This window comes from Streptococcus mitis (assembly GCF_901542415.1).
GTDB lineage: Bacteria > Bacillota > Bacilli > Lactobacillales > Streptococcaceae > Streptococcus > Streptococcus mitis_BL.
The window spans coordinates 1,806,087-1,921,429 of the sequence record NZ_CABEHV010000004.1; the positions used below are offsets into that span (position 1 = coordinate 1,806,087).

Annotated in this window: 100 protein-coding genes, 1 other RNA gene, 3 pseudogenes and 1 riboswitch (1 of these 105 only partly in view); of the genes and pseudogenes, 77 read left to right on the plus strand and 27 right to left on the minus strand. The window is 37.8% G+C overall.

Annotated elements, in window-relative coordinates; all coding sequences use genetic code 11:
- Nucleotides 1-57: 57 nt before the first annotated feature.
- Nucleotides 58-1,947: a DUF2207 domain-containing protein gene (locus FQT24_RS09380; RefSeq protein ID WP_143952822.1), complete on the plus strand. Its 1,890-nt coding sequence runs from the start codon at nucleotides 58-60 to the stop codon at nucleotides 1,945-1,947.
- 61 nt (nucleotides 1,948-2,008) lie between these two features.
- Entirely contained in the window at nucleotides 2,009-2,854 is an 846-nt protein-coding gene (locus tag FQT24_RS09385; RefSeq protein ID WP_143952823.1) for an undecaprenyl-diphosphate phosphatase, read from the plus strand.
- Nucleotides 2,855-3,000: 146 nt separating this feature from the next.
- On the opposite strand, the gene dinB is transcribed toward FQT24_RS09385, so the two are convergent.
- Nucleotides 3,001-4,062 carry a DNA polymerase IV gene (gene dinB / locus FQT24_RS09395; protein ID WP_143952825.1) on the minus strand — a complete coding sequence of 354 codons (1,062 nt, stop codon included), beginning with the start codon at nucleotides 4,060-4,062 and terminating at the stop codon, nucleotides 3,001-3,003.
- A gap of 241 nt (nucleotides 4,063-4,303) precedes the next feature.
- Here dinB and pflB point away from each other — a divergent pair, with 241 nt between their 5' ends.
- Complete coding sequence (gene pflB / locus FQT24_RS09400) at nucleotides 4,304-6,628, plus strand: formate C-acetyltransferase (protein ID WP_143953039.1); 2,325 nt, start codon at nucleotides 4,304-4,306, stop codon at nucleotides 6,626-6,628.
- Between the two features lie 262 nt (nucleotides 6,629-6,890).
- On the opposite strand, the gene FQT24_RS09405 is transcribed toward pflB, so the two are convergent.
- Nucleotides 6,891-8,330, minus strand: a complete 1,440-nt coding sequence (locus tag FQT24_RS09405; RefSeq protein WP_143952826.1) for a TrkH family potassium uptake protein — start codon at nucleotides 8,328-8,330, stop codon at nucleotides 6,891-6,893.
- Between the two features lie 3 nt (nucleotides 8,331-8,333).
- Nucleotides 8,334-9,683 carry a Trk system potassium transporter TrkA gene (gene trkA / locus FQT24_RS09410; RefSeq protein ID WP_143952827.1) on the minus strand — a complete coding sequence of 450 codons (1,350 nt, stop codon included), beginning with the start codon at nucleotides 9,681-9,683 and terminating at the stop codon, nucleotides 8,334-8,336.
- Nucleotides 9,684-9,871: 188 nt separating this feature from the next.
- Here trkA and FQT24_RS09415 point away from each other — a divergent pair, with 188 nt between their 5' ends.
- The 15 genes from FQT24_RS09415 to rpsI all read left to right on the plus strand — a co-directional run bounded on the left by FQT24_RS09415 (nucleotide 9,872) and on the right by rpsI (nucleotide 24,440).
- Nucleotides 9,872-10,720 carry an SAM hydrolase/SAM-dependent halogenase family protein gene (locus FQT24_RS09415; RefSeq protein ID WP_049542540.1) on the plus strand — a complete coding sequence of 283 codons (849 nt, stop codon included), beginning with the start codon at nucleotides 9,872-9,874 and terminating at the stop codon, nucleotides 10,718-10,720.
- A gap of 15 nt (nucleotides 10,721-10,735) precedes the next feature.
- Nucleotides 10,736-11,281, plus strand: a complete 546-nt coding sequence (locus tag FQT24_RS09420; RefSeq protein ID WP_143952828.1) for an ECF-type riboflavin transporter substrate-binding protein — start codon at nucleotides 10,736-10,738, stop codon at nucleotides 11,279-11,281.
- Between the two features lie 168 nt (nucleotides 11,282-11,449).
- Nucleotides 11,450-13,132: an ABC transporter ATP-binding protein gene (locus FQT24_RS09425; RefSeq protein ID WP_143952829.1), complete on the plus strand. Its 1,683-nt coding sequence runs from the start codon at nucleotides 11,450-11,452 to the stop codon at nucleotides 13,130-13,132.
- A complete protein-coding gene (locus FQT24_RS09430; protein ID WP_143952830.1) occupies nucleotides 13,117-13,947 on the plus strand; it encodes an energy-coupling factor transporter transmembrane component T family protein in 831 nt (276 codons plus the stop codon). The genes FQT24_RS09425 and FQT24_RS09430 overlap by 16 nt, the downstream gene beginning before the upstream one ends.
- Nucleotides 13,948-14,139: 192 nt before the next feature.
- Entirely contained in the window at nucleotides 14,140-14,643 is a 504-nt protein-coding gene (locus FQT24_RS09435; RefSeq protein ID WP_143952831.1) for a tRNA (cytidine(34)-2'-O)-methyltransferase, read from the plus strand.
- Between the two features lie 59 nt (nucleotides 14,644-14,702).
- A riboswitch (FMN riboswitch) is annotated at nucleotides 14,703-14,920 on the plus strand.
- A 163-nt stretch (nucleotides 14,921-15,083) separates the two neighbouring features.
- Complete coding sequence (locus tag FQT24_RS09440; protein ID WP_044791855.1) at nucleotides 15,084-15,647, plus strand: ECF transporter S component; 564 nt, start codon at nucleotides 15,084-15,086, stop codon at nucleotides 15,645-15,647.
- The gene (locus FQT24_RS09445) at nucleotides 15,637-16,287 is read left to right on the plus strand and encodes a phosphatase PAP2 family protein (protein ID WP_143952832.1); all 651 of its coding nucleotides are present in this window, start codon (nucleotides 15,637-15,639) and stop codon (nucleotides 16,285-16,287) included. The genes FQT24_RS09440 and FQT24_RS09445 overlap by 11 nt, the downstream gene beginning before the upstream one ends.
- 27 nt (nucleotides 16,288-16,314) lie before the next feature.
- The gene (locus FQT24_RS09450; protein ID WP_143952833.1) at nucleotides 16,315-16,734 is read left to right on the plus strand and encodes a chromosome partitioning protein ParB; all 420 of its coding nucleotides are present in this window, start codon (nucleotides 16,315-16,317) and stop codon (nucleotides 16,732-16,734) included.
- 4 nt (nucleotides 16,735-16,738) lie between these two features.
- On the plus strand, nucleotides 16,739-17,188 hold the full coding sequence (locus FQT24_RS09455) for a GNAT family N-acetyltransferase (protein ID WP_185952589.1): 450 nt from the start codon (nucleotides 16,739-16,741) through the stop codon (nucleotides 17,186-17,188).
- Between the two features lie 270 nt (nucleotides 17,189-17,458).
- On the plus strand, nucleotides 17,459-18,505 hold the full coding sequence (pheS, locus tag FQT24_RS09460; protein ID WP_000103745.1) for a phenylalanine--tRNA ligase subunit alpha: 1,047 nt from the start codon (nucleotides 17,459-17,461) through the stop codon (nucleotides 18,503-18,505).
- Between the two features lie 128 nt (nucleotides 18,506-18,633).
- The gene (pheT, locus tag FQT24_RS09465; protein WP_143952835.1) at nucleotides 18,634-21,039 is read left to right on the plus strand and encodes a phenylalanine--tRNA ligase subunit beta; all 2,406 of its coding nucleotides are present in this window, start codon (nucleotides 18,634-18,636) and stop codon (nucleotides 21,037-21,039) included.
- A 238-nt stretch (nucleotides 21,040-21,277) separates the two neighbouring features.
- Nucleotides 21,278-22,171, plus strand: coding sequence for an ABC transporter ATP-binding protein (locus FQT24_RS09470; protein WP_143952836.1), 894 nt, complete (start codon nucleotides 21,278-21,280; stop codon nucleotides 22,169-22,171).
- Nucleotides 22,168-23,367 carry an ABC transporter permease gene (locus FQT24_RS09475; protein ID WP_143952837.1) on the plus strand — a complete coding sequence of 400 codons (1,200 nt, stop codon included), beginning with the start codon at nucleotides 22,168-22,170 and terminating at the stop codon, nucleotides 23,365-23,367. The genes FQT24_RS09470 and FQT24_RS09475 overlap by 4 nt, the downstream gene beginning before the upstream one ends.
- A gap of 215 nt (nucleotides 23,368-23,582) precedes the next feature.
- Nucleotides 23,583-24,029 (plus strand): 50S ribosomal protein L13, encoded by a 447-nt coding sequence (rplM, locus tag FQT24_RS09480; RefSeq protein WP_143952838.1) that lies wholly within the window; start codon nucleotides 23,583-23,585, stop codon nucleotides 24,027-24,029.
- 18 nt (nucleotides 24,030-24,047) lie between these two features.
- Nucleotides 24,048-24,440, plus strand: a complete 393-nt coding sequence (gene rpsI / locus FQT24_RS09485; protein ID WP_000075964.1) for a 30S ribosomal protein S9 — start codon at nucleotides 24,048-24,050, stop codon at nucleotides 24,438-24,440.
- Between the two features lie 111 nt (nucleotides 24,441-24,551).
- Here the strand turns inward: rpsI and FQT24_RS09490 are convergent.
- Nucleotides 24,552-24,665 (minus strand): annotated as a pseudogene (locus tag FQT24_RS09490) (integrase); the annotation flags it as partial.
- A 48-nt stretch (nucleotides 24,666-24,713) separates the two neighbouring features.
- A pseudogene (locus FQT24_RS09495) lies at nucleotides 24,714-24,963 on the minus strand (cytoplasmic protein).
- Between the two features lie 855 nt (nucleotides 24,964-25,818).
- On the opposite strand from FQT24_RS09495, the gene FQT24_RS09500 reads away from it, so the two are divergent.
- The 7 genes from FQT24_RS09500 to FQT24_RS09530 all read left to right on the plus strand — a co-directional run bounded on the left by FQT24_RS09500 (nucleotide 25,819) and on the right by FQT24_RS09530 (nucleotide 32,654).
- Nucleotides 25,819-26,160, plus strand: coding sequence for a helix-turn-helix domain-containing protein (locus FQT24_RS09500; protein WP_045612284.1), 342 nt, complete (start codon nucleotides 25,819-25,821; stop codon nucleotides 26,158-26,160).
- A 3-nt stretch (nucleotides 26,161-26,163) separates the two neighbouring features.
- The gene (locus tag FQT24_RS09505; RefSeq protein ID WP_143952839.1) at nucleotides 26,164-27,051 is read left to right on the plus strand and encodes a hypothetical protein; all 888 of its coding nucleotides are present in this window, start codon (nucleotides 26,164-26,166) and stop codon (nucleotides 27,049-27,051) included.
- Between the two features lie 112 nt (nucleotides 27,052-27,163).
- On the plus strand, nucleotides 27,164-28,030 hold the full coding sequence (locus FQT24_RS09510) for an ImmA/IrrE family metallo-endopeptidase (RefSeq protein WP_045612281.1): 867 nt from the start codon (nucleotides 27,164-27,166) through the stop codon (nucleotides 28,028-28,030).
- 1 nt (nucleotide 28,031) lies between these two features.
- Entirely contained in the window at nucleotides 28,032-28,706 is a 675-nt protein-coding gene (locus tag FQT24_RS09515) for a LexA family transcriptional regulator (protein ID WP_045612280.1), read from the plus strand.
- Nucleotides 28,707-28,977: 271 nt separating this feature from the next.
- Complete coding sequence (locus FQT24_RS09520) at nucleotides 28,978-30,903, plus strand: DNA cytosine methyltransferase (protein ID WP_052691055.1); 1,926 nt, start codon at nucleotides 28,978-28,980, stop codon at nucleotides 30,901-30,903.
- A gap of 9 nt (nucleotides 30,904-30,912) precedes the next feature.
- Nucleotides 30,913-32,199 carry a hypothetical protein gene (locus FQT24_RS09525; protein ID WP_143952840.1) on the plus strand — a complete coding sequence of 429 codons (1,287 nt, stop codon included), beginning with the start codon at nucleotides 30,913-30,915 and terminating at the stop codon, nucleotides 32,197-32,199.
- A gap of 182 nt (nucleotides 32,200-32,381) precedes the next feature.
- Nucleotides 32,382-32,654 (plus strand): hypothetical protein, encoded by a 273-nt coding sequence (locus tag FQT24_RS09530; protein WP_045612278.1) that lies wholly within the window; start codon nucleotides 32,382-32,384, stop codon nucleotides 32,652-32,654.
- Nucleotides 32,655-33,007: 353 nt separating this feature from the next.
- Here the strand turns inward: FQT24_RS09530 and FQT24_RS09540 are convergent, their stop codons facing one another.
- The 9 genes from FQT24_RS09540 to FQT24_RS09580 all read right to left on the minus strand — a co-directional run bounded on the left by FQT24_RS09540 (nucleotide 33,008) and on the right by FQT24_RS09580 (nucleotide 38,580).
- Nucleotides 33,008-34,057, minus strand: coding sequence for a site-specific integrase (locus FQT24_RS09540; protein ID WP_143952841.1), 1,050 nt, complete (start codon nucleotides 34,055-34,057; stop codon nucleotides 33,008-33,010).
- Between the two features lie 92 nt (nucleotides 34,058-34,149).
- On the minus strand, nucleotides 34,150-34,329 hold the full coding sequence (locus tag FQT24_RS09545; protein WP_143952842.1) for a helix-turn-helix domain-containing protein: 180 nt from the start codon (nucleotides 34,327-34,329) through the stop codon (nucleotides 34,150-34,152).
- Nucleotides 34,330-34,362: 33 nt separating this feature from the next.
- The gene (locus FQT24_RS09550) at nucleotides 34,363-35,007 is read right to left on the minus strand and encodes a replication protein (protein WP_143952843.1); all 645 of its coding nucleotides are present in this window, start codon (nucleotides 35,005-35,007) and stop codon (nucleotides 34,363-34,365) included.
- Between the two features lie 338 nt (nucleotides 35,008-35,345).
- On the minus strand, nucleotides 35,346-36,068 hold the full coding sequence (locus tag FQT24_RS09555) for a P-loop NTPase family protein (RefSeq protein WP_143952844.1): 723 nt from the start codon (nucleotides 36,066-36,068) through the stop codon (nucleotides 35,346-35,348).
- 3 nt (nucleotides 36,069-36,071) lie between these two features.
- The gene (locus tag FQT24_RS09560) at nucleotides 36,072-36,623 is read right to left on the minus strand and encodes a hypothetical protein (RefSeq protein ID WP_143952845.1); all 552 of its coding nucleotides are present in this window, start codon (nucleotides 36,621-36,623) and stop codon (nucleotides 36,072-36,074) included.
- Nucleotides 36,624-36,633: 10 nt separating this feature from the next.
- On the minus strand, nucleotides 36,634-37,014 hold the full coding sequence (locus FQT24_RS09565) for a hypothetical protein (protein WP_143952846.1): 381 nt from the start codon (nucleotides 37,012-37,014) through the stop codon (nucleotides 36,634-36,636).
- 170 nt (nucleotides 37,015-37,184) lie between these two features.
- Complete coding sequence (locus FQT24_RS09570) at nucleotides 37,185-37,787, minus strand: hypothetical protein (RefSeq protein ID WP_143952847.1); 603 nt, start codon at nucleotides 37,785-37,787, stop codon at nucleotides 37,185-37,187.
- A gap of 105 nt (nucleotides 37,788-37,892) precedes the next feature.
- Nucleotides 37,893-38,333: a hypothetical protein gene (locus FQT24_RS09575; RefSeq protein ID WP_143952848.1), complete on the minus strand. Its 441-nt coding sequence runs from the start codon at nucleotides 38,331-38,333 to the stop codon at nucleotides 37,893-37,895.
- Nucleotides 38,320-38,580 carry a hypothetical protein gene (locus tag FQT24_RS09580; RefSeq protein WP_143952849.1) on the minus strand — a complete coding sequence of 87 codons (261 nt, stop codon included), beginning with the start codon at nucleotides 38,578-38,580 and terminating at the stop codon, nucleotides 38,320-38,322. The genes FQT24_RS09575 and FQT24_RS09580 overlap by 14 nt, the downstream gene beginning before the upstream one ends.
- Before the next feature lie 136 nt (nucleotides 38,581-38,716).
- On the opposite strand from FQT24_RS09580, the gene FQT24_RS09585 reads away from it, so the two are divergent.
- From FQT24_RS09585 to FQT24_RS09595, 3 genes are all read left to right on the plus strand, one after another.
- Nucleotides 38,717-39,040 (plus strand): helix-turn-helix domain-containing protein, encoded by a 324-nt coding sequence (locus FQT24_RS09585; protein WP_143952850.1) that lies wholly within the window; start codon nucleotides 38,717-38,719, stop codon nucleotides 39,038-39,040.
- A gap of 769 nt (nucleotides 39,041-39,809) precedes the next feature.
- On the plus strand, nucleotides 39,810-39,986 hold the full coding sequence (locus tag FQT24_RS09590; protein WP_143952851.1) for a hypothetical protein: 177 nt from the start codon (nucleotides 39,810-39,812) through the stop codon (nucleotides 39,984-39,986).
- Complete coding sequence (locus tag FQT24_RS09595; protein WP_143952852.1) at nucleotides 39,986-40,597, plus strand: Fic/DOC family protein; 612 nt, start codon at nucleotides 39,986-39,988, stop codon at nucleotides 40,595-40,597. The genes FQT24_RS09590 and FQT24_RS09595 overlap by 1 nt, the downstream gene beginning before the upstream one ends.
- Nucleotides 40,598-40,964: 367 nt before the next feature.
- Here the strand turns inward: FQT24_RS09595 and FQT24_RS09600 are convergent, their stop codons facing one another.
- The gene (locus FQT24_RS09600; RefSeq protein ID WP_143952853.1) at nucleotides 40,965-42,503 is read right to left on the minus strand and encodes a response regulator transcription factor; all 1,539 of its coding nucleotides are present in this window, start codon (nucleotides 42,501-42,503) and stop codon (nucleotides 40,965-40,967) included.
- Nucleotides 42,484-44,154 carry a sensor histidine kinase gene (locus FQT24_RS09605; RefSeq protein ID WP_143952854.1) on the minus strand — a complete coding sequence of 557 codons (1,671 nt, stop codon included), beginning with the start codon at nucleotides 44,152-44,154 and terminating at the stop codon, nucleotides 42,484-42,486. Before FQT24_RS09605 ends, FQT24_RS09600 begins: the two co-directional genes overlap by 20 nt.
- Before the next feature lie 200 nt (nucleotides 44,155-44,354).
- Between FQT24_RS09605 and FQT24_RS09610 the strand changes: the two genes are divergently transcribed.
- The 10 genes from FQT24_RS09610 to FQT24_RS09660 all read left to right on the plus strand — a co-directional run bounded on the left by FQT24_RS09610 (nucleotide 44,355) and on the right by FQT24_RS09660 (nucleotide 55,914).
- Complete coding sequence (locus FQT24_RS09610) at nucleotides 44,355-45,272, plus strand: ABC transporter permease (protein WP_143952855.1); 918 nt, start codon at nucleotides 44,355-44,357, stop codon at nucleotides 45,270-45,272.
- A gap of 17 nt (nucleotides 45,273-45,289) precedes the next feature.
- Nucleotides 45,290-46,186, plus strand: a complete 897-nt coding sequence (locus FQT24_RS09615; protein WP_001267167.1) for a carbohydrate ABC transporter permease — start codon at nucleotides 45,290-45,292, stop codon at nucleotides 46,184-46,186.
- Nucleotides 46,187-46,195: 9 nt separating this feature from the next.
- A complete protein-coding gene (locus FQT24_RS09620) occupies nucleotides 46,196-47,761 on the plus strand; it encodes a type 2 periplasmic-binding domain-containing protein (protein ID WP_004256278.1) in 1,566 nt (521 codons plus the stop codon).
- Nucleotides 47,762-47,966: 205 nt separating this feature from the next.
- Nucleotides 47,967-48,611 (plus strand): DUF624 domain-containing protein, encoded by a 645-nt coding sequence (locus FQT24_RS09625; RefSeq protein ID WP_001170588.1) that lies wholly within the window; start codon nucleotides 47,967-47,969, stop codon nucleotides 48,609-48,611.
- On the plus strand, nucleotides 48,608-50,821 hold the full coding sequence (locus FQT24_RS09630; protein ID WP_143952856.1) for a glycoside hydrolase family 31 protein: 2,214 nt from the start codon (nucleotides 48,608-48,610) through the stop codon (nucleotides 50,819-50,821). The genes FQT24_RS09625 and FQT24_RS09630 overlap by 4 nt, the downstream gene beginning before the upstream one ends.
- Nucleotides 50,822-51,385: 564 nt before the next feature.
- Nucleotides 51,386-52,795 carry a peptide MFS transporter gene (locus tag FQT24_RS09640; protein ID WP_391592444.1) on the plus strand — a complete coding sequence of 470 codons (1,410 nt, stop codon included), beginning with the start codon at nucleotides 51,386-51,388 and terminating at the stop codon, nucleotides 52,793-52,795.
- A 368-nt stretch (nucleotides 52,796-53,163) separates the two neighbouring features.
- On the plus strand, nucleotides 53,164-53,850 hold the full coding sequence (locus tag FQT24_RS09645) for a helix-turn-helix domain-containing protein (RefSeq protein ID WP_143952857.1): 687 nt from the start codon (nucleotides 53,164-53,166) through the stop codon (nucleotides 53,848-53,850).
- Between the two features lie 3 nt (nucleotides 53,851-53,853).
- Complete coding sequence (locus FQT24_RS09650; protein WP_143952858.1) at nucleotides 53,854-55,269, plus strand: Y-family DNA polymerase; 1,416 nt, start codon at nucleotides 53,854-53,856, stop codon at nucleotides 55,267-55,269.
- Nucleotides 55,266-55,628 carry a hypothetical protein gene (locus tag FQT24_RS09655; protein WP_143952859.1) on the plus strand — a complete coding sequence of 121 codons (363 nt, stop codon included), beginning with the start codon at nucleotides 55,266-55,268 and terminating at the stop codon, nucleotides 55,626-55,628. Before FQT24_RS09650 ends, FQT24_RS09655 begins: the two co-directional genes overlap by 4 nt.
- Nucleotides 55,621-55,914, plus strand: coding sequence for a DUF5960 family protein (locus tag FQT24_RS09660; protein WP_000196991.1), 294 nt, complete (start codon nucleotides 55,621-55,623; stop codon nucleotides 55,912-55,914). The genes FQT24_RS09655 and FQT24_RS09660 overlap by 8 nt, the downstream gene beginning before the upstream one ends.
- A gap of 142 nt (nucleotides 55,915-56,056) precedes the next feature.
- On the opposite strand, the gene FQT24_RS09665 is transcribed toward FQT24_RS09660, so the two are convergent.
- From FQT24_RS09665 to FQT24_RS09690, 6 genes are all read right to left on the minus strand, one after another.
- Nucleotides 56,057-56,533 carry a glutathione peroxidase gene (locus FQT24_RS09665; protein ID WP_143952860.1) on the minus strand — a complete coding sequence of 159 codons (477 nt, stop codon included), beginning with the start codon at nucleotides 56,531-56,533 and terminating at the stop codon, nucleotides 56,057-56,059.
- Complete coding sequence (locus tag FQT24_RS09670; RefSeq protein WP_143952861.1) at nucleotides 56,530-57,108, minus strand: DUF3278 domain-containing protein; 579 nt, start codon at nucleotides 57,106-57,108, stop codon at nucleotides 56,530-56,532. Before FQT24_RS09670 ends, FQT24_RS09665 begins: the two co-directional genes overlap by 4 nt.
- A gap of 26 nt (nucleotides 57,109-57,134) precedes the next feature.
- A complete protein-coding gene (locus FQT24_RS09675) occupies nucleotides 57,135-57,461 on the minus strand; it encodes a hypothetical protein (RefSeq protein ID WP_143952862.1) in 327 nt (108 codons plus the stop codon).
- 10 nt (nucleotides 57,462-57,471) lie between these two features.
- Nucleotides 57,472-58,014, minus strand: coding sequence for a DUF3278 domain-containing protein (locus tag FQT24_RS09680; protein ID WP_143952863.1), 543 nt, complete (start codon nucleotides 58,012-58,014; stop codon nucleotides 57,472-57,474).
- Nucleotides 58,015-58,029: 15 nt separating this feature from the next.
- Nucleotides 58,030-58,224 (minus strand): helix-turn-helix transcriptional regulator, encoded by a 195-nt coding sequence (locus FQT24_RS09685; RefSeq protein WP_001082471.1) that lies wholly within the window; start codon nucleotides 58,222-58,224, stop codon nucleotides 58,030-58,032.
- A 356-nt stretch (nucleotides 58,225-58,580) separates the two neighbouring features.
- Nucleotides 58,581-59,747 (minus strand): IS30 family transposase, encoded by a 1,167-nt coding sequence (locus tag FQT24_RS09690; protein ID WP_143951979.1) that lies wholly within the window; start codon nucleotides 59,745-59,747, stop codon nucleotides 58,581-58,583.
- A 185-nt stretch (nucleotides 59,748-59,932) separates the two neighbouring features.
- Between FQT24_RS09690 and rsmH the strand changes: the two genes are divergently transcribed.
- From rsmH to FQT24_RS09715, 5 genes are all read left to right on the plus strand, one after another.
- Complete coding sequence (rsmH, locus tag FQT24_RS09695) at nucleotides 59,933-60,883, plus strand: 16S rRNA (cytosine(1402)-N(4))-methyltransferase RsmH (protein WP_143952864.1); 951 nt, start codon at nucleotides 59,933-59,935, stop codon at nucleotides 60,881-60,883.
- 9 nt (nucleotides 60,884-60,892) lie between these two features.
- The gene (gene ftsL / locus FQT24_RS09700; protein ID WP_000227824.1) at nucleotides 60,893-61,210 is read left to right on the plus strand and encodes a cell division protein FtsL; all 318 of its coding nucleotides are present in this window, start codon (nucleotides 60,893-60,895) and stop codon (nucleotides 61,208-61,210) included.
- Between the two features lie 3 nt (nucleotides 61,211-61,213).
- Nucleotides 61,214-63,466: a penicillin-binding protein PBP2X gene (pbp2x, locus tag FQT24_RS09705; protein WP_143952865.1), complete on the plus strand. Its 2,253-nt coding sequence runs from the start codon at nucleotides 61,214-61,216 to the stop codon at nucleotides 63,464-63,466.
- Between the two features lies 1 nt (nucleotide 63,467).
- On the plus strand, nucleotides 63,468-64,448 hold the full coding sequence (gene mraY, locus FQT24_RS09710; protein WP_000470817.1) for a phospho-N-acetylmuramoyl-pentapeptide-transferase: 981 nt from the start codon (nucleotides 63,468-63,470) through the stop codon (nucleotides 64,446-64,448).
- Between the two features lie 334 nt (nucleotides 64,449-64,782).
- Complete coding sequence (locus tag FQT24_RS09715; RefSeq protein ID WP_143952866.1) at nucleotides 64,783-66,888, plus strand: ATP-dependent Clp protease ATP-binding subunit; 2,106 nt, start codon at nucleotides 64,783-64,785, stop codon at nucleotides 66,886-66,888.
- 60 nt (nucleotides 66,889-66,948) lie between these two features.
- Here FQT24_RS09715 and FQT24_RS09720 read toward each other — a convergent pair whose 3' ends face one another.
- Together FQT24_RS09720 and FQT24_RS11240 are read right to left on the minus strand one after the other, a co-directional pair.
- The gene (locus FQT24_RS09720) at nucleotides 66,949-67,431 is read right to left on the minus strand and encodes an S-ribosylhomocysteine lyase (RefSeq protein WP_143952867.1); all 483 of its coding nucleotides are present in this window, start codon (nucleotides 67,429-67,431) and stop codon (nucleotides 66,949-66,951) included.
- Between the two features lie 11 nt (nucleotides 67,432-67,442).
- Nucleotides 67,443-67,657: pseudogene (locus FQT24_RS11240) on the minus strand (hypothetical protein).
- Here FQT24_RS11240 and FQT24_RS09730 point away from each other — a divergent pair.
- Nucleotides 67,618-69,144 (plus strand): IS1182 family transposase, encoded by a 1,527-nt coding sequence (locus FQT24_RS09730; protein ID WP_143952868.1) that lies wholly within the window; start codon nucleotides 67,618-67,620, stop codon nucleotides 69,142-69,144. The pseudogene FQT24_RS11240 and the gene FQT24_RS09730 overlap by 40 nt on opposite strands.
- Before the next feature lie 77 nt (nucleotides 69,145-69,221).
- Here FQT24_RS09730 and FQT24_RS09735 read toward each other — a convergent pair whose 3' ends face one another.
- Nucleotides 69,222-70,706 (minus strand): DUF1846 domain-containing protein, encoded by a 1,485-nt coding sequence (locus FQT24_RS09735; protein ID WP_143952869.1) that lies wholly within the window; start codon nucleotides 70,704-70,706, stop codon nucleotides 69,222-69,224.
- Nucleotides 70,707-70,858: 152 nt separating this feature from the next.
- On the opposite strand from FQT24_RS09735, the gene FQT24_RS09740 reads away from it, so the two are divergent.
- From FQT24_RS09740 to FQT24_RS09845, 22 genes are all read left to right on the plus strand, one after another.
- Nucleotides 70,859-72,466: a glycoside hydrolase family 13 protein gene (locus FQT24_RS09740; RefSeq protein WP_143952870.1), complete on the plus strand. Its 1,608-nt coding sequence runs from the start codon at nucleotides 70,859-70,861 to the stop codon at nucleotides 72,464-72,466.
- Nucleotides 72,467-72,661: 195 nt separating this feature from the next.
- Complete coding sequence (locus FQT24_RS09745; RefSeq protein ID WP_143952871.1) at nucleotides 72,662-74,620, plus strand: peptide ABC transporter substrate-binding protein; 1,959 nt, start codon at nucleotides 72,662-72,664, stop codon at nucleotides 74,618-74,620.
- Nucleotides 74,621-74,811: 191 nt separating this feature from the next.
- Nucleotides 74,812-76,257: an LCP family glycopolymer transferase CpsA gene (gene cpsA / locus FQT24_RS09750; protein ID WP_143952872.1), complete on the plus strand. Its 1,446-nt coding sequence runs from the start codon at nucleotides 74,812-74,814 to the stop codon at nucleotides 76,255-76,257.
- A gap of 6 nt (nucleotides 76,258-76,263) precedes the next feature.
- On the plus strand, nucleotides 76,264-76,995 hold the full coding sequence (gene cps4B, locus FQT24_RS09755; protein WP_143952873.1) for a capsular polysaccharide biosynthesis protein Cps4B: 732 nt from the start codon (nucleotides 76,264-76,266) through the stop codon (nucleotides 76,993-76,995).
- 8 nt (nucleotides 76,996-77,003) lie between these two features.
- The gene (locus FQT24_RS09760; RefSeq protein ID WP_143952874.1) at nucleotides 77,004-77,696 is read left to right on the plus strand and encodes a CspC family polysaccharide chain length determinant protein; all 693 of its coding nucleotides are present in this window, start codon (nucleotides 77,004-77,006) and stop codon (nucleotides 77,694-77,696) included.
- Nucleotides 77,697-77,706: 10 nt separating this feature from the next.
- Complete coding sequence (locus FQT24_RS09765) at nucleotides 77,707-78,411, plus strand: tyrosine-protein kinase (protein WP_143952875.1); 705 nt, start codon at nucleotides 77,707-77,709, stop codon at nucleotides 78,409-78,411.
- Between the two features lie 23 nt (nucleotides 78,412-78,434).
- Complete coding sequence (locus FQT24_RS09770) at nucleotides 78,435-79,784, plus strand: sugar transferase (RefSeq protein ID WP_143952876.1); 1,350 nt, start codon at nucleotides 78,435-78,437, stop codon at nucleotides 79,782-79,784.
- A 34-nt stretch (nucleotides 79,785-79,818) separates the two neighbouring features.
- Complete coding sequence (gene cps2T / locus FQT24_RS09775; RefSeq protein ID WP_143952877.1) at nucleotides 79,819-80,991, plus strand: beta 1-4 rhamnosyltransferase Cps2T; 1,173 nt, start codon at nucleotides 79,819-79,821, stop codon at nucleotides 80,989-80,991.
- Complete coding sequence (locus FQT24_RS09780) at nucleotides 80,988-82,271, plus strand: glycosyltransferase (RefSeq protein ID WP_143952878.1); 1,284 nt, start codon at nucleotides 80,988-80,990, stop codon at nucleotides 82,269-82,271. Before cps2T ends, FQT24_RS09780 begins: the two co-directional genes overlap by 4 nt.
- On the plus strand, nucleotides 82,249-82,938 hold the full coding sequence (locus FQT24_RS09785; protein WP_143952879.1) for a DapH/DapD/GlmU-related protein: 690 nt from the start codon (nucleotides 82,249-82,251) through the stop codon (nucleotides 82,936-82,938). Before FQT24_RS09780 ends, FQT24_RS09785 begins: the two co-directional genes overlap by 23 nt.
- Nucleotides 82,939-83,157: 219 nt before the next feature.
- Nucleotides 83,158-84,126, plus strand: a complete 969-nt coding sequence (locus tag FQT24_RS09790) for a DUF6625 family protein (protein ID WP_143952880.1) — start codon at nucleotides 83,158-83,160, stop codon at nucleotides 84,124-84,126.
- On the plus strand, nucleotides 84,123-85,193 hold the full coding sequence (locus tag FQT24_RS09795; protein ID WP_023946621.1) for a glycosyltransferase: 1,071 nt from the start codon (nucleotides 84,123-84,125) through the stop codon (nucleotides 85,191-85,193). Before FQT24_RS09790 ends, FQT24_RS09795 begins: the two co-directional genes overlap by 4 nt.
- 31 nt (nucleotides 85,194-85,224) lie before the next feature.
- Complete coding sequence (locus FQT24_RS09800; protein ID WP_023946619.1) at nucleotides 85,225-86,376, plus strand: O-antigen ligase family protein; 1,152 nt, start codon at nucleotides 85,225-85,227, stop codon at nucleotides 86,374-86,376.
- On the plus strand, nucleotides 86,373-87,797 hold the full coding sequence (locus FQT24_RS09805) for a flippase (RefSeq protein ID WP_024056597.1): 1,425 nt from the start codon (nucleotides 86,373-86,375) through the stop codon (nucleotides 87,795-87,797). Before FQT24_RS09800 ends, FQT24_RS09805 begins: the two co-directional genes overlap by 4 nt.
- A 1-nt stretch (nucleotide 87,798) precedes the next feature.
- Nucleotides 87,799-88,911, plus strand: a complete 1,113-nt coding sequence (glf, locus tag FQT24_RS09810; protein WP_049546749.1) for a UDP-galactopyranose mutase — start codon at nucleotides 87,799-87,801, stop codon at nucleotides 88,909-88,911.
- Nucleotides 88,898-89,890, plus strand: a complete 993-nt coding sequence (locus FQT24_RS09815) for a stealth family protein (RefSeq protein ID WP_025169761.1) — start codon at nucleotides 88,898-88,900, stop codon at nucleotides 89,888-89,890. The genes glf and FQT24_RS09815 overlap by 14 nt, the downstream gene beginning before the upstream one ends.
- Nucleotides 89,891-89,900: 10 nt before the next feature.
- Nucleotides 89,901-90,965 (plus strand): glycosyltransferase, encoded by a 1,065-nt coding sequence (locus FQT24_RS09820; RefSeq protein ID WP_024056727.1) that lies wholly within the window; start codon nucleotides 89,901-89,903, stop codon nucleotides 90,963-90,965.
- A 78-nt stretch (nucleotides 90,966-91,043) separates the two neighbouring features.
- A complete protein-coding gene (gene rfbA, locus FQT24_RS09825) occupies nucleotides 91,044-91,913 on the plus strand; it encodes a glucose-1-phosphate thymidylyltransferase RfbA (RefSeq protein WP_033685501.1) in 870 nt (289 codons plus the stop codon).
- A complete protein-coding gene (locus FQT24_RS09830; RefSeq protein ID WP_033685499.1) occupies nucleotides 91,914-92,507 on the plus strand; it encodes a dTDP-4-dehydrorhamnose 3,5-epimerase family protein in 594 nt (197 codons plus the stop codon).
- Nucleotides 92,508-92,520: 13 nt separating this feature from the next.
- Nucleotides 92,521-93,570, plus strand: a complete 1,050-nt coding sequence (rfbB, locus tag FQT24_RS09835; protein ID WP_049546750.1) for a dTDP-glucose 4,6-dehydratase — start codon at nucleotides 92,521-92,523, stop codon at nucleotides 93,568-93,570.
- Nucleotides 93,571-93,635: 65 nt separating this feature from the next.
- Nucleotides 93,636-94,499, plus strand: a complete 864-nt coding sequence (rfbD, locus tag FQT24_RS09840) for a dTDP-4-dehydrorhamnose reductase (RefSeq protein ID WP_143952881.1) — start codon at nucleotides 93,636-93,638, stop codon at nucleotides 94,497-94,499.
- A 298-nt stretch (nucleotides 94,500-94,797) separates the two neighbouring features.
- Nucleotides 94,798-96,777: a peptide ABC transporter substrate-binding protein gene (locus tag FQT24_RS09845; RefSeq protein ID WP_033685495.1), complete on the plus strand. Its 1,980-nt coding sequence runs from the start codon at nucleotides 94,798-94,800 to the stop codon at nucleotides 96,775-96,777.
- A 141-nt stretch (nucleotides 96,778-96,918) separates the two neighbouring features.
- Here FQT24_RS09845 and pbp1a read toward each other — a convergent pair whose 3' ends face one another.
- Together pbp1a and recU are read right to left on the minus strand one after the other, a co-directional pair.
- Complete coding sequence (gene pbp1a, locus FQT24_RS09850) at nucleotides 96,919-99,102, minus strand: penicillin-binding protein PBP1A (protein ID WP_020903411.1); 2,184 nt, start codon at nucleotides 99,100-99,102, stop codon at nucleotides 96,919-96,921.
- A complete protein-coding gene (recU, locus tag FQT24_RS09855) occupies nucleotides 99,099-99,695 on the minus strand; it encodes a Holliday junction resolvase RecU (RefSeq protein WP_143952882.1) in 597 nt (198 codons plus the stop codon). Before recU ends, pbp1a begins: the two co-directional genes overlap by 4 nt.
- Before the next feature lie 66 nt (nucleotides 99,696-99,761).
- Here recU and FQT24_RS09860 point away from each other — a divergent pair, with 66 nt between their 5' ends.
- The 11 genes from FQT24_RS09860 to mvaD all read left to right on the plus strand — a co-directional run.
- Nucleotides 99,762-100,289, plus strand: a complete 528-nt coding sequence (locus tag FQT24_RS09860) for an SLOG family protein (RefSeq protein WP_143952883.1) — start codon at nucleotides 99,762-99,764, stop codon at nucleotides 100,287-100,289.
- Between the two features lie 72 nt (nucleotides 100,290-100,361).
- Complete coding sequence (gene gpsB / locus FQT24_RS09865) at nucleotides 100,362-100,691, plus strand: cell division regulator GpsB (protein ID WP_070842756.1); 330 nt, start codon at nucleotides 100,362-100,364, stop codon at nucleotides 100,689-100,691.
- A gap of 26 nt (nucleotides 100,692-100,717) precedes the next feature.
- Nucleotides 100,718-101,099, plus strand: an RNA gene (gene rnpB / locus FQT24_RS09870) — RNase P RNA component class B.
- An 84-nt stretch (nucleotides 101,100-101,183) separates the two neighbouring features.
- Nucleotides 101,184-102,341: a THUMP domain-containing class I SAM-dependent RNA methyltransferase gene (locus tag FQT24_RS09875; protein ID WP_143952884.1), complete on the plus strand. Its 1,158-nt coding sequence runs from the start codon at nucleotides 101,184-101,186 to the stop codon at nucleotides 102,339-102,341.
- Nucleotides 102,342-102,353: 12 nt separating this feature from the next.
- Nucleotides 102,354-103,772 (plus strand): cell division site-positioning protein MapZ, encoded by a 1,419-nt coding sequence (mapZ, locus tag FQT24_RS09880; RefSeq protein WP_143952885.1) that lies wholly within the window; start codon nucleotides 102,354-102,356, stop codon nucleotides 103,770-103,772.
- Nucleotides 103,773-103,847: 75 nt separating this feature from the next.
- Nucleotides 103,848-105,272: an NADP-dependent phosphogluconate dehydrogenase gene (gene gndA / locus FQT24_RS09885; protein WP_143952886.1), complete on the plus strand. Its 1,425-nt coding sequence runs from the start codon at nucleotides 103,848-103,850 to the stop codon at nucleotides 105,270-105,272.
- An 11-nt stretch (nucleotides 105,273-105,283) separates the two neighbouring features.
- The gene (locus FQT24_RS09890) at nucleotides 105,284-105,973 is read left to right on the plus strand and encodes a response regulator transcription factor (RefSeq protein ID WP_143952887.1); all 690 of its coding nucleotides are present in this window, start codon (nucleotides 105,284-105,286) and stop codon (nucleotides 105,971-105,973) included.
- A 632-nt stretch (nucleotides 105,974-106,605) separates the two neighbouring features.
- On the plus strand, nucleotides 106,606-112,926 hold the full coding sequence (locus tag FQT24_RS09895) for a Rib/alpha-like domain-containing protein (RefSeq protein ID WP_143952888.1): 6,321 nt from the start codon (nucleotides 106,606-106,608) through the stop codon (nucleotides 112,924-112,926).
- A 208-nt stretch (nucleotides 112,927-113,134) separates the two neighbouring features.
- Nucleotides 113,135-114,130: a choline-binding protein CbpF gene (cbpF, locus tag FQT24_RS09900; RefSeq protein WP_143952889.1), complete on the plus strand. Its 996-nt coding sequence runs from the start codon at nucleotides 113,135-113,137 to the stop codon at nucleotides 114,128-114,130.
- A 122-nt stretch (nucleotides 114,131-114,252) separates the two neighbouring features.
- On the plus strand, nucleotides 114,253-115,131 hold the full coding sequence (gene mvk, locus FQT24_RS09905; RefSeq protein WP_143952890.1) for a mevalonate kinase: 879 nt from the start codon (nucleotides 114,253-114,255) through the stop codon (nucleotides 115,129-115,131).
- Nucleotides 115,113-115,343 carry the start of a diphosphomevalonate decarboxylase gene (gene mvaD / locus FQT24_RS09910; RefSeq protein ID WP_143952891.1) on the plus strand. 723 nt of this gene lie beyond the right edge of the window, so only the first 231 of its 954 coding nucleotides appear in the window; the start codon lies at nucleotides 115,113-115,115; its stop codon lies beyond the right edge, outside the window. The genes mvk and mvaD overlap by 19 nt, the downstream gene beginning before the upstream one ends.

A 115,343-nucleotide genomic window follows, 5' to 3' on the forward strand; every position in this document is an offset into this window, starting at 1 on the left:
CCCTTACTTGAGAAAAAATGATATAATGATAGCAAAGATAAAAAGGGGGCTTGTTTGATGAAAAAAACTTTTTTCTTACTGGTGTTAGGCTTGTTTTGCCTTCTGCCACTCTCAGTTTTTGCCATTGATTTTAAGATAAACTCTTATCAAGGGGATTTGTATATTCATGCAGACAATACGGCAGAATTTAGACAGAAGATAGTTTATCAGTTTGAGGAGGACTTTAAGGGCCAAATCGTGGGACTTGGACGTGCTGGCAAGATGCCTAGCGGATTTGACATTGACCCTCATCCAAAGGTTCAGGCATCGAAAAATGGTGCTGAACTAGCAGACGTTACTAGCGAAGTGATAGAAGGCGCAGATGGTTATACTGTTAAAGTTTATAATCCAGGTCAGGAAGGTGACACAGTTGAAGTTGACCTTGTCTGGAATTTAAAGAACTTGCTTTTTCTTTATGAAGATATCGCTGAATTAAATTGGCAACCTTTAACAGACAGTTCAGGGGCTATTGGAAAGTTTGAATTTCATGTAAGGGGAGAAAAGGGGGCTGAAAAACTCTTTTTCCACACAGGAAAACTTTTTAAAGAAGGAACGGTTGAAAAGAGTAACCTTGATTATACGATTCGTTTAGACAATCTTCCTCCTAAGCGTGGAGTTGAATTGCATGCCTACTGGCCTCGAACTGATTTTGCTAGCGCTAGAGATCAGGGCTTGAAAGGGAATCGTTTAGAAGAGTTTAATAAGATAGAAGACTCGATTGTTAGAGAAAAGGACCAGAGTAAACAACTCGTCACTTGGGTCTTTCCTTCGATACTTTCCATCTCTTTGTTATTGAGCGTCTGCTTCTATTTTATCTATAGAAGAAAGACCACTCCTTCAGTCAAATATGCTAAAAATCATCGTCTCTATGAACCACCAATGGAATTAGAGCCTATGGTTTTATCGGAGGCTGTTTACTCGACCTCCTTGGAGGAAGTGAGTCCCTTAGTCAAGGGTGCTGGCAAATTCACCTTTGATCAACTTATTCAAGCTACCTTGCTAGATGTGATAGACCGTGGGTATGTCTCTATCATTTCAGAAGGAGATGCAGTTGGCTTGAGGCTGGTAAGAGAAGATGGTTTGTCAAGCTTTGAGAAAGACTGTCTAAATCTGGCTTTTTCAGGCAAAAAAGAAGAAACTCTTTCCAATTTGTTTGCGGATTACAAGGTATCTGATAGTCTTTATCGTAGAGCTAAAGCTGCTGATGAAAAACGGATTCAAGCAAAGGGGCGTCAGCTCAAATCTTCTTTTGAAGAAGTATTGAAACAGATGCAAGAAGGAGTGAGAAATCGAGTTTCCTTCTGGGGGCTCCCAGATTACTATCGTTCTTTAACTGGTTTGGAAAAAGCCTTGCAAGTGGGGATGGGACTCTCTACTATCTTGCCCTTATTTATTGGATTTGGTTTGTTCTTGTACAGTTTAGACGTTCATGGCTATCTTTACCTCCCCTTGCCTATACTTGGTTTTCTAGGTTTGGTTTTGGCTGTTTTCTATTATTGGAAGCTTCGACTAGATAATCGTGATGGTGTTCTGAATGAAGCGGGAGCAGAGGTCTACTATCTCTGGACCAGTTTTGAAAATATGTTGCGTGAGATTGCACGATTGGATCAGGCTGAATTGGAAAGTATTGTGGTCTGGAATCGCCTCTTGGTCTATGCGACCTTATTTGGCTATGCGGACAAGGTCAGCCATTTGATGAAGGTTCATCAGATTAAAGTGGGAAATCCAGATATCAACCTCTATGTAGCTTATGGCTGGCACGGTATGTTTTATCATTCAAGCGCGCAAATGAGCCATTATGCCAGCATCGCAAACACAGCAAGTACCTATTCCGTATCTTCTGGGAGTGGCAGTTCTGGCGGTGGCTTCTCTGGAGGCGGCGGCGGTGGCAGTATCGGTGCCTTTTAAAGAGAGCTGTCACAGACTGAAAAAATATGCTATAATGGAAGATAGAAAAAAGGAGTAATCTATGTATCTTATTGAAATTTTAAAATCTATCTTCTTCGGGATTGTTGAAGGAATTACGGAATGGTTGCCCATTTCCAGTACAGGTCACTTGATTTTAGCAGAGGAATTTATCCAATATCAAAATCAAAATGAAGCTTTTATGTCCATGTTTAATGTCGTGATTCAGCTTGGTGCTATTTTAGCAGTTATGGTGATTTACTTTAATAAGCTCAATCCTTTTAAACCGACTAAGGACAAACAGGAAGTTCGTCAAACTTGGCAATTGTGGTCGAAAGTTCTTGTAGCTACTTTGCCTTTACTTGTCGTCTTTAAATTTGATGATTGGTTTGATACCCACTTCCATAACATGGTTTCTGTTGCTCTCATGTTGATTATCTATGGGGTTGCCTTTATCTATTTGGAAAAGCGCAATAAAGCGCGTGCTATCGAACCAAGTGTGACAGAGTTGGACAAGCTTCCTTATACGACAGCCTTCTATATCGGTCTCTTCCAAGTTCTTGCCCTTTTACCAGGAACTAGCCGCTCTGGGGCAACGATTGTCGGTGGTTTGTTAAATGGAACCAGTCGTTCAGTTGTGACAGAATTTACCTTCTATCTTGGGATTCCTGTTATGTTTGGAGCCAGTGCCTTAAAGATTTTCAAATTTGTGAAAGCAGGACAGCTCTTAAGTTTTGGGCAATTGTTCTTGCTCTTGGTTGCGATGGGAGTCGCCTTTGCAGTCAGCATGGTCGCTATTCGTTTCTTGACAAGCTATGTGAAAAAACACGACTTCACCCTTTTTGGTAAATACCGTATCGTGCTTGGTATTGTCTTGCTATTGTATAGCTTTGTCCGTTTATTTGTATAAGAAAAACCTTGAAGGGGTAACTCTTCAAGGTTTTATACTCTTCGAAAATCTCTTCAAACTGCATCAGCTATATCTGCAACCTCAAAACAGTGTTTTGAGCAGCCTGCGGCTAGCTTTCTAGTTTGCTCTTTGATTTTCATTGAGCGTTAAAATCCAGTTACGGTAATCCCCAGCAGGCGGACACCTTTTTCTTTCTCGTCCAACTCTTCATAGAGTTGCCGGGCTATTTGGCTGATCTGACTAGCATCCTGCGTTTTTTGATCCAGACTTTTTCGTTTAGTCAGAGTTGAAAAGTCTTCGTAGCGGATTTTTAGAATGACAATTTTTCCAGCTTTTTCTTGTTGATTGAGATTGAGAGCGACTCTTTCTGATAGGAGAGTCAGCTCTTTTTTGATGTCTTCCTCGGCACGGAGAATTTTTCCATAGGTTTTCTCTTTCCCGATTGATTTACGGATACGATTGGACTTGACCGGGGAATTGTGGATACCACGAGCCTTTCGATACAGGTCATAGCCCAGTCTACCAAAACGGTCTATTAGGATCACTTCAGGAACTTCAAGTAGATCAGCGCCAGTAAAAACTCCCATTTGATGAAGTCTTTCCACCGTCTTTTTTCCTACTCCATGAAACTTGGAAATATCCATTTGTTTGAGGAAATCCTCAGCCTGGTCAGGTAGAATCACTGTTAGACCATGTGGCTTTTGATAATCGCTGGCCATTTTAGCTAAGAATTTGTTGTAGGAAACGCCTGCAGAAGCAGTCAAATGGAGTTCTTGCCAGATATCCTCTTGAATGAGGCGAGCGATTTTGACCGCTGACTTGATACCGAGTTTATTTTCTGTCACATCCAAATAGGCTTCGTCAATACTCATAGGCTCAATCAAATCTGTATAGCGCTTAAAAATAGCTCGAATCTGGAGCCCCACAGATTTGTATTTCTCATAATTCCCTGAGATAAAGACAGCCTGAGGACAACGTTCATAGGCTTCCTTGGAACTCATGGCAGAATGGACACCAAAAGCTCGTGCCTCATAGCTACAAGTGGAAACGACACCACGCCCACCTGTTTGCCGAGGGTCACTGCCGATAATGACAGGTTTTCCTCTGAGTTTAGGATTATCTCTGATTTCCACTGCAGCAAAAAAGGCATCCATGTCAATATGGATGATTTTCCTTGACAAATCATTTAATAAAGGAAAAATCAACATGTCTAGCCCCCCCTTTTTTACCGCTTATTTTCTTTTATTATACCCTTTTTTCTGAAAAAAAGAAAAAAGGACTTTATTTTTTCAAAAATATAATACAGTTTGGGGTAAAATATAGACTGTTTTAGAAAAGAAAGTGTAAAAATAGGGATTTTCCACTTGTTGAAATCGGTTACTGTGTGTTATACTTGTCTCATGAATGTAACAGATGGTTGTTACTAGAAAGAAAAAAGAGGACATTAACATGGTTGTTAAGACAGTTGTTGAAGCACAAGATATTTTTGACAAAGCTTGGGAAGGCTTCAAAGGCGTAGATTGGAAAGAAAAAGCAAGTGTATCACGCTTCGTACAAGCTAACTACACACCTTATGATGGAGATGAAAGCTTCCTTGCAGGACCAACAGAACGTTCACTTCACATCAAAAAAATTGTAGAAGAAACTAAAGCACACTACGAAGAAACTCGTTTCCCAATGGACACTCGTCCAACATCTATTGCTGACATTCCAGCAGGATTTATCGATAAAGAAAACGAAGTTATCTTCGGTATCCAAAACGATGAACTCTTCAAATTGAACTTCATGCCAAAAGGTGGTATCCGTATGGCTGAAACTACTTTGAAAGAAAATGGATACGAACCAGATCCAGCTGTTCACGAAATCTTTACTAAATACGTAACAACAGTTAACGACGGTATCTTCCGTGCTTACACTTCAAACATCCGTCGCGCTCGTCACGCTCACACTGTAACTGGTCTTCCAGATGCATACTCACGCGGACGTATCATCGGTGTTTACGCACGTCTTGCTCTTTACGGTGCAGACTACTTGATGCAAGAAAAAGTAAACGACTGGAATGCAATCGAAGAAATCGATGAAGAAACAATCCGTCTTCGTGAAGAAGTCAACCTTCAATACCAAGCATTGCAACAAGTTGTTCGCTTGGGTGACCTTTACGGAGTTGATGTTCGCAAACCAGCTATGAACGTTAAAGAAGCTATCCAATGGGTTAACATCGCCTTCATGTCTGTCTGCCGTGTTATCAACGGGGCTGCTACATCTCTAGGTCGTGTGCCAATCGTATTGGACATCTTTGCAGAACGTGACCTTGCTCGTGGTACATTTACTGAATCAGAAATCCAAGAATTCGTTGATGATTTCGTTATGAAACTTCGTACAGTTAAATTTGCTCGTACAAAAGCTTACGACCAATTGTACTCAGGTGACCCAACTTTCATCACAACTTCTATGGCTGGTATGGGTAACGACGGTCGTCACCGTGTTACTAAGATGGACTACCGTTTCTTGAACACTCTTGACAACATCGGTAACTCTCCAGAACCAAACTTGACAGTTCTTTGGACTGATAAATTGCCATACAACTTCCGTCGCTACTGTATGCACATGAGCCACAAACACTCTTCTATCCAATACGAAGGTGTAACAACAATGGCTAAAGACGGATATGGTGAAATGAGCTGTATCTCATGCTGTGTGTCTCCACTTGACCCAGAAAATGAAGAGCAACGCCACAACATCCAGTACTTCGGTGCGCGTGTAAACGTATTGAAAGCCCTTCTTACTGGTTTGAACGGTGGTTACGACGATGTTCACAAAGACTACAAAGTATTTGACATCGAACCAATCCGTGATGAAGTTCTTGAATTTGAATCAGTTAAAGCTAACTTTGAAAAATCTCTTGACTGGTTGACTGACACTTACGTAGATGCTTTGAATATCATCCACTACATGACTGATAAGTACAACTACGAAGCTGTTCAAATGGCCTTCTTGCCAACTAAACAACGTGCTAACATGGGATTTGGTATCTGTGGATTTGCTAACACTGTTGATACATTGTCAGCTATTAAATACGCTACAGTTAAACCAATCCGTGACGAAAATGGCTACATCTACGATTACGAAACAATCGGTGAATACCCACGTTGGGGTGAAGATGACCCACGTTCAAACGAATTGGCAGAATGGTTGATCGAAGCTTACACAACTCGTCTACGTAGCCACAAACTTTACAAAGACGCAGAAGCTACAGTTTCACTTTTGACAATCACATCTAACGTTGCTTACTCTAAACAAACTGGTAACTCACCAGTTCACAAAGGTGTGTACCTCAACGAAGATGGTTCTGTGAACTTGTCTAAACTTGAATTCTTCTCACCAGGTGCTAACCCATCTAACAAAGCTAAAGGTGGATGGTTGCAAAACTTGAACTCACTTTCTAGCCTTGACTTTAGTTATGCAGCTGATGGTATCTCATTGACTACACAAGTATCACCTCGCGCTCTTGGTAAGACTCGTGACGAACAAGTTGATAACTTGGTAACAATCCTTGATGGTTACTTCGAAAATGGTGGACAACACGTTAACTTGAACGTTATGGACTTGAACGATGTTTACGAAAAGATCATGTCAGGTGAAGATGTTATCGTACGTATCTCTGGATACTGTGTAAACACTAAATACCTCACTCCAGAACAAAAAACTGAATTGACACAACGTGTCTTCCACGAAGTTCTTTCAATGGATGATGCCTTGGATGCGTTGAGCTAATCAAGTTCTTGAATAATGAAATAAGGAACCCTCGGTCAGTTGACTGAGGGTTGTTTTTGGGGATATTAAATTCCTTAATACTCTTCGAACCACGTCAGCTTTATCTGCAACCTCAAAGCACCGCTTTGAGGTTGTAGATAAGACTGACAAAGTCAGTCACACATATACGGCAAGGCGAAGCTGACGTGGTTTGAATTTTATTTTCGAAGAGTACTAAAATAAAAATACCACACTTTGTAGGTTTACAAGGTATGGTTGTATTTTATCTCTTAGACCAAGTCCTCTTCATAAAGAGAAGTAGGATTGGGTATATCTCCAAGCGCCCTGCAATCATTGCAAAGGAGAGGAGAATTTTTGAGATAGGACTAAAGATTGAGAAACTAGAAGTGGTTCCTAGGATAGGCCCAATATTATTGAAACAGCTAAAGACAGCGCTGGTCACAACCAGAAAATCATTGCTATCTAGGCTGACAATAAAGATAAGCGCTAGCAAAATCATAGAATAGATGACAAAGTACTTGAGAATCTTATGCTGGGTATCTTTGTCAATCACCGTTTTATTCACATGGAGGGTCAAAACACGGTGGGGCGATAGGATTGACAAAATCTGATTTTTAGCAATTTTTGAAAGGATGAGGCCTCGAATAACCTTGAGTCCACCTGCGGTTGAACCAGCAGAACCACCGATTCCCATAAGGAAGAGAAGGATAAACTGGGAGAAGAGGGGCCAGTTGGTAATATCTCCGTAACCAAAACCAGTCGTCGTAATGATATTGGAAACCTGGAAGAAGGCCATTTCAAAACTCTTTGAAAATCCTGGATAGAGATAGAGGGTATTGAGGCTAATCAAGCCTGTAGAAACCAGTACAATGACCAAGTAAGCTCGAAGTTCTTCATCTCCAAAGAAGGCTTTGACACGACGGAGCATAAGGTAGTAGTAGAGATTGAAATTTACCCCAAAAACCAAAACTCCTATACTAACCAGATAGGTAATCAGTGAGCTACCATAGTGGGCGATTCCATCGTTATAGACGGTAAAGCCTCCTGTACCTGCTGTCCCCATGGCAATGACAAAACTATCAAATAGGGGCATGCCAGCCAGATAATAGATGATGACAAAGAGGGAGAAGAGAGCTAGATAAAGGAGATAGAGAATCTGGGCAGTATTTTTGAGTTTGGATACAACCTTACCAAAGACGGGTCCAGGAACCTCAGCCTTCATCACTTCTAGGTGACTATTCTTGGCATTATCCATAATAGCAAGTGCAAAAACAAGCACTCCCATCCCTCCAATCAAGTGGGTAAAACTTCGCCAGAAGAGGAGGGAACGACTGAGGACCGAAACGTCGTTCAGAATAGTTGCTCCAGTAGTTGTAAAGCCAGAACTGATTTCAAAAAAGGCATCGATAACGCTGGGAATTTGCCCAGCAAAGACAAAGGGGAGACCGCCAAAGAAAGACCAGAGAATCCAACAGAGGGCAACAATTAAGATTCCCTCCTTGGCATAAATCCGTTGATTTTTTGGCTTCTGCAAGCTCCCTGAACCGCCTAACAATACGAGAATCCCTATGGTTGAAAAGAGGGCTGTAAAGACTTGGCTCGATTCATGGTAATAGATAGCGACAGACACAGGAACCAAAAGAAGAACAGCTTCAATCAAAAGTAATTTTGAAAGGAGGTAACGAATCATACTTTTATTCATTTCTTACCTCGCGATCAAGTCATAAATTTTAGTGATGTTTGGCAACAAAGTTGTTACTAGGAGCTTGTCTCCAACTTCCAACATATCCTCCCCAGTAGGGAAAATAGTTTTTCCCTTTCGAATGATGGCTGCAATAAGAACCCCTTTTTTCAATTTCAGTTGAGAAAGAGGTTTGGCAGTCATTTTATTGGCTTCCTTGATATGGAATTGCAGAGTCTCGATTTGACCATTGGCTAGATGGTGCATGGCTTGAAGGTCTGAATACTGGGCATTAACCCGACCACGAATAAAGTGCATAATCGTATCTACAGCAATGCTTTTAGGTGTGATGATACTTGAAAAATCAGGTGCATTGATAATCTCGAGGAGACTGGTACGATTGACCTTGGTGATATTTTTTTGTACACCTACGCTGTCAAGGAACATAGAGGTAATCAGATTTTCCTCATCGACCCCTGTCAGTGTTGCAACGGCATCATAGTTTTGAGCACTTTCTTCCAGTAGGATATCTTTTGCGGTACCATCTCCTTGAACAATGTAGAGATTTGGAAATTTCTCGCTAAAGAAGCTGGCGATTTCGGGATTGATTTCAATGACTTTGGTATCGATACGACTGTCTTTGAGAATGCCTAGTAGATAATAGGCAATTCTACCTGCACCAACGATGAGAAGGCTCTTCACGGCACGTGATTTGAAATAATTATGGAAGAGCATCATATCAACACGGTTACCAGTGACAAAGATTCTATCTTTATCCTGTACAGTCATGTCACCGCTTGGAATGATAATTTGATGATCCCTCTCTATCGCACATACAATGACATTGCCAAATTTTTTCCGAAAATCAGAAATGGGCATTTGGCAAAGACCACTGGAGGATTTAACAGTGAATTCCATCAAGCTGACCCGTCCCCCAAAGAAACGTTCGACAGATAGGGCGTTGGGGAAGTCAATGATATTCGCGATAGCGCGGGCAGCCAAGAGCTCAGGGTTAACGATAAGAGAAAAACCGAGAATATTCTTTTCCTTGAAATAAGAGTTAGAATATTCAGGGTTCCGCACCCGAACGATGGTCTCTTTAGCTCCCATTTTTTTGGCTAGAACGGCTGCAATCATGTTCACTTCATCGTATTCAGTCAGGGCGATAAAGATATCACAATCCTGGACACTGGCTTGCTCAAGGATGGTAAAATCGGCCCCGTTACCAAGGATACCCATGATATCAAAGCGATTAACAATATGATTGAGGACAGCTTCGTCTTGCTCAATCAGCAAAACATCATGCTTTTCTGCAACCAAAGAGCGACAGAGGGCAGAACCAACTTTTCCCCCTCCGACAAGGATAATTTTCATAATAAAACCTACTTTTTCATGATGTAACTATCATACCTTTTTTCAAGAAAAAATGCACCTACTAGCTAATCACCAGAGTTTTTAGTAGGAAATTTGCTATAAGGTAAAACTATACCCTAAGCAATTGAAATAGCTATTAGCGACTTTCTCTGAAATATGGTATGATAAAGGGTGTATAAGGAGATAAAATGAATAATAATTTACTGGTATTACAATCAGACTTTGGTCTGGTAGATGGTGCGGTATCGGCTATGATTGGAGTGGCTTTAGAAGAATCTCCAACCTTAAAAATTCATCACTTGACGCACGATATTACGCCTTATAATATTTTTGAGGGGAGTTATCGTCTCTTTCAGACGGTGGATTACTGGCCTGAGGGAACGACTTTTGTATCGGTTGTCGATCCAGGTGTCGGCTCGAAACGTAAGAGTGTAGTTGCCAAGACTGCAAAAAATCAATACATTGTCACGCCAGATAATGGGACGCTTTCTTTTATCAAGAAACACGTTGGCATTGTAGCTATTCGTGAGATTTCTGAAGTGGCCAATAGACGTCAAAATACAGAGCATTCTTATACCTTCCACGGTCGTGATGTCTATGCCTATACTGGTGCTAAACTGGCCAGTGGTCACATTTCTTTTGAGGAAGTGGGACCAGAGCTCAGTGTGGATCAGATTGTGGAGCTTCCAGTCGTAGAGACCATCATTGAAGACCATTTGGTGAAGGGAGCTATTGATATTCTGGATGTGCGTTTCGGCTCGCTTTGGACCTCTATCACACGAGAAGAGTTTTACAAGCTGGGACCAGCATTCGGTGACCGTTTTGAGGTGACTATCTATCATGCAGATATGCTGGTCTATCAAAATCAGGTTGTTTATGGCAAATCATTTGCAGATGTGAGAATTGGGCAACCCATCCTTTACATCAACTCTCTCTATCGTTTAGGTCTGGCTATCAACCAAGGTTCCTTTGCCAAGGCCTATAATGTGGGTGTCGGTTCATCTTGGACCATTGAAATAAAGAAAATAGAATCATAAAATAGGAGAATATAGATGAAAAATCAATCAATTAAACAAGTTGTTGCTATCGGTGTTGGAGCTGCGCTCTTTGTTGTCATCGGGATGATCAGTATTCCAACGCCTGTTCCAAATACAAGCATCCAGCTTCAGTATGCGGTACAGAGCCTCTTGTCTATTATTTTTGGCCCTCTAGTGGGACTACTTGTTGGTTTAATTGGGCATGCGGTGAAGGACTCTCTTGCTGGCTACGGTCTATGGTGGACTTGGATTATTGCTAGTGGTCTCTTTGGTCTAGCTGTAGGTCTCTTTAGAAAATACATTCGAGTAACACAGGGTGTTTTTGAGTTGAAGGATATTGTCTTCTTTAACCTCATTCAGATTGTTGCAAATGCTCTTGTTTGGGGTGTCTGGGCACCACTTGGAGATGTTGTGATTTATCAAGAAGCGGCAGAAAAAGTATTTGCCCAAGGGATTGTTGCGGGAATTGCTAATGCTGTAACTGTAGCTATCGCAGGTACCCTTCTCTTGCTAGCTTATTCACGTACGCAGACTCGTTCAGGAAGTTTGAAAAAGGATTAACATAAAGGAAAAGGCTGGGCAACCGGTCTTTTTCGATGTTTATAGACTAGTCGGGTAAGCAATTTAGGCTAGGAATCTTGTTGGCGCTAAGTTTTTAATAGAAGAGTCTGCAAGAAGGGTTCGATTTATGATAAAATAGAAGTCTAAGAAGCGAATGAAGAGAGTAAGATGAAAGAAGCTATAATTGAGTGGAAGGATTTCTCTTTCCAGTATGAAACGCAACAAGAACCAACCTTGCAAGGGGTGGATTTGACTATTTATAAGGGAGAGAAAGTCTTAATTGTTGGGCCATCTGGCTCAGGCAAGTCTACCTTGGGTCAGTGTTTGAATGGAATTATTCCCAATATTTACAAGGGTCAGATGTCTGGAGAATTTTTGATCAAGGGGCAAGCGGCCTTTGATATGAGTATCTATGATAAATCTCATCTGGTTAGCACGGTTTTGCAGGATACAGATGGGCAGTTTATCGGCTTATCTGTGGCAGAGGATTTGGCTTTTGCTCTAGAAAATGATGTAACAAGTCTAGAAGAGATGAAAAGCCGTGTTCATAAATGGGCTGAAAAGCTGGACCTTCTCCCTTTATTGGCTCAGCGGCCTCAGGATTTGTCAGGTGGACAAAAGCAGCGAGTCAGTCTGGCTGGTGTCTTGATTGATGAGAGTCCGATTCTCTTGTTTGATGAGCCACTCGCCAATCTGGATCCCAAGTCAGGTCAGGATATTATCGAATTGATTGATCAAATTCATACGGAAGAGGAAACTACGACACTGATTATTGAGCACCGTTTGGAGGATGTTCTACATCGCCCTGTGGATCGGATTGTCTTGATAAACGATGGTCGTATCCTCTTTAATGGTATCCCTGACCAACTACTGGCGACTGATTTATTGACACAAAATGGAATTCGGGAACCCCTTTATCTAACCACTCTCCGTCAATTAGGTGTGGATTTAGACAAGGAAGAACAGTTAGCAAATTTGGACAACTTGTCTATCTCAAAAGGCCAGGTTCAGTTGCAGACTGAATTGGTAAAAGAAACCGTAGAATTGCAGTCACTCTTTAAATTAGAGGACGTGTCCTTTTCTTATGATGATAGACCGATTTTAAAATCTCTTCATCTGGATATTAAAAAGGGTGAAAAGATTGCCATTGTCGGAAAAAATGGAGCAGGGAAATCAACCCTAGCCAAGGCCTTAAGTAGCTTTATTCAGACTGAAGGCCGCTATCTTTGGGAAGAGCAGGATATAAAAGGAGATTCGGTAGCAGAACGGGCGGAACGAGTAGGCTATGTGCTGCAAAATCCTAATCAAATGATTTCAACCAATATGATTTTTGATGAGGTGGCTCTGGGACTTCGTTTGCGAGGTGTGGACGAGCAGGAAATTGAAACGAGAGTCTATGAAACTTTGAAAATCTGTGGTCTCTATGAATTCCGTAATTGGCCTATTTCTGCCCTGTCATTTGGTCAGAAAAAACGTGTGGCTATTGCATCGATTTTGGTCTTAGGAGCTGAAATTATCCTCTTAGATGAACCGACAGCGGGTCAAGACCAGAAGAATTATACTGAGATTATGGAATTTCTCGAAGAGTTGCATCAAAAAGGGCATACTATTGTCATGATTACCCATGATATGCAATTGATGCTGGATTATTCAGACCGGGCCCTTGTCATGGTGGATGGGGAATTGATTGCCGATACTGATCCAGCTAGTCTGTTGAGCAATCCTGAGCTGTTAGTAAAAGCCAACCTAAAAGAAACTTCAATCTTCAACTTGGCCAAGAAACTAGATGTGGATCCACTTGCTTTAACGGCATTTTACAAAGAAAGGAGAGAAGGATGCAAGCTAAATTAATCGGTTACCAGCATAGAGATACTGTGATTCATCGCTTGTCAGGAGCTGGGAAACTCCTCTTTTTCATACTCGTGTCATTGGCGGCTATGATTAGCTATGATACCAGACTGCTTGTTCTGATTGCCATCTTTTCGGTCTTTCTCCTCTATTTGTCAGAAATCCGTTTTAAAGATGTTTCCTTTGTAGCCGTTTTTGCGACGGTATTTGCCGTTTTAAACGTTTTGATGGTCTATCTCTTTTCTCCCGAGTATGGGGTTGGACTTTACGGAGAGAGAAGTGTGATTTGGCAGGGAATCGGTGCATACACTCTGACCAGTCAAGAGCTCTTTTATCTGCTAAATTTGGCTATTAAGTACCTTTGCACCATTCCTCTGGCTATTATCTTTTTGATGACAACCCACCCTAGTCAGTTTGCTTCCAGTTTAAATCAAATTGGTGTGCCCTATAAGATTGCCTATTCTGTCAGCCTGACCTTGCGCTATATTCCAGATTTGCAGGAAGAATTCTTTACTATCAAGATGTCTCAGGAGGCGCGTGGGATGGAATTATCCAAGAAAGCTTCTCTTATGCAACGAATCAAAGGCAATCTGCGCATTATCACTCCCTTGATTTTTAGCTCGCTAGAACGCATTGATACCATTGCGACCGCCATGGAACTTCGCCGCTTTGGGAAAGAGAGAAAACGCACTTGGTATAGTTATCAGGCCTTGAAAAAAGGAGATTATATTACCTTGCTCTTGGCAGCTGTATTTTTAGTAGCTAGTTTACTACTTATCTTGCAGAATCACGGACGATTTTACAACCCTTGGAAATAGCTTGAAAAAATTGAAAAAATCAAGTCGTTTCTATTGACAATGATTCTGAAAGTGTTATACTAAGAAAGTAGTTTCGCTGATTTACTTCAAACCTGTTGTGAGGTAAGTTAACGATGCCTTAACCACGCTGTTTGCTGAGCTTGACTCCGGGCAGTGTGGCTATTTTTTTGCAATGGTGAAAGGAAGCAAGTCATGACAAATCACATTGTATTATTTGAACCTCAAATTCCACAAAATACAGGCAATATTGCGCGTACTTGCGCTGCGACCAATTCTCCCCTCCACATCATCAAGCCCATGGGCTTTCCTATTGACGACCGCAAGATGAAGCGAGCTGGATTGGATTATTGGGATAAGCTAGAGATTTATTTTTACGAGAGTTTAGAGGATTTTATGTCTCAGATGAAGGGAAAACTTTATCTGATTTCGAAATTTGCGGAAAAAGCCTATTCTGATGTGGATTTATCGACTGATGAGGACCATTATTTTCTCTTTGGACGTGAAGACAAGGGCTTGCCTGAGGACTTTATGCGAGAACATCCTGAGAAAGCTCTCCGTATTCCTATGAATGATGAACATGTCCGCAGTCTCAATGTGTCTAATACCGTCTGCATGATTGTCTATGAGGCTCTTCGCCAGCAGAACTTTGCAGGTCTTGAGCTTGTTCATACCTATGAAGTGGATAAATTGAAATAAAAAATGAAAATGAAAATGAACAAAATGCTTGCGCTTGCAAGCGTTTTTTGTTATGATAAAAGAGTCTTCAGGGCAGGGTGTGATTCCCGACCGGCGGTGACTTTAACTAGCTATTTTGGCTTACTCTTCGTTGTCTTGTCTGGATATACTCAAGTATTATCTTCGACTGCGACGCCTAGATTAATCCAAAATATCTTAGTTAAAGAAGTCCGCGAGCGCAAGCTGATGTGGTGAGATTCCACAACCGACAGTATAGTCTGGATGGGAGAAGACGAAAGAATAGCTTTGTCTGTTCGGATAGATTTATAGCTAGATTGTAACCGCTTGCTTGAATTTCCTTAATAGAGTGAGAGGGAACTTTTGGGATATAAAAAGTGAGAATAGATAGAGGAATCCTTTCTAACTTCTTCTGATTTTATAGAAAATTGGAGGAACCTGTTATGACAAACACACGTCGACTTTCGACCATTGCAATTCTATCAGCCATCTCATTTGTGCTGATGTACTTTGACTTTCCGCTTTTACCAGCGGCATCCTTCCTTAAGATCGAATTTAGTATCTTGCCAGTCCTTGTGGGTCTGGTGGTCATGGATTTGCCTGCTGCTCTAGGAGTGCTCTTGCTTCGCTCACTCTTGAAATTACTTCTTAATAGTCAGGGAGTGAATACTTACATTGGTTTGCCAATGAATATCGTAGCTTTGGGAGTTTTTGTCATCGTATTTGCTTTGATTTGGAAAAAGGAACGGACAACCCTTCGTTTCTTACTAGGATCTCTAGCTGGAACTATTGGCTTGACCGTGGCAATGTTGGTTCTCAACTATGTTTACGCTGTTCCTTTGTACGCTAAGTTTGCTAACTTTGATATTGGAAAAATTTTGGGACTTTCCAACTACCTAATGACCATGGTATTACCTTTTAACTTGATTGAGGGTATTATCTTTGCTGTTTCATTCTGGTTGTTGTATGTTCTCTTGAAACCAACCTTAAAACATTATGAGAGATAAACAAACATTTTTAATGAAGGGCAGTTTTGCCCTTTTACTTTTCGTTATTCTTGGCTACATGGTCAAATTTTACCCTGAAACGCTGGTCGGCTTTGATCAACCGATACAGACTGCCGTTCGAGGAGACTTGCCAGGTTACTTGACGATTCTTTTCCGAGCCATCACACGCTTGATTGATATCCCAGTGATTATCACTTGGGTTATGCTGGTAGCTTTTGTTTTTTATCGTAAGCGGTGGAAGATTGAAAGCCTACTTATGCTGGGAAATCTGGCTTTGGCAAGTATTTTAATCGTGACCTTTAAAAATATCTACCAGCGTCCACGACCAGCTATTTTACACTTGGTTGAGGAGAAGGGATTTTCCTTTCCAAGTGGCCATTCTCTGGCTGTGACGCTGATGGTAGGGATTTTGATTGTTATTCTTAGTCAGCGGATTAAAGATCCAGTCTGGAGAAAAATCGTGCAAATCGTGCTAGGTCTCTACCTAGTCAGTGTGTTGGTATCAAGGGTCTATCTGGGGGTTCATTACCCATCAGATGTACTTGCCAGTCTCTGTGTCGGCTTGGGAGTCTTGTTTATCGAGTTTCCCTTCTATGATAAGCTCCGCTTCCAATGGCGATTTAAAGGCAAACAGAAGTGAGTATTGAATTCCCTTGAGGAGAAAGAAATGAAAGTCAACATAAAAGATCTTCATCCAACTCAACTATACTTATCAGAAAAGAAACTAGAAGGCATCCAGGCACTTTACCAGTCGGCAGAAACAATCCAAGTCGATCCAATCAGTATTCATGCCTTTGGAGATTACTTGCTGATTACAGACGGGCATCACAGGGCTTATCAGGCTTTATTGGTAGGTCAAGATACGATTTCTGCTGAGTTTGATAGAGACGGCGGTGATGAACTATATCATCTCTATGCGCAAGCTTGTGAGGAAAGAAAGATTTACTCTGTTCTGGATTTAAAAAATCATATCTTACCTCAAGATGAGTATGAAGCAAAATGGTATAACTGGTGTGAGGGTTTTAATCAAGCAGCAACTCTCTTATTGAAAAGGAAAGCAGATGAAACAGACCCTACAAATAGATAATGCACTGCGTCTTGTTCCTTATTATAAGGTCAATCATTGTGAGGAAGCTTTTGCTTGGTATCAGGACGTGAACTTGGTTTACCTCGTAGATGGTGTGAAGAGACCTTACAGTCCAGCGGCCTTGGAAGCTATGTATTCCTATTTGGATCAGCATGGTGAGCTTTTTTGGATTGAAGTCAAGGACAAGGGAGAATGGTTTTCAATTGGGGATGTTACTCTATCTCAGGATAATCTCCCCATTGTGATTGGGAATCCCGCTTACCAACATCGAGGGCTTGGGAAAAAGGTTCTAAGTACTTTGATTGAATTGGCTCGAGTAAAAGGATGGAAAGAATTGAAAGTCAAGGAAATCTACACCTACAATCATGCTTCTAGGAGGTGTTTCAAGTCGCTTGGATTTGTGGAAGATAGAGCAACAGAAAAAGGAACGAGTTTTATAATGAAATTAGTCTAATCGAACTTGTTTTTTAACTAAAAATCTGATAAACTAAGTAGTAATTGAATAGGAATCCGCAAGACTAGTAACTCAAGGGAAGTATATCAGGGAGGAGAGCCGTGACTGCAAGCTCTCTATATGAAAGCTGGGTGAATTCACTTGCGCATGGGTTTAGAAATGAAGGTCTGACTTGTCAGATGAAAACGGATGGTACCGCGTGTCAACGCTCCGAGTGGAGTTTTTGGCATGTGGTTTTCTTTTTATCTACGAGCGACTGATGGAGGAATTATGTCAACTATTGAAGAACAATTAAAAGCGCTTCGAGAAGAAACGCTGGCTAGCTTGAAGCAGATTACTGCTGAAAATGAAAAAGAGATGCAAGAATTGCGTGTCTCTGTCCTTGGTAAAAAAGGTTCGCTTACTGAAATCCTCAAAGGGATGAAAGATGTCTCTGCTGAAATGCGTCCAATCATCGGAAAACACGTCAATGAAGCTCGTGATGTCTTGACAGCTGCTTTTGAAGAAACAGCTAAGCTCTTGGAAGAAAAGAAAGTCGCGGCTCAACTGGCTAGCGAGAGTATCGATGTGACGCTTCCAGGTCGTCCAGTTGCGACTGGTCACCGTCACGTTTTGACACAAACCAGTGAAGAAATCGAAGATATTTTCATTGGGATGGGGTACCAAGTTGTGGATGGTTTTGAAGTGGAGCAAGACTACTACAACTTTGAGCGTATGAATCTTCCTAAAGACCACCCAGCTCGTGATATGCAGGACACTTTCTACATCACAGAAGAAATCTTGCTTCGTACTCACACGTCTCCAGTTCAGGCGCGTGCAATGGATGCTCATGATTTTTCTAAAGGTCCTTTGAAGATGATCTCGCCAGGGCGTGTGTTCCGCCGTGATACGGACGATGCGACCCACAGTCACCAATTCCATCAAATCGAAGGTTTGGTTGTTGGGAAAAATATCTCTATGGCAGACCTTCAAGGAACGCTTCAGTTGATTGTCCAAAAAATGTTCGGTGAAGAGCGTCAGATTCGTCTGCGTCCATCTTATTTCCCATTCACAGAGCCATCTGTTGAGGTGGATGTTTCTTGCTTCAAGTGTGGTGGAGAAGGCTGTAACGTATGTAAGAAAACAGGTTGGATCGAAATTATGGGTGCCGGTATGGTTCACCCACGTGTTCTTGAAATGAGTGGTATCGATGCGACTGTTTACTCTGGCTTTGCCTTTGGTCTTGGACAAGAGCGTGTAGCCATGCTCCGTTACGGAATTAATGATATCCGTGGATTCTACCAAGGAGATGTCCGCTTCTCAGAACAGTTTAAATAAGATTGAAACCTGAAACACAGTCCTATACAGTTCTAGTCATTTTCTCTAGTTGAGAACGGAAAGGACTGACTCGAAGAAAAAGAAAGGAATTGAAAAGATCACACTTGGTGGGTCTTACAATCAGAATTATGCTTGTATCTTATAAATGGTTAAAAGAATTGGTGGACATTGATGTGCCATCACAAGAGTTGGCTGAAAAAATGTCAACTACAGGGATCGAGGTAGAGGGTGTCGAATCACCAGCTGCTGGTCTCTCAAAAATTGTCGTCGGTGAGGTCTTGTCTTGCGAAGATGTGCCAGAAACTCACCTCCATATCTGTCAGGTGAATGTTGGCGAAGAAGAAGCCCGTCAAATCGTCTGTGGGGCACCAAATGTGCGTGCTGGGATCAAGGTTATGGTGGCACTTCCGGGAGCTCGTATCGCTGACAACTACAAAATCAAAAAAGGAAAAATCCGTGGCTTGGAGTCACTTGGGATGATCTGTTCACTTGGTGAATTGGGAATTTCTGACTCAGTTGTACCCAAGGAATTCGCAGATGGCATTCAAATATTGCCAGAAAATGCCGTTCCTGGGGATGAAGTTTTCTCTTACCTAGACTTGGATGATGAAATTATCGAACTTTCTATCACACCAAACCGTGCGGATGCCCTTTCTATGCGTGGAGTGGCTCACGAAGTGGCAGCCATCTATGACAAGACAGTCAACTTTAAAGAATTCACTCTTTCAGAAACGGACCAAGCTGCAGCAGATGCTCTTTCTGTGGGCATTGAGACAGACAAGGCGCCTTACTATGCGGCTCGTATCTTGGACAATGTGACCATCGCACCAAGTCCACAATGGTTGCAAAATCTCCTCATGAACGAAGGGATCCGTCCAATCAATAATGTAGTGGACGTGACAAACTACATCCTACTCTACTTTGGTCAGCCTATGCATGCCTTTGACTTGGATACCTTTGAAGGAACTGACATCCGTGTGCGTGAAGCGCGTGCTGGTGAAAAATTGGTGACCTTGGATGGTGAAGAACGTGATTTGGACGTGAATGACTTAGTCATCACTGTCGCAGACAAGCCAGTAGCTCTTGCAGGTGTTATGGGTGGTCAAGCAACAGAAATCTCTGAAAAATCTAGTCGTGTTGTCCTTGAAGCTGCAGTTTTCAATGGCAAATCAATTCGTAAGACTAGCGGTCGCTTGAATCTTCGTTCGGAGTCATCTTCTCGCTTTGAAAAAGGCATCAATGTGGCAACTGTTAATGAAGCCCTTGATGCGGCAGCAAGCATGATTGCTGAACTTGCAGGTGCGACAGTGCGTAAGGGCATCGTTTCAGCAGGTGAGCTTGATACTTCTGATGTGGAAGTTTCTTCTACCCTTGCAGATGTTAACCGTGTCCTTGGAACTCAGCTTTCATATGCTGATGTCGAAGATGTCTTCCGTCGTCTTGGTTTTGGCCTTTCTGGAAATGCAGATAGCTTTACAGTCAGCGTACCCCGTCGTCGTTGGGATATCACCATTGAAGCAGACCTCTTTGAAGAAATCGCTCGTATCTATGGATATGACCGCTTGCCAACTAGTCTTCCAAAAGACGATGGAACAGCTGGTGAATTGACTGCGACACAAAAACTTCGCCGTCAAGTTCGTACGATTGCTGAAGGAGCAGGTTTGACAGAAATCATTACCTACGCTCTGACAACGCCTGAAAAAGCAGTTGAGTTCACAGCTCAACCAAGTAACCTTACAGAACTCATGTGGCCAATGACCGTGGATCGTTCAGTTCTCCGTCAAAATATGATTTCTGGTATCCTAGATACAGTTGCCTACAATGTGGCTCGTAAGAACAAAAACTTGGCCCTTTATGAGATTGGAAAAGTCTTTGAACAAACAGGTAATCCAAAAGAAGAACTTCCAAATGAGATTAACAGCTTTGCCTTTGCCTTGACAGGCTTGGTTGCTGAAAAAGATTTCCAAACAGCAGCAGTTCCAGTTGATTTCTTCTATGCTAAGGGAATCCTAGAAGCGCTCTTTACTCGCTTAGGACTAGAAGTGACCTATACAGCTACAGCTGAAATTGCAAGTCTCCACCCAGGTCGTACAGCTATGATTTCCCTCGGTGACCAAGTTCTTGGTTTCCTTGGACAAGTGCATCCAGTCACTGCTAAGGCTTACGATATTCCAGAAACGTATGTAGCGGAACTTAACCTTTCAGCCATCGAAGCTGCCCTTCAGCCAGCGGCTCCATTTGTGGAAATTACTAAATTCCCAGCAGTCAGCCGTGACGTTGCCCTTCTTCTCAAAGCAGAAGTGACTCACCAAGAAGTTGTGGATGCTATCCAAGCTGCAGGTGTGAAACGTTTGACAGATATCAAACTCTTTGACGTCTTCTCAGGCGAAAAATTGGGACTTGGTATGAAGTCAATGGCTTATAGCTTGACCTTCCAAAATCCAGAAGACAGCTTAACGGACGAAGAAGTCGCACGCTACATGGAAAAAATCCAAGCATCACTTGAAGAAAAAGTCAATGCAGAAGTGCGTTAACTCATCAATCCATCCTCCGGGGTGGATTTTTGCTTTTCAAATAACAATTCAGGATCAAAAATAGACAGTTGAGGAGCGGAGGTGAGAAATTGGGGTTTGCTACTGTATAATGGATTTATCACTAAAAACGCTCCAGGCCATATTTTACATAGCAATAGTCTTCTAAAAATGGACAGAAATCATTGTAAAGGCTATCAAAAAGGAGTATAATGAGTGCAAGACATTTCGGAGGTGAAAGATGCTAGAAGTAAGAAGTCTAGAGAAAAGTTTTGGATCCAAGCAAGTTTTGTTTGGTATTGACTTTCAAGCACGACCAGGTCGTATTTTGGGACTAGTCGGGAAAAATGGTGCTGGGAAGACAACGATTTTCCACAGTATTTTGAAATTTTTAGAATACCAAGGGGACATCAGTCTGGATGGGCAGGATATTCGTCAGGAGACCTATGATCGGATTGGATATCTACCTGAAGAACGCAGTCTCATGCCTAAATTGACAGTCCTTGAGCAAGTTCGTTACTTGGCGACTCTAAAAGGTATGGATGCTAAGGAAATCAAGGAAAAACTCCCTCAATGGATGAAGAAGTTGGAAGTGAAAGGGAAGCTGACTGATAAAATCAAGAGTCTGTCAAAAGGAAATCAGCAGAAGATTCAGCTCATTATTACTCTGATTCATGAGCCAGACTTGATTATTTTGGATGAGCCTTTCAGTGGATTGGACCCAGTCAATACAGAATTGCTCAAGCAAGTCATTTTTCAAGAAAAAGAACGTGGGGCAACTATTATCTTTTCTGACCATGTCATGACTAACGTCGAGGAACTTTGTGACGATATTCTCATGATTCGAGATGGTCGTGTGGTCTTGCATGGACCAGTTCAGGATGTCCGCAATCAATACGGGAAAACGCGTCTCTTTGTTTCAAGTGAACGAAGCAAGGAAGAATTGGAAAATCTTCCTCATGTCAAGCAGGTGAGCTTGACCAAACAAGGCAGTTGGAAATTGATCTTAGATGATGAGAGTGCTGGAAGAGAACTCTTCCCAATCTTGACTCAAGGGCAATATATCGCAACCTTTGACCAGCAAGCGCCAACAATCGATGAAATCTTTAAACTAGAATCAGGGGTGGAAGTATGAGAAATATGTGGGTTGTAATGAAAGAAACCTATCTTCGACACATCAAGTCGTGGAGTTTCTTCTTTATGGTGATTTCACCATTCTTGTTTATCGGTCTCTCTGGGGGAATTGGCTATCTTCAAGGCTCTTCTATGGCTCAGAGTGGCAAGATAGCAGTAGTCAGCACTGTTCCAGCTGTGACAGACAGTCTTAAATCTACCAATGGTCTCAATTTTGATTATCAGGATGAAGCAAGTGCTCAAGCTGCTATCAAGGATGAAAAATTAAAAGGCTATCTGACCATTGACCAAGAGGATAGTGTCTTGAAGGCAGTTTATCACGGTGAAACTTCCCTTGAGATTGCTATTAAGCTAGGAGTAACGAGTAAGTTAAATGATCTTCAAGGTCAACTCAATCGTTCGGCAGCTAATTTGTCACAAGAGCAGGAAAAACGCTTGGAGCAAACAGTTAACTTTACGGAGAAAATTGATGAATCCAAGGAAAATAAAAAAATGATTCAAACAATCGCGGCTACAGCGGTTGGTGGCTTTCTCTATATGATTTTAATTACTTATGCTAGTGTCACTGCTCAGGAAGTGGCTAGTGAGAAAGGTACTAAAATCATGGAGGTGGTCTTCTCCAGCATTCGAGCCAGTCATTATTTCTATGCTCGTATGCTTGCCTTGTTGCTTGTGATTTTGACTCATATCGGCATCTATGTCGTGGGTGGTCTCGCTGCCATTTTGCTCTTTAAAGATTTGCCATTATTAGCTCAGTTGGGTATTCTGGACCATTTGGGAGATGCTTTCTCTCTAAATACCTTGCTCTTTATTTTAGTCAGTCTCTTTATGTATGTAGTTTTAGCAGCCTTTCTAGGTTCTATGGTTTCTCGTCCTGAGGATGCAGGAAAAGCCTTGTCACCTTTGATGATTATAATTGTGGTAGGCTTTGTGGGAGTTACTGCTTTAGGTTCTGCAGGGGATAATTTGATCTTGAAAATCGGTTCTTATATTCCCTTTATTTCGACTTTCTTCATGCCATTTAGAGCTATTAATGGTTATGCAAATGGGTTAGAAGCTTGGATTTCACTTGCTATTACGATTGCTTTTGCAGTAACGGCAACAGTCTTTATCGGACGTATGTATGCTAGCCTCGTTCTGCAAACAGATGATTTAGGTCCTTGGAAAACCTTTAAACGTGCCTTATCTTATAAATAGAAGAGCCTCGCGAAAGCGAGGTTTTTTAGAGATAAAAAGAGTGGAATTCAGAAAAATATTTTTCATATCTATTGACTTTTAGAGGTGAAATTTGGTATTATAGTAGGCGGTATTGTTTACCCCATTTGAAAGGCCCCGGAACCTTCCAAATACTTTTCGATGGGAAGGAACACCCATCACCGTAAACAAAAATCGAACTATATATAGGAGAAATCATGAACAAAACAACATTTATGGCTAAACCAGGCCAAGTTGAACGTAAATGGTACGTAGTTGACGCAACTGATGTACCACTTGGACGTCTTTCTGCAGTAGTTGCTAGCGTACTTCGCGGAAAAAACAAACCAACATTTACACCACACACTGATACAGGTGACTTTGTGATTGTTATCAATGCTGAAAAAGTTAAATTGACTGGTAAAAAAGCAACTGATAAAATCTACTACACTCACTCAAACCACCCAGGTGGATTGAAACAAATCTCTGCAGGTGAACTTCGTTCTAAAAATGCAGTACGTTTGATCGAGAAATCAGTTAAAGGTATGCTTCCACACAATACTCTTGGACGCGCTCAAGGTATGAAGTTGAAAGTATTTGTTGGAGCTGAGTACACTCACGCTGCACAACAACCAGAAGTTCTTGATATTTCAGGACTTATCTAAGGAAAGGAACAATAAAGTATGTCACAAGCACAATATGCAGGTACTGGACGTCGTAAAAACGCTGTTGCACGCGTTCGCCTTGTTCCAGGAACTGGTAAAATCACTGTTAACAAAAAAGATGTTGAAGAGTACATCCCACACGCTGACCTTCGTCTTGTAATCAACCAACCATTCGCAGTTACTTCAACTGCAGGTTCATACGACGTTTTCGTTAACGTTGTAGGTGGTGGATACGCTGGTCAATCAGGAGCTATCCGTCACGGTATCGCTCGTGCCCTTCTTCAAGTAGACCCAGACTTCCGCGATTCATTGAAACGCGCAGGACTTCTTACACGTGACTCACGTAAAGTTGAACGTAAGAAACCAGGTCTTAAGAAAGCTCGTAAAGCTAGCCAGTTCTCAAAACGTTAAGAACCAGCTACAATACAGCATTTACAGCACTTCATGGTTCACACCATGGAGTGTTTTTTTTTGATGATTTTTAGCAAAATTCACACCATTTTTCACACCAAATTCACACCATTACTTTTTAAGATTGCGATAAGCAATCTCTCCAACAGCCATTGGAATGACATTTGAAGTGTTGACATAAGTCTTAGTTGTAATAGTATCACTATGGGTTAGAGCTTTATAGATTCCATAGTTTAATCCAGTTTTAGCTATTTTATTTTCTCCTTTATTTTGTTATTTTTTGAGTACTAGCTTCTCAGTAAAAACATTGAGAGCAGGTACCACAGAATTTCCATTCAGCGAAGTGTCCGATAAGAAAATAGGATTAACTGCTTCAACAAGAGCATCTTCTGGAAATACTGTTGTAGAAGCTGTTGTAATAACTGTTGTAATAACTGTTGTAATAGCGTGGTGCATTCCCCAATTTTTCGTAGTAAGTAGTGCCGATAAATTTTGGTAGCATGACAAGTGTTTCTGGGATCATAAGAGCTTCCTTTCTGAGTGTAAAATAAAAAGAGTTAAGCTAGTTGCTTCTCTCTTGAGTAATAGTGATTAAAAATTTTGCGTTTATACATGCGACTATAGAATTGAATACCACCATGAGCATAGCCATTCCTACGAGCATCTTGAGTAGATCTATTTGAGCCTGAGCATAGAGTTTGGCCTGTAGTTTATCAGACTTACTAAACATACCATAGGTGAATTCATAGTTATCATAGAGTCGTTTACATTGTAGTGCGAAAAAAGTTTGTCATATCATTCTCCTTTATTGCAAGACGTAAAAAAGCTACTAAGAAAAAAGAAGACTTAGTAGCTTGAGAGTGAGTCTATCAAGGTAGATAGACAGCAGTAAAGAGAAGTTATTTGGTTGAAGGATTCCTCCTTCACGGTGGCAACGTTTAGCAAGGTGCATTGCATGAATTACCCTCTCTTTCCCAGCCAACCTCAATAGGTAGTCATTATCATACCCATGGGATTCTCTTACACCCTTTGGCGAAGCCAGTTCACTTTACTATTCGGAAAAGTGCGAAAGTCCGAAATGCGTGGAAGCCCACAAAATGTTTTAAATCTTCACTTCAACCATCAAACAGACTTGACTTTTCTTTCCAAAACGTTTACAATAAAGGTACGAAGTTTAGTGTAGTTTTGGCAATCAGTCCTTTGGTTGTCAGACGCACTTTTTATTTAATTTTCAAAGATCGTGATTTAGCCTTGAAGATAAGGTTATTATTTTCAATCGCCATACAACTATAAGTTGTTAAATCCATTGTACAACCAACAGTTGTAATTGTCAAGCATTTTTTGAAAAATTTAAAAATATTTTTTAAGGGGAATTATAATGGATCTTGCGGAACACCTTAAGACCTTGAGAAAACAGGCTAAAATGACCCAAGCCCAAGTCGCAAAAGCTATCGAAATTTCGCAACAAGGATACGCTTATTGGGAACAAGGAAAAAAACGTCCAAGTTACGATAATCTCGTGAAGATTGCTAAACTCTTTAATATATCTGTCGATACCTTGGTATCAAATGAAACAAATGATGATATTGACTTATCAGAAGTAGAATTGCTCTTCAGAACTACATCAGATGGTATGAGCAATGAAGAAAAAGAAGTCTTCAAACAAGAGTTGCTTCAGTTTATGAAGGAGCGGAGGAAGGTTTTTGAGGAGGAAAAATAAACAATGGGAAATTATACTATAAGCGAAGAGAGAATGCTTTCTCGTATAAAAAGTTTTGCGAGTAAAAGAGGGGGGTATTTACTACTATTGTTTGATTTTTTATTACTAATTATTTCTCTTCTTCTTATACCTATAATCCTTGTAATTGATTTCTTTCTTGGCTGGTTTATCGGATGGAAAACAGTACTATTCGATTTGTTGATACTTGGCTCTCTTCCCTTTCTGGCTCTACTTCTCATTGTTAGATTTTATTTTTGTGAAATTGGAAAGATTGAAACTAGAATAGAAAGATTGTTATTGTCAATTTTTAATGCTGTAAACATTGTAGTCTCGTTTTGTATTTTTTCTATAATTTATAGTTTGTTTACTGAAGAAAATTCTATTTATGTAATTGATTCAAACTCATTGATTGCAGATGCTGTGTTTTTTCTAATTGTATTGATAATACTACATACAATAATTTCTTTGTTTATGAATACTTCATTTGAAGCCTTTAGCATATTGTATTTACTACTTGTTTCTATGATGAAGATTCTAGAATCTGTGGTAAATACTAACTGGCAAGTCATTATGATTTTATATACTTTAACAATACTGGTATTACATGAGGATAATATCAATCTTTTTGCAAAAAAGAAGATTGATGCTGAGAAAAAAGAAGAGATAAAAGCATTTATAAGTTACTTGAAAGTCTACGTAGGTATAATTCCACTATCGCTATATGGAGGAGTGTCTATTTCTAATTTGTATCCAATAAAGATACTTTCAAGTATAGGTGATCAATATAACGAGTTGATCAGTGGAGCGATTTATACTATCTCTATATTTACAGTTTCTCTGTCTATGATTCAGATTGTATTGATGTTTCTTAGAAAAAAATTACGAGATTAGATTACATTTTCATTTACTGAACACATATTCTATTTTTCTAGTGGACAATCGTCCACTTTTTCTATATAATTATTGTTAGTTTATAAAACAACAAGGACTTCAAGGAGGTATTATGGATACACGATACAGCCAAATTAAGGAAGTTGCAAATCGTTATATTTACAAGTATATCAAGGAGAATGACTCTTCTCTTCTAGGTTATAACTTTGAAGGATTTTTCAACCATGTGGTTGAGAGTCACAATATCAAGGTTATGGAGCATCATTTTTCTAGTAGAAAGATTGAGGGACTGACCTTGATTGATGAGAGTGGTATTTCTTTCTCCTATGAAAAGGAAAATCCGCAAGTAAAACAGAACTTTACGAAGTGCCATGAGTTGGGGCATTTTCTGCTACAGCATACTGGCTCTTTCTTTACAGAGCTAAAGGATGAATCTGACTCTATCTTTGAGAGCGAAGCAAATCTCTTTTCTGCATTTGTGCTTATGCCAAGCATTGTTTTGCTGTCAAAGATATTTTATAGGCATGATAGTTTTGCACGAGTGATGAAAGACTTAAAGGTTTCAGCTGAAGCCTTGGTCTATCGCTTGAGATACTTATTCAGTAATGAAACGACTCATTCATTAGATAAGGTTAATCATGCAATTCAAGACTATAAAAATGGTCAATTAGATAGAATTGTGGATATGTTTAGTTTGTTGAAGTCTTCTATTATCGCAGAGTACCAGCAAGTCATCATAGATATGTTGGCCAAAGTTTATCATTTGCTAACTAGAGACGGCTATCTGTCAGACCGACAAATCTTTGAATTGAAGGACAAAGCGTTTAGACAGACCTTGGAAGATGAAAAATCAGATATTTCTTGTGGTCAACTTTTTGATTATGGTAAAGTCATTTACTTTGCCTGGGAAAAGGATAGATTAACAGAGAGACAAGCTATTAGTAACGCAAAGACACAGTTATTGTTAGAAAGGACATGAGATGTTCAATTGTACAAAATTAAAACAAAAACGTGAAGAGTTGGGGATGAAACAAAGCGAGATTGCACGACTTCTTGACATTAATCGCTCTTCTTATTTCTCTTGGGAAAATAGCAGGGCGGTCCCAAACAAAGCCAATTTGAAAAAGATTGCTGAGATTTTAGGAGTGACTGAGGAGTTCTTCTATGAGGAAGAAATTGCTATGCTTTATAAGCAACTAAATTCTATCAATCAGACCAAGGCTATGAATTATGTTAAAGACTTAGTAGATAAGCAAGCTAATATTATTGCTATGCATACCTTCCCTTATCGTGTCTACGAGAGTCTATCAGCTGGTAGTGGTGCCACAGTCTATGATGATAAGAGTTTTGATACGGTTTGCTTTGATAAGGAACTAGCTCATGATTTTGCTTCCTGGATTTCAGGGGATTCCATGGAGCCTACCTATCATAACGGATCCGTTGCCCTTATCCGAGAGACTGGTTTTGATTATGATGGGGCAGTCTATGCGGTAGTGTGGAACTCTCAGACCTTTATTAAGAAAGTTTACCGTGAGGAAGAAGGGTTACGCCTAGTTTCCATTAACAAGGATTATAAGGACATCCATATTCCCTACGATGAAAATCCTCGTATTGTGGGCAAAATCGTAGGAGCCTTTACACCTTTGGAGGGCTGATATCGATTATTTTGACTATTCACGAGAGACAAAGTCTGATATTGTCTTTGTGGATATGAAATTCTTATATATCAGTGTGGAGCGCAGAAAATAGATTGGTGGGCGTCCAACTGGTGTATTAGATGGACTAAAATTATCGACAGCATATATTTCCCTTTCCAGTCAGCAAGGGAACACCAGGACCGTGGCATGATGAAATTGAACCTAAATTATGTTATACTTTTAGTTAAAGTATTTGGCGAGTAATCTTATATCTCAAGAAAGGGAATAAATGAAACAAACCACCTTATTTTCATTTGAAGAAGAGTATGATACTATTGATAGTATCGCTAAAAAAATGGATTTTAATATAGAGACACCAGGTTGGCCTGATAAGTTCGGTCAAAAATTAAGGAAATGGACTCAGGAAAATACGAAAGATAAAATTAGAACCCTGAGTTTATTTTCTGGAGCGGGGGGGCTTGACATAGGCTTTAATGATGCAGGTTTTGAAATAGTTGAATCGGTAGAAGTAGAAAAAGAATTTTGCAAGACTCTTGAGATAAATAGTGGATCATCAAAGACTTTTCCTGAGGCTAAAGTGAATTGTATTGATATTAGAAAATTTACAGGAGATAACTTAGGAAAAATTGATTTCATTATTGGAGGTCCTCCATGTCAAACGTTTAGTGCTGCTGGAAGAAGGGCCAGCGGAGTGTTGGGTACGACTGATGAAAGAGGTACATTATTTGAAGAATATGTCAGATTGTTAAAAAAGCTTTCTCCAAAAGGTTTTTTATTTGAAAACGTCTATGGAATTATAGGTGCCAGAGGTGGTGAGGATTGGAAAGGAATACAAAAGGCGTTTTCTGATGTTGGATATCACCTTTATTTTCGTATCTTGGATGCGGCTGATTATGGAGTTCCTCAACATAGAGAGCGTTTAATTATTATTGGATTAAAAGAGGGGGAGTTTAGTTTCCCTCGCCCAACTCATGGACCTGACTCAATAGAAGGAAGAGAGTTTTACAATGCTTCAACTGCAATAAGGGGCGTAAAAAGTAATGAGAATATTGTAGAGAATCAGCTTGGCGGAAAATATGGCTATCTTTTAAATGATATCCCGCCAGGATTAAATTACAGTTTCTATACTGAAGAGATGGGACATCCTAATCCAATTTTTGCTTGGAGATCTAAGTTCTCTGATTTTCTATATAAAGCTGATCCAATGACACCAACCAGAACAATAAAAGCTTCTGGTGGTGCATATACAGGACCATTGCATTGGGAAAATAGGTTTTTCTTTTACGAAGAGTATAAAAGATTACAAACGTTTCCTGATGATTATGAAATAAGTGGTAGTAAGAAAATTGCAGTTAAACAAATAGGAAATTCGGTCCCACCGCAGTTAGCTAGAATGTTAGCAATTGCCGTTAGAGAGCAGGTTTTTGGAACTTCATTTCCTTTTAAACTTAGTACTTTGGATAGAAATGAAACATTAAATTTTAGAAAACGGAAAAGGCAACTTACCCGAATATACAAAGAAAAAGCAAGGGCCGCTATTGAATCTTTAGATAAATCAATAGTGATAAAGCCAGAATCACGTTCTTACTATGCTTCGATTAATAATGTGTTTGATTTTAAAGAATGTGAAGAAGAAGCTCTTTTTCATATTGAAGTAATCTGGGAAGATAAGTTAATTTTTATCATAACAGAAGTTAAAAAGAAAAATTCTGAAAAAATTATTGAAATAGAAGTTAGTTCCGAAAAAGTTGGTTGGAATAAAAATATTGGAGGGATTGTTCTAGATATTAGGTCATCAGATCCAATGGCATATACAGTTGCTTGGAAAGCTTTTGAGGCTGAATTAATCAAGAATTCAATAAAGGCTGACTTGGTTCAATTGAATGGCTATTATCAATATCGTCCCAAGCTTTCATTTGACGTAAAGTTACATAGCAAAAGTAAACTGCTAAATATTATTCAAAGTGTCTTAGTTGGAGAATATACATCAAAAAATATTACAACAGATGTTCTGGCAGAGGCTTGGAATATTCGAAAAGATGAGGTTAGAAAATACGCAGAACTTTTAAAAGAGATTGGATACGAGATTAGAAATAGTAATACCAACCCACAAATAAAACAGGATGAATGGCTGATTCCGTATTCATTTCCGACATTAACTCCACTTAGTGTACAATTATGGAAAAAATTATAGAGGTTAAATATGGCGCATAAAAATGAAACACATATTGATATTTTTAATAATAGATATGAGTTTTATCCAAAATCTTCAACAAAAATTACGTTTAAGCAAGGAAAGCAAAGCAAAGAAGCTAGGTTACGGTTTAAAGAAATTTCAGATACACTAAAAGCAGATTATCTTAAAAATCGACTATCCAGAATCAATTTAGAAAATTTTTCAAAATTAGAGGATAGTGAAAAAAATGCCTTAACTCAATTAGTTGACGGAATTACAAGCGAGGTAGGTAGAGCGCTAGTAGGACTGACTTTTTTGCAATTAACAATTAAAAGTATTAAGCCTATTCAAAATATCAGATTACACAAGGGTAATAATCGAAAAGACAGTTTTTCATGGGAAGAAGGAATCTCTATGAGAACCCTGGATAAAAATTTTACTACTCCGTTCTTAAGAGAAATGGGTTTTCTAAATTTGAACCGAGATGGAGTTTTTATGACAAGAAGTTTGTCTGAAAATTACCCTTATACTCCTCTTTATAAAGCACAAATGAAGGGCCCGTTTAAAGAGTGGATTACGATTGTAAATTTTATTGAAGAAAAACCCGAAAAATCATCTGTTGCTTTAGATTATCTGATGAGTTTACTGTCGAATAGGTCTGTAAAGTATAATGAACTAGTTGAAAAAACTTGTCAACTAGCAGAAAATTTTAAGGATAGAACATTCGAAGATTATAAGGAGTTTTTAGAAAAATTTTTTAATCAAACAAATTATTCGGCGAGAGCTTTTGAAGTAGTTCTTCATGCTTTATATCAGGTACTGGATTCAAACAATTTTCTTTCTGATCTGGATTTAAAACCGATGACGCAGATGAGGTCAGCAAATAAAAAACATGGTAATGTCGGTGATATAGAATTAGCTGAAAACGAGGAAATAATTGAGGCTTGGGATGCTAAGTTTGGGAAGCCGTATCTAAGAGATGAGTTAGAAGAATTAAATGATAAGCTAAATGAAAATAATTCAGTTAAGATTGCTGGATTTGTGTCAAATGTTGAGTTAGAATTGAGAGATGTTGAATCAAGACGGTCTGAGATTGAATTTAATAGCGATACGAAGATTTATTTATATACTTTTGAAGAGTGGGTACAATATGTCATCAAGGATCCGCTGGAAGAATTACCAAGAATAGGATATGAGTGGGTAAATGCAGTTGTAGAAACATTTTCCAGAAAACGAATTGGCATTGCACCAATCGATGAGCCATGTTTAGATTGGTTAGAAGATTTGGCTAAAAGACTAGAAGAGGCTAGCTAATTGATAGATTTTCGAAAAAGAATTATTTTGAGGTAACAACCTATAGTGGAGGTCTCTTAGATAATCTGCCTGAATTTGATTTAGAAGAACTTGTCATCTCATACCTTCAAATTAAGGAAAACTATTATGTCCTTTCTAATTCAATTGCAAAGAAGTCAACAACAATAAAAATTGAATGTGAAATGATTTCAAGAGAAATTGATAACCTTAGAAAAGCAGTAGTTCAAGTGAAAGGCAAAAAGGCAAAGGAACTTGACGCTATAGAATTTAAACAATATGTAGATGAAGGTTATCTAGTATATTTATATGCTCCGAGAGTAATAAATTTAGATAAGATAGAAAATATATTTAGGATAGGGAACGACGATTTAGTAGATTTCTATGAGAAGTATAAGTTAATCCTACCAGCATCTATCACTCAGTGGGAAGATTTATTTACTAGTGTGAGTGATTAAAATATAGTGATAGCAACTGTGATTGCTGAATTTATCCTATTATTTTAGTCTCTACCTTTTTTTCGCAGGCAGTTATAAAGTCTATCAGAATAAGCTTTGTAAGAGTATAAGTTAATTTTTACAGAACTAAATTATTCCCCTATTTAGAATCTATTAATTCATATTTTATGAAATTAATTAATAGATATTGTTCTTAAAATCCTTGATATTGTGCTGTTTTTAACCCAACTGAAATCTATACTTTCCAAACCAGGTCTTAAGAAAGCTCGTAAAGCATCACAATTTAGTAAACGTTAATCAATACCTTATTATACCAACGTTTGTGGCACCTTTTTGGTGTCAGTTGGTGTTAATTATATTGATAAGTCGTTTAAGAGATTTAAAGCATCAGCATCTTGCTGGTGCTTTTTTTCTGGCATCAGTTCAAGATAATAGTTCTGTGTAGTCAGAATTGAATTGTGTCCGAGTCTGCGAGAAATATAATCTAGGCTAATATCTTTTGAAAAAAGGAAAGAAGCGTGAGTGTCACGCAAACCATGAAAAGTTGTTTTGCTCAGGTCTAGTTTCTTCAAAAGTTTTTGGAGTTGGCTTGCTTGTCTGAATCCGTTCCAGTCGAAGATATAGTTCTCTTTTTTATTTGCTAGAGACATTAGAGCGAAGTAGATATCTTGGTTGATAGAAATATCCCGTTTTGAGTGTTTTGTTTTTAGTTGAGTATCATCGCTAATAGGACTGATTGACCTGCGTATATTGATACCATACTCAAAAATATCTTCTTTCTTCAATCCAAGTAGTTCACCTCGCCTTGCACCAGTTTCTAAGGCAAGAAGTACAAGAATATTGAACTCGTCCTCTTCTTGGTGGTCGAGGCAATATTTTCTTAGTTCCCTAAACTCAGTTACTGATAGAGGGACATTACGCTTAGGTTGCTCTTGACCTCTTGCTTTTAAGAGTGAACCAAAGTCATTTGCAATCAATCCTTTAGCGTATGCGTATTTGAGTGAACCTCTGATTTTTAAAACAAGTTCTTTGGTTGTCTTTTTGGAGTGAGTTTCAGCGTATTTATCAAGTTTTTTCTGCATGACTAAATCATCCAAGTGTTTTAGTCGCATTCCCTCAAACAGTTCGTCCACGATTACAAGAGTTCGCTTATAATTGACGAAAGTAGCTTCACGAACCTCATTCTGTTTTACAGAGTTAACCCAGTTACGATAAAAGTCAGTAAATAGGGTAGAGCGTTCAGCAATATCTTTCCCTCGTCCTTTGTCGAGTTCCATTTCAAGAGCCCATAATTCAGCGTCTTGTTTGTTAGAAAATGTTTTGGTTTCTCGTTTGTATTGTCCTTTCTTGTAGAGTGATACAGTTGCACGGAAAGAATTTCCACGTTTCGTAATAGTTGCCATCTTATCAGCCTTTCTATATGAAAAATGATTGATAAAATAGACTAGTCACATATAGTGTATATGAAAAATCTCATTTTATCAATCGTTATCCGTTAATCACAGTGCTCTTCAATGAATCTTATAAGTTTGGATTTCAGGTAGCGTTCCTGCTTACCAATCATAAAACATTGAAAATCAGGGTGATTTCTGATGTACTTGTCAAAAGATTTTGGGTCAATGCCAAGTAGTTCAGAAGCTTGTTGTCTTGTTAATAGTAATGGCTGATTAATCATAATTTACCTCTTTCTATGATATAATGAGAGGTATCAGGAGATACCATCTTCTGTGCTATCCTCATCAGACATGCTCGGTAAAGTTTGCTCTGGTGAGGTTTTTGCTTTGTTTTGGGGATTGTGACGTCTTGAGTCTAAAAATTTTGTGAAAAAATAAGTCCGCTCAATGATTAGACCGAGTAGAGAATTATCATTAAATCTAGCATACCGTACTAAATCTTCAAACTCTGTAAAACCATTTTCAGTAATAACATCAATAACTGTTTCTAAAAATAGACCCGAATTGTGCTCAATCAGAAATTTATCCAATTCAAAGCCACAACCACTTTCTATTTCTTCGATATTATAAAGTGTCTTATCAGGATTTTCTGCGTGTGTGAAATAATCATACATACCCTTTGGGGACATGACTATTTCAACGTGAGCAGGTGTATTCAACTTTTTTGTTAGGAGTTCGGAAACTTGAGAATAGCTTTTAAGTGATTCAAAAAACAATGCTCCGTGCTTATGAGCCTTTTTGAACTCTCCAGTTTCCTTGTCGATATCTTTATCATGCCAAGGGCTCAAGACAAATGGGATGTGCATTTCTTCAAGAATATCAAGATAGTTTTCAGGAGCACTATCTTGATAAAGCAAGAATGCCCACTTATTTGAACGTTTCTCTTTAGATTTTGCCATTTCAGCTTCTTCCTTTTTTGATTATTGATTATTGATTCATTGGGGGTCGTAGTAACCCCAATGAATCTTCTCTATGGGGCTTTGCCCCAAACCCTAGCCTCTCCTGCCCGATGATAGCACACACTAAGAACGCTTGAGGACTGGCAAGGGACGGGGTAGTATTTTTCGGCTTCGTTACGCTTTCGCTTTAGGCTTTGCTACACTACGCTGAAAAATCTCCACCCCTCAAAGCCCTTGCAAGACCTCATTTTCCTACTGATTGGTAAGCGCCGACACTATACCGATGAGATAGCTCAAAAAGGGCTACTGTCGTCAAAACAAGCATAGCAGGAAAACCGCTATTCATACCTCGAGAAAAGCTCTTGAATTCGTTGTTCCAATATTTGCCGATTCTTAATTGGGATAGTTCGAAATATTTTTACAGGCTCCCCCTCTATTTGAAAATATCCATATCCTCTAGGTTTGATGATAACCTCATCTTTTTCCATATCGGGGAAAAGTAATTGTCTATTGTTGGTCGCATTCAAGAAGCTAGTTGATAAACTAATGACACAATTAAAGTTATATCGACCAGGTAAGTCTGCCATTAAAAAACGTTGACTGGATAAGATTAACCTAAAACCTAGACTTCTTCCCATGCTATTCATCATCAACATTTTAGACAATATTTCTTTATGTTTTTTCTTGTCAGTTTGTTCAAGATAGGCTAGAAATGCCTGCCATTCATCAAAAATGAGATATAGATTGCGGTCGTTTGCTTCTGCTTTACGCAATCTGTCTTCAAAGCGTTTATAAATGCTTTCGAACATATCAAGACATTCAAAGCCACGTGCTACATGATTTCCTGTCATAGTGAACAAATCATCATCAGCCTTAAAATCCATAAAACAAGCTTCAGCAGTCTTATCGTGGGTTGCAATAAGACCTAATAATCTATGTAGAAAGGTAGATTTCCCTGAACCTGATGGACCTGCAATTATCCAAGCAAAATATCGGTTAATGTCAATAGAGAAGGGGGTTGGTTGCCCCCTATTATTGACTTCCCAAACATTATGAATCACGTTCTAAAAGTCCTCCTCCGTATGCTGGTTTTGACTTAGCATTTCATTAGCAGAAATCAACCGAACTTTAATAGCAAGGAACGGGTCGTGTTTTGCAATACTAACAACACAATCAACGGAGCCGTTAGACATCATTTTGACAGTTTGCCTTGCTTTTATTTCGAAATCTGCTAGTTCTTGAGCGCTAACTGATTTTTCAAGATGAATGTAGAAGATACCTTGAGTAATATCAGGGAATTCTACACCTTGAGTAAATTGAAGGGTAGCGATTGGAAGTTCGTTAACACCTATTTCAGTTAGCCAATGATAGATGTTAGCATACAGAGGGTTTGCAGGTACTCGCTTGCTCTGTTTATAGCTATTCCACATCATAGAGAATGCTTCTCCCTCTGTAAATACCCCGATTAACAGTAACCCACCTAAGATAAAAGGTAAAATCCAAGATAGTAGCTTATAAAGGGCAAATACAGATACTATAATAGCTAAAGCGATAAGTAGTTGGCAGTACCATTTTAGAGAAGTGATTTTTTCTAGTATTTGTTTAATTTGTTTCATAAGTTTCCCCTTAAATTACTGAAATATCTGATAGTTCGAGGACAAGTGACAAACCGATAGGTTGCTTGAACTTGTCGAAGACAAAGGCAACCTCATACTCTGAGAAGGTAAGTTCTTTACCGATTAGAGGAGTTAAGTCTTCTCCTCTATATCCCTTTAATTTGACCTTAAAGGTTGGGCAATAATGTTCTTGTCCGATACTTTCGAACTTTTGGAACAGTGTAGGGTCAACAGCTGTTAAACTTGCGTAAGGGAATTCATTTTCTTTTCCCTCATTTATTACACCAATTGTATAGTCAACTGTTTGAATGGATTTAGGAACAGTTGTTTCCCTCGTGATTTGTTTAGCGAAATCTTTAGAAGAATCGCTGACTCCGATTGATAATGCCATTTGGTTTTACCTTTGCCTTTCTGAGGAGATTTCCGCCTAATCGTTACCTCAAACATATGTAATAGGACGGTCTATGTATCTTTATGAATTTATTATCTCAAAATAAGTAAGTCAAAAAATCACACTTCAAAAAAATAAAATAAAAAAAGACAGATTTTTTTCTGTCTCTATTATCTTATTGGCTTTGCAATCTTTAAAGCTTCTTTATAAAATTTTTCTTTAAAATCCTTTTTAGTTATTGATTTACCCGAATTGTAATATGCCAAATTAATTACTGAATTCATAAAGTGACTCTGCAACTTCTTATTATTATAGCCTAAGTCAGATTTAATAGAGTCAATTAAAATTTTTAAGAATTTTTCACTTGTGACTGTATTATAGACAAATTCATCATTGATTTTATCTAAAGATAAGAGCTTTTCAATAAAACTACTAGAATAGGTTGTTCCATTTTTCTTTCTTGGAAAACCTATTGAATCTTTATCAAAATCTGAGAGTGTTTTATATATATTTTCATCTAATAGTTTTCTCTTTTTTCTTGACATACTTTTTTCTTGCTCATAATGTAAGTAATTGGAAAATTCATAATTGCTAATATAGAGCAACACTCTCCGAATTTTGTGCAAGTCCGATAAATATTGAAATTCAGATTGACTCAATGGATTGTTTACCATATATTTCTTATTATCAACCTCGATAATTATACCAGACATAGTAAAATATGAAGAAAGTAGTTTACGTTTTGTAGAGTATAAACTGTTATATTTTTTCATATAAAAATCCTCCTAAAGGTATAATATCAAAAAATTTCTTTGAATAACTCACACTTTTAAATAAAAAATATAAAAAAGCAACTCTATAAATTAGAATTGCTATAATTAATGAGCTATTTTTATAACTTTGCCATCAAAATCAGCTACTACATTAAGAAACATATTTTTATAGGAGTTGCTCCATTTTTCTTCTGGTGTACCTTTTTCTATTTTACGATACCTATCAAGATAAATGTAATCTGTAAAATCGTTATAATAGGTTTCAAAATATTCATAGGTATTTCCTTTATATTCTATTGTGTTTTTAAAATCTTTTCTGGTTAACTCTTCTAATATATGGTTGCCATTTTTATCATCCAAAGTAATGGATTCTTTGTATTCGAAATCTACATTGTGTAGAGTCACTATCTCTCCTTTTTTGTAAGTATGATTTTTTGAAAAGAAACCGCTATTACTTAATAAAATTATTACTAACAGGAGAGTGGTAAGGATAGCTCCTAAAATTATACCGATGGGGAAAAGTGGCTTTTCTCTAATTATTATCATGGTTTTTCTGCTCTCTATTTTTTAGAAACTCTATTAGGTATTTTATAAGATAGAAACCTAGAGTTGCAACTAGGACAAATCCAAGCAACCATAGGGCGATTGTGAGTAATCCTGATAATAACGATATAATACCACTTATAATCGAATCTCTGAATAAGTAGACTATTACTAGTGGGACTATAACTGCAAAACATCCACAACCAGCACATCCTGGGTCATCTGCGACTTCTTGAATAATTAAAGCCATCTAAATTACACCTCCTTTTTTAATATTTTATCACGAAATTATTATATTGTAAACATTATATTTAAAATGAATACAATAAAGAATATATCTTTTTGATAATTATTTATACAATAGTTAAAAGAAAAGGAAATCTTTTATGATGAAAAAAATATCTATCGGGTTACAAATTAAAAGTTATCGTATGAAAATGAAACTCACTCAACAGGAGCTTGCTGAAAGAAGCGAATTGAGCCTTCCCTTTATTAATCTTGTTGAAAATGATAAACGAAATTTATCTGTTGAGACTTTGATAAAAATACTTAATGCTTTAAAGATTTCACCTTCAGAATTTTTCCTCCCCTTTTCTGAAGAATTTAGCCCAGATTTATCAGAATTAGTATTTCATATACAGTCTAACAGGTATCCAGATAAGTTTATTAATTTATTTAAAGAAATTCTAGAATTATCGGATTTAGATTAGTTTGGTTTAGCTTCTAAAATTTTTAGGTATGACAATAAAATAATCTACCTCAAGATGTGAGATAGATGACTAGTCTATTTTTGGGTGTTAATTGGTGTCAATTTTATCCAAATGAATGGGTTGTAGTACAATTTCATGGGAGTTTCAAATCGTAAGATGTTGATATAAAGGGATTTGTAAGGATTTAGTATTATTAGTTTTTAATAGGAAAATTTAGTAAACGTTAATTCGAAAGAATTACTATACTTACAAAGAGCACCTTTCGGGGTGTTCTTTTTTGTACTTTCTTGCTAAATTGGTGCAATTGATACAGTTGTTGCGACTTTAGTCGCTTGCAAATATGACTGCAACCGGACAAGGCCAGTTGGCTCAAAACGTTAATTAATACGATACTATCAACGTTTCAAATCACTCGAAAGTTTACCTTATTGTTTCTTTTTATATTCTTAAGAAATCAAAAGCAACATAAGTTGTCAGCTCTTTATTACAAAAACATTAATTAGCATTCTAGCATTATCTTCAGTCTAAAATCAGTATTTTGAGTTGTACGAAATCAGTTTTTGAATTTTGTCTAGTCTTACTTTATTTTCCCCTGAAGTTAAGTTTTTGTTCAGCATCATTAGTTAAAAAGGAAAAAGAATGAGTTTTATATTTGGATTTGAGGTTTATAAAATAGGATAAAAGTGCTGAAATTTAGATATTACAGACAAAATAAAATATTTAAAAGCTACAGAGAAACATGGTATAATGTAACTAAAGGAGATAGCATGTGTCCTTAGATATAGATAAAGAAAAGATGACAATCATGGGAGTAGCTTTTGAAAACCGCTCCGTTTTTAAGAGTGTTTGGTATGCTTTAAGTACAAATATGATTGAAGGATGGCGACCTACGGTTAGTGATGTTGAAAGATTACGAGATGAAGCTCTTGCTCTGGTGATGGCTTGATGAAGCGTAAATGTTATGATTCTTATGACTATATTGATCCGGATAATTTATATACCTATCCAGATTCTTCAGTTCTAAGAAATAAGCAGGAAGAACGAGATGAGCAAAAAGCACGTGAGCTTGAATATCGTATGGTTGCTAGTAAGAGTTTGAAATTATTTATCAATCCTATCCCAGTTTATAGTGTAGAAGATATATTGAAAATTCATCAATTTTTGTTTGAAGATATGTATCACTGGGCAGGTGAATTTAGAAAAGTCAATATTTCAAAAAGTGGTAATGCTTTTATGCCGATTCAGTCTTTCGATACAGCACTCACTTACCTTAATAATTTGATAGATAGATTTCATGACACTGCTAATAGTAGAAAAGAAGTCATTCAGTTATTGGTCGAAATTTTAGATAATCTCAATTATTTTCATCCATTCTGTGAGGGAAACGGTAGAACGCAGAGGGAGGTTATTCGCTCTTTAGCTTTAATGAAAGGTTATGAATGTGAAATATCAATCGGTGATGATGATGAGATTTATCACCTGTATATGGATGGTACAGTTTATGGAGACAAAACTAAATTAACGAAGTTATTTGAAAAAATTCTTTTCAAGTTATGAGTTTATACATTCGACTACCCTGGATAAGAATGCTCTATTGTACTAGAATATTTTATGTAATCTGCACCCCAAAAGTTAGATTTTTCTGTCTAACTTTTGGGGTGCAGTTCAGTAAAAGCTTGATAGTATACGTTTTATCCTATTATCCTAGAAATATTTACTGGATTTTCTTTTCAAACTGACTTTTTAAGAAGTTGCCTTATCAACAATGTTAAAGAAATTTTTGGAGCTATGTTGGACTGAAAGATATTGTGCTGATGATAATCTAAAAAATTATCATCAGCACAATATCTTTGGAAAAACTGTAGAATTTCAAAAATTACTACAGACCTTGAATTTTACTTATCATTTCAATGATTTAAATTGCTTACATTTTATTTTGATAAGTTTTACGGTAATCTCCAGGAGAAAGCCCAGTCCTTTGTTTAAAAATTTTAGTAAAGTAAGAATAATTATCATACCCTACTTGACAAGATACTTGTGATATCGAGATATTTGTTTGAGATAGGAGAGATTTAGCAGCATTAATGCGCTTATCCGTTATATATTTAACAAGAGTTTCTCCAGTTTCTTTTTTAAAAATTCTAGCTAAATGATCTGCGCTGAGATAAACCATATCTGCTAATATAGAACGATTTATATCTTCATAGTAGTGATGATCTATGTATTCGACAATACGTTGAATACTATTTTTCTGATTTTCAATGTTTGTTGCAAATTTCTTGGCATGTGACCAGTAATAATCAAAGTAATCTTGAAATGATTCAATTGAATGAAAACGTCGTTGGAATAGGAAATCATGAGTGCTATTTTGGAATAATTTATGTGCTGAAATTCCATTTTGATCTAGATATATCCCTATTTGTTGAATCCAATCTAGTAAAATTTGTTGTAGTGTGAAAGTAGGAATTTGAGAATTATAGGCAAGTGAATTAATTTTTTCTCTTAATTCGTATTCACTTAAGGTGTCTAAAAAAGTAATTGAAAGAGTTTCTGTTTTAAAAGAAGTTGGGAAACTATGTGGAACACATATAATAGTATTCCAATAAGAGACATACTGTTCATTATAAGTGTAGAGTTCTTTAGCATGAAATAAAATATCGGATATTTTATGGCAACTCTTATATATAAGAGTTGAGTATTTGCTAAAATTATTAGAAATTTGAGAATGAATTTCATATGCCAGTTTGTCACTACGTTTGGAAGAGTCTACTCTAAAGAGACAAACATATTGATCGACCAGGCTTTCCATTTTGAATAGACTTATCAGATTATAAGAAGGTTGTGAAATTCTTTGCAGTTCTCTTTTTAGTTGAGAAGTCCATGATGGAGTTTCTGCAGAATAATCTTCTTCATTAAGATTGATTGTTAAAACTGCAAGGAAAAAATATTGGTGTTTTTTAAGAATAAAATCTTGTTTGATTGCTATGTTTTCTAGTTCATCAATGCGAGAAATTTGAGGTTTTCTAAGGTAATCATACCAGAAATTATCTTCTATTTGTAAAAGTGCATCATTTTTTCCGTTTAAGTTATGATTCTCAATTTTACTAATGGCTTTTTGAATAATAAATTCTAATTTTTCAAAGTTAATGGGTTTTAGATAGTATTCAAAGCTTTGCAATTCAATTGCTTTTTGAGCATAGTTGAAGTCGGCGTAATTGGTTAAAAAAATTGTTTTTATATCATATTTTTCATTTCTAATCCACGATAAGAGTTCGAGACCGCTACCTTGAGGCATTTCTATATCACTTATCATGAGATCAATAGGATGCTCTCTAATAATATTTTGAGCTTGAGTGAGGCTATAGGCAACATAAACAATGTCAATGTGTAGTTTAGCCCAATTTATTTTCTCTCGTAAAGCTTCAATGATAAAACGATCGTCATCAACCAATAAGATGTTCATTATAACCTCCGTCTATAATCTTGTATGGAATAAGTAAAAGAATTTTAGCCCCACCTTCTTCATTATTTTCAAATGTAATAGTATAGTCGTTGGGATAGAGAAGATTCAAACGTTCGATGGTGTTCGTGATCCCAATATGATGTCCATCTTCTGTTATTAGAGACTGTTTCTGATTTAATTTTGATAAAATTTCTTCAGAGAAACCTGGACCATTATCTTCGATACAAATCTGAATATAATCTGAGTCCTCAGTTTTTACTTTTTTTATTGATAGTAAAATTGTAAATAAATCTTGAAATGAAAAACCGTGTTTTATTGTGTTTTCAATAAACGTTTGTAACAGTAATGATGGAACAAGAGTATTTTGTAAATCAGAATTGTAGTCTAGTGAAAAGTAGATACTATTTCCATATCGAATTCGTTGTATTTCTAAATAATCTTTAATATGCTGAACTTCATCTTTAAGTTCTGAAAAATCTTGATTAGCCATAAATAAATGACGGAGATAATTTGAAGTTAGGATAGTTAATTCTTCAATTTCCTTGTAGTTTTTTGTTTGAAGCATACTATGAATCATTGATAACATATTTAAGTAGAAATGCGGTCGGATTTGATTTTTAAGATAATTAAGTTCAATCTTCTTAAGTTCTAGTTGTGAATGATATTCTCGTATTTTTAATTCTTGCATGTCAAAAATTACTTTATTAAGTTTATCATTTGCCTTATCAATTTCTAGTATACCTTCAGATATAAAAAATTCAGAAGGGGGGATGGAGTCCCCAAGTTGAGAGAGCCGTTCAGTGAGTCTTGTTATAGGCTTAATCATCCACTGACGAATATATAGGATAATGATGATTGATAAAATGGTGATAATGATAGGAACAGCTGATAAAAATACTTCTAAGAGTGTGATATTTCTAAAGACTTCGGCATAATCGACTAAAACATAAATATCGAAAGGTAAATGTGTTTTTTCATTTTGTGCATGAATTAGGTAATTAGAGGACGGTATATTGTTAGGCTCTTTTAGGGAGAGTTTACCATTATTACCAATATTAAGTTTATTGAGAGGTTTTAGGATATCTTCTGAGGATATGACTGCATAAATTATTTTTCCTTCGTAATGAACGGATTTAACTAAGTATTCGCTATTTTTAGTAGTTATATTTTTCCACTTACGGTCACTTATATCGCTACTTAGTGATTTTAGATATGTTTTTAACAGTAAATAATCTTCATATGGAATATAAAGATCGGAAACATTGATAAAATGTTTAGTAGAATTTGTTTCTAATAAGAATGTCATATGGGTTTCATTTTGATATTCAAACTCTGTAAAACTAGTTTGAACCTTTTTTAGACTTTCTTGATAGTCTAAAAATTTTTGTACATGATTTAATTTTTCCAAATCTTCACTGTGTGTTATTGTTGAATACATAAACCTCTCTGCAGAATGTAATTTTTCATTAACAGAGTCAGCATAAATTTCAATTGAACTACGTAAGTGTACTATATTTTGGTTTTTAATAAAATTTCTGGTGATGTTACTCATAGCAATATTGATTAAAATATTTATCAATAGTAGTACAAGTAGGAGTTTAAAGAAAAAATGAATAGAATGTTTTTTTGATAACTCGCGATTTAATTTCATATACTAGCCTCGTATTTAAATTATATCACTTTGAAAATACGATATCATGTACAAAACAGATATGTTTTATCAAGATGTCGGAAAAGTAATAGTTCTCAGAAATGATAAACTGAAAAATTGATAAACCTAGTCCAAAAAGTTATATTAAGGGAATTCTATATGGTGTAAAATAATCGTAGAAAATCAGATAGGAGGAAAAAATGAAAGTAGCATCTCAACTTCATAAAATAAAATTAAAGCATAGTATTCCGTTATACATATTACTTTTTCCTTCAATATTGCTATTAATTTTATTTTCCTATATTCCCATGTTGGGATTAATTATTGCATTTAAAGACTATTCACCAGCTAATGGTATCTTTGCTAGTCAGTGGGTAGGATTTAAGTACTTTACTCAATTTTTCTCATCATTCCAATTCGGGACAACTATGTTCAATACATTAAAAATTTCACTTTATAGTATTGTAGTAGGATTCCCCTTGCCTATTATACTAGCTATAATCAGTAATCAGTTAAGAGTTGGGAAATTTAGAAAAATATTTCAAGTGACAACTTACTTACCTCATTTTATCTCTACAATGGTTATGTGTGGGATGATTATCTTATTTTTATCTCCTACTAGTGGTTTGTTAGCAAATGTATTTAAGTCTGTTGGAATTACTATTCCAGATTTTTTATCAAAACCTACTAGTTTTGCAGGTGTTTATGTTTGGAGTGATGTATGGCAACATATTGGTTGGGATAGTATTATTTATCTGGCAGCGCTTTCTGCAATTGATCCTACATATTATGAGGCTTCAACTATGGATGGCGCTTCTAGGTTACAAAAAATTAGGCATATAGAATTACCATTACTTTTGCCAACTGCTATGATTTTGCTAATATTAAGAGCAGGTAGTTTATTAAGTGTAGGATTTGAGAAAGTGTTACTATTACAGAATCCTCTTAATTTAGCAGGAAGTGAGATAATTTCGACCTATGTTTATAAAGTTGGTATGGTGAATTTTCAGTATAGTTATTCGACAGCTATAGGGTTATTTAACACCGTAGTCAATCTAATAATTTTGTTATCTGTTAACTGGTTCTCAAAAAGATATACTAGAACGGGTCTTTTTTAAAGGAAGGAGTGCTTAAAGTGAGATGGTTTCATAAATCAAGAAAAACAAACTCTGAATTATTATTTGATATAGTTACCTATGGTTTAGCAATTTTCCTTATCCTGTTAATTGTTTATCCGTTATGGTTTGTAGTGATTGCATCTTTTAGTAATCCTTCAGATGTTGCAAATGGAAAGGTATGGTTTATTCCTAGAGAATGGAAATTAGATGGATATTTACGTCTTATTCAACAACCTTTATTCTTACGTAGCTATCTAAATACCATTTTATATACTGTTGTTGGGACCTTAGTTGCTTTAGTAGTCAATATTCCAGCTGGTTATGCTTTATCTAGAAAAGAATTAGTTGGTAGAAAATGGATGAGTATTCTATACATAATCCCTATGTTCGTATCAGGTGGCTTGATTCCTACCTACTTAACAGTAAAGAATGTTGGCCTAATTGATACATTTTGGGTAATGGTAATCCCTTTTGCGGTTTCATCATACAATATTATTGTTGCTAGAACTTTCTTTAATAATAGTATTCCAGACGGGATGTGGGAGGCTGCGCAAATTGATGGATGTGGTACAATTCGTTATTTTATTAAGATAGTCGTTCCTTTATCAAAAGCTATTATAGCAGTTATTGGACTTTGGACTGCAGTTGGTATTTGGAATTCGTGGTTTAATGCTTTAATTTATTTAACGAATGAAAATTTACAACCATTGCAATTAATTTTACGACGTTTACTAATTAGTAATCAAATGTTACAATCGCAAGCAACAGGAGAAGTTGCATCAGATCTTCGTATCAAAGCCGATATGATGAAATATGCAGCAATTGTTATTTCAACCGCTCCGATAATGTTGCTATATCCCTTTGTTCAAAAATATTTTAATCAAGGCGTAATGATTGGCGCGTTGAAAGAATAGGAGAAAAACATGAAAAATAAATCATTTACATATTTGTTCTTAGGAACAGTTACACTTGCTGGCTTAACAGCCTGTGCAAATTCTAATAATGCGAATAAGGATGATAAGTCTGGAGAAGATTCTTATAAAATCACAACTGTTCGTTGGTCTGACTGGGGGGAAGATTATCATAAAGGTTTTCTAACTGATTCTGCCAAAGAATCAGGTATCGATGTTAAATGGGATACACTTGTAGCTGCAGATTGGGCAGATAAGAAATCTGTGTTGGTTGCTAGTGGAGATTTACCAGATGCATTTTTAGGTTCAAATGCTTTTACAGATTCAGAAATTGCTCAGAACCAATCTTTATTTATTCCATTGGAAGATTTAATCAAAGAAAACATGCCAAATTTAACTAAGGCTATGGAGAAAGAACCTAAGATTAAAGCTATGATTACTTCACCAGATGGTCATATCTACAGTCTACCTAAAAAATTACCGATGCGTCCTACTGTAGCTAATCAGCTATTTATTAATAAAAAGTGGCTGGATAATTTAGGATTAAAGGTTCCAGAAACTTATGATGATTTAGTAAAAGTACTACAAGAATTTAAGGATAAAGATGCGAACGGAAATGGAGACGCTTCTGATGAAATTCCATTCGGAGCAGGAAACTTTGATCCAACATTCTCATATATTCTTCCGTTCAATAATCGTTTAGGGGCAGATAATACATATGAAATGTCTGTAAAAGATGGAAAACCAGTCTACCTTCGTACAGAAGAAAGTTATAAACAAGGGATTGCAGCAATGCACGAATCTTATAAAAAAGGTTTGATTGATCCGGAAATCTTTACAGAAGATACCTCTATGAGTGTAGCAAAACGTATGGATAAGGGAGTATCTAGAGTAGGTGTTTCTAGTGGTTGGACAGCAGATGCAACGTTTGGCTTACATTCAAGTGAATATATTGCTCTACCTGCTTTAAAAGGTATGGATGGTAAACAATATGTCTTTTCTGATCCAGATCATTACAACTATGGTCGAAATGAAATTTTGATTACAAATAAGAGCAAAAACCCTGCTAAATTATTGAAATGGTTGGATAAATTATATACAGATGAAGCAAGTATTCAGAATTTCTATGGATCATTTGGAATAGCTACTGAAAAGAATGGTGATAAGTTTAAAGTGTTACCTCCTAAAGATGGTAAATCAGCTGATGAATGGGCATGGATTAATTCACTTCGAGATTTTGGTCCTAAATACGTAAGCGATGATATCAATAGTCGCGTAGAAATCGATCAAACACAAGGTGATGGATTGAAATTGAAGATGGACCAAGATTTGAAACAATTTGCGTTGCCAGCTTACCCTAATGTGATTTATTCACAAGAAGAGCTTAACAAATTATCATCAATCTATGTGAGTATTGAATCTTATGTCAAACAACAAGCATCTAAATGGGTAGTTGAAGGTGGCATAGAAAAAGAATGGGACTCATACAAAGAAACTCTTAAGAATATGGGATTGGACGAATTTATGAAGATTCAACAGGAAGCATATAATCGTTACCAAAAAGAAGTAAAAGAGTAATACTTTATATGAACTCTTGGTTGTATAAACAAGGGACTAGCTAATTACAGGAAGCGAGACTGATGAGATCAGATTATCTCGCTTCCTTTATTCTAATTTTTAAAGAAATTTGGAAATGTTTTTTAAATAATTTAGGTAATATTTTTGTGCAACTGACATTCTAAAATATAGAGTTAAGACGATTGATTTTATGGAGATATCTATTATGCAAAAATTATTTTCATTAGATGGAAAAGTGGTTAGAATTTTAACTTTTTTGACAGATTTAATTATTTTAAATACTCTATTTATTGTTAGTTGTATTCCAATAGTTACAATTGGGGCATCATTAACTTCTCTTACGACAATGTGGTATCGTATTTTAAAAGGTAAAGATACCGATATTGCTTATCATTATTTTCGGATCTTTAGACGAAATTTTAAACAGTCAACTTTTATTTGGTTGTTTATCCTCCTAATAGAATTACTTTTATATGTGAACTATTGTCTTTGGGGCTATTCAAGTTTATTTTCAGAGTATAGTTTATTGTTAGTGTTGCCCTTTTTATTTGTTATAATACTTTTGATGAGTGTTATTTTTCCCTATATTGGTCTATTTAAAGATAATCTAAAAAATAGTATTGTAAATAGCGTATTAATTTGTATTTTAAATCCAATACAAGCTATCATGTTGGTTTTATTTAATATTTCTGTACTGTATATGAGTTTTAGTAGTCCAGAACGAGTTTTAACAGCTATTTACGTATTTACATTTGGGGGATTTGCTTTTTGCGGATTGATGAATGTAACGATAACAAATAAAATGTTTGATAAGGTAAAGAAATTTACTAAAAGGAGGACAACAAATTGAAAATTTTTAAGGGAGAGTTTTATCGAATCTCTGTATTAACAGACAAGCTAGTAAGGTTAGAATACTCTCAAACTGGAAGTTTTGAGGATAGAACGACACAACTTATCTATAATAGAGATTTTGGCCAAGTTTCGTTAAATTATATAGAGACACCAAACGTACTAGATATTATGACGGACTATTTTCATCTGCACTTTAATAAAGGAGAATTTAACGCCGAAAATTTATTTATAGAGTTAAAAGGAAATTTTGCCGTATATGGTAGTCGCTGGTATTTTGGTGAATCTATTGAAACGTTAAAAGGAACAGCTCGGACTCTGGATGAGGCAGATGGAGCAATCTCGTTAGAAGATGGAATTATTAGCCGAAATGGTATAGCCTTATTGGATGATTCTCAAGGATTTATTTGGGATGAACAGTCTGGTTATATTGAGAGAGAAAATCAAATTGATCTGTATTTCTTTGCTTATGGGCATGATTATAGAGGAGCAATCAGAGACTTTTACCATTTGACTGGTTCAACACCTTTGTTGCCAAGATATGCTTTAGGTAATTGGTGGAGTAGGTATTGGCCTTATACGTCGGATGAATACTTGGATTTAATAGACAGATTTGAAACAGAGAAAATTCCATTATCTATTGGTGTTTTAGATATGGATTGGCATATAACTGACATTCCAGCACGTTTTGGAAGTGGGTGGACAGGATATAGTTGGAATAAAAATTTAATACCTAATCCAGAGCAGTTATTGCAACAACTTCATGATAGAAAGTTGAAACTCTCCTTAAATGTCCATCCTGCTGATGGTATACGGGCTTATGAAGAAGCTTATCCTCGAGTCGCCAAACGATTGGGGTTAAATGTAGAATTAGAAGAACCTGCCATTTTTGATTTTTTTAATCCCTCTTTTAGAGAAGCCTACTTTAAAGATGTTCATTATGAGCTAGAAAAGCAGGGAGTAGATTTTTGGTGGATTGACTGGCAACAAGGGACACAAGGTATGCTAGATCCACTATGGCTTTTAAACCATTATCACTATCAGGATAGTTGTAAAAATGCAGAAGGCGGTTTGATTTTATCAAGATATGCAGGTCCTGGTAGTCACCGCTACCCTGTTGGTTTTTCAGGGGATACTATTATTAGTTGGAATTCGTTAAGATTTCAACCTTATTTTACAGCGACAGCATCTAATATCGGTTATAGTTGGTGGAGTCATGATATCGGTGGACACATGCTGGGGGATTATGACGAAGAGCTACAAACTAGATGGCTACAGTTTGGTGTTTTTAGTCCGATTACTCGATTACACAGTTCTAGAAGTCCTTTTAATAGTAAAGAACCTTGGTTTTTTTCAGAAACAACATCTAAGATTATGAAGAAATACCTTTGTTTGAGACATCAGATGATTCCCTATCTATACACTATGAATGTACAGACACACGAGGAAGGTGCCCCATTAATCAGTCCAATGTATTATTTCTACCCAGAGAATGATGAGAGTTATAATGTTCCAAATCAATACTTTTTTGGAACAGAACTGATGGTGGCTCCCATTGTAGAAAAGATGGATTTAGCATTCCAATCTGCAAAAGTAGATGTATGGTTCCCTGAAGGTGAATGGTATGACTTCTTTTCAGAGAAAAAATATACAGGTGGTGTGAAGTTAAGTGTTTATAGAGACATTTCGACGATACCTGTGTTTGCAAAAAGTGGTGCAATCATTCCCTTGGTTGGTTCTGAGATAGATATGGGTGTTGATTTACCTGAAGTTGTAGATTGGTATGTATTCCCAGGCAAACAACATTCTTTTGAAATGATTGAAGATCAAAATGGTCAAAGATATAAAACAAGATTATCAATCAACTGGGAAATGGGGATGGTAGAGTTAACATTACAAGGAGATTCTAGTATCGTTCCAAGCAATAGAAGGCATAGAATTCATTTTAAAGGAACGAATGTGTCTATAATTGAATTGCCAAATAAGAATGATACAGCTAGATTTGAATGTAAAGATAATAAAAGGCTATCCCTAAATGATGAAGTTTTTAGACTACTAAAGACGGCTTCTCTTCCATATGAATTAAAAGATAGATTGTTAAATCAATTCATCAATGCGAAAAATTCTCATGAGTTAATGAATATCTTGCATCATCAGGATAAGGAATTGAGAGGGCGTTTGTTGGAAATGATATTTACTAATGAAAACTAATTGAGACATTTCGTACACAATTTCTATTATTTAATTGCTAATTATTATTTTTTAATGTGTAACAGTTTTACATCTCTATGCTTATTGATACTCTTCGAAAATCAAATTCAAACCACGTCAACGTCGCCTTGCCGTACTCAAGTACAGCCTGCGGCTAGTTTCCTAGTTTGCTCTTTGATTTTCATTGAGTATGACTTGTATTTTAGTAATTACAAGTTTGGCATAGGGATGTTTTTGTTTACTGAAGAGGAAAGGATAAGTATGTTTCAAGGTTTGAAATATTTTTAAACTAAACAAGAGCAAATTTTTAAAGGTGATTTTTCAAAGTAACTTCCACTTGCCTGACCGAAGTGGAAGTTAGTCTGAAATGGATTTTTATGGTGGAATTAAGTATGAGACGTGTGATTTTTTCAGAAAATTTTCTAAAACAAACAGGATTTGTTTGACATTTATTTGAAAATTCTGTAAAATGAATTATTATATCGTTCAAGGAGAATATATATGGAAAAACAGAAAACATTTTTTGGACATCCTATGGGCTTGTCCACCCTCTTCTTTACAGAGATGTGGGAACGCTTTTCTTACTATGGGATGCGAGCTATCCTACTTTACTATATGTACTATAGTGTGCAAGATGGTGGATTGGGAATGGATAAGACCACAGCTGCATCGGTTATGGCGATTTATGGCTCGCTGGTATTTTTGTCCTCGGTTATCGGTGGTTTTGTCAGTGACCGTATTTTAGGAAGTCGTAAGACTGTCTTTTACGGTGGGATTCTGATTATGCTAGGGCATATTGCTTTGGCAACACCTTTTGGACAAGTGGCTCTCTATCTTTCTATTGCCTTGATTATCTTTGGTACTGGATTTTTAAAACCCAATATCTCAGATATGGTGGGGGGAATTTATGAGAAAGAGGATGATAGACGGGATGCAGGTTTTAGTATCTTTGTCTTTGGTATTAACTTAGGTGCCTTCGTTGCCCCTTATTTAGTAGGTTATCTAGGTCAGGAAGTCAATTTCCATCTAGGTTTCTCATTAGCTGCCATTGGGATGTTCTTTGGTTTGGTGAAGTATGTTTTAGATGGGAAGAAATATCTGCCTGAATCAAGTCTTTACCCCACTGATCCACTTTCACAGAAGGAGCAGCAGACCTTGATTAAACGTTTGCTGATTACACTTGTCATGGTTGTTCTGGTGGTTCTAGGTTTAGTCTTTACTCACCAGTTTAACGTAGATATGATTGTTAATATCTTTACAGTGATTGCTGTAATTATTCCAATCTACTATTTCTTTAAGATTTTATCTAGTCATAAAATAACTGCTACTGAGAGATCCCGAGTGTTTGCCTACATTCCTTTATTTATCGCTGGAGTACTCTTCTGGTCTATTGAGGAGCAGGGTTCTGTTGTTCTCGCTCTATTTGCGGATGATCAAACTCGACTTTACTTTAATGTATTTGGGAATCAGATTCATTTCCCATCTAGCTTTTTCCAAAGTATCAATCCACTTTTCATTATGATTTATGTGCCGATTTTTGCATGGTTGTGGGGGAAAATGGGTAAAAAGCAACCGTCCTCTTCTAAGAAATTTGCTTACGGTTTATTTGCTGCAGGTTTATCCTTCTTGTGGATGATGTTACCAGGGATGCTCTTTGGGACAGATGTTAAGGTCAGTCCTTTCTGGTTGATTATGAGTTGGGCTATTGTGATTGTGGGGGAGATGTTGATTTCGCCTATCGGTCTATCAGTCACTACTAAGCTAGCACCAAAATCCTTCCAAGCACAAATGATGTCTATCTGGTTCTTGAGTAATGCTGCTGCCCAAGCTATCAATGCTCAAATTGTAAAATTTTATACAAGCGAAACTGAAGTCGCTTACTATGGAATTGTTGGAGGAATTACGATTGTATTCAGTATTATCTTATTCTTCTACGTTCCACGTATTGAAAAACTAATGTCTGGTATCAAATAGAGAAAAACTGGAATTTCTGTAGGGATTTTAAAAGTTAGATCAATTATTTATTCAAAGGATTTAGTTCTGTATTGTATAGGGCTAGGTCCTTTTAGTTTGATTAATACTCTTCGAAAATCAAATTCAAACCGCGTCAACGTCGCCTTGCCGTACTCAAGTACAGCCTGCGGCTAGTTTCCTAGTTTGCTCTTTGATTTTCATTGAGTATAAAACTCACGATGTTTCTGCTTTTCCTAGTGGACATTTGTCTACTTTTTTTATATAATAAAACTAAACCAAATTGGTTGAGTTTTAAAAGTGACTCAACTAAAGATTAGCTTTTCTAAGGAAAATCATTTAAGATAAGGTTCTATACTAGGAGGTGAAGTATGTATCAGCCAGAAAAATTAAAGGCTCGGAGGAAAGAGTTAAAACTGACACAGAAGGAAATTGCAGAGCAACTTGGGATTAGTTTCCAGGCTTACTCAGCTTGGGAACGTGGAGTCAAGGAACCGTCCAAGGAGAAGGTGTTTCAGCTAGAGAATATTTTAAAAGTACCAAAAGGATATTTTACTCAGATCGAGATTGTCCGTCTCTACCATAGCCTCTCCAAGCAAGGGCAGGAGAAGGTTGTTCTCTATGCTCGCAACCTATCTCAAGAGGAGCAAGCCCAGAAAGTGACAGCTATGCCAGAGCGCCTCTACGAGTACCGTGTTTATGAACGCATGTCAGCAGGGATTGGGGCTTCAGTCTACGATGATCAGAATTTTGATACAGTTTACTTTAATGAGGAGTTGGCTCATGATTTTGCGTCATGGGTGTCTGGGGACTCCATGGAACCTAAATACCAAAATGGTTCAGTGGCTCTGATTCGAGAGACAGGATTTGACTATGACGGGGCGGTTTATGCAGTGGTTTGCAACAACCAGACCTATATCAAACGGGTCTATCGAGAGGAGAATGGATTGCGTCTGGTCTCTATCAATCCTACATACCAGGATATTTTCATCTCCTATGAGGAAGATCCTCGGATTGTTGGCATTATCGTTGGGAATTTTGTGCCGATGGAGGGCTAGTCAATGGGCTACTTTGATTATTCCAGAGAGCCCAAAAGTGACATTGCTTTTGTCGATATGAAATCCTTTTATGCCAGTGTTGAGTGCGTGAAAAGGGGCTTACATCCGCTGAAAACCTCGCTTTGTGTCATGAGTCGCGCGGATAATTCCACTGGTCTTATCCTAGCCTCCTCTCCCCTGTTTAAGAAGATTTTTGGCAAGTCAAATGTTGGTCGGGCCTATGATTTGCCCTTTGATATCAAAACGCGAAAATTTTCCTACTATAATGCTAGAAAGCAGGGGTTGCCTACTGATTCAGACTATGTTCGCTACATCGAAGATTGGGCTCAAGTGACCTTGATTGTGCCACCTAGGATGGATGAGTACATCGCGGTCAATATGGAAATCCAGCGAATCTTTCAAAACTATGGCAGTCCAGATGATATTTATCCTTACTCTATCGATGAGGGCTTTATTGACCTGACTAGTTCGCTCAACTATTTTATCCCAGATAAGAGTCTCTCTCGCAAAGACAAGCTGGATATGCTTTCTGCTCGTATTCAGAGGGATATTTGGAGGCAGACAGGGATCTACTCTACAGTAGGTATGTCAAATGCCAATCCCTTACTGGCCAAGTTGGCTCTGGATAATGAAGCTAAGCACACTCCGACCATGAGGGCCAACTGGTCTTACCAGGATGTGGAAGAGAAGGTCTGGTCCATTCCCAAGATGACGGATTTTTGGGGGATTGGCAGGCGGATGGAGAAACGCTTGCATGCTCTGGGGATTTTTTCTATCAAGGAATTGGCAACCAGCAATCCCGACCAGCTAAAGAAAGCTCTGGGTCAGGCTGGTCTGCGTTTGTGGTTTCATGCTAATGGAATTGATGAGAGCAATGTTCATAAGCCCTATAAAGCCCAATCCAAGGGCTTGGGGAATTCTCAAATCTTGCCGAGAGACTACGTGAAGCTACGGGATATTGAAATTATTCTCCGAGAAATGGCGGAGCAGGTAGCTATTAGATTGAGAAGGTCTAGAAAGAAAACAACCCTTGTCTCTATCTATCTAGGTTTCTCTAAACAGGAGGTCAGGTCGTCTATTCACACACAAATGAAGGTCGAACCGACCAATAATACAGCTGTCTTAACGGGTTATGTTTTGAAGCTATTTCATAACAAATACACTTCTGGAGCGGTCAGAAGTGTCGGAGTTAACTATTCAGGCTTTGTAGACGAGTCCTTTGGTTTGATATCTCTCTTTGATGATGTTGACAAGTTAGAAAAAGAAGAAAGGCTCCAGACGGCCATTGACTCCATTCGGGAACAATTTGGTTTCACTTCCCTTTTAAGAGCAAATGCACTGGAAGAAGCCTCTAGGAGTCTTGCCAGAAGCAAGCTGATTGGGGGACATTCTGCTGGAGGATTAGATGGATTAAAATGATTGATCGTTCTTATTTACCTTTTCAATCTGCGCGAGATTATCAAGATCCAGGTATGCAGAAGTGGATGGGATTTTACCTTTCAGAACACACCAGTTCGCTCAGTGAAGAAAAAAGCCGTGTTGATTTTTCGACGGATTTGACTCCAGATGAGAAGTTGCACTTGCTTTCTCGGATTTATATTAGCCAGCTAAAGGGATTCTTTGTGGTTAAGGAAAAGAGGCAGAAGGCGACTATCATCGGTGAGGTGAGGGAGTTATCACATCAGATTCTATCTATTAGGACAAACGAGGGATATAGGTTGATAGAGGTTGCAGATATCCTAGAAATTCGGCTGTGGGAGGAGGGAGTTTATGACTAGAAAAGAGCTGTATGAAAACAAACTGCAGATGGATTATTTTTCAGATAACTATATTCATTTTGAAGAGGATTTTCAAAAATACTCTGCCATGAACGTACCCTTGACTTTCTTGATTGATGACATTCTACGAACCATGGCGATGAATCAGAAAAACTACTTTGTCTTAAACAAGGAAAATGCCAAGGATGGGCGGGAGCATAGCTTTTATTTTAGGGTGGTAACGGAAAAAGCGTGTCCTAGAAATAGGACCTATACATATTCAGGAGTCAAGAATAGCAGTCAGTAGTGCCTTGTCTGCTATGAATGTATCATTTTTACAACACTTCATGGTTCATATCATGGGGTGTTTTCCTATTCAAGTCAAAGCCCATCAAAAAATCCCACTATTCTTAGGCTAAAGGAGAACTAATAATAGTGAGATTGTGAAATTATAGTAGGTTTTGTATCGCCTCTTCAATTTGTTTTGGGGCTGTTTTTGAAGAGAAGCGTTCAAAGACCTGACCATCACGACCGATAAGAAACTTAGCGAAATTCCATTCGACTCGTTTTCCCAGTGGGCCAGATTTTTGTTCTTTCAACCAAACATAGAGAGGATCTGCTTCCTTACCGTTGACCTTTATCTTGGCAAAACGTGGGAAGGTGGTCTGATAATGTAGGCTACAGAAGGTGTTGATTTCCTCTGCGCTGCCTGGTGCTTGTCCCATAAACTGATTGCAAGGGAAGTCTAAAATCTCAAAACCTTGTTCTTGATAGCGATCATAGAGTTCTTGAAGTCCTTGGTACTGGGGCGTTAAACCACATCCAGTAGCAGTGTTGACAACCAAGAGAACCTTACCACGATAGGTCTCTAGTGGAGTTTCTTGATTGTCTTGGTTCAAGACTGAAAAATCGTATAGTGAAGTCATTGCTTGCTTTTCTCCTTCTGTTTGGTATTTTTAGGAGTTTTCTCCTCCTGTAGTGATAGAAATCCGTAGGTCAGGGTTCCGAAAATACTACCGATAATCAGGCTATACATCAGGAAAGGAATACTTTTATCGAATTGCATGAGCAACTTCACAAAATCTGAAAGGGACATCTGCTGAACGAAGACTTTATGAAAGATGAGTAAGGTAAAGAAGCCAATCTGAATACCGATAAACACAATCCAGCTTCGGAATTTGATTTGGGCTTTGCTGTAGGTTTTGAGGATGATTTCTGATTTGTCATCCTTTTCAAGATGAAGCTCTTGGACGGCTTTTTGAGCTTTTATACTCATGAACAAAATGAGTCCAAAATAGATGTAGGGCATAACATTTCGAACAATTTCTATAAAGTTTCCGAACAAAATATAGAATAGGAAGAGAATGAAGGAAGAGTAAAAGATTTGGATCATGGAACGGGCGCAAGCCTTGTAGATAACCTCTTGACGGCATTCATCAAAAGGCCCTTGTATATGAAAGAAATTTCGAAGTAGGCGAGTGGTTAAGTCTTCTTTTTTCATGGGTGATTTCTCCTAAATGAACGATGTTATTTTGTTTCTTTTACAAATTGATAGAGATAATAAAGATAAGTAATAGAAGAAAGGATAGCGATAGTGAGCAGTAAATAATATTTCCAATTGCTTGAAATGAGCGTCAGTTGTGGTAAGGATAGAATCATAAAGAATAGTGCTAAGTTGAGTATGCGCGTTTTTTGGGAGTCAATCTTTAGATAAGTCAATCCTTTGTTGAGTGCTGGAACAAAGACTGGAAGGAAGACTATATCGTAGATTGGCAAGTTCCCTGAAACGATGATGAAGATGAGCAGTGAAGCAAACAAAAGATGATAGGTAAGTATAGTTACTAGTGATTTCATAGGGCACCTCCTAATCCTCAACTTGCTCTTTTTTAGTTTTTGCAATGCGACGGGAAATGAGGAACTGTATGCTTGCTCCGAAGAAGATAGAACCGAGAATGCTTGATACACCATTTCTTATAGTGAGAAGAGAATTAAAATAGTCCGGACTTTCACCTATGAGTATACTGAGAAGAGGAGTTATAAAAAACATCCATAGACCAAAGAACAAACCTGCTTTAAGACCTGGGTAATGTAATTGCTTACTTTCTTTCTCACTCAGCATATCTGGATCAATAGCTGTAATCCCTGTTTTTTTCATTTGGTAGGTGACATAGCCGGCAGCGATGAGGGCAATCACTAAAATCAGAGCAGGATAGATTAGAGCCACTTCTTGAGGGTATTTATAGGCCAGAAGGAGTGGAATAAGATTTCCGAAAATCATCAGATAAAAGAGGAAGATAAAGACTTGATTGCCGATACGATCAGCCTCGCGTCGTTTGTATTCGTCAAGTGGATCAGAAATACCGTATGTGCGTTTGATGAGTTTTTCAGTGAAGGTTTCTTTTTTCATGAGTTGGCTCCTTTTTTAAAAATTATCCTCCCAAAAGAGACTATTGAGGTCAGTTTGGAGGCTGCGGGCGAGATTGAGACAGAGTTCCAGGGTTGGATTGTACTTGTCGTTTTCAATCATATTGATGGTCTGTCTCGAGACACCGATATCCTTGGCTAGCTCGAGCTGGGAAATGCCCAGTTCCTTGCGAAATTCTTTCACACGATTCATCTGTTCTCCTTTATGATTTGTGTCGTATATATTTGACTATATTATATTCTTCTATGGAGCAGATGTCAAGCATATTTGACATATTCTTAAAGAAATCTTACTTTGGTAAATTCGCAAACTAAGTTCCACCGCTAGTAGAAGTGGAAGTTAGTCTGATAAAAATCCTAAAAACCAGTGGAAATCCGTGTCAGGGTAAGTTCCACTGGTTTTACTAATGCTTGATTTCATCGCTTTTGTAACCAAAAGGAATCGAAAAAAAGAGCGCACAAAATCCCCTCATCTGAAAGCGTTTCAGATTAAGTTCCGCTATGGTGGAAGTTAGTGTGAGACGTTTGAATGCGGTTAAAGGTTAGTTTTTAGAACTTATGTTGGAGTAATTTCGAAGACTGACAGACGTCTTCTGCAGGTATTTTAGAAATACCTAGAAGCTTAGGAATCTCTTCTCCATAGGTAAAGGCAAAGAGCTCATAGGCTGACTTTCCATTCAAAGCAGCACGTTTGACACTGTTGACATGAGAGCAGACGAGATTGATGTCCTCTTGAGTTAAGTTGTCAAAAGCAGTTCCCTTAGGTAGAATGTCTCGAATCAGTGTGTGGTTTTTCTCAATTCTCCCTTTCTGGTCAGAGCGATTAGGGTCACAAAAGAAGAGTTTACTCTCTCCTCGCACATCCATTTCGATATCATCAACCCTGGCAAACTCTCCACCATTATCGGTAAGAATGACAGGAAAGAGTTGGAAGAAATCTTTATCAGCTTCATGAAGAGTGTTCTTGATGGTATAGAGGTGTTTGGTAACCTCAAGGGCAGTTTTATTATCCAGAAGCCTAGCGAAGATAAAGTTACAGAAAGACAGGTTGAAGGTAAGTAGGACTTTACCTCCCATCCTCCCCAGAACTGTGTCCATTTCCAGCCAAGAGTCTAGTTGATTAAGGACTAAATAGTTTTGGAAATCCTCATAGGAACGGCCTTTTTTAGCTTCTTTAGGGATGGAAGGTAGTTTCCTTTTCCGTCTTTCTTTGAATTTAACGGCTCTGGCTAGGTCAATATGAGCGATAGATAGGTATCCTTTTCGGATGTGTCGATAGACGGTTGAGGAACTGACATCAAGGTTATGAGTTTTGAGGATATGATAGATGTGTTGTCCCTTTTTAACACCATCAGAAATGACTTTGTCCATGTCCCAGAAGGCCTTGGAATTAAGGGGAGTTCCTTCACGAGCTTCGACAAGAGTTTGTTCGTACTGTTTTTGAGCTTGTTTAGCAAGGTAGAAGATTTTTTTAAATCCACAATTTTGTCTTCTTTTAGGGCATCCATTACAGACAAAGGGAGCCTTATCGAGTAAAGGGCAAGGAAGGTTATCGCATGTAGACTCTCGGACTTGTCTGTTTCGTTTGACTTCTTTGGAAACAGTAGTTGGGTCTTTTAGAATGGATTGTCCGATAGCTTTGAAGGTTTCACCGCGCTCTAAGCCTAATTGGATATCATTACGGTCTGAAAGGGTAAGGTGTTTATGTTTTGTCATAGTAGACCTCATTTCTAACTCAAACGTCTCACACTTAATTCCACCATAAAAATCCGTTTTAGACTAATTTCCACTTTGGTTGGGCAAGTGGAAGTTACTTTGAGAAATTAGCGAAATCTTACTTTTTTTGACCTATTTATCTGACTAGTGCAAGCTAGTCGGATTTGTGGTAAAATAGATAGGATATGACAAAAGAATTTCATCATGTAACGGTCTTACTCCACGAAACGATTGATATGCTCGACGTAAAGCCTGACGGTATCTACGTTGATGCGACTTTGGGTGGAGCGGGCCATAGCGAATATTTATTAAGTAAATTAAGTGAAAAAGGCCATCTCTATGCCTTTGACCAGGACCAGAATGCCATTAACAATGCGCAAAAACGTTTGGCACCCTATATCGAAAAAGGGATGGTGACTTTTATAAAGGATAACTTCCGTCATTTACAGGCACGTTTGCGCGAAGCTGGTGTTCAGGAAATTGATGGAATTTGTTATGATTTGGGAGTGTCTAGTCCTCAATTGGATCAGCGTGAACGTGGTTTTTCTTATAAAAAGGATGCGCCCCTGGACATGCGGATGAATCAGGAAGCTAGTCTGACAGCCTATGAAGTGGTGAACCACTATGACTATCATGACTTGGTTCGTATTTTCTTCAAGTATGGTGAGGATAAATTCTCTAAACAGATTGCGCGTAAGATCGAACAAGCACGGGAAGTCAAGCCAATCGAGACAACGACTGAGTTAGCAGAAATTATCAAGTCGGCTAAACCTGCCAAGGAGCTCAAGAAGAAGGGTCATCCTGCCAAGCAGATTTTCCAGGCTATTCGAATTGAAGTCAATGATGAACTGGGAGCGGCAGATGAGTCCATCCAGCAGGCTATGGATATGTTGGCTCTAGATGGTAGAATTTCAGTGATTACCTTTCATTCCTTAGAAGACCGCTTGACCAAGCAATTGTTCAAGGAAGCTTCAACGGTTGAAGTTCCCAAAGGTTTGCCTTTCATCCCAGATGATCTCAAGCCCAAGATGGAATTGGTATCCCGTAAGCCAATCTTGCCAAGTGCAGAAGAATTAGAAGCCAATAACCGCTCGCACTCTGCCAAGTTGCGCGTGGCCAGAAAAATTCACAAGTAAGAGGGAAAAATGGTAGATAAGAAAGAAACAACCAGTCAATTCTTGCAGAATCGTATAAAAAAATTCTCACGTGTGGAGAAGGCTTTTTATCTTTCCATCGCTTTTACGGCTCTCGTTTTAGCAGTGAGCATCATCTTTATGCAGACACGACTCTTGCAAGTGCAAAGTGATTTAACAAAAATCAATGCGCAGATAGAGGAAAAGAAGACAGAGCTCGATGATGCTAAGCAGGAAGTGAATGAATTGATTCGTTCAGAGCGCTTGAAAGAAATTGCAGATAAAAAAGATTTGAAATTGAATAATGAAAATATCCGAACAGCGGAGTAAGATATGAAATGGACAGAAAAAATAACCCGATTTGCGATAAAAAATCGTAAATCTCCAGCAAAAAACCGTAGGATAGTTGGTAAGTACCTCAGCTTTGTAGCTGTTGCCCTTTTCGCCCTCTTTTTGGCCAATTTTGCGTATATTATCGCAAAAGGTAATATATTTGGTACTGACTTGGTAAAAGAGGCTAAAAAGGTTCACCAAACCACTCGAACAGTACCTGCCAAACGCGGGACGATCTATGACCGAAATGGAGTGCCTATCGCTGAAGATGCGACCTCTTATAACGTCTATGCTGTTATTGATAAAAAATACAAGTCAGCAACGGGTAAAATTCTTTATGTAGAGGATTCGCAGTTTAATAAGGTAGCTGAAGTCTTCCATAAGTATTTGGATATGGATGAAGCTTATGTGAAAGAGCAACTGGCTCAACCAAATCTGACCCAGGTTTCCTTTGGTGCAAAAGGAAATGGGATTACCTATGCCAATATGATGGCGATTAAAAAAGATTTAAAAGATGCTAGTGTGGAAGGAATTGACTTTACAACGAGCCCTAACAGAAGCTATCCAAATGGCCAATTTGCTTCTAGTTTTATTGGTTTGGCTCAACTTCATGAAAATGAGGATGGTAGTAAGAGTTTGTTAGGAACTTCTGGTTTGGAGAGTTCTTTAAATACTATTCTTGCTGGGACAGACGGTATTATTACCTATGAAAAAGACCGTGTAGGGAATATCGTACCAGGTACAGAACAGGTAGCGCAGCAGACTGTAGATGGCAAGGATGTTTATACAACATTGTCTAGCCCGCTCCAATCTTTCATGGAAACTCAGATGGATGCCTTTCTAGAAAAAGTAAAAGGTAAGTATATGACCGCGACCTTGGTCAGTGCAAAGACTGGTGAAATCCTTGCTACCACTCAACGACCGACCTTTAATGCAGATACTAAAGAAGGAATTACTAAGGACTTTGTTTGGCGTGATATCCTTTATCAAAGTAACTATGAACCAGGCTCAACCATGAAGGTTATGACGTTAGCTGCTTCTATTGATAACAATACCTTCCCAGGCAGAGAATATTTCAATAGTAGTGAATTAAAAATAGCGGATGCGACGATTCGAGATTGGGACGTTAATGAAGGTTTGACCGGTGGTGGTATGATGACATTTTCTCAAGGGTTTGCTCACTCAAGTAATATTGGGATGACACTTCTTGAGCAGAAAATGGGTGATGCTACTTGGTTGGATTATCTAAACCGCTTTAAATTTGGGGTTCCAACTCGTTTTGGTTTGACAGATGAATATGCAGGCCAACTTCCAGCTGACAATATTGTTAATATTGCTCAGAGTTCATTTGGACAAGGGATTTCAGTAACTCAGACGCAAATGATTCGTGCCTTTACAGCCATTGCCAATGATGGCGTCATGCTAGAGCCTAAATTTATTACGGCCTTGTATGATCCAAATAATCAAACCGTTCGTAAATCTCAAAAAGAAATTGTAGGAAATCCCGTTTCGAAAGATGCAGCTAGCCAAACTCGTACTCACATGGTCTTGGTAGGAACGGATCCTAGATATGGAACTATGTATAATCATAGTACAGGAAAAGCAACTGTCAATGTTCCAGGTCAAAATGTAGCCCTCAAGTCTGGTACAGCCGAAATCGCTGACGAGAAAAATGGAGGCTACTTAGTTGGTTCTACCAACAACATTTTCTCAGTTGTGGCTATGAACCCTGCTGAAAATCCTGATTTTATCTTGTATGTAACGGTTCAACAACCTGAACATTATTCAGGTATCCAGTTGGGAGAATTTGCCAACCCAATCTTGGAGCGGGCTTCAGCTATGAAAGAATCTCTCAATCTTCAATCTCCAGCCAAGAATTTAGATAAAGTTACGACAGAATCTTCTTATGCAATGCCTAGCATCAAGGATATTTCACCCGGTGATTTGGCGGAAGCCTTACGCCGAAATATTGTGCAACCAATCGTTGTAGGTACTGGAACAAAGATTAAAGAGACTTCTGTAGAAGAAGGGACCAATCTTGCACCAAACCAACAAGTTCTCCTTTTATCGGATAAGGTAGAAGAAATTCCAGACATGTATGGCTGGAAAAAAGAGACTGCTGAGACCTTTGCTAAATGGTTGGATATTGAGCTGGAATTTGAAGGATCAGGTTCTGTTGTTCAGAAGCAAGATGTTCGGACTAATACAGCTATCAAAAACATTAAAAAAATTAAATTAACTTTAGGAGACTAATATGTTTATTTCTATCAGTGCTGGAATTGTGACATTTTTACTAACTTTAGTAGGAATTCCAGCCTTTATCCAATTTTATAGAAAGGCGCAAATTACAGGCCAGCAGATGCATGAGGATGTCAAACAGCACCAGGCAAAAGCTGGGACTCCTACAATGGGAGGTTTGGTTTTCTTAATTGCTTCTGTTTTAGTTGCTTTCTTTTTCGCCCTATTTAGTAATCAACTCAGCAATAATGTTGGTATGATTTTATTTATCTTGGTTCTTTATGGTTTAATCGGATTTTTAGATGACTTCCTCAAGGTCTTCCGTAAAATCAATGAGGGGCTAAATCCCAAGCAGAAATTGGCTCTTCAGCTTCTAGGTGGTGTCATTTTCTACCTTTTCTATGAGCGCGGTGGCGATATGCTTTCTGTCTTTGGTTACCAAGTGCATCTAGGAATTTTCTATATTGTCTTCGCTCTTTTCTGGCTAGTCGGTTTTTCAAACGCAGTAAACTTGACAGACGGTATTGACGGTCTGGCTAGTATTTCCGTTGTGATTAGTTTGTCTGCCTATGGAGTTATTGCCTATGTGCAAGGTCAGATGGATATTCTTCTGGTGATTCTTGCTATGATTGGTGGTTTGCTTGGTTTCTTTGTCTTTAACCATAAGCCTGCTAAGGTCTTTATGGGAGATGTGGGAAGTTTGGCTCTCGGTGGAATGCTGGCAGCTATCTCAATGGCCCTCCACCAAGAATGGACTCTATTGATTATTGGAATTATTTATGTCTTTGAAACAACTTCGGTCATGATGCAAGTCGGCTATTTCAAAATGACTGGTGGTAAACGTATTTTCCGTATGACGCCTGTGCATCACCATTTTGAGCTTGGAGGATTGTCTGGTAAAGGAAATCCTTGGAGCGAGTGGAAGGTTGATTTCTTCTTTTGGGGAGTGGGGCTTCTAGCAAGTCTCCTGACACTAGCAATTTTGTATTTGATGTAAGAATGGCACCCTGATGTTTCAGGGTGTTTTTGCTTTTTAAAAAATATTGGTCAATTAAAGTCAAATTCCTTGACCTTTTTTGACTAATGTAGTATATTATGAACGTAAGGTAAATGAAAGCCTTACTAGAACACTTATTTAAAGTAAAATAGAAAGAGGTGGGGTCTATGTTTAATCTAGAAATCTTTAGAAGTAAAGATAGTCTACTCCTGCTTGAAAAAGAAAAACCAGAAATAGTACGTAGAGTAGCGATTTAGCTAGTCTAAATTTTTTAAAGAAAAAGTCAAAGATAGTCAATATCAGTAATAATAAATAACAAAAAGAGGTAAAGAATATGAACAACAACTTTAATAATTTTAACAACATGGATGATTTATTTAACCAATTGATGGGTGGTATGCGTGGATATAGTTCAGAAAACCGTCGTTACTTGATTAACGGCCGTGAAGTAACGCCTGAAGAGTTCGCTCACTATCGTGCAACTGGTCAATTGCCAGGAAATGCAGAAGCTGATGGACAAATGAAACAACAGTCTTCAGGTATGAAACAAGACGGTGTCCTTGCAAAACTAGGTCGAAACTTGACTGCAGAAGCACGTGAAGGTAAGTTAGATCCGGTTATTGGACGTAATAAAGAAATCCAAGAAACTTCTGAAATTCTTTCTCGTCGCACAAAGAATAATCCAGTTCTCGTCGGTGATGCTGGTGTTGGTAAAACTGCAGTAGTAGAAGGATTGGCCCAAGCTATCGTGAACGGTGACGTTCCTGCAGCAATCAAGAACAAAGAGATCATTTCTATTGATATTTCTGGACTTGAAGCTGGTACTCAATACCGTGGTAGCTTTGAAGAAAACATTCAAAACTTGGTAAACGAAGTGAAAGAAGCTGGAAATATTATCCTCTTCTTTGATGAAATTCACCAAATACTTGGTGCTGGATCTACTGGAGGTGACAGTGGTTCTAAAGGGCTTGCGGACATTCTCAAGCCAGCCCTCTCTCGTGGGGAATTGACCGTGATTGGAGCGACAACTCAAGACGAATATCGTAACACTATTTTGAAGAATGCTGCGCTTGCTCGTCGTTTCAACGAAGTCAAGGTCAATGCTCCATCTGCTGAAGATACTTTCAAGATTCTTCAAGGTATTCGAGATCTTTATCAACAACACCACAATGTTATTTTGCCAGATGAAGTCTTAAAAGCTGCCGTTGATTACTCTGTTCAATATATTCCACAACGTAGCTTGCCAGATAAGGCTATCGACCTTGTCGATGTTACGGCGGCTCACTTGGCAGCTCAGCATCCAGTAACAGATGTTCATGCTGTTGAACGTGAAATTGAGGTAGAAAAAGACAAGCAAGAAAAAGCAGTTGAGGCAGAAGATTTTGAAGCAGCTCTAAACTATAAAACACGCATTGCAGAATTGGAAAAGAAAATCGAAAACCATACAGAAGATATGAAAGTGACTGCAAGTGTCAACGATGTGGCTGAATCTGTAGAACGTATGACGGGTATTCCAGTATCTCAAATGGGGGCTACGGACATCGAACGTTTGAAAGATATGGGTCATCGTTTGCAGACGAAAGTTATTGGTCAAGATAAGGCCGTTGAAGCAGTAGCAAAAGCTATCCGTCGTAACCGTGCTGGTTTTGATGAAGGTAACCGTCCAATCGGTAGCTTCCTCTTTGTAGGTCCTACTGGTGTCGGTAAGACTGAGTTGGCTAAACAATTGGCTCTTGATATGTTCGGAACGAAAGATGCTATCATCCGTTTGGACATGTCAGAATACAGCGACCGCACAGCCGTATCTAAATTGATTGGTACAACTGCAGGTTATGTTGGTTACGATGACAACAACAATACCTTAACAGAACGCGTCCGTCGCAATCCATACTCAATCGTACTTTTGGATGAGATTGAAAAGGCTGACCCTCAAGTCATCACCCTTCTCCTCCAAGTTTTGGACGATGGTCGTTTGACAGATGGTCAAGGTAACACTGTCAACTTCAAGAATACGGTGATTATCGCAACTTCAAACGCAGGCTTTGGTTACGAAGCTAACTTGACAGAAGATGCTGATAAACCAGAATTGATGGATCGTTTGAAACCTTACTTCCGTCCAGAATTCCTTAACCGTTTCAATGCTGTCATTGAGTTCTCACACTTGACTAAGGAAGACCTTTCTAAGATTGTGGACCTTATGTTGGTTGAAGTTAACAAGACGCTTTCTAAGAAAGACATTGACTTGGCAGTGAGCGAAGCTGCTAAAGAATACATGACTGAGGAAGGCTACGATGAAGTCATGGGTGTTCGTCCACTCCGTCGTGTGGTTGAACAACAAATCCGTGACAAAGTCACAGACTTCCACTTGGATAACCTTGATGCTAAACACCTAGAAGCTGACATGGAAGATGGTGTTTTGGTCATTCGTGAAAAAGCCTAAGACAAAATTTTGAGAATAAAAAAGAAGGAGCCAGCTAAAAAGCTGGTTCCTTTTTTGTGTTTAGATGACATGACGTTCAAAGGCATCGTCTGAAATTCCTTGTTCTAGGATGAGTTTAGCCCATTCTTTAGCAGAAAAGAGGCTGTGATCCTTGTAGTTACCGCAAGATTCGATGGTTGTTCCAGGAACATCTTCCCAAGTAGTGGTTTCAGCGATTTCCTTAAGCGAATCCTTGATAACAGCTGCAATCTCAGCGCTAGTATGACGTCCCCATATAATCATGTGGAAGCCTGTGCGACAACCAAATGGTGAGCAGTCAATCATGCCGTCAATGCGGGTACGGATGAGTTTTGCCAAGAGGTGTTCGATAGTGTGAAGGCCAGCGGTAGGGATAGAGTCTTCGTTTGGTTGCACCAAGCGAATATCATAATTGGAGATGATGTCTCCTTTTGGCCCTGTTTCTTCCCCAATCAAGCGAACATAGGGTGCTTTAACAATAGTGTGGTCAAGTTCAAAACTTTCAACAATAACTTCTTTTGACATGGTAAATCCTTTCAGTTTTCTAATTTCATTATAACACAAAGCTGGCTCCTGAGACAGAGATAAAGAGTCTGGGACAATAGTCTCTTGTCTTCAAAAAAGCAACGGATTTGCCGTTGCTTTTTTGCATGGTTGCGATAGTCTTGGTAAAATAGAATTGCCCAATAAACCATTTAGAAAGGCTATCCCATGCATATTCACTATAACACAAATCAAACAACTTTACCACTAGAAATCAGTTCTTTATTGCCGCAAGACCATCTCGTCTTTACTATTGAAAAAGTGGTGAATACCTTGGAAGATAGTCACTTCCATGCCTTCTATCATGCCTTTGGTCGTCCGTCTTATCACCCTAAAATGCTTGTATCTGCTCTTCTATTTGCCTATTCACAAGGGATTTTCTCTGGTCGAAAAATTGAAAAAATGATGATTGAAAATCTCGCTATGCAATACCTAACAGGGCAGTTGATTGTCAGCTACCGCACCATCAATCGTTTTCGTGTAGCTGAAGGGATGGAAGAACTCATTCGTAATCTTTTCATCGACCTCAATCTTCGTTTAAAAATGGAAGAGTTAGTGACCTTAGATTGTCTGTTTATTGACGGGACTAAGATTGAAGCTAATGCCAACAAGTATAGTTTCGTGTGGAAGAAAGCGACAGAGAAATTCTCCGCCAAACTTCAAGAACAGATACAAGTCTATTTTCAAGAAGAAATCACTCCTCTTATCCATCAAGCTATCGAACTGGATACACAAGAGTCTATCTCCTCAGAGCAGTTGCTTGCATTCGCTCAAGTCCTTGAAGAAGAATTGGAAAAACTGAACCAGGACATTGAGGAGACACCCGTTAAAGGAAAGGATGAACGTAAAACCCAGCGTCGTAAACTCAAGAAAGTCTTGCGAAAAGTCAAGGATGATTTTTCAGTACGTACTGAAAAATATGAGAGCTATCAGGAGACATTTGAAGGGCGTAACAGTTTTTCCAAAACCGATCCAGATGCCACTTTTATGAGAATGAAAGAAGACCATATGAAAAATGGCCAACTCAAGGCTGCTTATAATCTTCAAATCGCTACTGAAAATCAATTTGTTCTTCACTATGATATCTTCTCAAATCCGACAGATACCAAAACTCTTCTGCCATTCCTTGAAACCTATCCACATGACGTACAGACAGTTGTCGCAGATGCTGGATATGGAAGTGAAGAGAACCTCCTTCGTTTAGATGAAAATAAGGTAAACCATCTGATTAAATATGCCATGTTTGATAAGGAACAGAAGAGAGGCTATAAACAGTCAGCTAGAAACTTAGCGAATTGGCACTATGATGATAAGGAGGATAGCTACACACATCCTGATGGCTGGTGCTATCGTTTTCACCATATCAAACATCAGAAAACACAGACGGACTTTCAACAGGAAATCAAGGTTTACTACGCTGATGAACCTGAATCAGCCCCTCAAAAGGGACTGTATATGAATGAACGCTATCAGCACTTAAAAACGAAAGAATGCCAGGCGCTTTTATCTCCCAAAGGTAGACAGATTTTCGCTCAACGCAAGATTGATGTGGAACCTGTCTTTGGGCAGATAAAGGCTTGTTTGGGTTACAAGAGATGTAATCTGAGAGGCAAGCGTCAAGTGAGAATTGACATGGGATTGGTACTTATGGCCAATAACCTCCTAAAATACAATAAGAGAACGAATCAAAATTAAAAAGCTAGAGTTTCGTTATTGGAAATCTCTAGCTTTTTTGTGGCTGAGAACTATTTTGTCTCAGGCTCTTGAAATCTTTATTTACGATACAAGCGGTCGTATTGGTAGTAAGGGTCAAAGGTTACGTTGATACCCAGTTTACGAAGGACATTCTTGTCTTCATCGGTTAAGATGATAGTTGAGTGCGCTTCGCTTCCTTTGAGGTTGCCAAGTTCTTCCATAGCACGAGCAGCATCAGGATTTTCTGTAGCTGTGATAGCAAGTGCAATCAGGATTTCATTTGAATGAAGGCGTGGATTGCGGCTACCCAGATGATCGATTTTAAGACCTTGGATTGGCTTAACAACTTCAGGCTCGATTAGTTTTACTTCCTTGGCAATATCAGCTGATTTCTTGATGGCATTGATCAAGGCAGCTGCTGTAGGACCAAAGAGTTCTGAGTTCTTACCAGTGACAATTTCTCCGCTTGGCAATTCAAGGGCTAGGGCTGGTCCGCCAGTTTCTTCAGCTTTTTGGCGTGCAGCAACAGCAACCTTACGGTCTGCAGGTGTGATGCCGAGATCGTTCATGAGCAACTCAATTTTCTTGACAGCAGCTTCGCCAACTTTTTCAGCTTTAAAATCAAGAACAGTCTGATAGTAGCGACGGATGATTTCTTGTTTAGAGGCTTCGATAGCAGCCTCATTATCTGTAATAGCGAAACCAACCATATTGACACCCATGTCTGTTGGAGAAGCGTATGGAGACTCTCCTAGAATGCGTTCCAACATGCGCTTGAGCACTGGGAAAATCTCGATATCACGGTTGTAGTTGACAGTGGTTTCTCCGTAGGTTTGGAGATGGAAGGGGTCAATCATGTTGACATCATCAAGGTCAGCTGTGGCAGCCTCGTAGGCCAAGTTGACTGGGTGATGAAGGGGAAGATTCCAAACTGGGAAGGTTTCAAATTTAGCGTAGCCAGACTTGATGCCATTGATTTGGTCGTGGTACATGTTTGACATACAAGTCGCTAATTTTCCAGAACCAGGTCCAGGAGCAGTTACGACGATCAAGTTGCGACTGGTTTTGATGTAGTCATTTTTCCCCATGCCTTCTGGAGAAATGATGTGGTCCATATCTGTCGGATATCCTTTGATTGGATAATGAAGATAAGAGTCAATTCCGTTTTTCTCAAGTTGGTTGCGGAAGGCATCTGCAGCAGGTTGGCCAGCGTATTGTGTAATGACAACGGAGCCAACGAAAATCCCTAATTCATTGAATTTATCAATCAAACGAAGAACTTCTTGGTCATAAGAAATGCCCAAGTCACCACGTGCTTTGGAATGCTCGATGTTGCTAGCATTAATGGCAATTACAACCTCAACTTGCTCTTTCAATTCCTGCAAGAGCTTGATTTTGTTGTCAGGCTCATAACCTGGAAGGACACGAGCGGCGTGGAAATCTTCTAACATTTTGCCACCAAACTCCAAGTAGAGCTTGCCGTCAAATTGGTTAATGCGCTCCAAAATGTGGTCGCGCTGTAGATTCAAATATTGTTCAGAACTAAAAGCTTGTTTTTTCATTTTTTTACCTCTGACCTCTATTATAATAAAAAATTGGAAGTTAGGAAACTATGGACTTAAAAAAGGAATCAAAAAGATTAGGCAAACGCTTGCATAAAATTTTAAAAAGCGCTATCATAGACTACAGATTATTAAAATAATGAGGTAAGAAGATGCAAGAAAAATGGTGGCATAATGCCGTAGTCTATCAAGTCTATCCTAAGAGTTTTATGGATAGTAATGGAGACGGAATTGGCGATTTGCCAGGAATTACCAGTAAGTTAGACTATCTAGCTAAGTTAGGAATTACAGCGATTTGGCTTTCTCCAGTTTATGACAGTCCTATGGATGATAATGGATATGATATTGCTGATTATCAAGCGATTGCAGCTATTTTCGGAACTATGGAGGACATGGACCAACTGATTGCGGAAGCTAAGAAGCGTGATATCCGTATCATCATGGACTTGGTGGTTAATCATACCTCGGATGAACATGCTTGGTTTGTCGAGGCCTGTGAAAATCCTGACAGCCCTGAGCGTGACTACTATATCTGGCGGGATGAGCCTAATGATCTTGATTCTATCTTTAGTGGGTCTGCTTGGGAGTATGATGAAAAGTCGGGTCAATACTATCTCCACTTTTTCAGTAAGAAACAGCCTGATCTCAACTGGGAGAATGAAAAACTTCGCCAGAAAATTTATGAGATGATGAACTTCTGGATTGATAAAGGTATTGGTGGTTTCCGGATGGATGTTATTGATATGATTGGGAAAATTCCTGACGAGAAAGTAGTCAATAATGGTCCTATGCTTCACCCCTATCTCAAGGAAATGAATCAGGCCACCTTTGGAGCTAAGAATCTCTTGACAGTAGGGGAAACCTGGGGAGCAACGCCAGAGATTGCCAAGCTCTACTCTGACCCAAAGGGGCAAGAATTGTCTATGGTCTTCCATTTTGAACATATCGGTCTTCAGTATCAGGAAGGTCAGCCTAAGTGGCACTATCAAAAAGAACTGAATATTCCTAAGTTAAAAGAAATCTTCAACAAATGGCAGACAGAGTTAGGCGTTGAGGACGGCTGGAATTCACTCTTTTGGAACAATCATGACCTCCCTCGTATCGTCTCAATCTGGGGAAATGACCAAGAATACCGCGAAAAATCTGCCAAAGCCTTTGCCATCTTGCTTCATCTCATGAGAGGAACACCTTATATCTACCAGGGTGAGGAGATTGGGATGACCAATTATCCATTTGAAACACTGGACCAAGTAGAAGATATTGAATCCCTCAACTATGCGCGTGAGGCTCTTGAAAAAGGTGTTCCGATGGAAGAAATCATGGACAGTATCCGTGTCATTGGACGTGACAATGCCCGTACCCCTATGCAATGGGACGAGAGCAAAAACGCTGGTTTCTCAACAGGTCAACCTTGGTTAGCAGTGAATCCAAACTATCAAGCAATCAACGTTCAAGAAGCGCTGGCAAATCCAGATTCTATTTTCTATACCTATCAGAAACTGGTCCAAATACGTAAGGAGAATAGCTGGCTGATTCGAGCTGACTTTGAACTCTTGGAAATAACTGACAAGGTCTTCGCCTATATCCGTAAAGAAGGGGAACGTCGTTTCCTAGTTGTGGCTAACTTGTCCAATGAAAAACAAAACTTTTCAGTAGAAGGAAAGGTCAAATCGGTCTTGATTGAAAACACCCTAGCACAAGAAGTTTTTGAAAAACAAACCTTAGCTCCATGGGATGCTTTCTGTGTGGAATTACTATAAACATTTTTTACAGAAAAATCTAAAAATGAAATCGTATAAAAACAAGGGAGGACTGTATGAAAGACAGAAATCTTTTGTTTTTTTATGACTAAAGTTTATAAACTTTCATTCTCAAAATTCAATTAACTTTACAAATTCCCACTATTTTGGTAAAATAAATCTATGTTATAAAAACTGACATAAAGGAGAAAGAAGATGAATACAAAAAAGCGTGTCCTTAGTACAGGCCTGACTTTTGCGGCTGCTTTGCTTTTAGCTGCTTGCGGACAATCAGGTTCAGATACAAAAACTTACTCATCAACCTTTAGTGGAAATCCAACTACATTTAACTACTTGTTAGACTACTACGCTGATAATACAGCCATCATTACCAACCTAGTTGATGGTTTGCTTGAAAATGACAACCATGGAAACCTAGTTCCATCTTTGGCAGAAGACTGGTCTGTTTCGAGCGACGGTCTGACTTATACCTATAAACTGAGAAAAGATGCCAAATGGTTCACGGCTGACGGTGAAGAGTACGCCCCAGTCAAGGCTCAGGATTTTGTGACAGGTATCAAGTATGCAGTGGATAATAAATCACAGGCCATTGACTTGATTCAAAACTCGATTAAGGGCTTGAATGATTATATTACAGGAGCGGATTCTGACTTTTCTAAGGTTGGGGTGAAGGCCATTGACGACCAGACTGTTGAGTATACTTTGGTACGCCCAGAACCTTACTGGAACTCAAAAACAACCAACAGTATTCTTTTCCCGGTAAACGAAGAGTTTCTAAATTCAAAAGGGAAAGATTTTGGGACCCTATCTCCAGATAGCATTCTCTACAGCGGACCTTATTTGTTAAAAGATTTCACATCAAAATCATCGATCGAGTATGTGAAAAATCCGCATTACTACGATCATGATAAAGTATCAATTGAACATGTGAAATTGGTTTACTTTGATGGTTCAGACCAAGAATTGACTATCCGTAACTTTGAAAGTGGAGCTTATTCAATCGCTGGGGTTTATCCAAATAGTTCTAACTTCGCCAAGACAAAGGAGAAATATAAGGATAATATCATTTATAGTTTGCAGGACAAGACCTCTTGGTATTTCAATTTCAACGTCAATCGTAAGGCCTACAACCATACATCTAAAACGACAGATGAGCAGAAGAAGTCGACTGAGACAGCTGTCTTGAACAAGAACTTCCGCCAAGCAGTGAACTTTGCCTTGGACCGCACAGCCTATTCTGCCCAGTCAAATGGAGAAGAGGCGGCTAGCAAGACCCTTCGGAACACCTTGGTGCCTCCTACATTTGTCCAAGTTGGAGACAAGACCTTTGGAGAAGTAGTCGCTTCTAAATTGGTCAACTATGGCACAGAATGGTCAGGTATAAACCTAGCAGATGCTCAGGATGCCTATTTCAACAAAGAAAAAGCCCAAGCAAAATTTGCGGAAGCTAAAAAAGAATTGACAAGTCAAGGTGTGACCTTCCCAATTCACTTGGATGTAGCTGTTGATCAAACAAGTAAAAATGCCGTAACAGGTATGAACTCAGTTAAGCAGACCCTTGAGTCAGTTTTGGGTGATGATAACATTGTCATTGATGTTCAGCAACTTTCAACAGATGATTTTAATAACGTAGCCTTCTTAGCGCCAACAGCAGCTGATCGTGACTATGATTTGAACTTTGATGGTTGGGTAGGTGACTACCAAGATCCATCAACTTATCTCAATCCTTTCAATGCAGAGGATGGATTCTACCTCAAGATTTTTGGACTAGATGCCAAGGAAGACAAGGAAAAAATCACTAGCCTAGGTCTGGATACCTACACTAAGATGCTCAAAGATGCAGATAGTGAAAATAAAAATGTAGCCAAACGCTATGAAAAATATGCTGAAGCACAGGCTTGGATGATTGACAATTCTCTGATTATGTCAGCCATGTCAAGTGGTGGTACAGCATCTGTAACCAAAGTAACGCCATTTACAAGAGGGTATTCATTGGTTGGTATCAAGGGTGATGGCAATAACTACAAGTACATGAAACTGCAAAAAGACACTGTGACGACCAAACAGTTTGAAGAAGCTAAGACCAAATGGGAGCAAGAAAGCAAAAAAGCAATCGAAAAAGCTCAAAAAGAAGCAGAAAAACATGTTAAATAAAGATGAGCGAGGTTCCGTAAGGGGCCTCGTTTTAATATCTATATAGTAAATTTATTGATGTAATTGTTTGCAAATCAAAAAGAATGTTTCGGAAAGAAGATAAAAACGCCTTACCTAAGCGGATTTATCTCACAAGTGTATTTTTTTATGATATAATAAAATGAAATAAAAATTGATAATAGAGGTATATCGTGAGTAGATCTTCGAAGCGAGCTCGTCAGGGTAAAACAAAAATATTGATTAGTTGGGGGTTGCTAGCTATCTATGCAGTACTAGCGGTCTTTTTATTGTTTTTGATTTTCAAGTACAATATGCTGGCCTTCCGATTTCTCAATATAGTGGTTGCTGTCTTAATTGTAGCCTTAGCCATCTTGTGCTTCTTTTTAATTCGGTCTAAGAAAGTTCAAAATCTAACGCTGATTTTATTACTACTGGGTGTGTTAATCAATGGAACTTCCCTCTTTGCTGTAAGTCAGTTCATTGGCTTTACCAGTCGCCTGAATGCAACATCGAATTACTCAAATTATTCGATGAGTATTGCAGTGTTAGCAGATAGTCCAATTGATAATATCAGTCAGATAACCAGTGTGATGGGGCCTACTGGGACGGATAAGGATAATATCCAACAGTTGATGAATGATCTGAAAGCGACTCAAAACAAGGAATTGACAGTCGAAGAAAGCAGTTCCTATCTTGCAGCCTATAAGAGTTTGTTAGCTGGAGATACAAAGGCGATCCTTCTAAACAGTGTCTTTGAAAATATTATCGAATCCGAATATCCAGACTATGCTTCAAAGATTAAGAAAATCTATACCAAAGAATTAACCAAGACAGTTGAAACTCCAAAGGATGTCAAAGGTGACAGTTTCAACGTTTATATCAGCGGAATTGATACCTACGGTCCAATTAGCTCGATTTCTCGTTCGGACGTCAATATCATTATGACAGTGAATCGCGAAACGAAAAAGATTCTCTTGACAACCACACCTCGTGATTCCTATGTTCCAATTGCAGATGGAGGCAACAACCAAAAAGATAAGTTAACCCATGCGGGGATTTATGGGGTAGATGCTTCAATTCATACCCTAGAAAATCTTTACGGTATTGACTTGAACTATTATGCTCGTTTGAATTTCACCTCTTTCTTGAAATTGATTGATCTCCTCGGTGGAGTTGACGTTCATAATGATCAGGATTTTACATCATTGCATGGTAAGTTTCATTTTCCTGTAGGGAATGTTCATCTTGATTCGGAGCAAGCTCTTGGCTTTGTGCGTGAGCGCTATTCTTTGGCAGATGGAGATCGGGATCGTGGCCGTAACCAGCAAAAGGTCATTGTCGCTGTTTTGCAAAAGTTAACTTCGACAGAAGCTTTGAAAAATTATGATAGTATTATAAAAGGGCTACAAGATTCGATTCAAACCAATATGCCACTTGAAACGATGATGAACCTGGTTAATGCCCAACTTGAGAGTGGTGGAACGTATAAAATCAATTCGCAAGATCTTAAAGGAACAGGGCGTATGGATTTACCATCCTATGCCATGCCTGAGAGTAGCCTCTACATGATGGAAATTAGTGACAGCAGTTTAGAGTCAGTCAAGGCTGCAATCAATGATGTGATGGAAGGGAAATAAGACAAAATGATTGATATTCATTCGCATATCGTATTTGGTGTGGATGATGGTCCGAAAACTAAGCAAGAAAGCAAGGCGCTTTTGACAGAAGCCTATAGACAAGGTGTAAGGACTATTGTATCGACATCGCATAGACGAAAAGGAATGTTTGAAACTCCTGAGGAGACGATAGAGACAAACTTCCAAGAAGTGAAGGAGTTAGCCAAGGAAGTGGCTCCAGATTTGACCATTCTCTATGGAGCAGAAATTTATTATACCCATGATGTGCTTGAAAAGTTAGAAAAACAGGTGATTCCAAGTCTTAATGGGACACGCTATGCTCTTATTGAGTTTAGTATGGCGACTCCTTATCGGGAAATCCATACTGCTTTAAGCAATCTTCTCATGCTTGGTATAACACCTGTAGTTGCCCACATTGAACGTTACCATGAATTGGAAAATAACGAAAAACGGGTCAAAGAGTTGATTGATATGGGTTGCTACACTCAAATCAATAGCTCAAGTATTTTAAAACCAAAGTTATTTGGAGATAAATATAAATTTATGAAGAAACGAGCTCGCTATTTCCTAGAGCGTGATTTGGTACATTTTGTTGCTAGTGATATGCACAATTTAGACCAAAGACCACCTTACATGAAAGAAGCTTATGAGATCGTCTCAAAACAATACGGTGAAAGAAAGGCGAGAGAATTATTTATCGAAAATCCTCGCTTTATCTTGGCAGATCAAATTATTTAGGAGTTGACATGAAAGAAAATAAAGAAATCGGAATTGATGTTGTTCAATTATTTAAAATCCTTTGGAAGAAGAAAATCGCTATTATCCTAACTGCGATTGTAGCAGCTGTACTTGCATTTGGCTTGAGTAGTTTTGTGTTGAAACCGGAATATGCTAGTACAACACGAATCTATGTTGTTAGTCGCAATCAATCTGAAAATACAGGGTTGACGAATCAGGATTTGCAGGCAGGTACCTATCTTGTAAAAGACTATAAGGAAATTATCCTTTCGCAAGATGTACTGGAAAAAGTCATTTCAAATCTTAAATTAGAGAAAACAGTTAAAGAACTAACTAAGAAAATTCAGGTGACAGTACCTGTAGATACTCGTATTGTATCGATTGTTGTTAAGGATGATCAACCAGAAGAAGCAAGTCGTATCGCAAATGCTCTTCGTGAAGTGGCAGCTGAAAAAATCATTAAGGTAACTCGTGTATCTGATGTAACAACATTAGAGGAAGCTAGACCAGCAATAACACCATCCTCACCTAATATTCGTCGAAATACTGCGCTTGCTTTCCTAGTAGGTGGAGCAGTGATGGTTGTTGCAGTCGTATTGCTTGAATTATTGGACGATCGTGTCAAACGACCAGAAGATGTCGAAGAAGTCATGCAGGTTGCACTTTTAGGAATTGTTCCAGATTTGGATAAGTTAAAGTAAGGGAGAAAACATGCCAACATTAGAAATCTCAAAAAAGCGTTTAGATTTTGCTAAAAAAGCTGAAGAACACTATAATGCTTTGCGTACCAATATTCAATTGAGTGGTGATAATTTGAAAGTTCTTGCTATTTCATCTGTCAAACCTGGTGAAGGAAAATCGACAACGGCAACTAATATCGCCTGGGCTTTCGCGCGTGCAGGCTATAAAACATTGCTAGTTGATGCGGATATCCGTAATTCAGTTATGTCTGGTGTCTTCAAGTCAAGGGAAAAAATTACTGGGTTAACTGACTTCTTAGCTGGAACTACTGATCTTTCAAATGGTCTCTGTGATACCAATATTGATAACCTATTTGTTATTCAGGCAGGACCGATATCACCTAACCCAACGGCCCTCCTGCAGAGTGAAAATTTCCATACCATGATTGATACCTTGCGTAAGTATTTTGACTATGTCATTGTGGATACTGCACCGATTGGGATGGTTATTGACGCCGCTATCATTACACAAAAATGTGATGCTTCTATCTTGGTTACGGCAGCTGGAGAGACAAAACGACGTGATATCTTAAAGGCCAAGGAACAGTTAGAACAAACAGGAACTCCTTTTTTAGGTGTGGTTCTAAATAAATTTAACACAGAAGTTGAAAAATATGGAGCTTATGGTGGTTATGGAGCCTATGGTTCCTATGGAAATTATGGGAAAAAGAAGTAGGTAGAGTTACCTAGGAGGTAGTTTTGAGAGAAGTATCAAATATTCGAAAACTAGAGATTCTCATGATACAACTGTTTCCAATTTATCTGTTATCGTTTGTATTAGCTAGTCATGAACTTCTGGTATTTCTGATGGTGGTTCACACTATTTCTTACTACATTAGTGCATATAGTAAAAATTTCAAATACCGGACCCTTGCAGAGGAATGTATACAAACGTTAAAATATATACTGGTTTATATTTTCTTATCCTGTATAGTTTTTCCTATTTTAGAACCAAATATACCATATTTATCATTAGCTAATCTATTATGCATTGTGACTGTAAATTCAATTATGCTAATGATTGTTAATATTTGGATTCGTAAGATTTGGAAATATCTATCACTTCAAAAAAAATATACTCAGCGTATCTTGCTAGTGACCACACGTGCACGAGTTGAGAGAGTACTAAAGCAACTGTCTAGTTATGAGTATGGCTATGTTTCAGCTGTTTGTATTGTGGATGATGAGCATTTTGAGTCTTCTAATTTGACAATCGTTACTTTGGATAACTTAGTAACCTATGCTACGAGGTCAGTAGTAGATCAAGTGGTGATTAATCTTCCAAGTGAAAATTTTTTAATTGCAGATTTTGTTTCTCAATTTGAAATGATGGGCTTGCCAGTAGCTGTTAATATTGCGGCTTTAGAATTTGTAACCAATAGTGAAAAAGCGATTCAACGTTTTGGGAATTCTAGTGTGGTTAATTTTTCAACAACCTTTTATCGTTCTAGTGATGTTGCTTTAAAACGAATGATAGATATAATCGGATCCTTATTTGGTCTAGTGATTTATGGTATAGTGTCTATTTTTCTTGTTCCTTTGATAAAAAAAGATGGAGGTCCTGCTATTTTTGCCCAGGATAGGGTTGGTAGAAATGGACGTATATTTAAATTTTATAAATTCCGTTCTATGAGAGTAGATGCAGAGGAAATCAAGAAGGATTTGATGAGTCAGAACCAGATGCAGGGTGGGATGTTTAAGATTGAAAATGATCCACGTGTGACAAAGATAGGGTACTTTATTAGAAAGACGAGTCTAGATGAATTGCCACAATTTTGGAATGTTCTAAAAGGTGATATGAGTTTAGTTGGTACTAGACCACCAACCTTAGATGAGTATATGAAGTATACACCCGAACAAAAACGTCGTCTCAGTTTTAAACCTGGAATTACAGGCCTTTGGCAGATTAGTGGTAGAAGTAATATTACAAACTTCGATGATGTAGTAAAATTAGATGTTACTTATTTAGATGGCTGGACAATTTGGAAAGATATTGAGATTTTACTGAAGACAATAAAAGTTGTAGTAATGAAAGATGGAGCGAAATAATTTTTGTTTTATTATAAAATAAAGTAGGAGTGATATGAGAAAAGCAGTTTATATCATTGGTTCAAAAGGGATTCCTGCCAAATATGGAGGGTTTGAAACCTTTGTTGAAAAATTAACCGAATACCAAAAAGACAGCAACATACAATATTATGTTGCTTGTATGCGTGAAAATTCAGCCAAGTCTGGTATCACGGAAGACCGGTTTGAGCATAATGGAGCCATTTGTTTCAATGTTGATGTGCCTAATATCGGACCAGCCCGCGCCATCGCTTACGATATTGCAGCAGTCAACAAGGCTATTGAATTGGCTAAGGAAAACAAGGACGAAGCTCCCATTTTTTACATTCTGGCTTGTCGTATTGGTCCTTTTATTTCAAGAATTAAGAGAAAAATTCGAGCTATTGGGGGCACCTTGCTTGTGAATCCAGATGGCCATGAATGGTTGCGAGCAAAGTGGAGCATGCCAGTTCGTAAGTACTGGAAATTATCAGAGCAACTCATGGTCAAGCATGCTGATTTACTGGTATGCGATAGCAAAAATATTGAACAATATATTCAGGAGGACTATAAACAGTATCAACCAGAGACCACCTATATTGCCTATGGTACTGATACTGCTCCTTCAAATCTGAAAGCAGAAGACACAAAGGTTCGGAACTGGTATCAGGAAAAAGGAATTAACGAAAATGGTTATTATCTAGTGGTGGGACGATTCGTCCCTGAAAACAACTACGAAACCATGATTCGTGAATTTATCAAGTCCAAGTCCAAGAAGGACTTTGTCCTCATCACAAATGTGGAGCAGAATAAATTTTACGATCAGTTGTTACAGGATACTGGTTTTGATAAAGATCCTAGGGTCAAATTTGTCGGTACAGTCTATGACCAAGAGTTGCTCAAGTACATTCGTGAAAATGCTTTTGCCTATTTCCATGGGCATGAGGTTGGGGGGACAAACCCTTCTCTACTAGAAGCTCTAGCATCAACAAAACTGAATTTGTTGCTAGATGTTGGTTTTAACCGTGAGGTTGGTGAAGACGGGGCTATTTATTGGAAAAAAGATGAGTTGGCAAGCGTCATTGAGGAAGTAGAAGAATTTGATCAGGCAACGATAGCTGACTTGGATTTTAACTCAAGCAAGAGAATCCTCTCAGCTTTCACATGGGAAAAGATTGTGTCGAATTATGAGGAAGTATTTATTAAATGAAAATTTTACATTATACTTTAGGTTTTCAGCCATCACGTACAGGTGGACTTGTTAAATATGCAGAAGATTTGATGAATCAGCAGGTTGAATCAGGGTATGAAGTAATAGCACTGTATCCAGGTAGAATTAAAATTTTTTCATATGATTTAGTTATAGAATCTGCAAAATCAAGAGGTTTTGAGTGCTACGAGTTAATAAATAGTTTGCCATTAGCATTATTCGGAGGTTTTACTGAGCCGGATGAATTTATGAAGAAATGTGATAAAAGGGTCTATTATAATTTTCTAAAAAAAATTAATCCAGATATAATTCATGTACACTCATTAATGGGAATACATAAAGAATTTTTTGAATCTGCCCATGAATTAGGTATAAAGATATTTTTTACTAGTCATGACTATTATGGATTGGCACCAGTACCAAATTTTTTCTTTAACGGAGTAGATTATAGTGAAAACAATACTAATACATCTTGGAATATAATGTCTTCAAATGCTCTCAGTGTGAAGAAACTTCGTTTTTTTCAAGTTCCCTTTTATCCGACAATTAGGAGAGCATTGAAAGTGTTAAGAAAAAATCTAAAATCTAAGAGCAGTATAGAAGTTTCTGAGAAAACAGAGCTTATTAATTATAGAGATATCCGTTCATATTATAATGAAATCTTTAATTTAATTGATGCTTATCTATTTAATAGTAGTGTAGCAAGGGATGTTTATATAAAAAACGGGGTGCTTCCTCAAGCAGAAGCAATCATTTCTATTTCTAATAGTAATATTCGAAAACGAAATGTACATAGAAAAAAGCGCAATAAAAGTGTAATAGCTTATATTGGTCCAGATGAAGATTATAAAGGTTATTTTGATTTTATTGATTTTGTAAATGATATTGATAAAGAAAATTATGAAGTTAAAACCTATGGTCATTTACCTAATAGAGAGTGTCCTACCTATATTCAACAAAATGGATATTTTACAAAAAAAAATATTGATACGATTTACTCTGATATAGATATTCTTATCGTACCTAGTAAATGGAAAGAAACATTTGGTCTGATTACGATAGAAGCGTTATCCTATGGTGTGAAGGTGTTTGTTAGTGAGAATGTGGGATCTAAAGATTTGCTTTCAAAATCATATGTATTTCGAGATAAACAAGATTTATTATACAAAATACAAAGTACAGAATATGAAGAACAAATTATAAATACCATGGAAGAACATATGATTGAAGTAAAAAGATTTTATGAAAGAATAATAAATGAATATAAAAAGAATAGTTAAAATAATCACTGGAAGAGATATTGATATTCACCCAGATGTCCCAATAAATTACGTCATGAAAAAAGGAATTATTTATAGTTTAGGTTTAATAAATGGTGTAATTCGTAGTATAGGATTTGGAAAAAGAGGAAGTCGTTTTTTTATAGGTAAAGGTGTATCCATTTCTGCCAAACATAAATTATATATTGGGAATAATGTAAGAATTGGTCATTATGTAATGATAGATGCGCTATCGGAAAATGGTATTCAACTTGCGAATAATGTGAAAATAGGAGATTATTCCCAGATTATAGGAACTGGTTCAATAAAAAATATGGGTAAAGGTTTAAGAATTGGAAAAAATTCTTCTTTCTCAGAATTTTGTTTATTTGGAGCAGCAGGAGGAATAACTATTGGAAATGATGTTATTGCGGGCCAAAATGTACGATTCCACTCAGAAAATCATAATTACGATGATGCTGATAAGTTAATTAGAGAACAAGGTGTCAATAGAAAAGGAATTTCTGTTGGAAATAATTGCTGGATTGGGGCGGGTGCAGTATTCTTAGATGGTTCTAGTATAGGATCGGGTTGTATTGTAGCTGCTAACTCAGTAGTAACGAAACATTTCCCAGACAATGTTATTATTGGTGGTGTACCTGCTAAGATTTTAAAAAAAAGGTCTTAGTTGAAACTCTTTAAAAATTAATTATAATATAGATTTTCAATATACATAAAGGAACTACTAAAACTAGTGCTAAGCTCTAAATTTTAATGTTAAAAATTTCTTTAGAAAATAACAAAACAATTTTATTTATTCAAATAAATCTCTGAAATTTGTTAATATTATATTTTAAAAAATCTTTCATAATTATATAAAAATTTAAAATAAGGATGATTCAAATAAATGAAAAAAATAAAAATCATTATCCCGTACTTTGGAGAATTTCCAAAATTTTTCCCTTATTTTTTAATGACAGCAAGAAGAAATAAGAATATTGATTTTGAAATCTTTACGGATCAGCCAGTTGAGCAGTTCTCTTTATTAAATGCAAGAAATATACATTTTAATAGAGTGACCTTTTCTGATTTAAAAAAGAAAATTCAATCAAAATTTAACTTTGAAATTTCGCTAGATGATCCTTATAAGCTATGTGATTATAAACCAGCTTATGGATTGATTTTTGAAAATGAGCTAATTGGGTATGATTATTGGGGTTTTTGTGATACGGATATCTTATTAGGAGATATTTATCAATTTTTAGAAGATTATGAGTTTTTCACAAAAGAATATGATAGATATGGACTTTTAGGTCACCTTCAGATATACAAAAATATAAAAGAGGTAAACACTATTTTTAAAACGGGCGTTGGTATGAGTTATCGATTGGACTACCAAAATGTTTATACCAGTAGTAAAAATTTTATTTTTGATGAGCAAGAGGGAGTTCAGAAACTTTTTGAACTCTCTCGAATGAATCAATTACAAGTAACTTGCTTTCATGATTTAGATATTTCTTGTTTTTCTTTTAGATGTAATGGTGAGAAAAAAGTACAAAGATATTATTATTGGACAGACTTAAAAGGTCTAGAATCGATAGAGTTAAAAAAAGGAAATATAGTGACAACTCAACCTCTATATGTTCATTTCCAAAAAAGAAATATTGAATGTCCTGAAGTTGTAGAAAATAAACAATTTTATGTTGTTCCGAACCGTTTAGTTAATGGTAATAAATTATCAGTTGAAGAAATCAAAAGTGCGACTCAAAACAAAATTTACTGGGAACATATAAAGAGGGTTATTCAGAAAAAATTTAAGAAAGAAAAATGGACTTTTGAATTCATACTTCATAAGATAAGGATGAAAAATCGATGAACAATGTAACGTTAAGTATTATAATACCTGTTTATAATGTTGAAGCTTACCTAAGAAGATGTTTGAATTCTATACTTAAACAAAATACTTTAATAGACTATGAAATTATATTGGTTAATGATGGATCGACTGATACAAGTGGAAGAATATGTGATGACTTCAAATCTCACTTCCCTAATATTCAGGTGAAACATATAAAAAATAGTGGAGTGGCAGCAGCTAGGAACCTTGGTATAGCTCTATCAAATGGGAAATTTTTATATTTTGTAGATCCAGATGACTATTTGACAGAGTCTTTTTTTATAGAGCTTGCTCCATATATAAATGATAATTGGGATGTTTTATGCTTTGGTTTTAATGAAGTAAAAGAAAAAAATATGGTCGCAATATCTTGTCGCGCACATAGATATAGTAAAATAGGAATATTAACTCATGAAGATTTTATTAATAATTTTGTAGATTTCTTTAGGACAGATATGATGTACAATGTTTGGTCAAGAGTTTATAAAAAAGATTTCATTTTAGAGCACGGTATTGAGTTTCCAAAAAAAACCATTGGGGAAGATACTTTATTTAATTTTCAAGTATACAAGCACTTAGAAACTATCCGATTTATTGAACCTTGTCTATACAATTATATAGCTGGTAGAAGTGGTTCTGCTTTAACAGTATTTAACCCAGTTAGAATTGAAATTCAACTAAATGAGCTTGCGGAGTTGAAACAACTATTGAAAAAATTTCATATAGAAGATTATTCTTTGTTGAAAGAGATAAAAACGAAGATTATTGTAAGTTCTGCCTTTCAAATTGCTAATTTAGAAGATACAAAAAAAAATAGGGTAAGATTATTAAGAAGCATTATTGAAAATGAACAATTTGATGACATTTTTTCAGGAGAAACTTATCAAATCATTGGTTCTTATGGTGTTTTAATAAAGAACAAGAACTTTTCTTTATTGCTTAGGAGGTTGACAATAGAGTTACTTGCCAGAAAAAAATTCAGAACAGTATTGTTTATTGAAAAATTAAAAATGAATCGAGTCTTACGTAAGATTGTTTTTAAATAATTTTTTAAAAACTAACAGTAAAAAGGATATTATGTTAAAAATTAAATTTGAGAACCTTTTGGTGATTTTTGTATTAACTATAGTTACGGGATATGATACTATTACGACTACAATGTTAAATAGGACACTACCTAATATTCCCGTGATTTTATTAATATGTGTAGTTTTATTATTGATTTTTAGATTTTTATTTATAAAAAAATTTAGTGCATTTTATATTATATCGAGTATTTTATTGATATTGACAAGTATTATAGTATTTTTACGTACAGGTGGTACCAATTTTCTTCTGTATTCATTGTTGATTATACTATTATATCAAGCAGATGTTGATGTAGTTTTGAAAACATATGTGGGTGTATCAGGTATAATTGTTTTGTTAATATTTCTACTCTCAATTTTAGGAGTAGTACCTAATTTACAATTTGCTCAAATTCGCTCATCTAGTTTAGTAGTTAGAAATTCATTTGGTTTCATCTATCCAACTGATTTTGCTTCTCACTGTTTTTACCTATTTATTGCTTGGGGTTATTTGCTTAGAGAAAAATATATATTTATCAGAACGATTGTAGGACTATCTTTAGCATTCTTTATACTAAAATTTTGTGATGCACGACTAAATGCATTATCAGTTCTTGCCGCAACTTTGATTTTCATAATCATGTATTATACTAAAGAAAGAGAATTCAAAGTATACAGTATAATGCCATATTTTGCTCTTATTTTTTCTACTTTCATGTTTTATGTTTCCTACTTTTTCACATGGTCTTCTTCGTTCTATGTGAATTTAAATAATCTGTTTAGTATGAGATTGTTTTTAGGTAAAAATGCACTGGATACATATGGTTTACCTTTATTTGGTAAAGCTGGAGTAAAGTTTATTGGCTATGGTGGGACCACCGAGTCGGTTCACAGTTATAACTATGTTGATTCATCTTATATCCAAATGTTATTTTATTATGGATTAATTCCTGTTGTATTGCTAGTATTGATTTATGTGTTTGCTTCAAAAAAAGTTCATAAGCAAAAAAAATATTTATTTCTAGCCCTATTATCTCTTATTACAATTAACTGTATGATTGAAGCTTTCTGGATAAGACCAGGATACAATATTTTTATGTTTACAATTTTTGCTAATTTGTATGATATCCAAAATAAGGAAAAAAGAGAAGTAAGACTATGAAAATAATAAAAAATTATGCTTATAATCTTTCTTATCAGTTACTACTCATAATACTACCTATCATCACAACTCCATACGTTACGAGGGTATTTTCATCAGAAGCTTTAGGAACCTATAGCTTCTTCAGCTCTATTGTTACCTATTTTCTTTTGCTAGCTAGCTTAGGAGTAGCTAACTATGCTACCAAGGAAATCTCAAGTAATAAGAAAGACATTTGTAGGAATTTTTGGGGCATTTATACTCTACAGCTAGGGGCAGCTATTTTTTCTTTTGTGCTGTATGTTGTATTATGTCTTATTTTACCTACTATGAAAAATCCTGTGGCTTATATTTTAGGTTTTAGTTTGATTTCTAAAGCTTTAGATATTTCATGGTTATTTCAAGGTTTAGAGAATTTTCGAAAGATTACAGTAAGAAATATTACGGTGAAATTAGCTGGTGTTATTTCTATTTTTCTATTCATAAGATCATCAAACGATTTATATTTATATGTTTTTTTACTAACCACTTTTGAATTGTTAGGACAATTAAGTATGTGGTTACCAGCAAAAGAATTTATTGGGAAACCACACTTCGATTTGCTGTATGCTAAACGGCATTTGAAGCCAGTCATCTTATTATTCCTACCTCAGATTGCTATATCGCTTTATGTGACATTAGATAGCACTATGCTTGGGGTTCTTGCTTCAGCAAGAGATGTAGGTATTTATGACCAAGCTTGGAGACTTGTTAATATTTTATTAACACTAGTGACTTCGTTAGGTAGTGTCATGTTGCCACGAGTTTCAAATCTTTTATCATCAGGGGATCATAAAGCCGTTAACAAAATGCATGAGATGTCATTTCTAATTTATAATTTGGTAATTTTCCCCATTATGGCAGGAATGTTAATTGTAAATGATGATTTTGTTACCTTTTTCCTCGGGCAAGATTTTCAAGAGGCACGTTATGCGATAGCAATTATGATTTTTAGAATGTTCTTTATTGGTTGGACCAATATTATGGGGATTCAAATTTTGATACCTCATAATAAAAATAAAGAATTTATGCTGTCAACAACAATTCCTGCTATTGTTAGTGTGGGCTTAAATCTTCTCTTGCTTCCAAAGCTGGGCTATATAGGTGCGTCAATTGTATCTGTTTTAACAGAGGTACTAGTATGGTTGATACAGTTATTCTATACTCGTTCTTATTTGAGAGAGGTGCCCATTATAGGTTCATTAATCAAAATTATAATCTCATCTGGAGTTATGTATGGTATCCTACTATTTATAAAACAATTCCTAAATGTATCAGCGATGATTAATGTGGGACTATATGCTGTTCTGGGAGCAATAATTTATGTTAGTTTGATTTTGATTTTTAAAGTAATCGATTTAAGTAAGTTAAAACAACAATTATTAAAAAATAAAGGAGTGTAATATGTACGATTATCTAATCGTTGGTGCTGGTTTGTCTGGAGCAATTTTTGCTTATGAAGCAACCAAGCGTGGAAAAAAAGTAAAAGTTATTGATAAACGTGACCACATTGGTGGGAATATCTACTGTGAGAATGTAGAAGGGGTTAATGTTCATAAATATGGTGCACATATCTTCCATACTTCTAATAAGAAAGTCTGGGATTATGTTAATCAATTTGCTGAATTTAACAACTATATCAACTCGCCTGTAGCTAATTATAAGGGTAGCCTTTATAATCTACCTTTCAATATGAATACTTTCTATGCTATGTGGGGGACAAAAACTCCTCAAGAAGTGAAAAATAAGATTGCTGAGCAAACGGCTCATATGAAGGACGTTGAACCTAAAAACTTGGAAGAGCAAGCTATTAAGTTGATCGGTCTAGATATTTATGAAAAATTGATTAAAGGATATACTGAAAAGCAATGGGGACGTTCTGCGACTGACCTTCCACCGTTTATCATTAAACGTTTACCAGTTCGTTTAACCTTTGATAATAATTATTTTAACGACCGTTATCAAGGGATTCCAATTGGAGGGTACAACGTTATTATCGAAAATATGCTGAAGGATGTGGAAGTAGAACTTGGAGTTGACTTTTTTGCCAATCGTCAAGAATTAGAAGCTTCTGCTGAAAAAGTTGTCTTTACAGGGATGATTGACCAATACTTTGATTATAAACATGGTGAGTTAGAATACCGTAGTCTTCGTTTTGAGCATGAAGTTCTAGATGAAGAAAACTATCAAGGAAACGCAGTTGTAAACTATACAGAACGAGAAATTCCTTATACTCGTATTATTGAGCATAAACATTTTGAGTACGGCACACAAGATAAAACGGTCATTACTCGTGAGTACCCAGCAGATTGGAAACGAGGAGATGAACCTTATTATCCAATCAATGATGAGAGAAACAATGCTATGTTTGCTAAGTATCAAGAAGAAGCAGCACAGAATGATAAGGTGATTTTCTGCGGACGTTTAGCAGACTACAAATACTACGACATGCATGTGGTCATTGAACGTGCCCTACATGTTGTAGAGGAAGAGTTTAACAAAGATAATGAAGGATAAAATTGATATTGTTGTTTTATGGGTAGATGGGAATGATCCTAACTTTATTAAGGAAAAACAAAGAGTAACTAGTCAAAAGGAATCGTTAAATGCAGACGCTGATGGTGAACAGCGTTATCGAGAATATGGAATTTTTCAGTATTGGTTTCGTATGATTGAGAGACATGCACCGTGGGTCAATAATATTTATTTAATTACGAATGGTCAAAAGCCGAGCTGGCTGAACCTTAGTCATCCAAAGTTGAGATTTATATCACATAAGGAATTTATTCCAGAATCCTATCTTCCAACTTTTAATTCTGCGACTATTGAGTTAAATCTTCATAGAATTGAAGGCTTGTCTGAAAATTTTATTTATTTTAACGATGACATGTATTTGATAAAAGATGTAAAGCCTTCAGATTTCTTCAAAAATAATAAACCGAGGCTTTTAGCAGTTTACGATGCTTTAGTTCCATGGTCCTCGTATACAAACACTTATCATAATAACGTTGAATTGATTTATCGTCATTTCCCCAAAAAGCAAGCCTTAAAGTCTTCGCCTTGGAAATTTTTTAATTATAGATATGGTGCTTTAATATTGAAGAATATCTTATTACTTCCATGGGGCCCTACGGGGTATGTAAATCAACATCTTCCAGTTCCAATGAAAAAGAGTACTTTAGCTCATCTTTGGAAAATCGAGTCGGAGGTATTGGATAGAACGTCACGGAATCAATTCAGAAATTATGGGGTGGATGTGAATCAGTATATTTGTCAGCACTGGCAAATTGAAAGTAATGAGTTTTATCCAATTTCAAAAAATATGGGTGAATCAATTGAGCTAAATCAAATTGATAAGCTGAAGAAAATTTTTGGAAATAAGAAGCGAAAACTACTATGTGTGAATGATAGTATTAATATTGATGAAAGAAATATTATACTTTTCAAAAAATTATTAGAAGAACGCTATCCAGAAAAGTCATCTTTTGAAAAATGAAAGGTAAAATATGAAATACTACTTAAAAGAAGAATTTTTAAATGATGTTAACCAAAAAAATGCTGGCAATAAGGCACGTAATGATGTTGAAACTGTGTTAAATGAGTTGGGATATATCCCTTTAAGAGTATTGGTTGATGATTGGTATAAAATGAATGTACTCAAGGCACAGATACATAAATATCAAGCACTATCAAAAGCATTCAAACTTTTAAAAAGAGGCGATGAGATTGTTATCCAATTTCCATTATTACACCATTCCTTACTATTTAGTAATTTACTAAAATCCCTTAGAAAAAAAGGAGTTAAAACCTATTTTCTGATTCATGATTTAGAAACTTTACGTTTTGTAAATGATGAAACATTACCTTTTAGAATGAAATTACGTATGAAAATTACGGAGGGATCTTCTTTACATTATGTAAATGGTATTATTGCTCATAATAAAGTAATGAAAGGAGTATTAGTCAATAAAGGAGTTCTTGGAGAAAAAATTACTAATTTAGAAATCTTTGATTATTTAATTCCAGATTTTATAGAAAAAACTAGTTTAAGAAAAGAACAACCAATAATTGTTGCAGGAAATTTATCACAAGATAAAGCAGCATATCTATACTCATTACCTATAGAACCACAATTTAATTTATATGGTGTTGGATTTGATGAGTCTAGGAAGTTATCTAATGAAACCTACTTTGGTTCATTTCTTCCAGATGAACTTCCATCAGTATTGGAAGGAAGTTTTGGTTTAGTTTGGGATGGTGACAGTTCTGAGACTTGTAGTGGATTTTTTGGAGAGTATCTACGCTATAACAATTCTCATAAAGCGTCACTTTATTTGGCTTCTGGTTTCCCTATCATTGTTTGGAAGGAATCTGCTTTGTCTCATTTTGTCTTAAAGAATAATTGTGGTATCACAGTTGATTCTTTGTTTGACATACAAGAAACAATCAATAATATTTCGGAAGAAGAATATCAAGAGTTAGTAGAAAATGCACAAAAGGTAGGAAATAATATAAGATCAGGATATTATTTGAAAATAGCTTTAGAGAAACTAACTAAATACTTAGTTTAAATTCACTAAGTAATGTATCATTTGTCTCTGATTACTAATTAGAAAAATTCTAATTTAATATAGAAAGGTAGTTCGATTATGAAAGGTATTATCCTTGCAGGAGGTTCAGGAACTCGCTTGTATCCTTTGACTCGTGCTATATCCAAACAACTGATGCCGGTTTATGATAAACCCATGATTTATTATCCTCTATCGACACTCATGTTAGCTGGTATCAAAGATATTTTAATTATCTCGACTCCTCATGATTTACCTCGTTTTAAAGAGCTGCTTCAAGATGGTTCGGAGTTGGGAATTAATCTTTCTTATGCGGAACAACCTAGTCCAGATGGATTGGCTCAGGCCTTCATTATCGGTGAAAAATTTATTGGAAATGACAGTGTCGCCCTAATTTTAGGAGATAATATTTACTATGGTCCTGGTCTATCTAAAATGCTTCAGAAGGCTGCTAATAAGGAGAAAGGTGCAACTGTTTTTGGATATCAAGTTAAGGATCCTGAAAGATTTGGTGTTGTGGAATTTGATGAGGAGATGAATGCTATTTCTATTGAGGAAAAACCAGAACATCCTCGTTCCAATTATGCAGTGACCGGCCTTTATTTCTATGATAATGATGTTGTAGAAATTTCAAAAAATATTAAACCAAGCCCTCGTGGTGAATTGGAAATTACAGACGTAAACAAAGCATATCTAGAACGTGGAGACTTATCAGTTGAGCTAATGGGGCGTGGTTTTGCTTGGTTAGATACTGGAACTCATGAAAGTTTATTAGAGGCGTCACAGTACATTGAGACAGTGCAACGGATGCAAAATGTTCAAGTGGCAAACTTAGAAGAGATTGCTTATCGTATGGGTTATATCAGCCGTGAGGATGTATTAAAGTTAGCACAACCTCTTAAGAAAAATGAATACGGACAATATTTGCTCCGTTTGATTGGAGAAGAATAGATGACAGATAATTTTTTCGGTAAGACGCTTGCGGTTCGCAATGTCGAAGCTATTCCAGGTATGTTAGAATTTGATATCCCTGTTCATGGTGATAATCGTGGCTGGTTCAAAGAAAATTTCCAAAAGGAAAAAATGCTCCCCCTTGGTTTCCCAGAGTATTTCTTTACAGAAGGAAAATTACAAAATAATGTATCCTTCTCACGTAAAAATGTTCTCCGTGGTCTACACGCAGAACCTTGGGATAAGTACATTTCTGTAGCAGATGGTGGGAAGGTTCTGGGTTCTTGGGTTGATCTACGCGAGGGCGAAACTTTCGGAAATACCTATCAAACAGTAATTGATGCAAGTAAGGGTATCTTTGTTCCCCGTGGTGTGGCTAATGGATTTCAGGTTCTATCAGATACAGTCTCTTATAGCTATCTGGTCAACGATTATTGGGCATTAGATTTGAAACCTAAATATGCCTTTGTCAATTATGCAGATCCAGAATTAGGAATTGAGTGGGCCAATCTTGCTGAAGCAGAGGTTTCAGAAGCAGATAAAAATCATCCACTACTTAAGGATGTAAAACCTTTGAAAAAAGAAGATTTGTAAAAAAGGAAAGACTATGACTGAATACAAAAAAATTATCGTGACAGGTGGAGCAGGTTTTATCGGTTCTAACTTTGTTCATTATGTTTACAAGAACTTTCCAGATGTTCACGTGACAGTATTAGACAAGTTGACTTATGCTGGAAATCGCGCTAATATTGAAAAAATTTTAGGTGATCGTGTTGAGTTGGTTGTTGGAGATATTGCTGATGCGGAGTTGGTAGACAAGTTGGCTGTTCAAGCAGATGCTATCGTTCATTATGCAGCGGAAAGTCACAATGACAATTCACTGAATGATCCATCACCGTTTATACATACTAACTTCATCGGAACCTATACTCTTTTGGAAGCAGCTCGCAAATATAATATTCGCTTCCACCATGTATCGACAGATGAAGTTTATGGGGATCTCCCTCTCCGTGAGGATTTGCCAGGATATGGTGAAGGTCCAGGTGAGAAATTTACTGCTGATACCAAATACAATCCTAGCTCTCCATACTCATCAACCAAGGCCGCTTCAGACTTGATTGTAAAAGCCTGGGTACGATCATTTGGTGTCAAGGCAACGATTTCTAACTGTTCAAATAACTACGGTCCTTATCAACACATTGAAAAATTCATCCCACGTCAGATTACCAACATCCTAAGTGGAATTAAGCCAAAACTTTATGGTGAAGGTAAGAATGTTCGTGACTGGATTCATACCAATGATCATTCTTCGGGAGTTTGGACAATCTTGACAAAAGGTCAAATCGGTGAAACTTACTTAATCGGGGCTGATGGTGAGAAGAACAACAAGGAAGTTTTGGAACTTATCCTTAAGGAAATGGGCCAAGATGCAGATGCCTATGATCATGTAACTGACCGTGCAGGACATGACCTCCGCTATGCAATTGACGCTAGTAAGCTCCGTGATGAATTAGGCTGGAAACCAGAATTCACTAATTTTGAATCTGGTCTCAAGGAAACAATCAAGTGGTATACAGATAACCAAGAATGGTGGAAAGCAGAGAAAGAAGCTGTTGAAGCCAATTATGCTAAAACTCAGGAGATTATCAAATTATAAAAAGCAGGAAATAGTTGCTTTTTATTGCTATAGTGGGAAGAGTTACAGATTAGGAAGGTGTAGAGATGATTTTAATTACAGGAGCAAAAGGCCAATTAGGAACTGAACTTCGTTATTTATTAGATGAGCGTAATGAAGAATACGTAGCAGTAGATGTGGCTGAGATGGATATTACAAATGAAGAAATGGTTGAGAAAGTTTTCGAAGAAGTTAAACCGACTTTAGTATACCACTGTGCTGCCTACACCGCTGTTGATGCAGCAGAGGATGAAGGGAAAGAATTAGACTTTGCTATCAATGTTACGGGGACAGAAAATGTCGCAAAAGCATCTGAAAAGCATGGTGCAACCCTAGTTTATATTTCCACCGACTATGTCTTTGACGGTAAGAAACCAGTTGGACAAGAGTGGGAAGTTGATGATCGACCAGATCCACAGACAGAATATGGACGTACAAAGCGCATGGGAGAAGAGTTAGTTGAGAAGTATGTGTCTAATTTCTATATTATCCGTACTGCCTGGGTATTTGGAAATTACGGTAAAAACTTTGTTTTTACGATGCAAAACCTTGCGAAAACTCATAAGACATTAACGGTTGTAAATGACCAGCATGGTCGCCCAACTTGGACTCGTACCTTGGCTGAATTTATGACTTATCTAGCTGAAAATTGCAAGGAATTTGGTTACTATCATTTATCGAATGACGCAACAGAAGACACAACTTGGTATGATTTTGCAGTTGAAATTTTGAAAGATACAGATGTGGAAATCAAGCCAGTAGATTCAAGTCAATTTCCAGCAAAAGCTAAACGTCCGTTAAACTCAACAATGAGTCTGGCTAAAGCTAAAGCTACTGGATTTGTTATTCCAACTTGGCAAGATGCCTTGAAAGAATTTTATAAACAAGAAGTAAAAAGTGATATTAACTAATTTGAATCCTGGTCGTTAATGAACTCCCCACGAAAATAATAGATATAATATTCTCATGACAACAGCTTTGCAGTGTGTAAGAAATGAGTTAGATTAAAGAATTAAAACTGTTTCTCAGATGCTATTTTCAAATATGATTAATAATTCCTTGACTACCTAATGTAGTTGAGGTATTTTTGATATTATTCATATTTTTGCAAATCTATTGTTTAAAAAATAATTTTCTAAAATTCTGAAAATTCTATTGACAGGACTTTAAAAAGGGTCTATAATGGATAGAAAAACAAAGGAGAATACTATGAAAACAAGGAAAGTATTGGCTCTTGCGGGAGTCACTTTATTAGCAGCTGGTGTCTTAGCGGCTTGTTCTGGTGGTTCTGCTACTAAAGGTGAGCAGACTTTTGCATTTACCTACGAGACAGACCCAGATAATCTCAACTATTTGACAACCAGCAAGGCAGCTACTTCAAACATTACTAGTAACGTCATTGATGGATTGCTTGAAAATGACCGTTATGGGAATCTTGTTCCCTCTATGGCAGAGGACTGGTCAGTTTCTAAAGATGGTTTGACCTACACTTATAAGATTCGTCAGGATGCCAAGTGGTACACATCTGAAGGGGAAGAATATGCTCCTGTCAAGGCTCAAGACTTTGTAACAGGTCTTAAATATGCAACAGATAAGAAATCACAAGCTCTTTACTTGGTACAGGATTCAATCAAGGGGCTGGATGCTTATGCTAAGGGAGAAAATAAAGATTTTTCTCAAGTTGGAATTAAAGCCCTTGACGATCAAACAGTCCAATACACTTTGAACAAACCTGAAAGTTTTTGGAATTCTAAAACAACAATGGGTGTCTTGGCACCAGTTAATGAAGAGTTTTTGAACTCAAAAGGGGATGATTTTGCTAAAGCGACAGATCCAAGCAGTATCTTGTATAATGGTCCTTATTTGTTAAAATCTCTTGTGGCTAAATCTTCCGTTGAATTTGCAAAAAACCCTAACTACTGGGATAAAGATAATGTTCATGTTGATAAGATAAAATTGTCATTCTGGGATGGTCAAGATACCAGCAAACCTGCGGAAAACTTTAAAGATGGTAGTCTTACAGCAGCCAGACTTTATCCTACAAATGCAAGTTTTGCAGAACTTGAAAAAACGATGAAGGACAATATTGTCTATACCCAACAAGACTCTACGACTTATCTAGTTGGTACAAATATTGATCGTCAGTCCTATAAATATACTTCTAAGACTAGTGACGAACAAAAGACATCTACTAAAAAGGCTCTCTTAAACAAGGATTTCCGTCAGGCTATTGCCTTTGGTTTTGATCGTACGGCCTATGCTTCACAAGTGAACGGTGCCAGTGGTGCAAGCAAAATTTTGCGTAATCTCTTTGTGCCACCAACATTTGTTCAAGCAGATGGGAAAAACTTTGGCGATATGGTCAAAGAAAAATTAGTAACCTATGGGGATGAATGGAAGGATGTTAATCTGGCCGATGCCCAAGATGGTCTCTACAATCCTGAAAAAGCCAAGGCCGAATTTGCTAAGGCTAAGTCAGCTTTACAGGCAGAAGGCGTGACTTTCCCAATTCACCTAGACATGCCTGTTGATCAGACAGCAACTACAAAAGTTCAACGTGTTCAATCTTTCAAACAATCGGTTGAAGAAACCTTGGGTACAGATAATGTCGTAATTGATATTCAACAACTACAAAAAGATGAAGTCTTGAATATTACCTACTTTGCTGAAACAGCAGCTGGGGAAGATTGGGATATTTCAGATAATGTTGGTTGGTCTCCAGACTTTGCGGATCCATCTACTTACCTCGATATTATCAAACCATCAGTTGGTGAAAACACTAAAACCTACTTTGGCTTTGATTCTGGTACAGATAATGCTGCAGCTAAGAAGGTTGGTCTGAACGACTATGAGAAATTGGTAACTGAAGCTGGAAATGAGACAATAGATGTAGCAAAACGTTATGATAAGTATGCTACAGCCCAAGCTTGGTTGACAGATAGTGCCTTGATTATTCCAACAACATCACTCACTGGTCGCCCAATCTTGTCTAAGATGGTACCATTTACGATGCCGTTTGCCTTCTCTGGTAACAAGGGGACAAGCGATCCGCTCCTATACAAATACTTGGAACTTCAAGACAAGGCAGTCACTGTGGATGAATACCAAAAAGCTCAAGATAAATGGATGAAAGAAAAAGAAGAATCCAATAAAAAAGCGCAAGAAGAACTTGCAAAACATGTGAAATAAGATAAAAAGAAGTTAGTTATTCGCTAACTTCTTTTGGTTTATCGAAAATGAGTTGAAACCTCTCTTCACTTTCAAAGATTATGAAACTAATTTTTTTGTAGAAAAAATCCTGAGTTTTTATTCTCAGGATTTTCTTTCATCTCACTGTTGTGGTTGTTGAACTTGTGGATTTTGTGGCGTTGGTTGTACTGGTTGTGTCGGTTGAACAGCCTGACTAGCTTGTCCTTGATTAGGATCAGTTGCTGGAGCATTATTGGGTTGTTGACCAACCGTCGTACTTGCCTGTGTAGTTGAACTTTCAGCTGTTGTGCTTGGAGTTTCTACTGTTTGTGTTTGTTGTGTAGCTGGATTATTCCAAGTGTTCTTAGCACTATTTTGGAAGACGAATTCTCCATTTCGGAATAGGCCGTCTGGCATCGTCCAATCTCCAGGTTGGTCATCTTCTGATAGATACGATATCATTGAGCGATAAACCTTAGCAGCAACTAGGAAACCATCTCCAACGATTGGAGTTAAACGATTTGAGTAACCAGTCCATACAGCCATAGAATACTTACGAGTATAACCTACAAACATTTCATCTGGAGCTACGTAGCCAGTGTTCTTGATATACTTTTCAATTTCGTCGTCAGTATAGTTAGAAGTACCTGTCTTACCTGCTTGTGGAAGCCATGGTAGGTAAGCACCCCGTCCGGTTCCGTAAGCTAAAACAGTTTTCATCATTTCGGTCATCATATAGGCAGTAGTTTCTTTCATAGCTCGTGTACCAGCATCAGAAAATTCTTTTTCACTACCATCACTAAAGACGATTTTATTGATATACATTGGTTTGTGGTAAATACCACCATTAGCAAAGGCGGCATAAGCAGCAGCCATTTTTTCACTACTTGCACCGTACTGTTTGTTGGATTCAGTTGTGTTACTTGAAATGGCGTTTGCGTAATGCATGCTTGGATAGTCGATACCAAGACCATTAAGGAAGGTTTTAGCTCTATCTAGACCGACCTTATTCAAAGTCTCAACGGCTGTGACGTTTCGTGATTGTTGAAGAGCATACTGGATTGTAATGTTTCCAAAGTAGCCATGATCCCAGTTGTAGACTGGAGTATCAGTGCCAGGATAGTTATAAGGAACATCATGTACAATAGAAGCAGTAGAGTCATAGACTCCGTATTCTAAAGCGGGAGCATAGTCAGTGATTGGTTTCATAGTAGAACCCCAGTCACGATTGGTTTCAACGGCTTGGTTGATTCCGAAAGATACATTACTTGATTGGTGACGTGCCCCTAACTGAGCAATGACTTTACCATTTGTTACATCCACGATAGTGGAAGCTACTTGGAGTTCATCATCTGGATAAGCAACGTATTCATCTGTGTTATAAACATCCCAAAGTCTCTGTTGAACATTTTTGTCGACATTAGTATAGACTTCCATACCTGTGGTAAGAAGGTTGTAGCCCGTTTCTTGTTCGACTTGGTCGATTACTTCTTTGAGGTAGTTGTCCATATAGGCTGGGTAACTATTGGCTGACTTCAAGCTTTGAAGACCGTCAGTGATAGGCGTATTAATAGCTTTTTCGTAATCTTCTGCACTGATATACTTCTGTCCCTTCATTTCTGAAAGTACCAAGTTACGACGCTCTAGAGCAGCTTCTGGATGGGAATATGGATCATATTGGTTTGGTGCTTGAGGCATTCCGGCTAGGAGTGCTAACTGTGGCAAGCTTAAATCCTTCAAGTCTTTTCCATAGTAATTTTCGGCTGCGGTTTGCATTCCATAGTTACCGTTAGACATGTAGACTTTGTTGATGTAGTAGGTCAGGATTTCTTGCTTGGTTGCTTTTTGCTCTAATTGAACGGCTAGCCAAGCTTCTTGGGCTTTACGTGACAAGGTTTGATCGGCAGTTGAAGTAGAGAAATAAGTTAATTTAATCAATTGCTGAGTCAAGGTTGAAGCCCCTTGGAGCCCTCCTTTCCCTTGGAGGTTTCTCAGTGCCGCCCCCATGATACGAATGGTATCAACACCTCTATGATCAAAGAAACGGTGGTCTTCGATAGACACGATGGCCTTGACCAAGTCAGTAGGAATTTCATTTGCTTGGGCATTTACGCGACGTTCAGATCCAAGGTCAGCAATCAGTTCGTTTTTGTTGTCATAAATCTTGCTAGAGGTTGTCGCAACTAATTTACTTTCAGATAAGGCTGGAGCCTTGCTAACAAAGTAGAGGAAGACACCTCCACCTAATAGAAATAATGCGATAAATAAGGTAAGAAATGTAATTCCAATATACTTTAAGAATCGCAGAATGGTTTGTTTATTCATCTTGTTTTACCACCTAGTAAATGTTCTTTGATAATATCGAGATAGGGAATTTGAGGGAAAGCTCCTTGCTTTACTAAATATCCGTATTCTTGAATATATCCAAGTGGCATTGATTTTTGGCCCTTATCTTGATGATAAAAGCGAATCAAATCAAGTGCCGGCAACAAATAAGTTTCTTGTCGAGAAGAAAAATGAAGCAGTACGAAGCAAATGCCCTGCTGTTCTAGAACTTGTTCCATATGTTGAATCTGGTGAAGATGGAAGTTCTTCATTGGGATAGCATTTTTTTGCCGCGTTTCCTTGGCTTCAAAGTCAATGTAATGTCCTCTATATACGCCAGAGTAATCTGTTGTGGAAGCTTGTCTAAAATAGGCTTCTACAATTTTGGCTCGACTACGTTGAGGATAGTCTACTCGAACGATTTGAACAGGCGTTGGCTTTTTATGGATAACTGCCATATCATGCGTCAGATAGTAGTCGTTTGTAGCGTTGATCATCTTTTCAAAAGTCATTCCTCGATTTGCGAAATTTTTTGGTTGAGAAATGGATGTTTGGCTTTTTTTTGATGAAATTTTATGAGGATAGTTGACCATATTTCTCCTTATTGGTACAATAACATCACTCTATTATACCATAAAAATAGAAAGAAAGGTGTAAAAATGACTACAGCTTTAATTATGGGATATTCTAGTTTTGACTTGGGTTTGTTTAATGAAAAAGATATCAGGTTAAGAATTATAAAGAAAGCCATTCGCCGTGATTTAGAAAGTTTAGCAGAAGAAGGGATTAAATGGCTGGTCTTTACAGGAAACTTGGGATTTGAATCTTGGGTGCTTGATGTCGCAAATGAAATGAAAGACGAATATGATTTTAGCCTAGCGACCATTTTTGATTTTGAAACACACGGGGAAAATTGGAATGAAGCGAATCAGCTTAAACTTGGCCAATTTAAGCAGGTCGATTTTGTCAAATATGCCTATCCTAAATATGAACATATGGGGCAACTACGAGACTACCAACGATTTTTGCTGGAAAATACTGACTTCGCTTATTTTTTCTATGACCCAGAAAATGAGACCAAATTAAAATTTATAGACAATTTGATGAAAAATCAGGAAGGTTATCGCATAAAAAGGTTAACGTTTGAAGACTTAAATGAGCTAGCAGAAAATTTTTCTGAAAAGTAAGGCTTTGACCTTGATTTTTGTTTGCCTTTTTTTATATAATAATACTATTAGAAACCGAGAATGGAGAGAGAGATGGCAAGTATTATTTTTTCAGCAAAAGATATTTTTGAGCAAGAGTTTGGACGTGAAGTTCGTGGATATAGTAAGGTTGAAGTTGATGAATTTTTGGACGATGTCATCAAGGACTACGAAACTTATGCTGCCTTAGTCAAGTCTCTCCGTCAAGAAATTGCAGAGTTGAAGGAAGAATTGTCTCGCAAACCTGAATCTGCAACGGTTCAAGCAGAACCACTTGAAATGACAGCTACAACTTCTATGACGAATTTTGATATTTTGAAACGACTAAATCGTCTTGAGAAAGAAGTGTTTGGTAAACAAATTTTGGATAACTCTGATTTATAAGTATAAGAGTTTATTTGAAAAGTGCAATTTTTGGATAATCGCGTGAGGAGAATTTCTTTTCATGAGGAAAGTCCATGCTAGCACAGGCTGTGATGCCTGTAGTGTTTGTGCTAGGCGAAACCATAAGCCTAGGGACGAGAAATCGTTACGGCAGTTGAAATGGCTAAGTCCTTGGATAGGCCAGAGTAGGCTTGAAAGTGCCACAGTGACGGAGTCTTTCTGGAAACAGAGAGAGTGGAACGCGGTAAACCCCTCAAGCTAGCAACCCAAATTTCGGTCGGGGCATGGAGTACACGGAAACGAACGTAGTACTCTGACTGCTATCAGCTGTAAGTTGTTAGTGGTAGACAGATGATTATCGAAGGGAGTGGTCCTAGTCACTTCTGGAACAAAACATGGCTTATAGAAAATTGCATATAGGTTGGGGCTGAGAAAACTTTCTCAACCTCATTTTTTAAAGTGGACATACAGAAAGGTCTTATAAGACTGAAAATGAAAAAAGAATTTAATTTAATCGCTACTGCTGCAGCTGGTCTTGAGGCTGTCGTTGGTCGTGAAGTGCGAGAGTTGGGCTACGATTGTCAAGTTGAAAATGGCCGTGTTCGTTTTCAAGGAGATGCGAAAGCCATCATCGAAACCAACCTCTGGCTTCGAGCGGCAGACCGTATCAAGATTATCGTAGGAACTTTCCCAGCTAAGACTTTTGAAGAGCTCTTTCAGGGAGTTTTCGCTCTAGATTGGGAAAATTATTTACCGCTTGGGGCTCGTTTTCCGATTTCAAAAGCCAAATGTGTTAAATCTAAACTTCACAATGAGCCAAGTGTTCAGGCTATTTCTAAGAAAGCTGTTGTTAAGAAGTTGCAGAAACACTATGCCCGTCCAGAAGGGGTTCCTCTGATGGAAACTGGTCCTGAGTTTAAGATTGAGGTTTCTATTCTCAAAGATGTGGCAACTGTCATGATTGATACGACAGGGTCTAGCCTCTTTAAACGTGGTTATCGTACCGAAAAAGGGGGAGCTCCTATCAAGGAAAACATGGCGGCAGCCATTTTGCAACTCTCTAACTGGTATCCAGATAAGCCCTTGATTGATCCGACCTGTGGTTCAGGAACTTTCTGTATCGAGGCAGTTATGATTGCTAGGAAGATGGCTCCTGGTCTTCGTCGCTCCTTTGCCTTTGAGGAATGGGATTGGATTAGTGATCGTTTGATCCAAGAAGTGCGTACAGAAGCAGCTAAGAAAGTGGATCGTGAGCTTGAGCTAGATATCATGGGCTGTGATATCGATGCTCGCATGGTGGAAATTGCTAAGGCTAATGCACAGGCAGCAGGTGTTGCAGGAGATATTACCTTTAAGCAGATGCGCGTGCAGGATTTGCGTTCTGATAAAATCAATGGAGTGATTATCTCTAACCCACCTTATGGAGAACGCTTGTCAGATGATGCAGGGGTTACTAAGCTTTATGCTGAGATGGGGCAAGTATTTGCGCCTCTGAAAACCTGGAGTAAGTTTATCCTAACTAGCGATGAAGCCTTTGAGATCAAGTACGGTAGTCAAGCGGATAAGAAGCGTAAGTTGTACAACGGAACTTTAAAAGTTGATTTGTATCAATATTTTGGTCAACGTATTAAACGTCAGGAAGTAAAGTAGGAAGGAAAACTCATGAGTAAGAAAAGACGGAATCGTCATAAAACAGAACATCAAGAAGCGCAATTTGATTTTGATGATGCCAAAGAGCTAACGGTTGGAGAAGCCATGCGAAAAAATGAAGAGGTGGAAGCAGGTATGTTGCCTGGAGATTCTATCTTGGACAAGTATGTGAAACAACATAAAGATGAAATTGAAGCAGATAAGTTTGAAACACGTCAGTTTAGCAAGGATGATCTAGTTGAAAAAGAAGAGGTAGAAGAGATAGAGGAGACTCAGACTCTGGATAATTTGCTTCAAGAGCTTCGTGAGGAAACAGGAGTAACTTCTCCAGATCAAGAAGATGAATTGCGTCAGTTTGATGATTTAGAATTAACACGAGTTTCAGAAGCTCCTCTTGTCGAAGAATTTGAGACGGAAGAGGTACCATTAGTTGGAACGGAAGAGGCTCTCACACGTTCTCGAGTCACAGATAGTGAAGATGGAAAAAGTAAGAAGAAATGGGTGCTTTACGGTATTTTAGCAGCTTTAGTGGTTCTTATCCTTGGAACTGGTTATTATGTTTATCGTCAAGTGGCTCGTTCGACCAAGGAAATCCAAACTTCTCAATCAACTACAAATACGCAGTCAGATGCGGAAGAATTCAATAATTTATATGATGCCTTCTATACAGATAGCAACAAAACGGCTTTAAAAAATAGCCAGTTTGATAAACTGAGCCAACTGAAGACCTTACTTGATAAATTAGAAGGTAGTCGTGAATATACGCTTGCAAAATCTAAATATGATAGCCTCGAAACGCAAATCAAGGCCATCCAAGAGGTCAATGCTCAATTTGAAAAGCCAGCTATTGTTGATGGTGTTGTAGACACAAATGCCAAAGCTAAATCAGATGCTAAATTTACAGATATTAAAACTGGAAATACGGAGCTTGATAAAGTTCTAGATAAGGCTATCAGTCTTGGTAAGAGCCAGCAAACAAGTGCTTCAAGCTCAAGTTCAAGTCAAACTAGCAGCTCAAGCTCTAGTCAAGCAAGCGAAAATACTGCTAGTGAGACAAGCCCAAGTAGATCAAATACTGCATCAACTGAAACTAGAAGTACCCGCAGTGAAGTCAATATGGGTGTATCAAGTGCAGGAGTTGCTGTTCAAAGAAGTGCGAGTCGTGTTTCTTATAACCAGTCAGCTATTGATGATAGCAATAACTCTGCCTGGGATTTTGCTGACGGTATCTTAGAACAAATTCTAGCGACTTCACGATCACGTGGTTATATCACTGGTAACCAATATATCCTTGAGCGTGTTAATATCGTTAATGGCAATGGTTATTACAACCTCTACAAACCAGATGGAACCTATCTCTTTACCCTTAACTGTAAGACAGGATACTTTGTTGGAAATGGTTCTGGACATGCGGATGACTTGGACTACTAAGCAGTCGTTACAAAATTCTTTCTTTTCAAAAGTAAAAATGATAAAATAAAACAAATTAAACAAGAGGAGTGTCAAATGACAAAAGCTAACTTTGGTGTTGTTGGTATGGCCGTAATGGGTCGTAACCTTGCCCTTAATATTGAATCTCGTGGTTACACAGTTGCTATTTACAACCGTAGTAAAGAAAAAACTGAAGATGTAATTGCTTGCCATCCTGAAAAGAACTTTGTACCAAGCTATGACGTTGAAAGTTTTGTAAACTCAATCGAAAAACCTCGTCGTATCATGCTCATGGTTCAAGCTGGACCTGGTACAGATGCTACAATTCAAGCCCTTCTTCCACACCTTGACAAAGGTGATATCTTGATTGACGGAGGAAACACTTTCTACAAAGATACCATCCGTCGTAATGAAGAATTGGCAAACTCAGGTATCAACTTTATCGGTACTGGAGTTTCTGGTGGTGAAAAAGGTGCCCTTGAAGGTCCTTCTATCATGCCTGGTGGACAAAAAGAAGCATACGAATTGGTTGCGGATGTTCTTGAAGAAATCTCAGCTAAAGCACCAGAAGATGGCAAACCATGTGTGACTTACATCGGTCCTGATGGAGCTGGTCACTATGTGAAGATGGTCCACAACGGTATCGAGTATGGTGACATGCAATTGATCGCAGAAAGCTATGACTTGATGCAACATTTGCTTGGCCTTTCTGCAGAAGACATGGCTGAAATCTTTACTGAGTGGAACAAGGGTGAATTGGACAGCTACTTGATTGAAATCACAGCTGATATCTTGAGCCGTAAAGACGATGAAGGCCAAGATGGACCAATCGTAGACTACATCCTTGACGCTGCAGGTAACAAGGGAACTGGTAAATGGACTAGTCAATCATCACTTGACCTTGGTGTGCCATTGTCACTCATCACTGAGTCAGTATTTGCACGTTACATTTCAACTTACAAAGAAGAACGTGTACATGCTAGCAAGGTTCTTCCAAAACCAGCTGACTTCAAATTTGAAGGAGACAAGGCTGAGTTGATTGAAAAGATCCGTCAAGCCCTTTACTTCTCAAAAATCATTTCATACGCACAAGGTTTTGCGCAATTGCGTGTAGCTTCTAAAGAAAATAACTGGAACTTACCATTTGCGGACATCGCATCTATCTGGCGTGATGGCTGTATCATCCGTTCTCGTTTCTTGCAAAAGATTACAGATGCTTACAATCGTGATGCAGACCTTGCTAACCTTCTTTTGGATGAGTACTTCTTGGATGTCACTGCTAAGTACCAACAAGCAGTGCGTGATATCGTAGCTCTTGCTATTCAAGCTGGTGTACCAGTGCCAACTTTCTCAGCAGCTATTACTTACTTTGATAGCTACCGTTCAGCTGACCTTCCAGCTAACTTGATCCAAGCGCAACGTGACTACTTTGGTGCCCACACTTACCAACGTAAAGACAAAGAAGGAACCTTCCACTACTCTTGGTATGACGAAAAATAAGTAGGTCTGCCATGGGGAAACGGATTTTATTACTTGATAAAGAACGAAATCTAGCTCATTTTTTAAGTTTGGAACTCCAAAAAGAGCAATACCGAGTTGATCAGGTTGAGGAGGGGCAAAAAGCCCTCTCTATGGCTCTTCAGACAGACTATGACTTGATTTTATTGAATGCTCATCTGGGGGATATGACAGCCCAGGATTTTGCAGACAAGCTGAGTCGGACTAAGCCAGCCTCAGTTATCATGGTCTTGGACCATCGTGAAGAATTGCAAGATCAGATTGAGACAATCCAACGCTTTGCCGTTTCGTACATCTATAAGCCAGTTATTATTGAGAATCTGGTAGCTCGTATTTCAGCGATTTTCCGAGGTCGGGACTTTATCGACCAACACTGTAGTCAGATGAAGGTTCCAACGTCTTACCGCAATCTGCGTATGGATGTAGAACATCATACTGTTTATCGTGGCGAAGAGATGATTGCTCTGACGCGTCGTGAGTATGATCTTTTGGCTACTCTTATGGGAAGCAAGAAAGTCCTGACTCGTGAGCAGTTGTTGGAAAGTGTCTGGAAGTATGAAAGTGCGACAGAAACAAATATTGTGGATGTCTATATCCGTTATCTACGTAGCAAGCTTGATGTAAAAGGTCAAAAAAGCTACATTAAAACCGTGCGTGGTGTTGGTTACACCATGCAAGAATAGAATGGCAGTCATGCTCGTGTAACTGCTTTTTGAGCTCCATACTATCTGTAGCAGGAATCCCTGAATAATAGATAGTATGGAGCTTTTTTGAATAGCTACAAATGATGGCTTGTAATGGTCCAAAGGTCTGGTCAGGGAGAATGATTTCTTCTTGACCATAGTTTATTCTCAATGAAAATCAAGGAGTAAACTAGGAAGCTAGCTACAAGTTGCTCAAAACACTAGTTTTGAGGTTGCAGATGGAAGCTGACGCGGTTTGAAGAGTATTTGTATCTGATGAACTTTACTTTCATAGTTCCCTATTTTTTGGTACTCAAAAGAAATGGCTTATATGTAGGATAAGTTGACATGTTCTTTATAAGTATTCAAAAAATGGCATTTATCATAGTCTTGAAGAAAAGGAAAATTTTATTTTTATTTTAACGCTATAATATAATAAATGGTTTAAATCCTGAAATATTCTGAAAATAATGGAAAATAATAAAAAATAATTAATATAATTGACAAATCTGCTAATGTGAATTATAATATTGATTGTATGTGTATGTGTATGTGTATGTGTATGTGTATGTGTATGTGTATGTGTATGTGTATTACATGCTATTTTTTAGATATCAAAAGGAGAAAATGTGATGTATTTTAATCGTAAAAATGCAGAGCAAAAGAACTGGAGAATGATCAAAAAAGGGAAGCATTTCCTATTCGGTTGTTCTCTTGTTTTTGCAGTCGGAGCTAGTTTAGCTACCCAAGTGGTTCATGCAAACACAGCAGAAACTACTGTAGCAAACAACTCGACTACTGGGGATGTTAAACCTACACAGAACGGAGATGGCAAGACTTATGAGGCACCTGCTGTAGCAGAAAACAAGCCAGAAGTTGCTGGAACACCAGCTGTGTCTACAACAGAACCAGCAGTAGCGGCAAAACTTGATGGAGAAACTGCAAAAGAAGTTAAAGCTTTAGACAAAACTAAACTAGAAAACTACATTGCAGAAATCGAAGCAAAATTAGCTAACGGAACATACGAAAACAAAACTGAAGAAAGTGTTGCGGTACTAAAAGCTGACTTAGAAGCTGCAAAAGCTACATTAGCAAACGCAACAACTCAAGGTGAAATCACAAAAGCTTACAATAAACTTGTAACTACAGCTAACACTAAATTAAAAAATAAACCTGTAGAGAAAAAAGCAACTCCAGCAGTAGACACTACTAATGGAAAAGAAACTGTAGGTAAAAAAGCAGAAAACACTGAGAAAAAATCAGAATCTAACTCAATCGAAAACACAGGATCTAACGACCCACGTAACGGTAAAGCATTAGATAAAAATAATGCTTTTAGGGCGGAAATTGCCTATAATATTGATTCTCAGGGGAACGACTATGGGAAAAAAGACAGTGTTATTACTAGTGGTATAAGAGGTTCATCTGAATCGGGTAATGCAATAACTGCTGTTAATTCCGTAATGAAATATAGAGCTCGTTACAATACAGATGCTACTGGGAAAATTACTTCTGTAGACTGGCAAGTTTTTTTCAATGATCATTTACAAAATTTCGCTAATGACTATGGAGTAAAGAATGAAGTGTTCCGAAACTACATTCAGATTCCTAATGAAGTGAATATGCCTACGGATATTCGCCGATTGCAATATAAAGCGGAAATGAAATTTGTAGACAGAAAATATCAACTAGTTGGCGGAGATGGAACTGGTCTTAGTGATACTGTAACTTTTGATAACCCTACTCCAGCCACAGCAGCAGGACGTGCTCTTGCTAAAAATGAGAATTTGACAATAAATGGTAGTTGGGACAATTATACTAGAGGACTAGATACTCTGTATAATAATACTAGTTTCTATTATAAGGATGCTGTAAAAGACGAGATATCTGATACAAAAAATTTAGTAAACTCAAATGCTTTGCCAGGTAAGCGTGTTATCTATGATAATGCGAATACGGGTGGTAACTATAGAGACGGTTATGTTTGGGAGTTTACAACAACAGTTCCTGATAGAGTAACAAATGAACAGTTGAAAAATATGAAGGTTTCGATGGGGATGTTGAGTACCGGGACAGCAGGAGTTGACCACGGTTTCCACAGAATTGCAGAGAACCCTGTAAATCTATCAAAAGCTGATGTTACCCCTCCAACTGTAAAAACTCAAACAGTTAAAGTTAATGAACAACCAAAAGCAGAAAATTCAATTGCTAACTTCAAAGATCTTCCTGCTGGAACAAAAGCTGAGTTCAAGACACCAGTAAACACTGCAACGCCAGGAGAAAAAACAGCAACAGCAGTTGTAACATACTCAGATGGTTCGAAGGTAGAAGGACCAGTAAAAGTAATTGTTGAGAAAGAAGCAGCAACTCCAGCAGCGCCAGCAACTCCAGCAGCGCCAGCAACTCCAGCAGCGCCAGCAGTACCACCAACAGTAGAGATTAAATACTCAGATCCAGCGCCTAATAAAAAAGAAGTATATGTATATGCATCAGAAGTTAATTCATTTGATATTAAAATCAAAGATGATAGCGGAAAAATTGCAAGTGCTGAGTTAAGAAGAGGAAGTAACCAAGAATTTAAAGACGTAGCAGGAGAAACTAATAAACAAGATACTCAATACGGATTTACTGCGAATAAATTTACTTCTGAAACAACGGCAACAGCAGAGAATCCAGCTGTTATCACGTATACTGGTACTCCAGCACCAGAAGGAGATTTTACAAAAGAAAAATTTGAAAAAGCAATTCAAGATGGAGGAACTCCACTAGGATGGCGTTTTGTAAAAGCCATTGATAAAGATGGAGCAGATGCTAGAGGAAATGGTAGAGATGCTACTGACCCAACTGCGGTTAATGTAATTCTTAAACCTCAAACTTTAAAATATGATATCCAAACTCCAGCAGAAGCTGACAAAGTAGTTGTATCAGATGTTAACAATGTTACTGATAAAGAGTTTGAAAAAATTAAAGAGAAAGTTAAAGTTGAATATTCTCAAAACAATCCAGATGCACGTTTAGCTGACAAAAAAGGTAAAGAAGTAGAAGATGCTTCAAAAGTTGTTGATAAAGTAGAAAAAGAAGGAAACAATCTTGTTGTAACCTATAAAGATGGTTCTCAAGATAAAAAATCATTGTCAGAATTTGTACGTACAAATGAAAAACCAACAGTAGAAATTCAATATTCTGACCCAGCACCAGATAAAAAAGAAGTATATGTATATGCATCAGAAGTTAATTCATTTGATATTAAAATCAAAGATGATAGCGGAAAAATTGCAAGTGCTGAGTTAAGAAGAGGAAGTAACCAAGAATTTAAAGACGTAGCAGGAGAAACTAATAAACAAGATACTCAATACGGATTTACTGCGAATAAATTTACTTCTGAAACAACGGCAACAGCAGAGAATCCAGCTGTTATCACGTATACTGGTACTCCAGCACCAGAAGGAGATTTTACAAAAGAAAAATTTGAAAAAGCAATTCAAGATGGAGGAACTCCACTAGGATGGCGTTTTGTAAAAGCCATTGATAAAGATGGAGCAGATGCTAGAGGAAATGGTAGAGATGCTACTGACCCAACTGCGGTTAATGTAATTCTTAAACCTCAAACTTTAAAATATGATATCCAAACTCCAGCAGAAGCTGACAAAGTAGTTGTATCAGATGTTAACAATGTTACTGATAAAGAGTTTGAAAAAATTAAAGAGAAAGTTAAAGTTGAATATTCTCAAAACAATCCAGATGCACGTTTAGCTGACAAAAAAGGTAAAGAAGTAGAAGATGCTTCAAAAGTTGTTGATAAAGTAGAAAAAGAAGGAAACAATCTTGTTGTAACCTATAAAGATGGTTCTCAAGATAAAAAACCATTAGCAGACTTTGTTACTAAAGATACAACAGCTCCAGCTAAGCCAAATGCAGGTAACGATGTGGTTAAACCAGCAGATAAGACTGTGGTAGCGAACCCAGAAAAACTTACAGATGCTGAGAAGAAAGCCATCGAAGACAAAGTTAAAGCCGTGAATCCAGGTGCGACTGTAGTAGTAGACGATAAAGGAAACGCTACAGTGACAACACCATCAGGAAACACAGCCGTTATTCCAGCAGCAGACTTAACTAAGACAGCAGACGACGCAGCTAAGCCAAATGCAGGTAACGATGTGGTTAAACCAGCAGATAAGACTGTGGTAGCGAACCCAGAAAAACTTACAGATGCTGAGAAGAAAGCCATCGAAGACAAAGTTAAAGCCGTGAATCCAGGTGCGACTGTAGTAGTAGACGATAAAGGAAACGCTACAGTGACAACACCATCAGGAAACACAGCCGTTATTCCAGCAGCAGACTTAACTAAGACAGCAGACGACGCAGCTAAGCCAAATGCAGGTAACGATGTGGTTAAACCAGCAGATAAGACTGTGGTAGCGAACCCAGAAAAACTTACAGATGCTGAGAAGAAAGCCATCGAAGACAAAGTTAAAGCCGTGAATCCAGGTGCGACTGTAGTAGTAGACGATAAAGGAAACGCTACAGTGACAACACCATCAGGAAACACAGCCGTTATTCCAGCAGCAGACTTAACTAAGACAGCAGACGACGCAGCTAAGCCAAATGCAGGTAACGATGTGGTTAAACCAGCAGATAAGACTGTGGTAGCGAACCCAGAAAAACTTACAGATGCTGAGAAGAAAGCCATCGAAGACAAAGTTAAAGCCGTGAATCCAGGTGCGACTGTAGTAGTAGACGATAAAGGAAACGCTACAGTGACAACACCATCAGGAAACACAGCCGTTATTCCAGCAGCAGACTTAACTAATACAGCAGACGACGCAGCTAAGCCAAATGCAGGTAACGATGTGGTTAAACCAGCAGATAAGACTGTGGTAGCGAACCCAGAAAAACTTACAGATGCTGAGAAGAAAGCCATCGAAGACAAAGTTAAAGCCGTGAATCCAGGTGCGACTGTAGTAGTAGACGATAAAGGAAACGCTACAGTGACAACACCATCAGGAAACACAGCCGTTATTCCAGCAGCAGACTTAACTAAGACAGCAGACGACGCAGCTAAGCCAAATGCAGGTAACGATGTGGTTAAACCAGCAGATAAGACTGTGGTAGCGAACCCAGAAAAACTTACAGATGCTGAGAAGAAAGCCATCGAAGACAAAGTTAAAGCCGTGAATCCAGGTGCGACTGTAGTAGTAGACGATAAAGGAAACGCTACAGTGACAACACCATCAGGAAACACAGCCGTTATTCCAGCAGCAGACTTAACTAAGACAGCAGACGACGCAGCTAAGCCAAATGCAGGTAACGATGTGGTTAAACCAGCAGATAAGACTGTGGTAGCGAACCCAGAAAAACTTACAGATGCTGAGAAGAAAGCCATCGAAGACAAAGTTAAAGCCGTGAATCCAGGTGCGACTGTAGTAGTAGACGATAAAGGAAACGCTACAGTGACAACACCATCAGGAAACACAGCCGTTATTCCAGCAGCAGACTTAACTAAGACAGCAGACGACGCAGCTAAGCCAAATGCAGGTAACGATGTGGTTAAACCAGCAGATAAGACTGTGGTAGCGAACCCAGAAAAACTTACAGATGCTGAGAAGAAAGCCATCGAAGACAAAGTTAAAGCCGTGAATCCAGGTGCGACTGTAGTAGTAGACGATAAAGGAAACGCTACAGTGACAACACCATCAGGAAACACAGCCGTTATTCCAGCAGCAGACTTAACTAAGACAGCAGACGACGCAGCTAAGCCAAATGCAGGTAACGATGTGGTTAAACCAGCAGATAAGACTGTGGTAGCGAACCCAGAAAAACTTACAGATGCTGAGAAGAAAGCCATCGAAGACAAAGTTAAAGCCGTGAATCCAGGTGCGACTGTAGTAGTAGACGATAAAGGAAACGCTACAGTGACAACACCATCAGGAAACACAGCCGTTATTCCAGCAGCAGACTTAACTAAGACAGCAGACGACGCAGCTAAGCCAAATGCAGGTAACGATGTGGTTAAACCAGCAGATAAGACTGTGGTAGCGAACCCAGAAAAACTTACAGATGCTGAGAAGAAAGCCATCGAAGACAAAGTTAAAGCCGTGAATCCAGGTGCGACTGTAGTAGTAGACGATAAAGGAAACGCTACAGTGACAACACCATCAGGAAACACAGCCGTTATTCCAGCAGCAGACTTAACTAAGACAGCAGACGACGCAGCTAAGCCAAATGCAGGTAACGATGTGGTTAAACCAGCAGATAAGACTGTGGTAGCGAACCCAGAAAAACTTACAGATGCTGAGAAGAAAGCCATCGAAGACAAAGTTAAAGCCGTGAATCCAGGTGCGACTGTAGTAGTAGACGATAAAGGAAACGCTACAGTGACAACACCATCAGGAAACACAGCCGTTATTCCAGCAGCAGACTTAACTAAGATAGCAGACGATACCTTTAAACAACGTCCATATGTACCATCAAATGGTGGAGGCAATAACAGTAGTAACGGTAACGGAACTACTAACAATGATGCAAAAGTGGATAAAGCGAAGTTAGAAGGTGCTATTCGTCAACTAGATGAATTGATCATCAAAGAATCAGCTAAGCTTGATGCAGAAACTGCAAAAGAAGCGAATGCATTATCAGCAGATGCTAAGAAAGTATTTGCCAATGCAGACGCAACTCAAGCAGAAGTGGATGCAATGGTTAAACGTATCGAAGACTTCATGGCGAAAGTTGCTTCATCAACTGATCATGCAACTCCAGCTAATGACCAAGCTGCCCAAACACCAGCTAATGCTGGTCAAACAGCATCAGCACAAGCAAATGCGCGTAAAGCAGCTAAAGAATTGCCAAATACAGGTACAGCAGATTCTACTGTAGCTATGGTAGCAGCCGCCGCAAGTGCATTACTTGGTCTTGGTCTTGCAGGTCGTCGTCGTAAAGAAGATGAAGAAGCTTAATTGGTAGATTGTTTGATAATTATCAGATGGTAAATCCGATTTTCAAAGCTTAGACAGGTACCTCTCATAAGAAAATCTCCTAGCAGGAAATCCTGCTAGGAGATTTTACTAGTGAATCAAATGATAGTTCGTTATTATATTATTTTAAAGCTGTCATATTGACATACAATTGAATTTTTGCTAGAATCCTTGAAGGAGGATACGTCTAATGAAAATAATAAAAAAATTGATGCAAATCGCATTAGCAGTCTTTTTCTTTAGCTTACTGGCGACAAGTACAGTATTGGCGGATGATACTGATTCAGAGGGTTGGAAATTTGTCCAAGAAAACGGAAGAACCTACTACAAGAAGGGGGACCTCAAAGAAACCTACTGGCGAGTGATTGATGGTAAGTACTATTATTTTGATTCTTTATCTGGAGAGATGGTTGTCGGCTGGCAATATATACCTGCTCCACACGAAGGGGTTACGATTGGTTCTTCTCTAAGGCAAGATATTGCTTTTAGACCAGATTGGTTTTACTTTGGTCAAGATGGGGTACTACAAGAATTTGTTGGTAAGCAAGTTTTAGAAGCAAAAACTGCTACAAATACCAACAAACATCATGGGGAACAATATGATAGTCCAGCAGAGAAACGAGTCTATTATTTTGAAGATCAACGTAGTTATCACACCTTAAAAACTGGTTGGGTTTATGATGAGGGGCACTGGTATTATTTACTGAAGGATGGTGGATTTGATTCTCGCATCAACAGATTGACTGTTGGGGAACTAGCACGTGGTTGGACCAATGATAACTCAACTTGGTACTATCTAGATCCAACAACTGCTGCAATGCAAACTGGTTGGAAACAACTTGGTAATAACTGGTACTATCTCCGTTCATCAGGAGCAATGGCAACTGGCTGGTATCAGGAAGGCTCAACTTGGTATTATTTAGATCAGCCAAATGGCGATATGAAAACTGGTTGGCAAAACCTTGGGAACAACTGGTACTATCTCCGTTCATCAGGAGCAATGGCAACTGGTTGGTATCAAGATGGTTCAACTTGGTACTACCTAAATGCAGGTAATGGCGATATGAAGACAGGCTGGTTCCAGGTCGGTAGTAAATGGTACTACGCTTATAGCTCAGGTGCCTTGGCAGTGAATACGACCGTAGATGGCTATTCTGTCAATTATAATGGCGAATGGGTTCAATAATGAAAGAGGCGATTGTGAAGGAAACAATCGCTTTTTTTGTGAAAATATAATAAAATAGATAGGAGAGAATAAATACTTGTATGAAAAAATGTGACGGCTTTTTCGTCTAGCAAAAGGAAAAAATGACAAAAAAAGTTGGTGTCGGTCAGGCACATAGTAAGATTATTTTAATAGGGGAGCATGCGGTCGTTTACGGTTATCCTGCTATCTCCCTGCCTCTTTTGGAGGTGGAGGTGACTTGCAAGGTAGTTCCTGCAGCGAGTCCTTGGCGTCTCTATGAGGAGGATACCTTGTCCATGGCAGTTTATGCTTCTCTGGAGTATTTGAATATCAAAGAAGCCTGCATTCGCTGTGAGATTGACTCGGCTATTCCTGAGAAACGGGGAATGGGTTCGTCAGCAGCTATCAGCATAGCGGCCATTCGAGCGGTATTTGACTACTATCAGGCAGAACTGCCTCATGATGTACTAGAAATCTTGGTCAATCGGGCTGAGATGATTGCACATATGAATCCGAGTGGTTTGGATGCCAAGACCTGTCTCAGTGACCAGCCTATTCGCTTTATTAAGAACGTAGGATTTACAGAACTTGAGATGGATTTATCCGCCTATTTGGTGATTGCCGATACCGGTGTTTATGGTCATACTCGTGAAGCCATCCAAGTGGTTCAAAGCAAGGGGAAGGATGCCCTGCCGTTTTTGCATGCCTTGGGAGAATTGACCCAGCAGGCAGAAGTTGCGATTTCACAAAAAGATGCTGAAGGGCTGGGGCAAATCCTCAGTCAAGCGCATTTGCATTTAAAAGAAATTGGTGTCAGTAGCCCTGATGCAGATTCCCTCGTTGAAACGGCCCTTAACCATGGTGCTTTGGGTGCAAAGATGAGTGGTGGTGGGCTTGGAGGCTGTATCATAGCCTTGGCAGCCGATTTGACACAAGCACAAGATCTAGCAGAAAGATTAGAAGAGAAAGGAGCTGTTCAGACATGGATAGAGAGCCTGTAACAGTACGTTCCTACGCAAATATTGCTATTATCAAATATTGGGGAAAGAAAAAAGAAAAAGAGATGGTGCCTGCTACTAGCAGTATCTCTCTGACTTTGGAGAATATGTATACGGAGACGACTTTGTCATCTCTACCGACGAATGCGATGGCTGATGCCTTTTATATCAATGGTCAGCTACAAAATGAGGCGGAGCATGCCAAGATGAGCAAG

Excerpts from the sequence above, each read along its gene's own strand:
- FQT24_RS09690 (WP_143951979.1), bottom strand. The coding sequence starts at position 59,747 with ATGACAAAACATAAACACCTTACCCTTTCAGACCGTAATGATATCCAA.
- FQT24_RS09655 (WP_143952859.1), top strand. The coding sequence starts at position 55,266 with ATGATTGATCGTTCTTATTTACCTTTTCAATCTGCGCGAGATTATCAA.
- mvk (WP_143952890.1), top strand. The coding sequence starts at position 114,253 with ATGACAAAAAAAGTTGGTGTCGGTCAGGCACATAGTAAGATTATTTTA.
- FQT24_RS09795 (WP_023946621.1), top strand. The coding sequence starts at position 84,123 with ATGAACAATGTAACGTTAAGTATTATAATACCTGTTTATAATGTTGAA.
- FQT24_RS09530 (WP_045612278.1), top strand. The coding sequence starts at position 32,382 with ATGATTTCAAGAGAAATTGATAACCTTAGAAAAGCAGTAGTTCAAGTG.
- cbpF (WP_143952889.1), top strand. The coding sequence starts at position 113,135 with ATGAAAATAATAAAAAAATTGATGCAAATCGCATTAGCAGTCTTTTTC.
- FQT24_RS09605 (WP_143952854.1), bottom strand. The coding sequence starts at position 44,154 with ATGAAATTAAATCGCGAGTTATCAAAAAAACATTCTATTCATTTTTTC.
- FQT24_RS09415 (WP_049542540.1), top strand. The coding sequence starts at position 9,872 with ATGAATAATAATTTACTGGTATTACAATCAGACTTTGGTCTGGTAGAT.
- FQT24_RS09470 (WP_143952836.1), top strand. The coding sequence starts at position 21,278 with ATGCTAGAAGTAAGAAGTCTAGAGAAAAGTTTTGGATCCAAGCAAGTT.
- FQT24_RS09665 (WP_143952860.1), bottom strand. The coding sequence starts at position 56,533 with ATGACTTCACTATACGATTTTTCAGTCTTGAACCAAGACAATCAAGAA.
- FQT24_RS09515 (WP_045612280.1), top strand. The coding sequence starts at position 28,032 with ATGTTCAATTGTACAAAATTAAAACAAAAACGTGAAGAGTTGGGGATG.
- FQT24_RS09575 (WP_143952848.1), bottom strand. The coding sequence starts at position 38,333 with ATGATAATAATTAGAGAAAAGCCACTTTTCCCCATCGGTATAATTTTA.
- cps2T (WP_143952877.1), top strand. The coding sequence starts at position 79,819 with ATGAGAAAAGCAGTTTATATCATTGGTTCAAAAGGGATTCCTGCCAAA.
- rfbA (WP_033685501.1), top strand. The coding sequence starts at position 91,044 with ATGAAAGGTATTATCCTTGCAGGAGGTTCAGGAACTCGCTTGTATCCT.
- FQT24_RS09545 (WP_143952842.1), bottom strand. The coding sequence starts at position 34,329 with ATGATTAATCAGCCATTACTATTAACAAGACAACAAGCTTCTGAACTA.
- FQT24_RS09790 (WP_143952880.1), top strand. The coding sequence starts at position 83,158 with ATGAAAAAAATAAAAATCATTATCCCGTACTTTGGAGAATTTCCAAAA.
- FQT24_RS09585 (WP_143952850.1), top strand. The coding sequence starts at position 38,717 with ATGATGAAAAAAATATCTATCGGGTTACAAATTAAAAGTTATCGTATG.
- FQT24_RS09780 (WP_143952878.1), top strand. The coding sequence starts at position 80,988 with ATGAAAATTTTACATTATACTTTAGGTTTTCAGCCATCACGTACAGGT.
- recU (WP_143952882.1), bottom strand. The coding sequence starts at position 99,695 with ATGGTCAACTATCCTCATAAAATTTCATCAAAAAAAAGCCAAACATCC.
- mraY (WP_000470817.1), top strand. The coding sequence starts at position 63,468 with ATGTTTATTTCTATCAGTGCTGGAATTGTGACATTTTTACTAACTTTA.
- FQT24_RS09420 (WP_143952828.1), top strand. The coding sequence starts at position 10,736 with ATGAAAAATCAATCAATTAAACAAGTTGTTGCTATCGGTGTTGGAGCT.
- FQT24_RS09645 (WP_143952857.1), top strand. The coding sequence starts at position 53,164 with ATGTATCAGCCAGAAAAATTAAAGGCTCGGAGGAAAGAGTTAAAACTG.
- FQT24_RS09730 (WP_143952868.1), top strand. The coding sequence starts at position 67,618 with ATGCATATTCACTATAACACAAATCAAACAACTTTACCACTAGAAATC.
- rfbB (WP_049546750.1), top strand. The coding sequence starts at position 92,521 with ATGACTGAATACAAAAAAATTATCGTGACAGGTGGAGCAGGTTTTATC.
- FQT24_RS09475 (WP_143952837.1), top strand. The coding sequence starts at position 22,168 with ATGAGAAATATGTGGGTTGTAATGAAAGAAACCTATCTTCGACACATC.
- gpsB (WP_070842756.1), top strand. The coding sequence starts at position 100,362 with ATGGCAAGTATTATTTTTTCAGCAAAAGATATTTTTGAGCAAGAGTTT.
- FQT24_RS09500 (WP_045612284.1), top strand. The coding sequence starts at position 25,819 with ATGGATCTTGCGGAACACCTTAAGACCTTGAGAAAACAGGCTAAAATG.
- FQT24_RS09895 (WP_143952888.1), top strand. The coding sequence starts at position 106,606 with ATGTATTTTAATCGTAAAAATGCAGAGCAAAAGAACTGGAGAATGATC.
- FQT24_RS09765 (WP_143952875.1), top strand. The coding sequence starts at position 77,707 with ATGCCAACATTAGAAATCTCAAAAAAGCGTTTAGATTTTGCTAAAAAA.
- FQT24_RS09800 (WP_023946619.1), top strand. The coding sequence starts at position 85,225 with ATGTTAAAAATTAAATTTGAGAACCTTTTGGTGATTTTTGTATTAACT.
- FQT24_RS09660 (WP_000196991.1), top strand. The coding sequence starts at position 55,621 with ATGACTAGAAAAGAGCTGTATGAAAACAAACTGCAGATGGATTATTTT.
- FQT24_RS09560 (WP_143952845.1), bottom strand. The coding sequence starts at position 36,623 with ATGAAACAAATTAAACAAATACTAGAAAAAATCACTTCTCTAAAATGG.
- pheT (WP_143952835.1), top strand. The coding sequence starts at position 18,634 with ATGCTTGTATCTTATAAATGGTTAAAAGAATTGGTGGACATTGATGTG.
- FQT24_RS09565 (WP_143952846.1), bottom strand. The coding sequence starts at position 37,014 with ATGGCATTATCAATCGGAGTCAGCGATTCTTCTAAAGATTTCGCTAAA.
- FQT24_RS09760 (WP_143952874.1), top strand. The coding sequence starts at position 77,004 with ATGAAAGAAAATAAAGAAATCGGAATTGATGTTGTTCAATTATTTAAA.
- FQT24_RS09610 (WP_143952855.1), top strand. The coding sequence starts at position 44,355 with ATGAAAGTAGCATCTCAACTTCATAAAATAAAATTAAAGCATAGTATT.
- FQT24_RS09550 (WP_143952843.1), bottom strand. The coding sequence starts at position 35,007 with ATGGCAAAATCTAAAGAGAAACGTTCAAATAAGTGGGCATTCTTGCTT.
- FQT24_RS09860 (WP_143952883.1), top strand. The coding sequence starts at position 99,762 with ATGACTACAGCTTTAATTATGGGATATTCTAGTTTTGACTTGGGTTTG.
- pbp1a (WP_020903411.1), bottom strand. The coding sequence starts at position 99,102 with ATGAATAAACAAACCATTCTGCGATTCTTAAAGTATATTGGAATTACA.
- FQT24_RS09640 (WP_391592444.1), top strand. The coding sequence starts at position 51,386 with ATGTGGGAACGCTTTTCTTACTATGGGATGCGAGCTATCCTACTTTAC.
- FQT24_RS09740 (WP_143952870.1), top strand. The coding sequence starts at position 70,859 with ATGCAAGAAAAATGGTGGCATAATGCCGTAGTCTATCAAGTCTATCCT.
- FQT24_RS09570 (WP_143952847.1), bottom strand. The coding sequence starts at position 37,787 with ATGAAAAAATATAACAGTTTATACTCTACAAAACGTAAACTACTTTCT.
- FQT24_RS09520 (WP_052691055.1), top strand. The coding sequence starts at position 28,978 with ATGAAACAAACCACCTTATTTTCATTTGAAGAAGAGTATGATACTATT.
- FQT24_RS09385 (WP_143952823.1), top strand. The coding sequence starts at position 2,009 with ATGTATCTTATTGAAATTTTAAAATCTATCTTCTTCGGGATTGTTGAA.
- FQT24_RS09595 (WP_143952852.1), top strand. The coding sequence starts at position 39,986 with ATGAAGCGTAAATGTTATGATTCTTATGACTATATTGATCCGGATAAT.
- FQT24_RS09600 (WP_143952853.1), bottom strand. The coding sequence starts at position 42,503 with ATGAACATCTTATTGGTTGATGACGATCGTTTTATCATTGAAGCTTTA.
- ftsL (WP_000227824.1), top strand. The coding sequence starts at position 60,893 with ATGGTAGATAAGAAAGAAACAACCAGTCAATTCTTGCAGAATCGTATA.
- FQT24_RS09670 (WP_143952861.1), bottom strand. The coding sequence starts at position 57,108 with ATGAAAAAAGAAGACTTAACCACTCGCCTACTTCGAAATTTCTTTCAT.
- pflB (WP_143953039.1), top strand. The coding sequence starts at position 4,304 with ATGGTTGTTAAGACAGTTGTTGAAGCACAAGATATTTTTGACAAAGCT.
- FQT24_RS09805 (WP_024056597.1), top strand. The coding sequence starts at position 86,373 with ATGAAAATAATAAAAAATTATGCTTATAATCTTTCTTATCAGTTACTA.
- FQT24_RS09675 (WP_143952862.1), bottom strand. The coding sequence starts at position 57,461 with ATGAAATCACTAGTAACTATACTTACCTATCATCTTTTGTTTGCTTCA.
- FQT24_RS09435 (WP_143952831.1), top strand. The coding sequence starts at position 14,140 with ATGACAAATCACATTGTATTATTTGAACCTCAAATTCCACAAAATACA.
- FQT24_RS09735 (WP_143952869.1), bottom strand. The coding sequence starts at position 70,706 with ATGAAAAAACAAGCTTTTAGTTCTGAACAATATTTGAATCTACAGCGC.
- FQT24_RS09875 (WP_143952884.1), top strand. The coding sequence starts at position 101,184 with ATGAAAAAAGAATTTAATTTAATCGCTACTGCTGCAGCTGGTCTTGAG.
- FQT24_RS09440 (WP_044791855.1), top strand. The coding sequence starts at position 15,084 with ATGACAAACACACGTCGACTTTCGACCATTGCAATTCTATCAGCCATC.
- FQT24_RS09445 (WP_143952832.1), top strand. The coding sequence starts at position 15,637 with ATGAGAGATAAACAAACATTTTTAATGAAGGGCAGTTTTGCCCTTTTA.
- FQT24_RS09540 (WP_143952841.1), bottom strand. The coding sequence starts at position 34,057 with ATGGCAACTATTACGAAACGTGGAAATTCTTTCCGTGCAACTGTATCA.
- FQT24_RS09830 (WP_033685499.1), top strand. The coding sequence starts at position 91,914 with ATGACAGATAATTTTTTCGGTAAGACGCTTGCGGTTCGCAATGTCGAA.
- rpsI (WP_000075964.1), top strand. The coding sequence starts at position 24,048 with ATGTCACAAGCACAATATGCAGGTACTGGACGTCGTAAAAACGCTGTT.
- FQT24_RS09785 (WP_143952879.1), top strand. The coding sequence starts at position 82,249 with ATGAATATAAAAAGAATAGTTAAAATAATCACTGGAAGAGATATTGAT.
- glf (WP_049546749.1), top strand. The coding sequence starts at position 87,799 with ATGTACGATTATCTAATCGTTGGTGCTGGTTTGTCTGGAGCAATTTTT.
- dinB (WP_143952825.1), bottom strand. The coding sequence starts at position 4,062 with ATGTTGATTTTTCCTTTATTAAATGATTTGTCAAGGAAAATCATCCAT.
- pbp2x (WP_143952865.1), top strand. The coding sequence starts at position 61,214 with ATGAAATGGACAGAAAAAATAACCCGATTTGCGATAAAAAATCGTAAA.
- FQT24_RS09430 (WP_143952830.1), top strand. The coding sequence starts at position 13,117 with ATGCAAGCTAAATTAATCGGTTACCAGCATAGAGATACTGTGATTCAT.
- FQT24_RS09510 (WP_045612281.1), top strand. The coding sequence starts at position 27,164 with ATGGATACACGATACAGCCAAATTAAGGAAGTTGCAAATCGTTATATT.
- mapZ (WP_143952885.1), top strand. The coding sequence starts at position 102,354 with ATGAGTAAGAAAAGACGGAATCGTCATAAAACAGAACATCAAGAAGCG.
- FQT24_RS09580 (WP_143952849.1), bottom strand. The coding sequence starts at position 38,580 with ATGGCTTTAATTATTCAAGAAGTCGCAGATGACCCAGGATGTGCTGGT.
- FQT24_RS09450 (WP_143952833.1), top strand. The coding sequence starts at position 16,315 with ATGAAAGTCAACATAAAAGATCTTCATCCAACTCAACTATACTTATCA.
- FQT24_RS09380 (WP_143952822.1), top strand. The coding sequence starts at position 58 with ATGAAAAAAACTTTTTTCTTACTGGTGTTAGGCTTGTTTTGCCTTCTG.
- FQT24_RS09820 (WP_024056727.1), top strand. The coding sequence starts at position 89,901 with ATGAAATACTACTTAAAAGAAGAATTTTTAAATGATGTTAACCAAAAA.
- FQT24_RS09625 (WP_001170588.1), top strand. The coding sequence starts at position 47,967 with ATGCAAAAATTATTTTCATTAGATGGAAAAGTGGTTAGAATTTTAACT.
- FQT24_RS09720 (WP_143952867.1), bottom strand. The coding sequence starts at position 67,431 with ATGTCAAAAGAAGTTATTGTTGAAAGTTTTGAACTTGACCACACTATT.
- gndA (WP_143952886.1), top strand. The coding sequence starts at position 103,848 with ATGACAAAAGCTAACTTTGGTGTTGTTGGTATGGCCGTAATGGGTCGT.
- FQT24_RS09405 (WP_143952826.1), bottom strand. The coding sequence starts at position 8,330 with ATGAATAAAAGTATGATTCGTTACCTCCTTTCAAAATTACTTTTGATT.
- FQT24_RS09685 (WP_001082471.1), bottom strand. The coding sequence starts at position 58,224 with ATGAATCGTGTGAAAGAATTTCGCAAGGAACTGGGCATTTCCCAGCTC.
- FQT24_RS09745 (WP_143952871.1), top strand. The coding sequence starts at position 72,662 with ATGAATACAAAAAAGCGTGTCCTTAGTACAGGCCTGACTTTTGCGGCT.
- FQT24_RS09505 (WP_143952839.1), top strand. The coding sequence starts at position 26,164 with ATGGGAAATTATACTATAAGCGAAGAGAGAATGCTTTCTCGTATAAAA.
- rplM (WP_143952838.1), top strand. The coding sequence starts at position 23,583 with ATGAACAAAACAACATTTATGGCTAAACCAGGCCAAGTTGAACGTAAA.
- FQT24_RS09650 (WP_143952858.1), top strand. The coding sequence starts at position 53,854 with ATGGGCTACTTTGATTATTCCAGAGAGCCCAAAAGTGACATTGCTTTT.
- FQT24_RS09425 (WP_143952829.1), top strand. The coding sequence starts at position 11,450 with ATGAAAGAAGCTATAATTGAGTGGAAGGATTTCTCTTTCCAGTATGAA.
- FQT24_RS09680 (WP_143952863.1), bottom strand. The coding sequence starts at position 58,014 with ATGAAAAAAGAAACCTTCACTGAAAAACTCATCAAACGCACATACGGT.
- rfbD (WP_143952881.1), top strand. The coding sequence starts at position 93,636 with ATGATTTTAATTACAGGAGCAAAAGGCCAATTAGGAACTGAACTTCGT.
- FQT24_RS09620 (WP_004256278.1), top strand. The coding sequence starts at position 46,196 with ATGAAAAATAAATCATTTACATATTTGTTCTTAGGAACAGTTACACTT.
- cps4B (WP_143952873.1), top strand. The coding sequence starts at position 76,264 with ATGATTGATATTCATTCGCATATCGTATTTGGTGTGGATGATGGTCCG.
- trkA (WP_143952827.1), bottom strand. The coding sequence starts at position 9,683 with ATGAAAATTATCCTTGTCGGAGGGGGAAAAGTTGGTTCTGCCCTCTGT.
- FQT24_RS09845 (WP_033685495.1), top strand. The coding sequence starts at position 94,798 with ATGAAAACAAGGAAAGTATTGGCTCTTGCGGGAGTCACTTTATTAGCA.
- pheS (WP_000103745.1), top strand. The coding sequence starts at position 17,459 with ATGTCAACTATTGAAGAACAATTAAAAGCGCTTCGAGAAGAAACGCTG.
- FQT24_RS09525 (WP_143952840.1), top strand. The coding sequence starts at position 30,913 with ATGGCGCATAAAAATGAAACACATATTGATATTTTTAATAATAGATAT.
- rsmH (WP_143952864.1), top strand. The coding sequence starts at position 59,933 with ATGACAAAAGAATTTCATCATGTAACGGTCTTACTCCACGAAACGATT.
- FQT24_RS09890 (WP_143952887.1), top strand. The coding sequence starts at position 105,284 with ATGGGGAAACGGATTTTATTACTTGATAAAGAACGAAATCTAGCTCAT.
- FQT24_RS09715 (WP_143952866.1), top strand. The coding sequence starts at position 64,783 with ATGAACAACAACTTTAATAATTTTAACAACATGGATGATTTATTTAAC.